The sequence below is a fragment of the Shewanella sp. Arc9-LZ genome, from assembly GCF_010092445.1.
Classification (GTDB): domain Bacteria; phylum Pseudomonadota; class Gammaproteobacteria; order Enterobacterales; family Shewanellaceae; genus Shewanella.
Genome location: NZ_CP048031.1, coordinates 2,364,527 through 2,479,869, shown reverse-complemented (window position 1 = coordinate 2,479,869; position 115,343 = coordinate 2,364,527). Strand labels below are relative to the sequence as shown.

General features: G+C 40.5%; 93 protein-coding genes, 2 tRNA genes and 4 pseudogenes (2 of these 99 running past the window's edge). 40 read left to right on the top strand and 59 right to left on the bottom strand.

The window, feature by feature from the left end:
- The 3 genes and pseudogenes from GUY17_RS10685 to GUY17_RS10675 all read left to right on the top strand — a co-directional run.
- A protein-coding gene (locus GUY17_RS10685; protein ID WP_162023129.1) for an NAD-dependent succinate-semialdehyde dehydrogenase crosses the window boundary here: on the top strand, positions 1-142 show its final stretch. 1,241 nt of this gene lie to the left of the window's left edge; the window shows 142 of its 1,383 coding nt (coding positions 1,242-1,383); its start codon lies off the left edge, out of view; it ends in the stop codon at positions 140-142.
- Between the two features lie 549 nt (positions 143-691).
- Positions 692-991 (top strand): annotated as a pseudogene (locus GUY17_RS10680) (substrate-binding domain-containing protein); the annotation flags it as partial.
- 323 nt (positions 992-1,314) lie between these two features.
- Positions 1,315-2,031 (top strand): NUDIX domain-containing protein, encoded by a 717-nt coding sequence (locus GUY17_RS10675; RefSeq protein ID WP_254439799.1) that lies wholly within the window; start codon positions 1,315-1,317, stop codon positions 2,029-2,031.
- Between the two features lie 861 nt (positions 2,032-2,892).
- Here GUY17_RS10675 and GUY17_RS10670 read toward each other — a convergent pair.
- The 3 genes from GUY17_RS10670 to GUY17_RS10660 form a co-directional block, all read right to left on the bottom strand.
- Positions 2,893-2,969 (bottom strand) — tRNA-Val (locus GUY17_RS10670).
- A gap of 49 nt (positions 2,970-3,018) precedes the next feature.
- Positions 3,019-3,095: transfer RNA gene (locus GUY17_RS10665), tRNA-Val, on the bottom strand.
- A gap of 273 nt (positions 3,096-3,368) precedes the next feature.
- On the bottom strand, positions 3,369-4,739 hold the full coding sequence (locus tag GUY17_RS10660; RefSeq protein WP_162023127.1) for an MATE family efflux transporter: 1,371 nt from the start codon (positions 4,737-4,739) through the stop codon (positions 3,369-3,371).
- Positions 4,740-4,768: 29 nt separating this feature from the next.
- Here GUY17_RS10660 and GUY17_RS10655 point away from each other — a divergent pair, with 29 nt between their 5' ends.
- The gene (locus GUY17_RS10655) at positions 4,769-5,383 is read left to right on the top strand and encodes a riboflavin synthase subunit alpha (protein ID WP_162023126.1); all 615 of its coding nucleotides are present in this window, start codon (positions 4,769-4,771) and stop codon (positions 5,381-5,383) included.
- Positions 5,384-5,459: 76 nt separating this feature from the next.
- Here GUY17_RS10655 and GUY17_RS10650 read toward each other — a convergent pair whose 3' ends face one another.
- Positions 5,460-5,660, bottom strand: coding sequence for a CPXCG motif-containing cysteine-rich protein (locus GUY17_RS10650; RefSeq protein WP_101088269.1), 201 nt, complete (start codon positions 5,658-5,660; stop codon positions 5,460-5,462).
- Between the two features lie 496 nt (positions 5,661-6,156).
- Between GUY17_RS10650 and thrS the strand changes: the two genes are divergently transcribed.
- The 5 genes from thrS to GUY17_RS10625 all read left to right on the top strand — a co-directional run bounded on the left by thrS (position 6,157) and on the right by GUY17_RS10625 (position 10,959).
- Positions 6,157-8,085: a threonine--tRNA ligase gene (gene thrS, locus GUY17_RS10645; protein WP_162023125.1), complete on the top strand. Its 1,929-nt coding sequence runs from the start codon at positions 6,157-6,159 to the stop codon at positions 8,083-8,085.
- A 3-nt stretch (positions 8,086-8,088) separates the two neighbouring features.
- Positions 8,089-8,631, top strand: coding sequence for a translation initiation factor IF-3 (infC, locus tag GUY17_RS10640; protein WP_081430133.1), 543 nt, complete (start codon positions 8,089-8,091; stop codon positions 8,629-8,631).
- An 83-nt stretch (positions 8,632-8,714) separates the two neighbouring features.
- Positions 8,715-8,909: a 50S ribosomal protein L35 gene (gene rpmI / locus GUY17_RS10635; protein ID WP_011496149.1), complete on the top strand. Its 195-nt coding sequence runs from the start codon at positions 8,715-8,717 to the stop codon at positions 8,907-8,909.
- Between the two features lie 16 nt (positions 8,910-8,925).
- Positions 8,926-9,285 (top strand): 50S ribosomal protein L20, encoded by a 360-nt coding sequence (rplT, locus tag GUY17_RS10630; protein ID WP_011637486.1) that lies wholly within the window; start codon positions 8,926-8,928, stop codon positions 9,283-9,285.
- A 480-nt stretch (positions 9,286-9,765) separates the two neighbouring features.
- Positions 9,766-10,959: an amino acid aminotransferase gene (locus tag GUY17_RS10625; RefSeq protein ID WP_162023123.1), complete on the top strand. Its 1,194-nt coding sequence runs from the start codon at positions 9,766-9,768 to the stop codon at positions 10,957-10,959.
- Between the two features lie 208 nt (positions 10,960-11,167).
- Here GUY17_RS10625 and yvcK read toward each other — a convergent pair whose 3' ends face one another.
- Positions 11,168-12,124 carry a uridine diphosphate-N-acetylglucosamine-binding protein YvcK gene (gene yvcK / locus GUY17_RS10620; RefSeq protein WP_101088272.1) on the bottom strand — a complete coding sequence of 319 codons (957 nt, stop codon included), beginning with the start codon at positions 12,122-12,124 and terminating at the stop codon, positions 11,168-11,170.
- 266 nt (positions 12,125-12,390) lie between these two features.
- Here yvcK and GUY17_RS10615 point away from each other — a divergent pair, with 266 nt between their 5' ends.
- Positions 12,391-13,209, top strand: coding sequence for a glucosaminidase domain-containing protein (locus GUY17_RS10615; protein ID WP_162023122.1), 819 nt, complete (start codon positions 12,391-12,393; stop codon positions 13,207-13,209).
- Positions 13,202-13,855 (top strand): DUF2987 domain-containing protein, encoded by a 654-nt coding sequence (locus tag GUY17_RS10610; protein WP_162023120.1) that lies wholly within the window; start codon positions 13,202-13,204, stop codon positions 13,853-13,855. The genes GUY17_RS10615 and GUY17_RS10610 overlap by 8 nt, the downstream gene beginning before the upstream one ends.
- 79 nt (positions 13,856-13,934) lie before the next feature.
- Here the strand turns inward: GUY17_RS10610 and ttcA are convergent, their stop codons facing one another.
- The 11 genes and pseudogenes from ttcA to ccoN all read right to left on the bottom strand — a co-directional run bounded on the left by ttcA (position 13,935) and on the right by ccoN (position 24,356).
- Positions 13,935-14,873: a tRNA 2-thiocytidine(32) synthetase TtcA gene (gene ttcA, locus GUY17_RS10605; protein WP_101088275.1), complete on the bottom strand. Its 939-nt coding sequence runs from the start codon at positions 14,871-14,873 to the stop codon at positions 13,935-13,937.
- 90 nt (positions 14,874-14,963) lie between these two features.
- The gene (gene uspE, locus GUY17_RS10600; protein ID WP_162023119.1) at positions 14,964-15,893 is read right to left on the bottom strand and encodes a universal stress protein UspE; all 930 of its coding nucleotides are present in this window, start codon (positions 15,891-15,893) and stop codon (positions 14,964-14,966) included.
- A gap of 98 nt (positions 15,894-15,991) precedes the next feature.
- Positions 15,992-16,744, bottom strand: coding sequence for an electron transport transcriptional regulator EtrA (gene etrA, locus GUY17_RS10595; RefSeq protein ID WP_101088277.1), 753 nt, complete (start codon positions 16,742-16,744; stop codon positions 15,992-15,994).
- Positions 16,745-17,073: 329 nt separating this feature from the next.
- The gene (locus GUY17_RS10590; RefSeq protein WP_162023117.1) at positions 17,074-17,763 is read right to left on the bottom strand and encodes a sulfite exporter TauE/SafE family protein; all 690 of its coding nucleotides are present in this window, start codon (positions 17,761-17,763) and stop codon (positions 17,074-17,076) included.
- Positions 17,764-17,948: 185 nt separating this feature from the next.
- A pseudogene (gene ccoS / locus GUY17_RS21215) lies at positions 17,949-18,086 on the bottom strand (cbb3-type cytochrome oxidase assembly protein CcoS); the annotation flags it as partial.
- Entirely contained in the window at positions 18,083-20,476 is a 2,394-nt protein-coding gene (locus GUY17_RS10580) for a heavy metal translocating P-type ATPase (protein ID WP_162023114.1), read from the bottom strand. The pseudogene ccoS and the gene GUY17_RS10580, both read right to left, overlap by 4 nt.
- A 57-nt stretch (positions 20,477-20,533) precedes the next feature.
- Entirely contained in the window at positions 20,534-21,013 is a 480-nt protein-coding gene (locus tag GUY17_RS10575) for a FixH family protein (RefSeq protein ID WP_101088281.1), read from the bottom strand.
- A gap of 116 nt (positions 21,014-21,129) precedes the next feature.
- Positions 21,130-22,098, bottom strand: a complete 969-nt coding sequence (ccoP, locus tag GUY17_RS10570; protein WP_162023111.1) for a cytochrome-c oxidase, cbb3-type subunit III — start codon at positions 22,096-22,098, stop codon at positions 21,130-21,132.
- Positions 22,099-22,103: 5 nt separating this feature from the next.
- The gene (locus GUY17_RS10565) at positions 22,104-22,280 is read right to left on the bottom strand and encodes a cbb3-type cytochrome c oxidase subunit 3 (protein ID WP_011637473.1); all 177 of its coding nucleotides are present in this window, start codon (positions 22,278-22,280) and stop codon (positions 22,104-22,106) included.
- Positions 22,281-22,289: 9 nt separating this feature from the next.
- Positions 22,290-22,916 (bottom strand): cytochrome-c oxidase, cbb3-type subunit II, encoded by a 627-nt coding sequence (gene ccoO / locus GUY17_RS10560; protein ID WP_011637472.1) that lies wholly within the window; start codon positions 22,914-22,916, stop codon positions 22,290-22,292.
- A gap of 12 nt (positions 22,917-22,928) precedes the next feature.
- Entirely contained in the window at positions 22,929-24,356 is a 1,428-nt protein-coding gene (gene ccoN / locus GUY17_RS10555) for a cytochrome-c oxidase, cbb3-type subunit I (RefSeq protein ID WP_101088283.1), read from the bottom strand.
- Between the two features lie 270 nt (positions 24,357-24,626).
- Between ccoN and GUY17_RS10550 the strand changes: the two genes are divergently transcribed.
- The 3 genes from GUY17_RS10550 (at position 24,627) to GUY17_RS10540 (ending at position 27,195) form a co-directional block, all read left to right on the top strand.
- A complete protein-coding gene (locus GUY17_RS10550; protein WP_162023110.1) occupies positions 24,627-25,079 on the top strand; it encodes a hypothetical protein in 453 nt (150 codons plus the stop codon).
- Between the two features lie 441 nt (positions 25,080-25,520).
- On the top strand, positions 25,521-25,808 hold the full coding sequence (locus GUY17_RS10545) for a hypothetical protein (protein WP_101088285.1): 288 nt from the start codon (positions 25,521-25,523) through the stop codon (positions 25,806-25,808).
- A 79-nt stretch (positions 25,809-25,887) separates the two neighbouring features.
- The gene (locus tag GUY17_RS10540) at positions 25,888-27,195 is read left to right on the top strand and encodes a site-specific integrase (protein ID WP_162023109.1); all 1,308 of its coding nucleotides are present in this window, start codon (positions 25,888-25,890) and stop codon (positions 27,193-27,195) included.
- A 1,115-nt stretch (positions 27,196-28,310) separates the two neighbouring features.
- Here GUY17_RS10540 and GUY17_RS10535 read toward each other — a convergent pair.
- The 3 genes from GUY17_RS10535 to GUY17_RS10525 form a co-directional block, all read right to left on the bottom strand.
- Positions 28,311-28,850: a GNAT family N-acetyltransferase gene (locus GUY17_RS10535; RefSeq protein ID WP_162023107.1), complete on the bottom strand. Its 540-nt coding sequence runs from the start codon at positions 28,848-28,850 to the stop codon at positions 28,311-28,313.
- 395 nt (positions 28,851-29,245) lie between these two features.
- Complete coding sequence (locus GUY17_RS10530) at positions 29,246-29,515, bottom strand: hypothetical protein (RefSeq protein ID WP_162023106.1); 270 nt, start codon at positions 29,513-29,515, stop codon at positions 29,246-29,248.
- A 472-nt stretch (positions 29,516-29,987) separates the two neighbouring features.
- Complete coding sequence (locus GUY17_RS10525) at positions 29,988-31,682, bottom strand: thiamine pyrophosphate-dependent enzyme (RefSeq protein ID WP_162023105.1); 1,695 nt, start codon at positions 31,680-31,682, stop codon at positions 29,988-29,990.
- A gap of 457 nt (positions 31,683-32,139) precedes the next feature.
- On the opposite strand from GUY17_RS10525, the gene GUY17_RS10520 reads away from it, so the two are divergent.
- Positions 32,140-32,334, top strand: a complete 195-nt coding sequence (locus tag GUY17_RS10520) for a DUF2892 domain-containing protein (RefSeq protein WP_101088290.1) — start codon at positions 32,140-32,142, stop codon at positions 32,332-32,334.
- 230 nt (positions 32,335-32,564) lie between these two features.
- Entirely contained in the window at positions 32,565-33,536 is a 972-nt protein-coding gene (locus GUY17_RS10515) for a patatin family protein (protein WP_162023104.1), read from the top strand.
- 248 nt (positions 33,537-33,784) lie between these two features.
- Here the strand turns inward: GUY17_RS10515 and nhaA are convergent, their stop codons facing one another.
- The 7 genes from nhaA to GUY17_RS10480 form a co-directional block, all read right to left on the bottom strand.
- Positions 33,785-35,131: a Na+/H+ antiporter NhaA gene (gene nhaA / locus GUY17_RS10510; protein ID WP_162023103.1), complete on the bottom strand. Its 1,347-nt coding sequence runs from the start codon at positions 35,129-35,131 to the stop codon at positions 33,785-33,787.
- A 572-nt stretch (positions 35,132-35,703) separates the two neighbouring features.
- Positions 35,704-35,952 (bottom strand): DUF2171 domain-containing protein, encoded by a 249-nt coding sequence (locus GUY17_RS10505; protein ID WP_101088294.1) that lies wholly within the window; start codon positions 35,950-35,952, stop codon positions 35,704-35,706.
- Positions 35,953-36,262: 310 nt separating this feature from the next.
- Positions 36,263-39,334: an efflux RND transporter permease subunit gene (locus tag GUY17_RS10500; RefSeq protein WP_162023102.1), complete on the bottom strand. Its 3,072-nt coding sequence runs from the start codon at positions 39,332-39,334 to the stop codon at positions 36,263-36,265.
- 2 nt (positions 39,335-39,336) lie between these two features.
- Positions 39,337-40,503 (bottom strand): efflux RND transporter periplasmic adaptor subunit, encoded by a 1,167-nt coding sequence (locus GUY17_RS10495; protein WP_254439900.1) that lies wholly within the window; start codon positions 40,501-40,503, stop codon positions 39,337-39,339.
- Between the two features lie 36 nt (positions 40,504-40,539).
- Positions 40,540-41,010 carry a Dps family protein gene (locus tag GUY17_RS10490; RefSeq protein ID WP_162023101.1) on the bottom strand — a complete coding sequence of 157 codons (471 nt, stop codon included), beginning with the start codon at positions 41,008-41,010 and terminating at the stop codon, positions 40,540-40,542.
- Positions 41,011-41,685: 675 nt separating this feature from the next.
- Complete coding sequence (putA, locus tag GUY17_RS10485; protein ID WP_162023100.1) at positions 41,686-45,519, bottom strand: bifunctional proline dehydrogenase/L-glutamate gamma-semialdehyde dehydrogenase PutA; 3,834 nt, start codon at positions 45,517-45,519, stop codon at positions 41,686-41,688.
- A 514-nt stretch (positions 45,520-46,033) separates the two neighbouring features.
- Positions 46,034-46,492 carry a hypothetical protein gene (locus GUY17_RS10480; RefSeq protein WP_101088299.1) on the bottom strand — a complete coding sequence of 153 codons (459 nt, stop codon included), beginning with the start codon at positions 46,490-46,492 and terminating at the stop codon, positions 46,034-46,036.
- A 430-nt stretch (positions 46,493-46,922) separates the two neighbouring features.
- Between GUY17_RS10480 and GUY17_RS21210 the strand changes: the two are divergent.
- Positions 46,923-47,338: pseudogene (locus tag GUY17_RS21210) on the top strand (integrase core domain-containing protein); the annotation flags it as partial.
- Positions 47,339-47,666: 328 nt separating this feature from the next.
- Here GUY17_RS21210 and rnk read toward each other — a convergent pair.
- From rnk to GUY17_RS10450, 6 genes are all read right to left on the bottom strand, one after another.
- A complete protein-coding gene (gene rnk / locus GUY17_RS10475) occupies positions 47,667-48,080 on the bottom strand; it encodes a nucleoside diphosphate kinase regulator (RefSeq protein ID WP_101088300.1) in 414 nt (137 codons plus the stop codon).
- Between the two features lie 420 nt (positions 48,081-48,500).
- Complete coding sequence (locus GUY17_RS10470; protein WP_162023099.1) at positions 48,501-48,761, bottom strand: hypothetical protein; 261 nt, start codon at positions 48,759-48,761, stop codon at positions 48,501-48,503.
- 1,054 nt (positions 48,762-49,815) lie between these two features.
- Positions 49,816-50,757 (bottom strand): NrfD/PsrC family molybdoenzyme membrane anchor subunit, encoded by a 942-nt coding sequence (gene nrfD / locus GUY17_RS10465; protein WP_011637462.1) that lies wholly within the window; start codon positions 50,755-50,757, stop codon positions 49,816-49,818.
- Complete coding sequence (locus GUY17_RS10460) at positions 50,754-51,326, bottom strand: 4Fe-4S dicluster domain-containing protein (RefSeq protein ID WP_102036995.1); 573 nt, start codon at positions 51,324-51,326, stop codon at positions 50,754-50,756. The genes nrfD and GUY17_RS10460 overlap by 4 nt, the downstream gene beginning before the upstream one ends.
- A 28-nt stretch (positions 51,327-51,354) precedes the next feature.
- On the bottom strand, positions 51,355-53,637 hold the full coding sequence (phsA, locus tag GUY17_RS10455) for a thiosulfate reductase PhsA (RefSeq protein WP_162023098.1): 2,283 nt from the start codon (positions 53,635-53,637) through the stop codon (positions 51,355-51,357).
- Positions 53,638-53,890: 253 nt separating this feature from the next.
- The gene (locus GUY17_RS10450; protein WP_162023096.1) at positions 53,891-55,750 is read right to left on the bottom strand and encodes a sensor histidine kinase; all 1,860 of its coding nucleotides are present in this window, start codon (positions 55,748-55,750) and stop codon (positions 53,891-53,893) included.
- Between the two features lie 202 nt (positions 55,751-55,952).
- Between GUY17_RS10450 and GUY17_RS10445 the strand changes: the two genes are divergently transcribed.
- A complete protein-coding gene (locus GUY17_RS10445; RefSeq protein ID WP_101088306.1) occupies positions 55,953-56,540 on the top strand; it encodes a response regulator transcription factor in 588 nt (195 codons plus the stop codon).
- Between the two features lie 20 nt (positions 56,541-56,560).
- On the opposite strand, the gene GUY17_RS10440 is transcribed toward GUY17_RS10445, so the two are convergent.
- Both GUY17_RS10440 and GUY17_RS10435 read right to left on the bottom strand, forming a co-directional pair.
- Complete coding sequence (locus GUY17_RS10440) at positions 56,561-58,966, bottom strand: EAL domain-containing protein (protein WP_162023094.1); 2,406 nt, start codon at positions 58,964-58,966, stop codon at positions 56,561-56,563.
- Between the two features lie 3 nt (positions 58,967-58,969).
- The gene (locus tag GUY17_RS10435) at positions 58,970-60,013 is read right to left on the bottom strand and encodes a spermidine/putrescine ABC transporter substrate-binding protein (protein WP_162023092.1); all 1,044 of its coding nucleotides are present in this window, start codon (positions 60,011-60,013) and stop codon (positions 58,970-58,972) included.
- 506 nt (positions 60,014-60,519) lie between these two features.
- On the opposite strand from GUY17_RS10435, the gene GUY17_RS10430 reads away from it, so the two are divergent.
- From GUY17_RS10430 to torD, 4 genes are all read left to right on the top strand, one after another.
- Positions 60,520-60,690, top strand: coding sequence for a nitrate reductase (locus GUY17_RS10430; protein ID WP_101088486.1), 171 nt, complete (start codon positions 60,520-60,522; stop codon positions 60,688-60,690).
- A gap of 42 nt (positions 60,691-60,732) precedes the next feature.
- Complete coding sequence (gene torC / locus GUY17_RS10425) at positions 60,733-61,911, top strand: pentaheme c-type cytochrome TorC (RefSeq protein ID WP_162023090.1); 1,179 nt, start codon at positions 60,733-60,735, stop codon at positions 61,909-61,911.
- 12 nt (positions 61,912-61,923) lie between these two features.
- Positions 61,924-64,416 carry a trimethylamine-N-oxide reductase TorA gene (gene torA / locus GUY17_RS10420; RefSeq protein WP_162023089.1) on the top strand — a complete coding sequence of 831 codons (2,493 nt, stop codon included), beginning with the start codon at positions 61,924-61,926 and terminating at the stop codon, positions 64,414-64,416.
- Positions 64,417-64,501: 85 nt separating this feature from the next.
- Positions 64,502-65,158, top strand: a complete 657-nt coding sequence (gene torD / locus GUY17_RS10415; RefSeq protein WP_101088311.1) for a molecular chaperone TorD — start codon at positions 64,502-64,504, stop codon at positions 65,156-65,158.
- A gap of 129 nt (positions 65,159-65,287) precedes the next feature.
- On the opposite strand, the gene torS is transcribed toward torD, so the two are convergent.
- The gene (gene torS / locus GUY17_RS10410; RefSeq protein ID WP_277949096.1) at positions 65,288-68,341 is read right to left on the bottom strand and encodes a TMAO reductase system sensor histidine kinase/response regulator TorS; all 3,054 of its coding nucleotides are present in this window, start codon (positions 68,339-68,341) and stop codon (positions 65,288-65,290) included.
- A 74-nt stretch (positions 68,342-68,415) separates the two neighbouring features.
- Between torS and torT the strand changes: the two genes are divergently transcribed.
- Positions 68,416-69,489 carry a TMAO reductase system periplasmic protein TorT gene (gene torT / locus GUY17_RS10405; protein WP_162023088.1) on the top strand — a complete coding sequence of 358 codons (1,074 nt, stop codon included), beginning with the start codon at positions 68,416-68,418 and terminating at the stop codon, positions 69,487-69,489.
- On the opposite strand, the gene torR is transcribed toward torT, so the two are convergent.
- The 3 genes from torR to GUY17_RS10390 all read right to left on the bottom strand — a co-directional run bounded on the left by torR (position 69,479) and on the right by GUY17_RS10390 (position 72,875).
- Positions 69,479-70,204, bottom strand: a complete 726-nt coding sequence (torR, locus tag GUY17_RS10400; protein WP_162024337.1) for a two-component system response regulator TorR — start codon at positions 70,202-70,204, stop codon at positions 69,479-69,481. The two genes, torT and torR, sit on opposite strands and share 11 nt — an antisense overlap.
- 181 nt (positions 70,205-70,385) lie before the next feature.
- The gene (locus GUY17_RS10395) at positions 70,386-71,135 is read right to left on the bottom strand and encodes a TorF family putative porin (protein ID WP_162023087.1); all 750 of its coding nucleotides are present in this window, start codon (positions 71,133-71,135) and stop codon (positions 70,386-70,388) included.
- 315 nt (positions 71,136-71,450) lie between these two features.
- Positions 71,451-72,875: a LysM peptidoglycan-binding domain-containing protein gene (locus GUY17_RS10390; protein WP_162023086.1), complete on the bottom strand. Its 1,425-nt coding sequence runs from the start codon at positions 72,873-72,875 to the stop codon at positions 71,451-71,453.
- Between the two features lie 492 nt (positions 72,876-73,367).
- Here GUY17_RS10390 and GUY17_RS10385 point away from each other — a divergent pair, with 492 nt between their 5' ends.
- From GUY17_RS10385 to GUY17_RS10370, 4 genes are all read left to right on the top strand, one after another.
- Complete coding sequence (locus GUY17_RS10385; RefSeq protein ID WP_101088317.1) at positions 73,368-74,174, top strand: alpha/beta fold hydrolase; 807 nt, start codon at positions 73,368-73,370, stop codon at positions 74,172-74,174.
- Positions 74,171-75,094, top strand: coding sequence for a sensor domain-containing diguanylate cyclase (locus tag GUY17_RS10380; RefSeq protein ID WP_162023085.1), 924 nt, complete (start codon positions 74,171-74,173; stop codon positions 75,092-75,094). Before GUY17_RS10385 ends, GUY17_RS10380 begins: the two co-directional genes overlap by 4 nt.
- 344 nt (positions 75,095-75,438) lie before the next feature.
- A complete protein-coding gene (locus tag GUY17_RS10375; RefSeq protein WP_162023084.1) occupies positions 75,439-77,007 on the top strand; it encodes a YjjI family glycine radical enzyme in 1,569 nt (522 codons plus the stop codon).
- Entirely contained in the window at positions 77,000-77,962 is a 963-nt protein-coding gene (locus GUY17_RS10370; RefSeq protein WP_162023083.1) for a YjjW family glycine radical enzyme activase, read from the top strand. The genes GUY17_RS10375 and GUY17_RS10370 overlap by 8 nt, the downstream gene beginning before the upstream one ends.
- Before the next feature lie 184 nt (positions 77,963-78,146).
- On the opposite strand, the gene GUY17_RS10365 is transcribed toward GUY17_RS10370, so the two are convergent.
- A complete protein-coding gene (locus tag GUY17_RS10365) occupies positions 78,147-79,067 on the bottom strand; it encodes a LysR family transcriptional regulator (protein WP_162023082.1) in 921 nt (306 codons plus the stop codon).
- Positions 79,068-79,574: 507 nt separating this feature from the next.
- Here GUY17_RS10365 and GUY17_RS10360 point away from each other — a divergent pair.
- The 4 genes from GUY17_RS10360 to GUY17_RS10345 are packed head-to-tail and all read left to right on the top strand — an operon-like array spanning position 79,575 to position 82,329.
- The gene (locus GUY17_RS10360; protein WP_101088322.1) at positions 79,575-80,216 is read left to right on the top strand and encodes a peroxiredoxin; all 642 of its coding nucleotides are present in this window, start codon (positions 79,575-79,577) and stop codon (positions 80,214-80,216) included.
- A 56-nt stretch (positions 80,217-80,272) separates the two neighbouring features.
- Positions 80,273-81,142, top strand: a complete 870-nt coding sequence (locus tag GUY17_RS10355) for an MBL fold metallo-hydrolase (protein WP_162023081.1) — start codon at positions 80,273-80,275, stop codon at positions 81,140-81,142.
- Positions 81,143-81,156: 14 nt separating this feature from the next.
- The gene (locus GUY17_RS10350) at positions 81,157-81,909 is read left to right on the top strand and encodes a sulfite exporter TauE/SafE family protein (RefSeq protein ID WP_162023080.1); all 753 of its coding nucleotides are present in this window, start codon (positions 81,157-81,159) and stop codon (positions 81,907-81,909) included.
- A 15-nt stretch (positions 81,910-81,924) separates the two neighbouring features.
- Positions 81,925-82,329 (top strand): rhodanese-like domain-containing protein, encoded by a 405-nt coding sequence (locus GUY17_RS10345; protein WP_162023079.1) that lies wholly within the window; start codon positions 81,925-81,927, stop codon positions 82,327-82,329.
- A 121-nt stretch (positions 82,330-82,450) separates the two neighbouring features.
- Here the strand turns inward: GUY17_RS10345 and GUY17_RS10340 are convergent, their stop codons facing one another.
- Positions 82,451-83,317: an MBL fold metallo-hydrolase gene (locus GUY17_RS10340; RefSeq protein WP_162023078.1), complete on the bottom strand. Its 867-nt coding sequence runs from the start codon at positions 83,315-83,317 to the stop codon at positions 82,451-82,453.
- A gap of 289 nt (positions 83,318-83,606) precedes the next feature.
- Positions 83,607-84,251 carry a DUF3365 domain-containing protein gene (locus GUY17_RS10335; RefSeq protein WP_254439899.1) on the bottom strand — a complete coding sequence of 215 codons (645 nt, stop codon included), beginning with the start codon at positions 84,249-84,251 and terminating at the stop codon, positions 83,607-83,609.
- Positions 84,252-84,573: 322 nt separating this feature from the next.
- Here GUY17_RS10335 and GUY17_RS10330 point away from each other — a divergent pair, with 322 nt between their 5' ends.
- Positions 84,574-85,890 carry a sigma-54-dependent Fis family transcriptional regulator gene (locus GUY17_RS10330; protein WP_162023077.1) on the top strand — a complete coding sequence of 439 codons (1,317 nt, stop codon included), beginning with the start codon at positions 84,574-84,576 and terminating at the stop codon, positions 85,888-85,890.
- Positions 85,891-85,927: 37 nt separating this feature from the next.
- Here the strand turns inward: GUY17_RS10330 and GUY17_RS10325 are convergent, their stop codons facing one another.
- The 12 genes from GUY17_RS10325 to GUY17_RS10270 all read right to left on the bottom strand — a co-directional run bounded on the left by GUY17_RS10325 (position 85,928) and on the right by GUY17_RS10270 (position 95,526).
- Positions 85,928-86,503, bottom strand: a complete 576-nt coding sequence (locus GUY17_RS10325) for a NifB/NifX family molybdenum-iron cluster-binding protein (protein WP_162023076.1) — start codon at positions 86,501-86,503, stop codon at positions 85,928-85,930.
- Between the two features lie 459 nt (positions 86,504-86,962).
- Positions 86,963-87,406, bottom strand: a complete 444-nt coding sequence (locus tag GUY17_RS10320) for a nuclear transport factor 2 family protein (protein WP_124018413.1) — start codon at positions 87,404-87,406, stop codon at positions 86,963-86,965.
- A 75-nt stretch (positions 87,407-87,481) separates the two neighbouring features.
- Positions 87,482-88,390, bottom strand: a complete 909-nt coding sequence (locus GUY17_RS10315) for a copper resistance D family protein (RefSeq protein WP_162023075.1) — start codon at positions 88,388-88,390, stop codon at positions 87,482-87,484.
- Between the two features lie 14 nt (positions 88,391-88,404).
- Positions 88,405-88,827 (bottom strand): copper resistance CopC family protein, encoded by a 423-nt coding sequence (locus GUY17_RS10310; RefSeq protein WP_162023074.1) that lies wholly within the window; start codon positions 88,825-88,827, stop codon positions 88,405-88,407.
- Between the two features lie 115 nt (positions 88,828-88,942).
- Positions 88,943-89,656, bottom strand: a complete 714-nt coding sequence (locus GUY17_RS10305) for a copper resistance protein B (protein ID WP_162023073.1) — start codon at positions 89,654-89,656, stop codon at positions 88,943-88,945.
- 11 nt (positions 89,657-89,667) lie between these two features.
- Positions 89,668-91,596 (bottom strand): copper resistance system multicopper oxidase, encoded by a 1,929-nt coding sequence (locus GUY17_RS10300; RefSeq protein WP_162023072.1) that lies wholly within the window; start codon positions 91,594-91,596, stop codon positions 89,668-89,670.
- Complete coding sequence (locus GUY17_RS10295; protein WP_162023071.1) at positions 91,593-92,108, bottom strand: DUF411 domain-containing protein; 516 nt, start codon at positions 92,106-92,108, stop codon at positions 91,593-91,595. Before GUY17_RS10295 ends, GUY17_RS10300 begins: the two co-directional genes overlap by 4 nt.
- A gap of 137 nt (positions 92,109-92,245) precedes the next feature.
- Complete coding sequence (locus GUY17_RS10290) at positions 92,246-92,629, bottom strand: CopL family metal-binding regulatory protein (protein WP_254439898.1); 384 nt, start codon at positions 92,627-92,629, stop codon at positions 92,246-92,248.
- Between the two features lie 168 nt (positions 92,630-92,797).
- Entirely contained in the window at positions 92,798-93,232 is a 435-nt protein-coding gene (locus GUY17_RS10285) for a DUF2057 family protein (RefSeq protein WP_162023069.1), read from the bottom strand.
- Positions 93,233-93,319: 87 nt separating this feature from the next.
- The gene (locus GUY17_RS10280) at positions 93,320-93,658 is read right to left on the bottom strand and encodes a hypothetical protein (RefSeq protein ID WP_254439897.1); all 339 of its coding nucleotides are present in this window, start codon (positions 93,656-93,658) and stop codon (positions 93,320-93,322) included.
- Positions 93,659-93,849: 191 nt separating this feature from the next.
- Positions 93,850-95,106 carry a Y-family DNA polymerase gene (locus GUY17_RS10275; RefSeq protein ID WP_162023067.1) on the bottom strand — a complete coding sequence of 419 codons (1,257 nt, stop codon included), beginning with the start codon at positions 95,104-95,106 and terminating at the stop codon, positions 93,850-93,852.
- 6 nt (positions 95,107-95,112) lie between these two features.
- Complete coding sequence (locus GUY17_RS10270; RefSeq protein WP_011637424.1) at positions 95,113-95,526, bottom strand: LexA family transcriptional regulator; 414 nt, start codon at positions 95,524-95,526, stop codon at positions 95,113-95,115.
- A gap of 349 nt (positions 95,527-95,875) precedes the next feature.
- Between GUY17_RS10270 and GUY17_RS10265 the strand changes: the two genes are divergently transcribed.
- The 5 genes from GUY17_RS10265 to GUY17_RS10245 all read left to right on the top strand — a co-directional run bounded on the left by GUY17_RS10265 (position 95,876) and on the right by GUY17_RS10245 (position 101,927).
- Complete coding sequence (locus GUY17_RS10265; protein ID WP_101088332.1) at positions 95,876-96,988, top strand: ABC transporter permease; 1,113 nt, start codon at positions 95,876-95,878, stop codon at positions 96,986-96,988.
- A 2-nt stretch (positions 96,989-96,990) separates the two neighbouring features.
- Positions 96,991-97,755 carry an ABC transporter ATP-binding protein gene (locus GUY17_RS10260; protein WP_162023066.1) on the top strand — a complete coding sequence of 255 codons (765 nt, stop codon included), beginning with the start codon at positions 96,991-96,993 and terminating at the stop codon, positions 97,753-97,755.
- Positions 97,752-98,735 (top strand): MlaD family protein, encoded by a 984-nt coding sequence (locus GUY17_RS10255; RefSeq protein ID WP_162023065.1) that lies wholly within the window; start codon positions 97,752-97,754, stop codon positions 98,733-98,735. Before GUY17_RS10260 ends, GUY17_RS10255 begins: the two co-directional genes overlap by 4 nt.
- A 4-nt stretch (positions 98,736-98,739) precedes the next feature.
- Positions 98,740-99,339 carry a PqiC family protein gene (locus tag GUY17_RS10250; RefSeq protein WP_101088335.1) on the top strand — a complete coding sequence of 200 codons (600 nt, stop codon included), beginning with the start codon at positions 98,740-98,742 and terminating at the stop codon, positions 99,337-99,339.
- A 518-nt stretch (positions 99,340-99,857) separates the two neighbouring features.
- The gene (locus GUY17_RS10245; protein ID WP_162023064.1) at positions 99,858-101,927 is read left to right on the top strand and encodes a M13 family metallopeptidase; all 2,070 of its coding nucleotides are present in this window, start codon (positions 99,858-99,860) and stop codon (positions 101,925-101,927) included.
- A 1,139-nt stretch (positions 101,928-103,066) separates the two neighbouring features.
- On the opposite strand, the gene GUY17_RS10235 is transcribed toward GUY17_RS10245, so the two are convergent.
- From GUY17_RS10235 to GUY17_RS21205, 5 genes and pseudogenes are all read right to left on the bottom strand, one after another.
- Positions 103,067-103,810, bottom strand: a complete 744-nt coding sequence (locus GUY17_RS10235) for a hypothetical protein (protein WP_162023063.1) — start codon at positions 103,808-103,810, stop codon at positions 103,067-103,069.
- Between the two features lie 110 nt (positions 103,811-103,920).
- Entirely contained in the window at positions 103,921-104,253 is a 333-nt protein-coding gene (locus tag GUY17_RS10230) for a hypothetical protein (RefSeq protein ID WP_162023062.1), read from the bottom strand.
- Positions 104,254-104,479: 226 nt separating this feature from the next.
- Positions 104,480-105,328 (bottom strand): TIR domain-containing protein, encoded by an 849-nt coding sequence (locus tag GUY17_RS10225; protein WP_162023061.1) that lies wholly within the window; start codon positions 105,326-105,328, stop codon positions 104,480-104,482.
- A 757-nt stretch (positions 105,329-106,085) separates the two neighbouring features.
- Positions 106,086-109,166, bottom strand: coding sequence for an EAL domain-containing protein (locus GUY17_RS10220; protein WP_162023060.1), 3,081 nt, complete (start codon positions 109,164-109,166; stop codon positions 106,086-106,088).
- Positions 109,167-109,278: 112 nt separating this feature from the next.
- A pseudogene (locus GUY17_RS21205) lies at positions 109,279-109,478 on the bottom strand (IS5/IS1182 family transposase); the annotation flags it as partial.
- 754 nt (positions 109,479-110,232) lie between these two features.
- Here GUY17_RS21205 and ltrA point away from each other — a divergent pair.
- On the top strand, positions 110,233-111,705 hold the full coding sequence (gene ltrA, locus GUY17_RS10215) for a group II intron reverse transcriptase/maturase (RefSeq protein WP_101087243.1): 1,473 nt from the start codon (positions 110,233-110,235) through the stop codon (positions 111,703-111,705).
- A gap of 873 nt (positions 111,706-112,578) precedes the next feature.
- A protein-coding gene (locus GUY17_RS10210; RefSeq protein WP_162021994.1) for an IS3 family transposase occupies positions 112,579-113,738 on the top strand; the annotation gives its coding sequence in 2 pieces (ribosomal slippage) (positions 112,579-112,837 and positions 112,837-113,738; 1,161 coding nt in all).
- Positions 113,739-113,819: 81 nt separating this feature from the next.
- Here GUY17_RS10210 and GUY17_RS10205 read toward each other — a convergent pair.
- Positions 113,820-114,026, bottom strand: coding sequence for a hypothetical protein (locus GUY17_RS10205; RefSeq protein WP_101088339.1), 207 nt, complete (start codon positions 114,024-114,026; stop codon positions 113,820-113,822).
- 740 nt (positions 114,027-114,766) lie between these two features.
- Here GUY17_RS10205 and betI point away from each other — a divergent pair.
- Positions 114,767-115,343, top strand: the 5' portion of a protein-coding gene (gene betI, locus GUY17_RS10200; protein WP_101088340.1) for a transcriptional regulator BetI. It continues 20 nt past the right edge of the window; the window shows 577 of its 597 coding nt (coding positions 1-577); it begins with the start codon at positions 114,767-114,769; the stop codon falls past the right edge of the window.

The following is a 115,343-nucleotide window of genomic DNA, read 5'->3' as shown; positions in this document are numbered from 1 at the left end:
TCACCCGACAATGGCTAAGGCGGATTTACCATTCGGTGGTGTTAAACGTTCAGGTTACGGCCGCGAGCTAGTCGGTCTCGGCATCAAGGAGTTTGTTAACCACAAACTTATCGCCATTGTTGACATCGACGCTCCGTTCTAGCGCTAATTGCCAATCCGATGTCTAGTCGGATTGGCTTATCCAGTAAGGATATAAATCGGTAAATAGTGAGTTGTTTAGCGATATCAACATAAACACTTCTAAGCATGAAAAAATATCAAAATAGTTAACTCATTTTGCTAGCGACCTTTAGTTAACTTTGCAACGTTTAGCGCCCTCGGCAATTAATTTTCGCTAAATAACTTAGCCAATCACGGAACACTGTCTACTATCACCACATTATCGGAGCCACTAACCGAGACTAAAAGTCTTAATGCAAAACATATCCCCAATTCAGTACTGGCCAGCCTGGTTTGCGAAAACTGAATAAGCCTCCAATTGTCATTATTTCAAGTACTTCTAGAGCGCTAGCATCAGCATTACACCGTCTTTTCATCATGAGAGATGAGGCTAACATTAACAAATCATCCACACGTCATCATCGTATGTGTCATTGATTATGTGTTTTGATTATGTGAATTTGTTCAAATCTAGAAATCGATTAGTGTTATTTGAAATTAAAAGATATAACTTTTTCGTCACGATAAACCCAGTGCTATTTTTGCAGCTAACGATGATATGGCTGCTGCGGTGATGTCTATTGCACAAAGCCAGGGGATTAATGTGCCAAATGATTTATCGGTTGTTGGCTTTGATGATACAACCCTCGCAACGGTCGTGTGGCCAAACATTACCACGGTAAGGCAGCCTATTGATGAAATGGCAACGTTAGCTGTCAGCTTATTTACCTCAAATAAAAACAAAGACTTTTCAGGACTAAAAAATAGTCAGATGCGTCATATTCTCGAATTTGAAATTATTCAAAGAGAGTCGAGTAAATCAATTGTCTAGCAATGACCTATTCTACGGATGATGAAGTGTTTGTTTACGAAAAATACAAATACAATCAATAATTTAAGCAGGTTAATTTGTGGTGATCGTTGATAAAACGCATCTAAGCCACAACGATGATAAGTATTGTTGTAATATTGTGCATTGGTGATGTGCAGTAGAAATTGATTTTGTTTCATGCATTTACAATTATGTTTTTGGTGAGTAAAGTGATTATCAACGTCTGTTGAATATGACTTTTTTACTACTACACAGTTGTTCAACGGCAATCTCCAGAGTGTGTATGTACAACCAAGCTCGCTATATTAAATTGGATCTTACCTGTGAATTTTATAAACGAAGTTATTGATGAAGAAACCATCCCTGCTGATTGTATTAGTAACTTAACCGTTGATAATCTTATTTTTACCCTTCATGACAGCAAACTTAAAGTCTTATTGATTAAATACAATAAAGGCCTAGCAACCAATAAATGGGGCTTAGTCGGTCACTGGGTTCGCAGTGACGAAAACCTCGAGACTGCGGCATCGCGAGTTGTAAAAAACACAGCCGGGGTCGAAAACTTATATTTAGACCAACTAGGTGCCTTCGGTGATGTTGACCGTTACCCAGCCAGACGAATTATTACCATTGCGTTTTATTCGTTGGTCCGCTTTGACGAAACCAATTTATCGCATGGTCCAAATGCCATAGAATGTGAATGGTTTGATGTAAGACAAGTCCCTAAACTGATGTTTGACCATGATAATATTTTGGCCTGTTGCCTTAATCACTTAAAATACAAAGTCAGACATGAACCGATCGGATTTAGTTTGTTACCTGAAAAATTTACCTTATTACAACTACAAGATTTATATGAATCTATTCTTGGTGTGACATTAGACAAACCCAATTTCCGCCGAAAAATATTAAAGATGAATTTATTAATTGACTGTAATGAGAAGCAACGTAATGTTGCCCACAGAGCAGCGTCATTGTATCGATTTGATGTGCATGTTTATGAAAAACTGACTCAATTTGGTTTTACGTTCGAATATTAATATTCCCTAATCTCAGATGCATCTGCAGAGCAGCAAAATCAAGTATGGTATCAACATATCTATCAACCATTACAAAATGACCCACTAATAAAAGATGCCCACAAAGCATTACTCCTATGGCGTGACAGTATGACTGTGTCATTGGTTACTGGGCTGTTACTGGTAATTGGAGGGGTAAATGTACCTTGGGTCGCAAAAATATTTGATCACTATTCTCTAAGCGTTCCCTTCTGTTTTGCCTTTGCCTGCGGACTTGCTGCGAATAATTGCGGTAAAAGAATGGTGACTAATACGGTTACCATTTGCTACGGCACTAAATTTCACAATCTAAATAGAAAACCGCAGGTGTTCAAATTAACCAAATAGTAGAGTTAAGTCGCTTGCCCTGAGTTGGCGGATCAGAGCTGTGGTTGAAAAGAACAAGCCATTTTGAAAAAGTACATTTATCTACTTGGTGTACATCAGGTGTTGATTGAAAGTACGTTAACTGGCTTGTGTGACTGTAAATTATTCATCGTGCCAGTAATGGAAGTTGTAGTTGTCATTCATTTCAGGTTCAAAAATCACTTGTGCCAACATGTTTGGCACGAGGTTAATGCGATTTGGCGCAGATAAATTTTTACGTAGAGAATTTGGTAATAAAAAAAGGTTTTTAAAACGAGGAGTTACTGCAAGAAATGGTACACCCGAGTGGACTTCGCTTTACCACATGAATACCGACCCCTACCGCCGCCGTTAACTAAGAGAGGGTAGTGCTCTAACCAGCTGAGCTATGGGTTTATTAGCTTGTGAATATTAACTATTAATTTTAGACACAAAAAAACCAGCTTTCGCTGGCCGTATTCTCTTGTATAAGAGAATTGGTACACCCGAGTGGACTCGAACCACCGACCCCTACCATGTCAAGGTAGTGCTCTAACCAGCTGAGCTACGGGTGTATTGTTTATTTTTTAATAGAATCTCAATATTTAAACTCTTTGAGAAGAGTGGTACACCCGAGTGGACTCGAACCACCGACCCCTACCATGTCAAGGTAGTGCTCTAACCAGCTGAGCTACGGGTGTATAATATCTTGCTTTCTATGTTCTGGTGTATTGAACCACCAATCCCTACCGCCGCCGTTATAAAAAGAGGGTAGTGCTACTCTTTTTTACTAGCTGAGCTACGGGTGTATTGTTTAACGCTTGCTTTAAATACTTTTGCTTCAAAGCGGACGCTATCTTAATGGGGATAGGCTGTTGCATGCAAGCAAAAAAAACATTTATATGTCTAAATGGTGATTTGCTGTGCAACTTGATTCAAGCTTAAGCAATGTGAGTCGCTTAAGCTTCAAAAAATCAATTAGATTCGCCAATCTGTTGAAACTCAAATCCTTTCTTTTGAATGTATTTCAATCTAATAGCAAACAAAATTGCCGCCGAAGTTAAACCTGCAATTAATCCAATCCAAAATCCGTGTGCGCCCATAGGTTCAAAAATAAAATCGGTATAACCTAAAATGTAACCTGTAGTAATACCAATAACCCAATATGAAAACAAGGTGATATAGAAAGCACTACGAGTATCTTTATAACCACGTAATGCTCCAGCAGCGACTACTTGAATTGAATCTGATATCTGATAAAACGCAGCTAACATCATTAAACTACCAGCCAAAGCGACCACTTCAGGGTTATCGTTATACAACAAGGCGATTTGATGCTTAAAGGTGACGGTTAATAGGGCGGTAAAAATGGCTAGGGTGAATGATAACCATAAACCCACTTTTGCGACTAAAGCCGATATTTCTGGTTGCCCACGGCCAAGGTAATAACCAATTCGTATCGAGACAGCAATACCTATAGATAGTGGCAGCATAAAGACAATTGACGAGAAGTTAAGGGCAATCTGATGGCTTGCAACAACATTAGCGCCTAATGGAGCTAAAAATAACGCGATAATAGCAAACAGGCTGACCTCAAAAAATAATGCCATCGCAATTGGCATACCCAATTTAGTCATAGACCACATACTGGCTAAATGAGGACGGTAAAAATGCTTAAATGGCGCGAGCTGTTTAAATGTTTTATCAACTAACATGTAAATAATCATCGCAGCTAACATGGCCCAAAAGACTAATGCAGTTGCAACACCACAACCAGCACCGCCCATTGCAGGAATACCAAAACCACCATAAATAAACACGTAATTAGCGGGTATATTGACTGCTAACCCAATGAAGCCTATCACCATTGTCGGCATGGTATAAGAAATGCCCTCACTGCAACCTCGTAATACTTGATACAACACGAAGGCTGGGGCGCCCCACAAAATGGCATCTATGTAACCTACTGTTAATAAATGCAGTTTTGGCTCTAAATGCATAAAGTCGAGCAAATATGTTGAAGATGCGAGAAATAACATCACCCCAATACCACCAATTATGGCAATATAACCCGCCTGAAAAATGAGTGATGGAATGATTTGTTGATTATTAGCCCCATGATGTTGTGAAAATACAGGGGTAAAGGACATTAACAAGCCTTGAACAAATAAGATTGCAGGTAACCATAGACTGGTGCCAACAGCTACGGCAGCCATATCTACTGCACTCACTCTACCTGCCATCACTGTGTCAATAAAACCCATCATGGTTTGAGTCACTTGAGCTATCAGCACAGGAAGCGCTAATTTTATCAAGCGTGAAATTTGAAAACCTGTATTATTCATTAAAAAACCTATAACGGAACGAGAGAATTATGTTTACTGGTATAGTCCAAGCCACTTGTGAAGTGGTATCGATTAACAATGCTGCAGGTCTTAAAACCTTTGAAGTCGCAATGTCACCACCGTTAACTCAAGGATTAGTGACAGGTGCTAGCGTAGCTAATAATGGGGTTTGCCTTACCGTAACCAAGATACTAAATGATAAGGTTTTTTTTGATGTAATGGAAGAAACATTAGCCGTAACTAACCTAGGTAATACCAGTGTCGGTGACATGGTTAATATTGAGCGCTCGTTAACATTTGGAACTGAGATCGGTGGCCATATTTTATCTGGCCATGTACATACTCTGGCCACGGTTAAGGCTGTCAGTAACACCGACGAGCATTACAATATTGAATTACAGGTTGACTCACAATGGATGAACTACATCTTTTATAAAGGATTTGTGGGAATAAACGGTTGTAGCTTAACGGTAGGTAAAGTCAGTGACAGTGGTTTTGTACTGCATTTAATTCCAGAAACCTTAAAGTTAACTAATTTGAATCATTATAGTGTTGGCGACAAGATTAATATCGAAATAGACAGTCAAACACAGGTTATTGTTGATACTGTGGAGCGAATTCTTGCTAAAAAGCAACTCGCCTAATCACCCAACATAATCACCTAAAATAATTATCTATATTAACTTGCCTGCTTTGAAGATTAAGCAGGCGAGCTAGGCATTAATAAATTTGTTCATCGTCAGAATCGATATGAAGTTCAATTGTTCGGCGGTTATCATCTAGGTGCATTCGAATGTGTATTGGATTACAGCAAATACGGCAGTCGTCGTAATATTCTTGATCTCCAGAACTTGCATCTAAAGTGACATATTGATGATGCCCGCAATGGGGGCAACAAATGGCACGCGAAAGTAATCTCATTGCTAGTACTCCTCACTGACTCATTTCAGTAAGTATAGTGAGCATTTTATATTTTGGGTCATCCCTAAGCATGATTTAGATACAAATCAATATTATTCACTCACAAATAAGATTAAAGTCTATTTTTATGGTTTTTTGTTTAATAATCAGTATTTAATGTAATCAATATAGTTAATCGTCAATAAATAGTCATCTTTATAACAACAAACATCCTCTAAATGCAAGACACAATAAAGGTGGGCTAAAGTCATATTCACTGCTGACCAATACAGTTATCTTAACCAATGAATGTTGTTGAATACCTCATATATTGCAGTTATTCATCGCACCATGGTTGCGCAATAATCCGCTTATCACATAGAATAGAGACTTGCGTTTTTGGGTAACTAAGACTCCTGTACTGTCTTGATTTCATTAACGTGCTCTCGTTCAAAAAGAACATACTTAATTACCATGTGGCCCTACGTGTGGGTCACCACTGGAAAAGGAATTTTTAATGCCTATTATTACATTGCCTGATGGCAGCAAACGTGAGTTTGCCAATCCTGTATCGACTCTTGATGTTGCATTAGACATCGGCCCTGGTTTAGCAAAAGCGTGTATTGCTGGCCGCGTAAACGGTGAATTAAAAGATGCAACTGACTTAATCACTGCAGACTCAGAGTTAGCTATCATCACGGCCAAAGACGAAGAGGGTGTTGAAATCCTTCGCCATTCTTGTGCGCATTTATTAGGTCACGCGATCAAACAAATGTGGCCTGAAACCAAAATGGCAATCGGCCCGGTTATCGACAACGGATTTTATTACGACATCGACTTAGATCATAAGCTGACGCATGAGGATATAGAAGCCTTAGAAAAGCGTATGCTTTCGTTAGCTAAAACTAACTACGATGTGGTTAAAAAAGTTGTATCTTGGCAAGACGCTCGTGATGCTTTTAGCGAACGCGGTGAAGAATACAAAATAGCTATTTTAGATGAAAACATCAGTAAAGACGCAACACCAGCGCTTTATCACCACGAAGAATACATCGACATGTGTCGTGGTCCACATGTGCCAAACATGCGTTTTTGTCAAAACTTTAAGTTAATGAGCGTTGCTGGTGCGTATTGGCGTGGTAACTCTGATAACAAAATGCTGCAACGTATATACGGCACAGCATGGGCTGACAAAAAAGCCCTTAAAACTCATTTAGTGCGTTTAGAAGAAGCGGCTAAGCGTGATCACCGTAAAATTGGTAAGCAACTAGATTTGTACCATATGCAAGAAGAAGCGCCAGGAATGGTGTTTTGGCATAACGATGGTTGGAGCATATTTTTAGAACTTGAGAAATTCATTCGTCAAAAGTTAGGTCAATACACTTATCAAGAAGTGAAAGGCCCTCTAATGATGGACCGAGTTTTATGGGAACGTTCTGGCCACTGGGATAAATACGCAGAAGCCATGTTCACCACTAACAGCGAAAACCGTGAATACGCGATTAAGCCAATGAACTGTCCAGGTCATGTACAGATTTTCAACCAAGGGTTAAAATCTTATCGCGACTTACCATTACGTATGGCAGAGTTTGGTTGTTGTCATCGTAACGAACCATCAGGTTCACTTCATGGTCTTATGCGTGTACGTGGCTTTACTCAAGACGACGCTCATGTTTTTTGTACTGATGATCAAGTACAAGATGAAGTCAGTGCATGTATCCAAATGGTATACGACACATACGCTACATTTGGTTTCGATAATATCGTGGTTAAACTGTCAACTCGCCCTGAAAAGCGTATTGGTGATGACGATATGTGGGACCGAGCTGAAGACGCTTTAAAGCAAGCTCTTGCCAATAATAATATTAAATATGAAATATTACCGGGTGAAGGCGCTTTTTATGGTCCAAAAATCGAATTTACTTTGCATGACTGTTTAGATCGTGCATGGCAATGTGGTACAGTACAACTCGATTATGCATTACCGACTCGTTTGGGTGCCACTTATGTCGCAGAAGACAACAGTCGCCAGACGCCAGTAATGATCCATCGTGCTATTTTAGGTTCTTTAGAACGTTTCATAGGTATATTGATAGAAGAATACGCCGGTAAATTTCCAACATGGCTTGCTCCAATGCAAGTTGTTGTAATGAACATTACCGATAAACAAGCTGATTATGTTGAAGAAATCGTTAAATTCTTCAAAGAACAGGGTATTCGAGCATCTTTTGACTTGAGGAATGAGAAAATAGGCTTTAAAATACGCGAACACACCCTAAGACGTGTGCCTTATTTATTGGTCGTTGGTGATCAAGAAATGGAAAATAAGGAAGTAGCGGTGCGTACGCGTGACGGTATCGATTTAGGCAAGTTAAAACTAGAAGATTTCGCCGCGATGATACGTCAACAGATTTCGCTCCGTAGTCTCAAATTGTTGGAGGAATAGGTCATAAAGATCAAAAGAACAGCAGGGCGACAGCCAGCCCCTAATAGAATCAATGATGAAATCACTGGTGTACCTGAAGTCCGTTTATCAGGTTTAGATGGTGAACCAATTGGTATATTAAGTATAAAAGAAGCTCAGAACGTTGCAGATGAAGCCGGAGTTGATCTTGTAGAGATCAGTCCCAATGCTGAGCCACCTGTCTGTCGCATAATGGACTACGGTAAGTTCCTTTTTGATAAAGCGAAAGCTCAAAAAGAACAAAAGAAGAAGCAGAAACAGGTCCAGGTTAAGGAAATTAAATTCCGTCCTGGCACTGATGAAAACGACTATCAGGTAAAACTACGCAACCTGATTCGTTTTCTAGAAGATGGTGACAAAGCGAAAATTACGCTGCGTTTCCGTGGTCGCGAAATGGCACACCAAAACCTAGGTATGGATCTTTTGAACCGTATCAAGGCTGATTTGGAAGAGTATGCGGTTGTTGAATCTTTCCCGAAAATGGAAGGTCGACAAGCAATTATGGTGCTAGCACCTAAAAAGAAATAGTAGGGCAACCCTAAAGTAGCAAAAGTCTCTTGAGGCTTTTGCTCGCCTTACGTTTATTAACGTCCCAATGCGGAGTTTTAGAAATGCCTAAAATGAAAACAGACAAGGGTGTAGCGAAGCGTTTTAAGAAAACCGCTAATGGTTTCAAGCGCAAGCAAGCACACTTACGTCACATTTTGACCAAGAAAAGCACTAAGCGTAAGCGTCACTTACGTGCTAAATGTTTAGTTGCTAAATCTGACGTTCCAGCAATCGCGCGTCAACTACCATACGCTTAATTTAGGAGTTTAGAAAATGCCAAGAGTTAAGCGTGGTGTAACCGCACGTGCTCGTCACAAGAAAGTTTTAAAATTAGCTAAAGGTTATTATGGCGCTCGTAGCCGTACTTACCGTGTTGCTGTTCAGGCAGTAACTAAAGCTGGTCAATATGCTTACCGTGACCGTCGTCAGAAAAAACGTCAATTCCGTCAGTTATGGATTGCACGTATTAATGCAGCGTCTCGTCAAAATGGTCTGTCTTACAGCCGTTTCATTAACGGCTTGAAAAAGGCGTCTATTGAAATCGATCGTAAGATTTTGGCTGACATCGCTGTTTTCGACAAAGTTGTTTTTGCAACTTTAGTTGAAAAAGCAAAAGAAGCGTTAACTAAGTAATTAGTTTAGTCGCTTTAAAAAGAGGAACCTTCGGGTTCCTTTTTTTATATCCGTTAAACGACAAGATGGACTTAATAAAGTCCTCGCAATTCTATAACTGTTTTTTTGTAATGTAATATTAACTACAGAACAACATATTGTCTGATAGTCATCCATATCATATCGAAACTTTCATTTTACTATCTTCTGACAGAAGTAACGCTAAATCACTTAGCGATTAAAAATGAATCTAACGTTACTCACCAAATAAAAAGCAATTAGCAGTCAGAATAGTGTTCCCTGTTCTGGTAGGGAGATAATACTAATAGCAGGAAGTGACAGGATAACTAACGAAATAACCATTATCGTGTACATAAATTTGAGGAATGTTCACTTTATCATAAAATTATCTCAACTATTAAAAATCTCACTACTCACTGTCGGCATACAATGGTATAACTAAACAAAATTAGTCTCTTCACCTCACTTAGGATAGTTGTAATGATCTTTTCTCAAGTCACGCTTGCGCCAGCAGACCCGATCTTAGGCTTAACAGATGCTTTCAAAGCAGATACTCGCTCACACAAAGTCAACTTAGGTGTCGGCATTTATAAAGATGAAGCAGGGCAAACGCCGATATTATCTTCTGTAAAAAAAGCTGAAGCTATTTTACTTGAAACCGAAAAGACCAAGAATTACCTCGGTATTGAAGGTGTACAAGCTTACAATCAAGTGGTTCAAGAATTACTCTTTGGGCCTGAGAGCCAAATTATATCGGATAAACGATCTGTAACAGCTCAAGCACCCGGTGGAACTGGGGCATTACGGGTAGCATCAGAGTTTTTAGTCCGAAATACCAAATCAACAACCATTTGGGTTAGTAATCCTACTTGGGCTAATCACCAGAATATTTTTGAAACCGCAGGATTAACCGTTAAAGAATACCGTTATTACAAAGCTGAAACACACGATATGGATTTCGATTCAATGTTAGTTGATTTAGCCAATGCGGATGCCGGTGATGTGGTTTTACTTCATGGTTGCTGTCATAACCCAACGGGTATCGATTTATCAATTGAACAATGGACACTCGTCGCCAAGGTTTGTTTAGAAAAATCATTGTTACCGTTATTTGATTTTGCTTACCAAGGTTTTGGTGCTGGTCTAGATGAAGATGCACAAGGTCTACGTACAGTTGCTGCTGTAGTACCAGAGTTATTAATTGCAAACTCTTTTTCTAAAAACTTCGGTTTATATAACGAACGCGTTGGTGCGGTAACCATCGTTGCTGAAAATCAAGATGATGCAGTAAAAAGCTTTAGCCAAATTAAAAAAACTATCCGCGCAAATTATTCTAATCCTCCGGCACATGGCGGATTGATTGTTAGTACCATTTTAGCGGATGCTGCACTGCGCCAAGAATGGGAAATAGAATTGACGCTAATGCGTGAACGCATTGCTGAAATGCGCAGTTTATTTGTCGAAAGTCTAAAAGCTGAAGGTGTCGAACAAGATTTCAGCTTCATCTCTCGTCAAAACGGTATGTTTAGTTTTTCTGGTCTGAACAAAAGCCAAGTTGCTCGTTTAAAAGATGAGTTCGCTATTTACATTGTCGGTTCTGGTCGTATTAGTGTGGCTGGGTTAACGAAAAATAATATCCCAGCGGTGTGTAAAGCCATAGCTCAAGTGATTTAGTCTTAGCTATTGGGATATAAAAATGGCTGCATTATGCAGCCATTTTTATGTTGACCATTTCAATTTTCATATCTGACAAAGTTGCACGTTAGCCAAATGTTTAACTCCATCAAATCACTTCTGCGAGCAGTATGCTCCATCAACAGAATTCATAACGAATATTAAACACTATGAGCTTCGATATGACTATAGCCAATATCGATAAGTTTTATGTCATATTGCAATGACGGTATTCAGCCAAATCAATCGGCTTAAGGTGTAAGTCACAAACTTGGCTAATCGCTTCTGCTAATGCTGTTTTGTCATGTAACCCTGGATGATGTTGGCTGATTAATGGAAAGTGATTAAAACGAACACCATTAATGTTGGAATGAGACAACTTAATTTCATTTCCATGCTGAATAACATCAGCAATCACTTCTTTGCCTATTACCTGGTTAAACCAAGCAATTTTATCTTCAATACTAAACGTGCTTGCAGGTGAATACTCAGCGGTTAAATTATCAATTAACATAACATGTGCGTTCGACTCACGAATGCTCTTGGCTATTTGTGGCAGCAATAAAGGTGGCAGTATACTGGTTAAAAAACTCCCTGGGCCGATAATAATTAAATCAGCATTTGCTAGTGCACTACAAGCCTCTAATGTCGCTTCAACTTCAGGTTCTAATGATAATGCAATCGGCGCTTCCTTCATGCCATCGACATTAAGTTCACCAAACACTTTATTACCACAGTGGGTAAGTGCCACCAGATGAGTAGAAGCTTCCGACATTGGAATAATTTGTGTCTCAATTTTAAGTAAGCCACGAATTAAATTAACCGCTTCAAGTGGTCTTACACAAAGTTGATCAAGTGCGTGTAATACTACGTTACCTAAATTATGTCCCGAAAGTTCATTGTCACCCGTAAAACGATGATCAAATAACATTGAACCTAACGATGGACGATGTGCAAGATGGGAAAGACAATTACGTAAATCCCCCCAAGCAATAGTTTGTTGATCTTGCCTAAGCCTACCAGTAGAACCACCGTTATCAGTCGTTGCAACAATTCCCGTTAATCTCGGACCTAAAAAAGATAATGAGGCAAGAATTCTGCCTAATCCATGTCCGCCACCGATGGCTACCACATGATGATAATTATTGAACTTTTGATTCAACATAATGTGTTCTCAAATCCTTGAGTTGTTGAATAAGACGATTCACAGTCATAAATGACTGCCCCGTAAACACGTATAATGATTTTAACTGGATATGGTCATGAAAGTGTAATTAATTTTAGTTTTTGTAGACGCTGACTTAACGTATCGTGATCAATAACGGATAAGCACAGACTCTACAAAAGTGGTTTACTGTATCCTATCGTTTATTAAGGTTATAATTAGCGGGATTTATAAGTTGAAATGAATTTTTGATAAGGCAGGTACTGTTGAAGATAGGCAATGTGGGTCAAGTGACTTTTGCGTTAGGCTTAGCCGTTGTTGCTTTGTTGGCGATGCGACTCTTTATTTTTCCTAATACTAGCCAGATATCTGTAGCACCTGGTGAACATCAGCTGAATAATATTGATCTAGGGAAGGTGCCGTTATTTGCTGAAATAGAAGATATTGCCACTAAAAAGCAAATATTTTTTGATTTTTTACGTCCGGCCATTGAAGCACAAAATCAGATTATTATTCACGATCGTCAATTTTTACTGGCTGTTATTGAGCAAATTGATAATGGCTTAGGACTGAGTGAAAATGATAGTGATAGGCTAACAACCATTCTTGAAAAATATCAATATGATGTTAAAGCAATTACTCGCATAACCTTAATGCCATTATTAAAGCGTATCGATATTATTCCGGTTGATATGGTATTAGTTCAAGCTGCCAATGAAAGCGGTTGGGGCAGTTCACGTTTTGCTGTCGACGGGTTTAACTTTTTTGGTCAATGGTGTTTTATTGAAGGCTGTGGTTTAGTGCCATTAGCGCGAGCTGATGGAAAAATCCATGAGGTTGCAGTATTTGATTCACCCAAAGATTCCATTATTGCTTACATGATCAATTTAAACACCAATTCCGCGTATCGTTTATTTCGTTCTATTCGTGCCGATTTACGGGCTCAAAAAGTTAAACCAACAGCCGAGAAATTGGTTTATGGATTAATGAATTATTCAGAACGAAAAGATGAGTACATTGATGAACTCCTCGAAATGCTTAAACACAATAAGCCATATTTACAAGGGAAGAAAGCTAATGCGTAATCGTACGCTACTTAACGGATTTATTTTTATATCGACTATTTTTATAGTGAATAGCAGTTTTGCTGAAACGGTTTCTTTAGAGTACAACGGCTTTTATGATCGATTAAAGCAAGTGAATAAGCAAAACTATCCTTTAGTTGAGCTAGCCTTTAGTGTTCCTATCACACCTGATTGCATCATAGTGTCAGGCAGTATTACCACTGAAAAAGAACAGTTCCCGTTAACATATACGAAACAACAACGTTTATTTATTCCTTACGATCCACAGCTGAAATCAGACCGCGGCTTAGTCAATATTAATGTGGTGGGTGATGCAGCACAGTGTGGGATTGCCATGCAAGTTCGCGCTAAAGAAACTAAACAACGTTTTACTCAAACAGAACTATTAGCATTAACCGATGACATGAATAAATTACTTGATGGATTACAAGGTTTTCCAATGAAGTATTTTAGAAAACCGATTAATGGACTCACGTTTGAGTTTGCTGAAATACAAGCAGATGGCATAACAGTTAAGGTTGTTGTTGATAATGTAGAATCAATAGCTGACGAAAAATACACTTTAACACTCGAACAAATCAATCAGATAAAAAACATTTCATTTACCCACAAACCCAGTGTTGTGAGTCCTCTCGTAACCCAGTAATCTGAACTCGGGATAAATAATAAACAAAAGGCGTTGATATCAATGCCTTTTGTTTATCTATTAACAGCTAGTCTATTTATTATGGCTTAAATGTCGCCACCACATCGATTCGATTACTAATGTCTAAATTGATGTGACCATTATTACTGATATCGACAAAATCAAAAGCAGGTAAGTCGGCATCAGCTACGTCACCAGTATTTACGGCATCTGGGTTACGCTTTAATGATTTAAAATCAAAATGTTCGCGATCAACACCTTGTGATGGTGAGGTATTTTGCATTGCAGTAAAAATAGTTTCAATACGCCCAGGATGTTGCTTATCCCACATTTGTAACATGTCTTTAACTGCGCCACGTTTTAAATTTTCTTGTGAGCCACATAAGTTACAAGGAATAATAGGAAATGATTTTAGGGTCGAATATTCTTCAATATCTTTCTCACGGCAATAGGCCAATGGACGAATGACCATATTGGCTCCGTCATCAGACAATAGTTTAGGCGGCATGGCTTTTTGTTTGCCAGCATAAAACATATTCAAAAACATGGTTTCAATAATATCGTCGCGATGATGACCTAAAGCAATTTTTGTGGCGCCAATATGTTGGGCAAATCCATAAAGAGTACCACGACGTAAACGAGAGCAAAGTGAACATGTCGTTTTGCCTTCAGGTATCTTTTCTTTAACGATAGAGTAGGTATCTTTTTCGAGAATATGATAAGCCACGCCTAACTTATCTAAGTAAGCAGGCAGCACATGCTCAGGAAAACCTGGTTGCTTTTGGTCTAGGTTAACGGCCACAATTTCAAATTTGATAGGGGCACGTTGTTGAAGGGTTAATAAAATATCCAGCATGGTGTAGCTGTCTTTGCCGCCGGAAAGGCAGCACATAACACGATCACCATCTTCGATCATATTGTAGTCTGCAATGGCTGAACCGACTTCATGTCGTAGACGCTTTTGCAGTTTATTCATACGAGTAATATTTTGTTTAGCGATTGTATCAACTTCAGACATAAAAATGCGCCCAGTAACCAAGTGTTTCAGGGCGCGTATTATTCCAGTATTCGAGGTCAGGGTAAAGTAGTTAACCTATTCTATTGGAGACTAATCTTCTAAAGGTGATTTATACCCATCAGGTTTAATCGCTAACAAATCGCAATTAATGCTGTCGATGACATGTTCAGCAGTATTACCAATTAATGCCGCTGAAAAACCAGTACGACCAACTGTACCAAGGACCACTAATTCGGCATCTAATTTAGCAGCCATTTCTGGAATCACATCTTCAGGCAAACCTTCTTCAACATGGCAATTTTCAAGCGGAATATTATAGGCTTGAGCTAAATACTGTACTCGTTGCTCATGTTGCATACGCACTGTGTTGTTATACACATTGGCATCAAAGTCGGGTAATTCAATGGCTAAATTTACTGGCGTACCAGGGTAACCATTGACTAAATGAACACTAGCAGAGAATTTTTTGGCTAGATCGAGTGCATGATTAATGATTTTACCATTAAGCGTTTGATGATCTTCATCTTCACTCACCACATTAACCGCACAAACAATTTTTCCAGCCACTGGCCAATCGTGTTCTTTGACTAATAAAACAGGAACAGGAGATTTACGCATTAAATGCCAATCTGTAGGTGTAAAAATTACAGCTTTTAATTTGTCGTGTACGTGGGTGCTTTTAACAATTAAATCATAATTGCCTTTCATCGCATGATTAATCACACTTTCGAAAGGGCGGTTATGCCACACAACTTCGGTATTAATTTTTATATTGAATTTACTAAAACCATCTATGGCATTTTCTAACCAAGCGACACGTTGATCAATAACACCTTGGCGCATCGCTTCACGTTCTTGACTGGACAAAATTGAAGTCATTTCATATGAGAAGTCAAAAATGGATAAAAATGCAGTTATCTCTGCCTGACTTTTTGACGCTAATTCAACAGCACGTGCCAATGCGGGTTGATGATCCGTTGTAGGATTAATCACCACTAATATCTTTTTATAATCCTTCATATAACCTCCAAAGCTGTTGAGTTCTTATTTACATTACCTATTGATAGTATTACCGTTTGCTAATAAATAAACTTTGAGATAGATCATATATATCAAATTTAAGTGGCGATGCGAGCATTTCCAGCAAGGGTACTTAACGATGAGTGATCGATAATAGAAATATACTTACCCTTAACCTCAATTAAACCAGACTTTTGAAACCGACCTAATAAACGGCTAATTGTCTCAACTGTTAAGCCTAAATAGTTGCCGATATCACCACGAGTCATTGTCAAACGAAATTCATGAGGCGAGAAACCTCTATTACCAAAGCGATTAGCGAGGTTATTAATAAATGCAGCTAAACGTTCTTCAGCATTTTTCTTTGAAAGCAATAGGATCATCTCTTGATCACTCATAATTTCATTGCTCATTAAACGCATAATTTGCTGGCGTAGCTTAGGCATAGATCCAGATAAATCATCTAAAGTTTCATAAGGGATTTCACAGACCATTGAGGTTTCTAAGGCTTGGGCAAAGCTTTGATGACGTTGTGCATGAATACCATCAAAACCAATGACGTCACCGGCCAAATGGAATCCAGTAATTTGCTCATCACCTTGCTCAGTAATGGTATAACTTTTGATTGTACCGGAGCGAATTGCATACAATGACTTAAGCACGTCACCGGACTTGAAGATAAGGTCACCTTTTTGAATGGGTTTTTTACGTTCAATAATACTGTCGAGTTTATCAAGCTCATCATTGTTTAACGTAAAAGGGATACACAGGGCTTCCATACTGCAGTCGTGACAATGAATGGCGCAACCGGTAGTAGATGGACGTCGAGCTTTAATCAAATCTGAAGGCATACCCAATCTCAATTTATGAAGACGTTACTATGTTATACCATTCTGCATTAATAAGGTACTCTTCAACATCAGAGTCGCACTTACTATATGAAGAGAATGGACGCTGCAATCATGGCATTTTAAAACACAGTTGTAACTCACTTCGTTTCAACACACTGTAGATACCAAAGTTTGTCAGTAAAACGTATTTAAAAATGATTCTACATACTTAACAGCTTAACTTATAACCATTGATTTTAAACATAAAAATCTTTAGATCAATATCTGTGAAGCCACTTAAAAATAGCCTCTAGCTTAACGACAATAAATGCATATTTGACCGTTATAAACTAGTTTAGTTGATTAAAAGCGATGTAAAGCGTTTGCAATCCAAATAACACTAAAAGCCCGCCACTGAATAATCTTACTGCCCGTTTTTGTACCCATTGAGCCAAGGTTTTAGCGGCTAATCCTGCAGCGAATAGAGCAGGTAAAGTCCCTAAACCAAACGCAAACATAATTAAGCCACCTTGTAATGCGCTACCAGATGCAACTGACCAAGTTAATGTACTGTACACAAGGCCGCAAGGGAGCCAACCCCATACCATACCAGCCATAACAGCTTGCAATGGATGAGTAATAGGTATGAATTTACGCGTCAGTGGTTGTAAATATCGCCACAATATTTTGCCGACTTTTTCAATGTGTACAATGCCAAACCATATCTGAGCAATATAAAGCCCGGTAAGAATCATCATGGTGCCAGCAACAATTCGCAAAAAAATTAAATAACTATCAACATCAAATAAATGACCAAGGGCTGAGACACTGCCACCGACAATCGCACCTGCTACTGTGTAACTAAAAATACGTCCAAAATTGTAGCCACACAGAAATGTGAGTTGAGTGCCTAAGCGGGTCTGGCCATTGGTGGGTATATTGGCTGAAAAAGCGCCAATTAATCCACCGCACATGCCAAAACAATGTGCAGCGCCCATTAACCCCACGATAAATGCACCACCAACATTATATTCAATCACTGGGTTTACTCTGGTTTAGTGTGAGTAGTAGATGAAGCAGCAGCAGAACCAACTGTATTTTGTTGGGCAACATCGGTAGTAGCAGAACGGTTAATTGGAGAGTTGTTAATTGGAAAATCATTAATTGCAGAGCTGTCATTAGAAGAGTCGGCTTTAGCACTGCTGTTTTTGTTCATGCTGTTTTCGTCTTCATCGAATAAAATAGACACGCTTTGTCTATCTAAATCATCAAATTGCTCAGACTTTACTGCCCAAAAGAAAATAGAGACTGCTATCAATACAAACAACATCGCAATAGGTATTAATACGTAAATGATACTCATAACTTTATCCTAAGAAGGCGTAAGCTGTTGCTCACCACAATAAGTGAACTGACAGACATGCCAATCGCAGCAATATAAGGAGCAACATGCCCAGTAACTGCCAATGGCAAAATAATCATGTTATAAGCAAAAGCCCATAACAAATTTTGATGAATTATTCGCTGGGCTTGCTTAGCGACAAAGATAGCATCATTAAAACGTGATAAGTGATCGCCCAGTAAAATTAAGTCGGCACTGTTTTTAGCAATAGCACTGCCGCTTCCCATAGCAACAGACAAGTTTGCTCCGGCGAGCACTGGCGCGTCATTAATACCATCGCCAAACATAGCCACATTGACCTGTTGTTGTAATTGATTCACTAACGCTAACTTATCTTGCGGCGATAAACCTGAATGCACATCAGAAATACCAAGTTTACTTGCTAAAAACTCAACATGACCCGAATTGTCGCCACTGGCAATACTGAGTGTTATGTTAGCTGCCTTTAAGACATTTACGGTGGCTAAACTATCAACTCTTAGCTCATCTAGCATTTCAATTTTAGCGACCAAATTATTATCGATGGAAAGATAAATCCACTGACTTTCTATTGCCTTCGAAGCCGCTATATTTGTCTCTGGGGTAACAAATTGTACCGTACCAATACAAACTTGCTGTTGGCCGATACTGGCCCGAATACCCAATCCAATATGATGGTCAACATTTTCAACAAAGTGTTTATTATCAAAAAAGGGCTTAAATGCTAATGCGATGGGGTGTAAAGAGCCTTGTTCAATTGCAGCAGCCATTGATAGGACCTGCTCCGATGAATATTTGCCAAAGGTTTGTACTTCACCAATCGATAAATGGCCACAGGTTAAGGTTCCCGTTTTATCAAACACCACATGATTAATTTTAGTCAGTTTTTCGAAAACTCCGGCCTTGCGCGGAATCACACCTAACTTGGTAAAAATAGCCGTCGCACATGTCACTGCTGTCGGCGTAGCAAGGGCTAGGGCACATGGACAAGTGGCAACTAATACCGACAAGGTGATCCAAAAGGCATCATCAGGAGAAATAAATAACCAAACACAATAAGTTATTGCTGCTATCGATAATATGGTCGCGGAAAAGTATCGAGCTAAACGGTCGGCCACCAAAGCGATGGCAGGTTTGTTGTTTGATGCAAGTTCTTGTAAACGAATAATTTCAGCCACTAGCTGATCTTGACCTAACGCAGTGACTTTAACCTCAAGAGGTTGTTCTACATTAATGGTTCCAGCATACACAGTATCTGATACCTGTTTGCCTATTGGCATTTGTTCACCGGTTAACATCGCTTCGTTGACGCTTGATAGGCCTGCAACCACCTCTGCATCTGCCGCAATAACTTCACCAGGTTTGACCAAAATAATATCGCCAATGACTAACTGCTTAGCAGCAATCTCTGTAATTTCGCCGTCACGGTATAAATGTGCGGTCAAAGGGACCAGTTTATGTAAATTACTCGAACTGACGGAGGCTTTTTGTCTGGCTGTTTGTTCAAAATAACGGCCAAGTAATAAGAAGAAGGTAAACATGGATACTGATTCAAAATACACTTCGCCATTGGCCTGAATTGTTGCGACACAGCTGGCTACATAAGCACCTAAAATCGCGATGGAGACAGAGACATCCATATTAAGCTTGCCACTTAATAGACTACGAAGCGCACTGAAATAAAAGGGTTGCGCAGAATACAATACCACTGGAGTAGCAAAAATTAAGCTAACCCAACGAAAATAATCCCGAAACTCAACATCTAGGTCGGTAAAGTATCCAGTGTATAAGGCGAGGGCAAACATCATCACCTGCATGGTGGCAAAACCTGCAAGTCCTAGGCGGAGTAAAAATTTACGACTGTCTGCTTTTGATTGTTTTTCTTGCTCATCAACTTGGTAGGGTGCCGCTTGATAGCCAATTTTACTGATAATCTGCAAAATTTCGCTGAGCTGAATAATTTGACTATCCCAACTCACTAACGCGCGTTGTGTGGTTGAGTTAACCAACACATTAGTGACTCCAGCAATGGGTTTGAGTTTATGTTCAATTAACCACGCACAAGCAGCGCAGGTAATACCGTCGATAGACAAAGAGGTTGAATCAATAGCACCTTGTTTATGAACAAAGTCTTGTTGAACTTCAGGTAAATCATAGGCACTGTACTGCGATAATTGCTCAGGGATCAAAGCAGTTTGACGATTGCCTGGCTCACTACGAAATTGATAATAGCTGCTTAAGCCAGCATCCATAATCGCTTGTGAAACCGCCTGACAACCTGGGCAACACATAGGTTGTGGTTGCCCATTAATCACGGTTGTAAACTGTTCACCCGTTAGCACCGGCTCATTGCAATGAAAGCAAGATGTCATCTATTTATACCAGCTTAATTAAATATGTCATCATTCAAAGACTTAATGGATTTACTATTAATTTAACCAATATTCAACGTCATCTTTAATATCAATACGTTGTTGTATACGCCATTTAGCATCAAAGCCTTCTATGCGCACTTCCCAAGGGCCGGTAATCGCAGCATCTAATGGGATGTGATAAACATAATTAGCATCGGCAGTTGCATTAAGGCTGAAATCTTTTTCTTCAATCGTTGGATGATAAAACTGAACATTCAATGCCGCACGATATTCAGGACCGCCTTGTTGAGTAATTTTTAATTCTTGATCGGCAACGGTAACTAAAAATTTCATCCCAATCTGTTGAGCGTACTTTATCTTACGCAAATCCATGTTAATGGCTTTGCCTTGTTTATAATAATCTTCAGCAACTAATGAGTCAGAATTATCTAAAGCAATCTTTAATGTAGTTAAACTAGCGATAACCGCACACATTGGCAAAATGATTAAAAACCAAGGCCAAAACTGCTTATACCAAGGGAGTTGATCCGACATAATTCGTCCTAAAATGGTGGTAATAATTCGGGGGCTATTTTACCCCTTAATGGCTTAATAATCACTTAAAAAAAAGGCCTCGATAATATCGAGGCCTAGATGTTACTTATAAGTAACTATTTGTTTGATAAGCTATAAACATAAGCTGTAATGACATGGACTTTCTCTTCACCAAGAATGTCTTTCCATGCTGGCATAACACCTGCACGGCCATTAATGATAGATTCAGCAATCACACCACGGCTGCCGCCGTATAACCAAACATTATCAGTCAGGTTTGGCGAACCCATGAACTTGTTACCTTTTGCATCCATACCATGGCATGCAAAACAACCTTTCATAAATGAACCTTGACCTTGAGCAGCTAACGCTTCGTCATGTTCGCCACCAGATAGTTTTATCACGTATTCAGCTAGACCTTTAATCTCGCTGTCTTCGATTGGTAAACCACCTTTTGGAGGCATCATGCCGTTACGACCGTTCATCAGAGTAGTTTTAATAGTGGCTAAATCACCACCATATAACCAATCGTCATCGGTAAGGTTAGGGAAGCCTTTAGAACCGCGAGCGTCAGAGCCATGGCACTGTGAGCAGTTTTGTAAAAACAAACGTCCGCCCACCTTCAATGCTTCAGGATCCTTCACTAACTCTTCTAACGGTGTCGCTAAATAAGCCGCAAAAATTGGACCGTATTTTTCATCAGCGTGTGCCACTTCGCGGTCATACTGAGATAAACGGTTTTCAGATTTTGCTGCTTCAAGCGCTGCAGCTGAGTCAGCCTTAATGCCATTTTCAGTACCAATACTTTGGTTTGAACTTGTCCAACCAAACAGACCTTTGTAGTTACCTAGGCCTGGATATAGAGCTAAATAGATCACACCGAATACGATGGTTAAATAGAACATGTACGCCCACCACTTTGGTAGTGGGTTGTTCAGTTCTTCAATACCATCAAAACTGTGGCCCATTGATTTACCTTCTTCTACACCGGTGTAATTATTATTAACCAGTTTAAGAAGGATAAAACAACCAGCAATGACCACAATCGTCAGTACAGAAATCCAAATGCTCCAGAAGTTACTCATAATCATTACTTCTGATCTCCCGAGTCTTTTGACATTTTTGCAAGTTCATCTTCTGTAAACACCAAGTTAGCCGCTTCGTCAAATTTTGACTTACTATGCTTACTGTATGCCCAGAAGAAAATCCCTACAAAAGTCACCATAACAACTATGGTTAAAATACCTTGAAAAGTACCGTAATCCATTATTGCCTCCTATTTGAGTGCGTGACCCAAAGATTGCAAATAAGCGATCAGCGCCTGCATTTCTGTCTTGCCTTCAACCGCTTTTTTAGCGCCAGCAACTTCTTCATCAGTGTAAAGATCATTACCTTTGTAACCGCCTTTATGCAGGTTACGCAGAATAGTCATCTTGTCACCAGTGAGTTCGCCGTCTAGCTTATTTTCAGCTAACCAAGGGAAACCAGGCATGTTTGACTGTGGTACAACGTCACGAGGATTAATTAAATGCACTTCGTGCCATTTATCACTGTAACGTCCGCCAACACGGGCTAAATCAGGACCAGTACGCTTAGAACCCCATTGGAAAGGATGGTCCCAAACAGACTCGCCAGCAACAGAATAATGACCATAACGTTCTGTTTCAGCACGTAAAGGACGGATCATTTGGCTGTGACAGTTGTAACAACCTTCACGAACATAAATGTCACGACCTTCAATCTGTAAAGCAGTATAAGGAATAAGACCTTCAACAGCTTCGGTAGTGTCTTTCTGAAATATCAGTGGTGTAATCTGCACCAAACCACCAAAACTAATGGCGATGACAGTGAAGATAGCAAGCAGGCCGACATTCTTTTCAATTAATTCATGATTAAATTTCATCGAATCTGCTCCTTAAGCTTCTGCAATAGCAGGTAATGAATCTTTAGACGCTTTAACGGTACGGATAACGTTATAGGCCATAATGAACATACCGGTTAAGAAGAAACAACCACCAATAAAGCGTACAAAGTAGAATGGGTACGAGGCTTCTAAACTCTCAACGAAACTATAAGTTAGTGTTCCATCAGAGTTAACCGCGCGCCACATAAGACCTTGCATAACACCAGAAATCCACATACTAACGATATATAAAACAGTACCGATAGTCGCTAACCAGAAATGGACGTTAACCAGCTTCATGCTGTACATACGACCATGACCAAATAGCACTGGAATTAAGTGATATAAAGAACCAATAGACACCATTGCCACCCAGCCTAGCGCGCCAGAGTGAACGTGACCAATAGTCCAGTCAGTATAATGAGATAATGCATTAACTGTTTTGATTGCCATCATTGGGCCTTCGAAGGTAGACATACCGTAGAAAGACAATGAAACAACTAAGAAACGTAATACAGGGTCTGTACGAAGCTTATGCCACGCACCAGACAAGGTCATAATACCGTTAATCATACCGCCCCAAGAAGGTGCGAATAGAATTAATGACATTACCATGCCTAATGACTGAGTCCAGTCAGGAAGGGCAGTGTAATGTAAGTGGTGAGGACCGGCCCAAATGTATAACGCAATCAACGCCCAAAAATGGACAATGGATAAACGGTACGAATACACTGGGCGACCAGCTTGCTTAGGCACGAAGTAATACATCATCCCCAAGAAACCAGCAGTAAGTAAGAAGCCTACCGCATTATGACCGTACCACCACTGAACCATCGCATCGACTGCACCGGAGTACAGAGAGTAAGACTTAAATAAGCTTACTGGTACCGCCATTGAGTTAACAATGTGAAGTACTGCAACAGTAATGATAAAGGCACCAAAGAACCAGTTGGCCACATAAATGTGGGACGTCGTTCGTTTAGCGATTGTGCCAAAGAATACAATTGCATAGCTAATCCAAATAATCGCAATCGCGATATCGATAGGCCATTCTAATTCTGCATATTCTTTGCCTTGGGTAAAGCCCATTGGTAAAGTGATAGCAGCTGCAATAATAACGGCTTGCCAACCCCAGAACGTAAATGCGGCCAATTTGGGCGCAAAAAGACGGATTTGACAAGTGCGTTGCACAACATAGTAGGATGTAGCGAAAAGAGCTGATGTTCCGAACGCGAAAATCACCGCATTGGTGTGTAATGGTCGTAAACGACTATACGTTAACCAAGGAGTGTCGAAGTTCAGTTGTGGCCAGATTAACTGAGCCGCAATCAATACACCCACTGACATGCCAAAGATTCCCCACAAAACTGTGGTTAGTGCAAATTGGCGGACAATAGTGTAGTTGTAATCAGCGCCTGTAGACTGGGAATGGTTCATCATAATGCTTCCACGGCTTATTACTTATACTTTTAATATTTAGTAAAGCGAACTTTACCAGTTAGATTAACATGTGGTCATAAAACCAGCTGTTTCATGCTGTTTTTAATGCCATATGTCAAGGTGTTACCTCATGTTAATTCTCTCTATCATGAGACGGTGTAATGATACTTGAGCTAAGTCAAAAAAGATACTTACCAAAAGGCATCAAAGTTGATCTAGATCAATCTGTGAAAGATAATGTTACTAACTCAACTATAAAGGTTAAAAATTGTGCACAAACTTGTCCGAATTATCATTTTAAATATTTTGTTAATGTTTTTAGTAGCCTGTGACAAACCACAAACACAAGAACACGCTAATTTAGTCATCGATAAAACGTTATGTCAGTTTTCTGTTGGGGAATGTTACAAAAAGGTGGCCGACTTGCAAGTCGGTTTACTGATTGACCCCATCAATACCCCAAGCGAAAAACCGTTAATAGTTACGCTTTCCAGTAATCAAAAGATCACTAATATTTCAATGAGAATAGAAGGTCGCGACATGTTTATGGGTATTATCCCCGTTTCATTGTCCGAAATAAAAGATAATGTCTATCAAGGTCCAGTTATTTTTGGCTCATGCAGCAGTAATTATATGGTGTGGCGAGTATTTGTTTCATTTGATTACCAACAACAGACACGTACATTAATGTACGATTTCTTAGCCGATAACGATAACAACTAACGTTATCGCTAACTTATATATGCAGATGACTATACCTTTGTGGGCTAGGGCAGAGGTAATTTAATGGCTTTAGGCATTTCATTTCACTATAGCAAAGGTCTTAAATAGGCCTATTTAATAGTCATTATGGTTAGTTTCAGTGTCATCCCGTCAAAAACTTCACTCCTACTGTCTATATTTCATTTCACTTCAAATCTTATGACTAGTACTAGCATCATATTGCATTAATGCTCAACAGCACTTGTCGATTAAACATTTCAAGTGAGCCTTTATATGCGCTTATATATGATCAACAACACAGAAGTGGTTAGAACAGCTACAATGCAATTGATAACTATTCTCATTAATGTATTATTAAGCTACAGCATTCATCTTACCAGGGTGAGTAGAGAATAGAGCAATAACGTTATGAAAAAGAGTAGCGTTAAATAAGGAGCACATATGAACAGGATAAATGTGTCTATCGATGCAGATAAAGTGGCCCAATTAATCAAAGCAGGTCATTTATGTGCTGCAGACTTACAGTGCCTAGACAGGGCAAGTAAACAAACGGTTTGGCAATTGTGTTTATGGAGCTGCCAAAAAAGGTCTACATGTCACAACAAGCAATGCCAGCAGGCTTGCAAGCCAATTACAGCAGTAGATTATTGTATGCAGCAGTTAATAACAGACCAAGATATTGCAGTATCAACATATCCAAGACTCATCATTAAAAATCGCTACGATTGATGCCGATAAATAACATTATCGGCATCAAGCAAAAAATAGTATAATAAGGCAATATAATCAATAACCTAGACTTAATCATATGACCGACAATATCATTGATGAACTGCCACCAGTATTACCACTATTTGATGCTGCAGAGCATGTTTTACAAGGTAATGCATCCGTTAATCAGTACATTACCCGAATTTCAATAGATAAAGTGGCCGATGCAGGGCTCATCATAGAGCACTGTGCCGATTGGTTATTTGAGCAAAAGCAGTCTGAAAACAACTATAAAGCCTACCGCAGCGAGTTAACCACATTTCTTCATTGGTGTTTTGACGTCGTCGCATTATCGCCAATCGCGGTAACGCGTAAAGACATCGCCAAATACATCGATTACTGCCAATCGCCGCCACAAACACTGATAGGCTATTTCAATGTAGCGCAATTCAAACTCGATAAAGCCACCGCAGAGCGATCGCCAAACCCACAATGGCGGCCATTTATCGGTAAAAAACACCTCGGGAAATGCCTACCATATCAACTGAGTGATAATGCATTGAAGACTAAAATAGCAATATTATCCTCATTTTATGGCTATCTAATTAGCGAAGAATACACCGAGCGAAACCCAGCTCAGTTATGGCTTAAACACAGCCGATTCTCCATTAAACGTAAATTTACCATCGACGAAGACAACAACCATCATGCGTTTACAGAGCTACAATGGTCGTATGTTATTAGCACCGTAAGCCAATTAGCAGACACTCAACCAGAGCAGCATCAACGCAGTTTATTCCTCATCACACTATTATATAGCTGCTACTTACGCATATCGGAAATAAGTGCACGCGCAGGTTATGCACCCATCATGAGCCAGTTCAGACAAGATCCACATTCTGGTATCTGGTATTTTCACGTACCGTTTTCTAAAAGCGGCAAAGCTCGTAATATTGCTATATCAAAAGCGTTGCTGGCTGGACTAGTTGATTATCGACGTTATCTGCGCCTCAGTGATTTACCCAACATCAACGATCAACATCCTATATTTGTCCGCCATAAAGCAGCTGCTCATGGACGTGAATCTGGTGTCATCAATGCCAATCTTGGTATTCGTCACATACGTGACGAAATAGACAAACTGATTAACTTGGCTGCAGACAATGCCGCTAAAGATGGTTTTGAACACGACAGCCAACTTATGCGAAAACTCAGTGCGCATAATATTCGCCATACTGGGATCACGCATGACATCAATATCAACCGACGCCCATTGTCACATGTCCAGGCCGATGCCGGTCATGAGAGCATCGACACCACATCACAGTATTTACACACCACACAAACTGAACGACATCAAAGTGCATTCAACAAACCGTTAAATCATCTTGCTGACATTAAATAATTGGCAGGCACAAGCCGTAAAAAGTTAAAGCATGCAATCTCAGCACGATGCTAAACAACACATTAAGCAACATTAGGCTGTTAATGAACAATCAATGCCTACAAAGACTTAGTATTGAACATAACTTATAATGTGCACACAAGTATGCGCACAATGTATATTATGTTAAATAGGGTATTTGTGTCATCATAACTAACGGTTTTTTTGATTACAGCCACTTACCGGCACGTTGAGATTTTTATAAGCTACTGACATAACAATCTATGTTCAAACTATCTATGTTCAGTTTGGGATAAATGAATACAGATTATCTTAAGAATTCTTTAATGACGATTAGTTAAAATATTGATTTGGTCAATATAGCTAATTATTAGTAGTCCATTAGCCAAGAGCAATCGAAGAGTTATTCATATACTAGTTATAATCAAGGGGTTTATAGGCGCTAGATAATTTTTGAATTACAGTCATCATCTTAAAGGCATGAGCACAACCTTCTTAAGATGTGTAATTCTCTATATTGCTCAAGTGGTATATGTCTGAGTGTTAACATTAACGTTGAGCAAGGCAAGAACTTTGAATTTTTTAGGCAACGCTAAGTGAAATCTGAACGACTTAACATGGACATTGGACTCAGAATGTATACTGAAGCATCTAAATTCAATCTATTTCTTTTAGCATTATTTATCTGCTTTAACTCATGAGATGTTTTCGAGATTTGGTGCATTTGATTTTGTATCGGCAAAGCGTATTTTGATAATTGTTGGATGAGGTGATATTTTCGAACACATCAATAAAATCTCATACTTTTTTTCAAGCTTCAGTTTTCAATACAGATAATGCCGATGACTCTGACTTTTAACGATCCCTAGCTTAGTTTTATAGACGTAGCTAAACCATATTTTCCTGCTGTTGAGAATTAATTTCAGTCAGAAAAGATGGAAACTCTAAACAGGTACACTGCACTTGATCTGTCTATCGAACCTGCTCGGGGCACAAATAAATGTCTTATACGCCCTAACCCACTTCTAGACCAAATCGTGTTTGTGCCTAAGCGCTAACACTCACTATTCGTATTATCATAAGTATGCTTTAGATTAACTTGTTAGCTGTTTATTTTAAATTTCACCAGCAACAGCATTCAATGCATTTTGTTCTTGTTTTCTTAGGTAATTTACTACTTTCTCTTCAAACGATATATCGGAATAGAATTGCTTGATTAGGTATTTTGAAGGGATATCAGTCCGTTCCATTAATGGGACCGCTCGACCCGTCGCAATGACGTAAACATGAAAATCTTTATAACGTGCCAACATAGGTTCAATAATATTTTTAAGCAACGCATTAGCCAACAACGTAGCATAACCTTTATTACGATGCTCTATGACTGTTACAAAATGAATAATACCCAATTCTTTATAGTTCACACCTTGATGACAAGTGACTTTGTCTGCACGGGCTTCAAAGTTTTCAAAAAGACTGTACCCTACCAATTCATCATTTACATAAAGTTTAATTATTTCTGCTTGAGTCCCGTGTTGTAATTCCTCGTGCTTATCTAACCACTCAAAAATGTACCACATTTTCATGTCGGCCTGACCCAAGGCGAGTAATTCATGAGTACAAGTTTTAACATTACAGTGTTCGAATCTAAGCATTAATAACCCATTTGAATCTTCGTAAGTTAGTTTACATTGACCTGTGAACTTACTTTTATATAAATAGAGAACAACATCAGCATAATAAAGACTAAACTTGCCATTCCTTGTTAAATAGCCGTCCCCAGTGTGAGGATAGTTGTAGTGATAAAACGAATGACGCGGCAAGCTAATATCGCACTAAGCGTATTAAAACAGTTGGCTGTACTTTGAGGCACGAACAAAACCAACTGACTTAATCCGTTTAAGGCTCGTTCGTTGTGATTAGGAGATCTAAACAGGCTCCAACACTACTCATCGAAGATGCAAATCCAACATCTTTCTTTAGACTTTTCAATTAGCCCCCGATAATGTCACTTATCGGGATTAACAAAACACGAATTTATGAGCTGCTATTAATCTTCCATCCAATCCATATTCGGTAGTGCATTCAAATGCTGGCCATAACGTATTGCATTAAAAGAGGAACCATTTTTCATGACATCGGAAACTTCGATAGCCAACGCGCAAGCCATCATTTGAATAGCTTCGTCACGCGGTGTACCTGTCATGACTAAACGCATCAAGGTTTCTTTTACCTTTCTGGGTTCACCGTCGGCGATTTGATTTTCGACTATTTCAATGAGTGTTTCTTCGGTCATGTAACTGTCTTGCTGCTTATCCATTATAACGACTCTGTTAAATATTTAACGCCATTATGCCGCAAGCATGGTGCAAGCCATAGAGTAAACTCAGAATTATTCGAGTGTTGCAGGCAATAACGTAACGTTAAGGTAAAGTAAGATTTATCTGTGTTGATAATCTGATTGGATGTTGTACGCTGAAACGAATTTTTTTGAGCTGACAATATCATCGACTAACACTTAAAAGAGCACAAATGGGTTAAGCCCTTAACCCATTTGTGCTCATAAACGTTTTAGTGTTATCAACTAGATGTAGACTCAAAATATGAGAAAATGTATCCCTAACGTCTAACGGTCTAGCTAACATTTCTTAACCATTTCAAGATTGACCTATTTCGGCATATTCACCTTGAGGATGATATATTTCTACTAGCCTGCACAATAGTTCTACTAGCCTACACAACTCATAAACTGAGGTAATAGTATTTCGGAATCGTTCCCACATATTTTTAAATCAGTCATTTGAATTTAAAAACTCCTTAGCTTTAGCAATCGAATAATTTACCGCTTGAGCCAATTCGAGCTTTGGCGGCATGACGAGTTCATTAGGATCGATATGGACATCGATCAGACAGGCATTTTTGCTAGCAAATGCTTCTCCCAACGCTTTTACTAGCAGCTCAGGGCGATCTACACTCCAACCTTCACCACCGCATAAGCGAGCAAACTCTGAAAAGTCTGGATTTTTTAATGCTGTTTTATAATTAGGGTAACCGCTGCTTTCTTGCTCTAGTTGAATTAACCCTAGCTTGGCGTTGTTAAAAATAATAACCTTTATGGGTAATGTTAGATTGACTGCAGTAATAAACTCTTGCATTAACATGCTAAAACCACCGTCACCAATAAGGACGACCACCTGCCGCTCAGGAAATTTTAATTGCGCGCCTATCGCACCAGCCATGCTAAATGCCATTGTGGCCAAGTTGCCTGAGAGGGTAAATAATTGTTGTTCAGTAACGGGTAGATGTCGTGCGACCCATGCGGTCACTGTACCCGTGTCACAGAGAAAAATGGCATCTTTGTTCGCAAGCTCGCCGACGGTTCGAGCCAGGCACTGGGGTTTTATTGGCATATCTTGCGAGTTTTCTGCTTCGCTTTGCTCTTCTGACCAACTCCTTTTCTGACGACAACATTCAGTAAGAAAGTTGTCGTTTTCTTTTTGAGGTAAATCAACGATTAATTGGTCTAGTACTTCACTTACATCTCCGACTATCGATACATCCACAGGGCAACGTCGACCAATATGTCGAATTTCTTTATCCACCTGAATAACTTTGGCTTTTCCTGGATAATATTCTTTGTAGGGAAAATCAGTCCCCAGCATCACAAGTAAATCACAATTATTCATCGCATCAACAGATGGCCGCGTACCAAGTAGGCCAAGCCCTCCTAAGGAATATTCATGCTCATCCGGAAGTAGTACTTTGGCTTTTAGTGTTCTGATAAGTGGGGAGTTGCATTTTTTCAACAAAGTAAGTAACTGTTGACGTGCTGGTATAGCCCCAACACCCGCTAGAACCACAATTTTTTCAGCTTGCTCAATTAAGCTAATTGCACTGTTTAATGCTGATGCTAAAGGTTTAGTTGGTCCCGTTTCAGCGCCCGCTATTGGATGACCCGTAATGTCAGCTTCAACTTGCTCAGTGGCAACATCAGCAGGCAGAGCAATATGAGCAACCCCTTTTTCAATCAGCGCACTATTACACGCTTGCTGAATAATCTCGGGAACACGATCAGAGGCAAATAAGGTTTGATTAAACACAGCCACATCAGAAAACAGAGCTGATGAATTAATTTCTTGATGCGAGTGATTACCGATTTCACTGCGTGGTAACTGTCCAGTTATTGCAAGAACGGGGGCATGGTCGAGCTTAGCGTCATACAGACCATTGAGCAAATGTATGGCCCCACCTCCAGCAGTACCAACACAAACGGCAAGTTTACCGGTTAATTTTGCTTGGGCTGATGCGGCGAATGCCCCGCTTTCTTCATGGCGAACTTGTATAAATTCGATTTCTCCATGGCGGCGTATGGCGTCCATCAAATCATTAATAGCATCCCCTGGAATGCCAAAGACATGACGGACACCATATTGATAAATCGTCTCTACGATATGATCGACAACTTTGCGTTTTTTTATTGCAGCCATAAATATCTCTCTCCGTTTAAAATAAGCTTCACGAAATACACTTAATTAAGCAAAATTAATAGGTTACTGAATTTAATAGCATTTTATTAATGGTTAACTGTTTATTTAAGATCCAATAACACATCATACTGTGCTACGAACTTTGACTCTGTGCGTCACCGTACCCTCTGGCTTTTGCTTTCTCACGAATGTTGACCAGTTAAATACAATTGACCGTTTTTTAAAGTAACGTTATCTCAAATGATAAACCCTAGCAGAAAATAATTTAGCCTATTCGCCATGTCGCTCGATTTAACCATTCTTGAAAATTATCTCGCGTGCGCTGGCGAACAGACGCCGGGAACAGTTACGATTTATGCTTAGAGACATCTAATCGATTCGCGTAAGGCTGGAACGATATTCGATCTTAACTGTAACTTAGCAGAGTGGTCCAGTGACTCGACAAAGGAGAAATACGATGAAGACGAATGAAGGTATGCTCGATCGCTCGCTCCGCGTTACCGCCGGGCTAGTTCTTATTGGACTTGCTGCCACCGACACAATTGGCATATGGGGCTATATTGGCGTTGTGCCGCTGCTTACAGGAGCGGTAGGCTTGTGTCCTCTATATTCGCTCCTAGGCATAAACTCCTGTTCGGTGAGTAAGCGCTGAATCTAATCCACAGCGAATGCCCTGCTATCGTGAAACACTATAGTTAAACACCATGTCAAAATCCTAACAGGACTCGCGTTCATGGTACGACTCTTCTGTTCGCGCGGTTAAGTTAGCGATCTCGGAATTGTACTGCTTAAACACCCGAGCTCATTGTTACTGCCAACAGATAACTAATCGCAAGTTCTACGACGTTATTTTATTCAGCATTTTTTATAAAAAGGCCTGCTATGAAAGTCATTGCATCACCCCCCCCAATTAATCCTTGTGAAGAGTCATGTGTTAAAATGGCACTTATTGCAGAAGGTGGTGGGCAACGAGGAATATTCACAGCCGGTGTATTAGATGCGTGGTTAGAGAATGATTTTGATCCTTTCGATTTATTTATAGGGGCCTCTGCAGGCTCACAAAATATTACAAGCTTTTTATCTCGTCAGAAAGGTTATGCCAAGAGATTAATTGGTGAATTAACACGTCGTAATAATTTTTACAAACTAGGCCGTGGATTAGCAGGTGGCAATGCTATTGATTTGGATTGGTACTTTGATAAAACCATTCAAGGTAATTTTGCATTAGACTTTACGACAGCAACTAAATCATTGGGTCAACGAGAATTATTGTTCAGCGCAACGAATTCACGCGATAGACAAGGCTATTTCTTAAGCCCAAACGGTCATACAAGTCACTGGCGCCAATTACTTAAAGCCTCGAGTGCATTTCCTTTTTTGTATAAACAAGGGGTCAAACTCACACCTAGGCAGGCCTTTAGCTCAACAAATAAGGCCAAAGCAAACGTTGATGACCATAAAACAGACATCTACCTTGACGGTGGACTTGCTGAGCCTTTACCTGTACGAGAATCCTATCGCCGTGGTGCTAAAAAAATTGTGGTTATTCGAACGGTGAATGCCGACTGTCATACTCAGGCTGCTTGGGTACGTAAACTTAAGTCATGGATTTACGTGTCTGGGTATTGCCCAAAAATGATTGATTATTTGGTACAGCATGAGCAAGCTTATCAAAAAGAACTCGCCTTTATCACTAACCCTCCTGAAGATGTCGAAATTATTCAAATTTTTGCGGAAGACAATCTTCAAAGTAAATTGTTAGGGAGTACTGATATGGATTTACAACATGATTATCTTGCCGGTATCACTGCGGGTAATGCTTTTTTGAAGACTCAAAAACGTTTTATGCTGTAAACACTTTACATGATCTAAGCATGATCTAAGCATGATCTAAGCATAATAAAATTAATTTATACCTGTTTTGTAAACCAGTAGAATGAATATGACTAGGCAATAAAAAACATTTTTTAATGCCATAACCCCGATGCATTAAACTAAAAGTATTAACCCGCTCAAGTACCACATAATACTCTTCTATTCACGTAAACGATGCTGCAATATCGGTGACATTCATGTTAACCGACTTGTGATGTCTCATTGAGTCATTTTTTTCGTTTGTTTGAACCAATGAATCTAAGATATAACGCACCCAAAAATGCAGACATAACCGATGCGACCAAGATGGATGTTTTTGCGTTATGGAGATGTTCAGGTTGCCCGTCAAACCCCAGTGTCGCAATAAATGTGGACATGGTGAAGCCTATCCCGGCTATCAGTGAAGCACCAATAATGTGTTGAATATTAACTCCCTTGGGTAATTTACCTATTTTGTAGTGCAGGCCCAACCAGCACGCGCCGGAAATGCCAATAAATTTACCGACTACAAGGCCAAAAATAATCCCTAATCCAACTGGGTATTGGAGGCTGTCGATAAACGAACTAAAACTAAACACTACGCCAGCATTAGTCAACGCAAACAGCGGTAAGATGAAGAGTGCTACAGGTAGATGCAGTACATCTTCCCAACGACGCAGGGGAGTGCCAGCATGTTCTGCTAAATCGCGCACTTCCAGTACCTGTTTATGGTCCTCCTGACTACCAAGAACGTCCACCTCTTCTATTTCTTGCTGAAGAGAGCTGATTGTTGTTTTAGCCTTATCAAGCGACTTTGCCGACGCCAACTTCGGCCGTGCTGGCACCGTCAATGCGATTGCAACGCCAGCAACAGTGGCATGAACACCAGACATGAGCATCATCCACCAGGTTGCAATACCGATGATAATATAGAAAATTGGCTGTCTTACGCCCGCGTAGTTAGCTACTGCCAAAAAAGTAATAAGTAAACATGCGCTAAACAGATAGATTACGGATATTTCCTGGGTATAAAATAGTGCAATAACGAGTATCGCCCCAACATCATCAACGATGGCGAGCCCAACTATGAAAGCCAAAAGACTGGCTGGTATGTATTTTCGCACTATGGTAAGTACACCTAGCGCAAACGCGGTGTCGGTTGCCATTGGGATACCCCAACCGATCTGTGAATCAAGTCCCCAATTGAACAAGGTATAGATCGTAGCCGGTAAAATCATTCCGCCTATGGCACAAATAATCAACATGCGCCGATTTTCAGGTTTAGCGAGGTCTCCGGCTAGCACCTCGCGTTTGATTTCAAGTCCAATCAATAAGAAAAATATCACCATTAAACCATCATTAATAATGTGTTTAAGTGAAGATCGTAACTCAACATCACCCAAAAATATTCCAATCGGGGTGTGCACAAGATCTAAGTAGGTAGAAGAATAGGCTGAATTTGCCCACCATAGAGCCAAGATTGTCGATAACAGAAGAAACAGACTGGAGGTAGTCTGCGCTCGAATAAAACCCGAAAATGGTTCGTGCATATATTCCAAACCACGCTGCAATATATTTTTAGATTCGTTTGCCATATTAATCACCTGTCATCATCTCGCCTAAGAAGTATGTTTATCTTCTGAGTAGAAAATATTTTTAGGCTTTAGGAGTTCGAACAAATACTATAAATTGCGTTTGTTCGATTGTTTTATAACTACTTTATTGAACAAAAACGCTTTACGGAAAAAACTGCATGACCCTGAACTCATAGAGCCTGCATACATGAAAACGCGTTATGGAGCCTTAGCTACATTGCTGTAAACGTAGGGCTGCGCCTATCAATGTTGTTAAGCAGTATATTGAGCAGCAAAATAGACCACATTAAACCGTGTTGCTGTTTTCGCCATACTTATTGGCCATAGCGGGGAATGTTGTCGCGGAGATCAGCCATTATCATGTTAGTTGCTGAATGCGAAACTCATTACGCAAGTCTCCTGCCATTTTGAACGGCGCGAAAGCTAAAACTTGAACACTGTTTTTGATGTCTATCATTTTCACGTGAATTGTTGGGGAAAAGTAAAGGCGGGAGATAAAAACCGTGGTTCCCGCTCAAGTCTTAAGGTGGCATGAGTACAATGCCACCTTTGTTTAGCACTACAACACGACTTTAGTGTCCTGTACCTGTTGGCGGAGTTTGAGACCATTCCTGCATAGCCTGGTCTCCTGGACGATCAACTTTCACTTTATCGCCCTCAGTTGAGGTTACCCAGCTTAATGGAATGTAATGGTGTTGACCGCCCTTGTCTTTTTTAAGCTTGAGGGTATCAGTGCCCTCCATATGATCTACAGTAGCAAATTGACCATCTTCGGAGCAGACAACAGGCATGTCAGGTTTAATTTGGTTGGTTTGAATCATAGTTTCTCCTCAGAGCTCAGTACAAGCCCTTCTATTTATAAATGAGCAATCAGTCATCTGACAAGCTTCAGAAAGCGAAATTGTCTTGGACTATAACTGAAGTTATTGGTTACTTAATGTTCCCAATCGCACAGTAAAATCATACCCATAAAACTAAATGCAGTCTGTTCGTTGCCGAACAGACTGCATTTCCAAGTCCTCTTTTACAATGTTTTCAATCAATAAGATTAGCCAAATCTTGGGTGACTGCGACAATCAATCAAAACTGAATGCTACGAAAATATGAGTACGACAATCACATGTTCGTTGTTTAAGTCGGAGTTTGATCAGCGGTATTACCCTGCCCCTCAAGATCTGAAGTATCAATCTTCTTTGCCAGGACGATATAGAAAGCAGGCAACACATACATAGTTAACAAAGTACCGATACCGAGTCCTGTAGCAATGGTTATACCAATCGCAAAGCGCGACTCTGCTCCGGGGCCCGCTGCAATTAACAGCGGGATCATGGCGACGATAAGCGCCAGCGAAGTCATGATAATAGGGCGAAGTCGAATCGCTGCGGCTTCGATTACCGCGTCGCGCTTGTTGCGTCCCCTTTCCTGAAGTGTGTTGGCAAATTCCACGATAAGAATACCGTTCTTCGCGACCACGCCAATCAATGTTATCAGACCAACCTGTGTGTAGATGTTCATCGACGCAAAACCAAGCATAATGAAGGCCATTGCCCCTGCAATTGACATCGGCACCGATATTAAAATGATAAGAGGATCACGCCAGCTCTCAAATTGCGCAGCAAGCACCAGATAGATAACGAGTAGCGATAAAAAGATAGTCACGATTAACGCACTGCCAGAATTTTCGAACTGTCTAGACTCGCCCTTAAAATCATAGCTGAAACCCCGAGGTAGGATATCGACCGCCTTGGTTTTCATGAAACTGATGGCATCTCCCATCGACACTGATGGCGCTGGAATGCCTTCGATCGTGACCGAATTCAGCTGATTGAATTGTGTTCTGGATGAGGGTTCTACATCATGCTCGAAGCTAACGACCGAGCCGAGCGGAACTAAATCGCCAGAGTCGGCGCGGATGAAATAATCGTTGAGCGCCGTTGCTGTTTGGCGCGCGTAGCGCTCAACCTGGGGAATAACCTCATACGATCGCCCCTCCATGTTGAAACGACTAATAAACCCGCCGCCAAGCATACCGCCAAGCGCCTGACCAATTTCCTGCATCGACAAACCGAGATCGGCTACGCGTTCGCGGTCGACCTTTACTCGGGTGACGGGCTTATCGATGTCGATCGATTTCTGCACGAATGTGAAGTTGCCACTCTGCATGGCAGCCCCTACGAATTCATCTGCTATTTGATCGAGTTGAGTAAAATCACTGCCCGAAGTTAGCACAAACTGAAAGGGTAGACCGCCACTCGAGCCAGGCAAGGATGGAATTGGAAATAAAGCGGTTTTCAAACCAGTAATCCCTGCCACAGAAGCCTGCAGTTGAGGCATGATATCAAACTGCGATATATCCCGTTCGCTCCAAGGCTTCATTTTGAAACCACCAAACACCGCATTGGGACTCGTCATACCAACCAGCATGAACGTCTCGTCGTAGCCTGGTACCTGCTCGAAGGCTGTCTGCATTTCTCTGCCATACTTCTGCAGGTATTCGAGTGTGGCTGTCTGCGGTCCTTTACCCTGAAACAAAATGATGCCACGGTCCTCAGTCGGTGCAAGCTCTTTCTGGCTTAGCATCATCATAAAAAAGATCGACACTAGTACGACTACCGCAAACATAATTACAGGTGAGACGGCCTTGACCATGATAGCCAGCGAGCGCTGATAAGTATTGGCGAGTCGGTCGAACAAACTTTCAATTGCACTCTCGAAGCGGGTCGACTGTCCATGTGGTTTGAGAACCTTACTGGCCAGCATAGGCGATAACGTCAAGGCAATGATGCCTGAAATGACGACGGCACCAGCAAGCGTGAAAGCAAACTCGGTAAAAAGCGAACCAACCAGCCCACCCATGAAACCAATAGGCGCGTAGACTGCAACCAAGGTTATCGTCATGGCGATAACTGGATTGGCCATTTCTCGAGCACCGATCAACGCCGCTTCCTTCTTTGATTTACCATCAACGATATGCCGGTGTATGTTCTCGACTATGATAATAGCATCGTCGACGACCAAGCCTATAGCCAGCACAAGTGAGAGCAGCGTCAGTAAATTGAGCGAGAAACCCAGCACCAGCATGATGAAGGCTCCACCGATGAGCGAGAGCGGTACTGCTATTGAGGGAATGATTGCCGCTCGCAGAGATCCTAGGCATAGAAACACGATGACAAGAACGATACCCACTGCCTCGATAAGCGTCTTGATCACCTCATTAATTGAATCATCAATAAATGCTGATGCATCGTAGGGGAGTTCGACCTGCAGACCCGAGGGCAGCTGAGACTTTATATCCGGCAGGAGTTCCTTAACACGTTCAGCCACAGACAGTGGATTAGAACCCGGAGATAGATTAATGGCTACGTAGGTTGAAGGTTTACCCTTATACAGTGCTATGTTCTCGTAGGTTTGTGATCCGAGCTCTACCCTGGCGATGTCCTTGAGACGAACGATACTATCTTCGGTCGATTTAATTATCAGATTCTCGAACTGTTTGGTGTTTGCAACGTCAGTATTCGTAGTGAGATTGATCTTGATGAATTCATCTTTGGTTTGCCCAACTGCTGAAATATAGTTGTTCTGACGCAGGGTTTGAGCAATATCTGTCGAGGTGAGATTAACCGCTGCAAGTCTTTGAGGATCGAGCCAGACTCTCAGCGCAAAGCGACGCCCCAGCAGTTCGGCCTTGGCTACACCGGATAGGGCTTGTAGTTTCGGCTGTACTTCTCGGGCAAGATAATCTGAGATCTGTGGGACTTTCATGGTATCGCTAAAGAAAGCGATGTACATGAGCGCACGACCTTCTCCCGTCGTCGAGTTGATAACAGGGTCCTGAGCCTCGTCAGGTAACTCGTTACGTTGACTGGCAACTTTAGATTGAATCTCCGCAAGTGCGTCATTAGCATCGTAGTTGAGTTCCATCTGTGCTTCGATGGTTGAAAAACCTTGTATGCTCGATGAGCTCAGAAAGTCTATGCCCTTTGCTTCGGCAATAGCCTGCTGCAAAGGTTGGGTAATGAATCCCTGGATCAATTCACTGCTGGCGCCTGGATATGCAGTAGTAACGGTGACTTTAGTGTTTTCCAATACAGGGTATTCGCGGATCTCCATCTCCATAATAGAGCGAATCCCAACCAGTAATATTAGTAGACTAACAACAATGGACAGCACTGGCCGTTGTATAAAAATGTCTGTAAAACGCATGTTTATTTAACTCCTGTACTGTCTGCAATCTTGTCATCTTGCTTTATTTTCACTCGCTGACCAGCCCTCAAGCGCAGCAAACCAGAGGCAATGATACGTTCACCGGGTTCTAACCCTTTGTTAATTTCAGTCATGCCATCCCGTGTAACGCCGGTTTCCAATGTCCGCTGCTCAGTGACCAGCTGGCCTTTTTCATTTTTAGTTAATGCATAGGCGAAATCGCCGTAGGTGTTGAAAGACAGTGCTATGTTTGGAATTGCAATGACCTGCCTTTCACCCTTTGCCATGGTTCTAATGGTAGCGAACATACCCGGTTTGAGGCTTTGTTGGGGGTTTAGAAGTTGGGCGCGCAGCTTAACGGTGCGTGTCTCTGGCGTGATAGAGCTATTAATTGCGGTAATTGTTCCCTTGAATACCTCTGAGCCAGTTGCCGCCACGGTGACTTCAACGAGATCACCAATATCAACGCTGGCCAGTTCCTGTTCAGACAGAGTATATTCGACCAGAATTGGATTAAGCATATTGATTTCAACGACAGGTGTACCCACAGATAAGTATTCACCTATATCCGCTAGACGTAGCCCTACTATGCCGTCGAAGGGAGCCGTGAGTATTTTTTTACCAAACTGGGCCTCGGCTTCTTTTACTCGTGCTCTGGCTACATCTAGCGCAGCCTTTGTTTCATCTAAGGCGAACTGTGACACAGCCCGTTTGGAAATCAAGTCTGAGTTATGTTGAAATGCTTTCGAAGCAAGCTGTGCCTCAGCTAGACGTGTTGTAAGAGCGGCTTGCTCTATATCGCTGTTTAGGCGGATCAGGATATCGCCTTTTTTGACGGATTGACCCGATTTGAACAAAACTTTTGTCACTACACCGGGCAATTCATTGGCTATCATGACGCCGTTGATAGCTCTGATGCCACCGATTGATTGGATACTCGGTTGCCAAGATACTCTAGAGACCTCTGTAGTTTCAACGACGGTTGCGGGGCGTGGCTGAGAGAATTTGGCCTGCATTTGGTTAATTTGATAGAACTTGTAGCCGAAGATGCTGCCGATGACGACAAGGAGCAGAACGATAGCAATTGCGAAGCGTGAGAAAGTGCCCATCCAATCTGTATCCTTTTTAGTTAATATATAATAAGTAAATAACGTTAATAATCTGACCATTTAATTTCAAAAACTTGGTAGTTTGAAACGCTCAATCTACTTATTTGAAGCTCTCAACATCCACGATGTTTTTTCATGTATTCGCATTCGATCAGATACAAGAGATACCGTTGATTCGTCGTCTGATTGATGGGCCACTTTTAAAACATCGCGAGCAGTCTGTATAATTTTTTCGTGACCAACGAGTAATACTTCTATCATTTCCGTTGCATTGGGAACACCATCTACCTCATGGATTGAACTTAACTTGGAAAATTCTTTATAAGTGCCTGGCGCAGCAACATCGAGAGTTCGAACACGTTCGGCTATATCGTCTACAGCAATGGCCAATTCCATATACTGCTCTTCAAACATCAAGTGCAGCTCCCTAAACCTCACCCCAGTCACATTCCAGTGAAAGTTATGCGTCTGTAAATAAAGCGTATAAGTATCGGCTAATAACTTCTTTAACCCTTCAGCGATTTCGCTTCTTTCTTTTTTATCAATGCCAATATTAATGTTGCTCATATTAAATTTCCTTTTAGTTTATTAATGGATATATTCATACTGATTTTTCTGCATGCTGAATTAAAAAATTTAAAAATCCAGCTAGCACTTATTCCTTACATGTATTAATTTTTATATTGTATAGCGTAGGTGATTGATCGTTGTCCCAGTAATAAAGCTCAACGTCGTTCCTTAAACCAAGACGAAATGACATGGTCGAGTATTAATATTCTTTACTGAAATAAAAGCAGAGTAAGAAAAGTATTTTCCCGTAACACCAAGCAACACTTTACTCCATTACGGACTTAAGCTCTGTGCGATATCGAACCAACAATAATGCCTAGTGGATTAACATGAGGAATGGGGATATTGAATAAAGATTTATTAATCGCAATAAGAATAGATTCATCACCGTAACCTAATGCGAATAGACCTTAGCTGGGTGGTAGCTTAATCCTGTTGGCTGAGTCGTTCACTCATTAAATCAGGCTTAATTTTTTGCCAAAATGAAATGTAAAAACAATATAAACCCCATCAAGTTAGGTTCGCACCGAAAGTATTATCTGTTGTCACTCATTAGCACTTTTATCAGTTATGACAAATAAACCGATACATTAGGAGAATAAATCATCAACTTTTCAGTTGATGATTTATAAATATTTTGAATTTTTGTTTAAACATAACATTCAAAAATAGTTAGTTCTCTTCATCTAAAGTCATCAGCGACGTGTTACCACCAGATGCGGTAGTATCAATGCTAACGGCTTTTTCTGTTAATAAACGTTGAATGAGATTATCAAAATATTCTGAACTGATCATTGGTAAAATTGCCCCTTGACGTTCGGCTAATCTGTCACTGATATAATTTTTTCGGCTACAATGACTATCAACAACGACTCCTGATAACGCAGGATGCGCCAACAAAGTGGTTAAATGACATAAGCGGGTAATTTGAAAAATATTCTCATCTGCGCCTGTTGTAACGAACTTATCTCTAATGGCTAACGCTTGATCATAAAATAAATCAGAAACGACCGAGATAACGGTATTTCCGGTTGTCAAAGCCGTTACAATTGAGAGTATCCAAAAGTGAAAAGTCACATTTTCATCAGCAAAGCAGATGATATTACCGCGATTTTCCAAATAGAGTATATTAGACTCACCTGTTGGACCTGGAAGCGTTGTTGGCTTTTGCAGATGTTTTTCAACACACACTAATTGTGAATTAGCCGCTGTCAAAGTACTGTTTAAGTCATCGGCTAAATCATCAACAATATCGATATCAGCCATTTCGGCTAACATTTGACGCACAAAAGAAATACGCTGATCTAACTCGGTCATGCGCCAGGTTTTTTCTGCTATATCCGCCCTATCCATCATTAATTCTGCTTCTGCTTTCGATCTCGAATCGCTCACTAAAGCATCAACTTGCGATGGTAATAAGTTAAATTTATCGGCATCGGGAGTGGCTTTCTCTTTCACTAGACGTGTTAAATAATATGGCCCACCCGCTTTTGGCCCTGTACCTGAAAGACCACGCCCCCCAAAAGGTTGCACCCCCACAATAGCGCCAATCATATTGCGATTTACATATACATTACCTGCACGCGATAGTGTCGCCAAATGAAAAGCTCGCTGTTCAATCCGCGTATGAATACCCATCGTTAAACCGAAACCGGTGCCATTAATATCATCAATGACTTTTTCTATTTCATCGCCTTTAAAACGAATAATATGAACACAGGGACCAAATACTTCATGCTTGAGCACACTAATATTGTCTATTTCATAAAGTCGCGGCGCAAAAAAGAAATGTTCGTTTTCTGCTATTTCATTTGTCTCATTAGATATCGCGCACTGGTACAATAATTGACCATGAGTTTTCATATAGTCACTGTGAGCATTGAGTGAATCTAGCGCTTTTTGATCAATGACGGGACCAACATCAGTGCTGAGTTTTTCTGGATTACCCACATGTAATTCTGCTAATGCGCCTTTAAGCATTGTAATAACAGTATCGGCAATATCTTCTTGCAAAAATAATACCCTGAGCGCAGAACAACGCTGACCTGCAGACTGAAATCCTGAAGAAATCACATCATCAACCACTTGCTCAGGCAAAGCTGTGGAGTCAACTATCATACAGTTTTGACCGCCTGTTTCAGCAATAAAAGGGACTTTTGCGCCGTCTCTATCTGCCAACGTTTGCGAAATAATAGTCGCTGTTTTAATTGAACCCGTAAAAATAACCGTTTGAATGTGTGCATTAGGAATAATAATACTGCCCACTTCACTACCCTTGGCAATAACTGCTTGTACAACGCCATGAGGTAATCCAGCAGACGTCATTAGTTCAATAGCGCGCAATGCAATTAAACTTGTTTGCTCGGCTGGTTTGGCCAACACCGTATTACCAGTAGAAATGGCAGCTGTCACTTGCCCTATAAATATCGCTAACGGGAAGTTCCAAGGGCTGATACATAACACCACACCACGAGCTTCTAAACGATCATCTTCTGCAAGTACTATCGCTTGTTGTGCATAATAACGACAAAAATCAACAGCCTCTCTGACTTCATCAATACCATCTTGAGTCGTTTTTCCCGCTTCTTTGATGCATAAGGCAATGAGCTCGTCCCTATGATGTTCGAGAATATAGGCGATACTGCATAATAAGGCTGCGCGTTCAGATACAGGCTTTTGTGACCATGAGGCAAATGCAGTTTGAGCCGTATCGATCATCGCGAGCATGTCATCTTTGCTATGATGTCGCTGGAAACCAATGATTTCACTTTGTTTTGCTGGGTTTCTAATGGCTACAGCCCCCTCTGGCGTATCACTTTCAGAAAACTGGTTATTTTCAACCCAATTATCTAGTGATGTTTTTAGCGGGGTTACCATATTTATGTCGGTTAAATCTAAGCCCTTGGAATTATCTCGACCAACACCATTTTCATCATGGTACAAGGCAATAGGTTTGATAATCTGGCCGTTATATTTGTCTGTTAAGCGATGCATTTTTTTAACCGGGTCTTCAAGTAAAGATTCGACCGGTTGAGACTCATCAATAATGGCATTAACAAAAGAAGAATTAGCGCCATTTTCTAACAAACGACGGACTAAATAGGCTAGTAGCTCTTTATGAGGACCAACCGGTGCATAGACGCGACATTGAACATTTTCACTGGCAACAACTTGATCATATAAAGACCCCCCCATGCCATATAGACATTGAAATTCAAAACTTGTTTTGTCATTGCCCGCCAGTTCAAGAATAGTCGTCACTGTGTAAGCATTATGTGTCGCAAACTGTGGATAGAGAGTATCTCTATATTCTAATAATTTTTTTGCACAGGCGAGGTAAGAAACATCAGTAGAAGCTTTGCGAGTGAATACGGGGAAATGTTCATAGCCACCTTTTTGAGTGTTTTTAATCTGAGTATCCCAATAAGCACCTTTAACTAAACGCACCATCATTTTTCGGCCAACACGAATGGTTAGCTCATGTAACCAATCAATGATAAAAATAGCCCGTTTTTGATAAGCTTGCAGAGCCATCGAAAAGCCATTCCAACCCGCTAATTCGTCATCACTAAATACCGCCTCAATAACATCAAGGGACAAATCTAATCGCTCAGATTCTTCCGCATCAACCGTTAAACCAATATTGTATTTTTTAGCTTGCAAACAAAGCGCTTTAAGTTTGGGAACAGCTTCAGTCATTACCCGTTGTCTTTGCGCAAATTCGTAACGAGGATGAATAGCAGAAAGCTTAACTGAGATACCAGGAACTCTACGAGGATCGTTCTTACCTGACGCGAGTGAAACCGCGCCAATAGCATCTATGGCAACTTGATAAGCTTTAAAATATTTATCAGCATCACCCATGGTGCGCGCACCCTCACCTAGCATATCGTAAGAATATACGAAGCCTTGCCGATCTTGTTTGGTAGCATGCTCTGTTGCAGCTTGAATCGTTTCGCCCATAACAAACTGCTCACCCATAATTTGCATGGCATAGTTCATTGCTTTACGAATGACAGGCTCACCTAAACGACCAATAATCTTTTTCAATAAATCAAAACTATCTTTTTCGCGTTCATCAGCATAATCAACCATAGTGCCGGTAACTAATAACCCCCACGATGAGGCATTAACAAACAGTGAATCACTGCTGCCCAAATGACTTCGCCACTCACCTTGAGAAATTTTGTCGCTAATGAGGGCATCTTGAGTGTGCTTATCTGGTACACGTAATAAGGCCTCAGCCAAACACATCAACACCACACCTTCTTCACTGGATAATGTGTATTCTGCGAGTAAGGCATCTACAGCACCGTTACCTGATTCGTCTCTACGTATTTTTAATGATATTTTACGTGCCTTTTCCCACGCTCTGCTGGCAGCTTCATCGTTAACGTCTGCTAACGGTAAAATATGCTCTACCGCAACACTTTCATCAATACGATAGAACTCGCGAATTTTATGACGAATAGGAGAGTCCGTAATGTTCGAATTATTAAAAAGCATGTGCTTCACCTCAGCATGAATAAATTGTATTTTGCAATGACTGGAGACATTTGATATCTAAGAGATACCTAAGATTTGATAACTAACGAGTAAATTATACTGCTCTTTAGTTTTAGACTCTGTGCGTTAGCGTACTTTCTATAAAACACGGTTAACAGTTGTTCCAACTCTTAACATTAACTCATACTTTCAAAAACTTATCAGGCTATATGCCGTTGATAAACTATCGTTTGGTTTTGCCAATATCGCTGAGTTTAAGTGGAGTGTTACCTACGTTGAGGTAATACAACCCATAAATTCGGCCTAGATTTGTTGAAAGGTTGCATTATCTGTATATGGCTTGATATGAATTGGCCGTTGTCACCAACTTTAACGTTATTTTGGTAGTTAAAATAACGCATAAAGTTAGTCATTAAAAAGGCTCTGCTTACCACAGGAGTGCATTCTGAAAAGTTTCTAGTACTAAATCACTCAGTATGACGTTATGTGATTTTTTGTTTGTGAGACATTTATGCTACAAATCGTCAATTTGTTTCATGTTACGTGCCAGTAATCGCCCCTCGGCCTCTTGAACCGACAATATATTATCAAGAAATTCCGTCACCGAAGGTGCACAGCTGCATTTTTGCAGATACTCAAATAGTCCGACGATATTTTTATGATATTCAAGAGTGACAATTGCTATTTCATCCGTATCCATCTTCTCAAACGGATGCTCACCTTCAGTGTGAATAGAAATAGTGAATTTTTCGTAGTAATGCCGACTATACGTGTTGAGTGCACTGCTATTACCATTGTCTTCAAACTTTTTCATTACCTGCGCCATTTTTTTTTCGTGCTCTGAAATGTACTTAAGCAGCAAACCAACTCTTACACTATCGCTTTTTTGTGCACAATTGGCGGCAAAATAATGCAGTTCTTGGTGCATGTTTTTAGTCCATTGCATAACATCGTGAAGTGTTTCTATTTGCATATTATCCTCAAAATTAAAGCTTTTAGGTCACTCTGGGTGGAAAGTGAATCGCCTGCCTAGCATAAAAATAAAAAAATGGTAAAAAATATCACCATTTGTGGCGTAAATTGCAATCGCTTTTAACTCATTTAGTCTATGCAACATTATGTATTTACTACATAATTTAAAATTAGTAACCACGATTTAACTCATGATGTTGATAGTCATAATACGTGTATTTTACTTTTTACTCTGTTCGTTGCCGCACTGAACTTGACATAAATATCCGTCTAATCAAGATATTCACAAACCTTACTGAAAAGAAGTATGACCAACATAGGGCAATTAGAATTATCGGCCCACCGTGGCGATATCATCAAAGAGGTCAACAGGCTCATTGAAAAATATCGTGCTATTTTTTAGATGGAACGTATCTGAAATAGATAAACGCTGGGCAGAAAAATACTTATAGAAAGACGTTGTGTTGCACTCTGATAATGGTGATCCCATGAAATACCTGACGATGCGAGCGAGGATGTACAATTTAGTGGGCGTGACCAAATGAAGTCGTCCAAGGATGAGTAATGATAATCCGTACTCAGAATCTACTGTTTAGTACGGTAAAGTATCATCCGCGTTGGCCTAGTAAAGGTTTTATATCGTTAGATGAAGCGCGTACATGAGTAAATGAATTTGTTTATGGGTACGACAACGAACATTGCCATAGCAGGATTAAGTTTGTGACACCAAATCAGAGACATGATGGTCTTGATGTTAGGATATTGGCGAAGCGAAAAGTGTGCTATCAGACAATAGAAATGAACATCTAGAGCAATGATTAAAAAGAACAGAAACTGTCAGCCATAGGCTGTGGAGTTAATTTAAGAGTAACACAAAGAAGCTGTTTAACCATTTAAGCGACAACTGTCATGAAAAAAACCGCTTAGATAAACCTGTACACCAGTATTCTACGACGCAGTACCAGTACCAGTATGTTGATTCTAGGTGCCATCTATAATTATCGTTGAATCAAACCGCTAGCGAAGTTAGTTATTTAGTTATTTAGTTATTTAGTTATTTAGTTATTGTTTAATAGCCTTAAACCAGATGTAACGAGGATTTACTACATTCTTTTATATAGAGTGTCTTCATTGATCTGGTGTAATTTATTTCAAGCTATTGAATAAATGATGTATCAACGATGGTATTCACCAGCCCTTTCTGGTTGATAAAAAATTTCATTAATGGTTATTTTTATTAACCCACCACCGGGCTTTGGCCATTCAATTTGATCTCCCTGAGCCAACCCAAGTAACGCGCTCCCAACTGGCGCCAGAATAGAGATTTTATCGCCATTCAAATCAAGATCTCTGGGATAAACAAGCGTCATTAAAAACTCATCTCGAGACGACTCGACAGTAAATTTAACCGTTGAGTTCATGGTGACAATTGTAGTGGGTATTTCTGTTGGATCCACGATTGTTGCTCGAGCGAGTTCCTCTTCAAGCTCACTTATACCTACCATTTTCTTTGTAGGTAAGGACTCGATGAGTTTAAATAGTCTCTGCGCATCAAGTGATGAGATCGTTATTTCAGGTCTGTTATTCATTTTTTCCTCAAAAATTCTAATAATTCATGCTTTAAGTATTTTACCTAACGATCAAACTTTGAATAATAGAAGGTTTAATGAGGTAAAATAACATTATTAATGTAGTGATATTAATTTTAAAAATCACACACGCGATTACAAATATTATCTCTAGTTTATTAAAAATAACTTAATATCTGAGTATCTGTGCATAAAAACAGGTGAAATACAAGCCATTACAAAGTGAATATCCACGACTATATTTACAACCAATAAATATATTACTCTAAAGGTGAATTTATAAGACAGAAACACATAAAATTAACAAAAAACTAATAAGCTGTACAGTGCCTTAAACGACGAAAGTATTACAGCGAACATTAATTTTTTAATCTGATATTTTTATTATATTCAAAGTTTAATGAATGCTTATGATCAAGCCTATTTAGATATTAATGCATTTAACATGATCTCTTGAGCCTTCTCTTGTATAGAATTGAGTAACAATTTCTCTGATTTTACCTGAACTTTTTGCCCATTAATTATTGTAAATTCATCCAAATAGTTAACTAACTGTTTAACAATACCAATATAATTTTCAGGTATCCTTATAGCCACTTTTTTGGGTCGCTTAGCTGTTTGTGCTCTAGTGCCACCTACTCCAACTTGATGTGACTTAATCTCACCATTATTTGCTGTCATTTCTAGACTCCTTCACTATCTTTTTATAGAGAAAGTTAACATCATTATCCATTTTAAAAATCACTACTAGAAACTAAATTAATAAACAATAACAGATAGGTACCAAAACCTAACTGTCTATAACGTTAATGTAAAAAGATTCTGTATGTTAAAAAAATAAAATAGGCTGAACATAAAAATCATCTTCAGCCTATTTATAAAAACATTCTACGTTATTGTTCCTCGCCCCCCAAAAAGCTGTTATTACTGACATTTATGTACAAAGTGTTCAGTTAATTAAAGGAGGTAAAGTATTTCGTATCCAGTTTACTAGCCTTTTTTCTTTCTAATCTTGGCTACCTCTGTAACATTTGATTCTTTTTTTAACTTACGCTTTTCTTTTAGCGACAACAATGGTTTTTTCATTTCATGCTTAGACATATCATTACCTTATAAATAAAAAATTAATAACGTTTATTTAATGCAATAAACTCATTTTTGAAATAAATAATCCACCGCCCTCCTTTTAGAACTTTTTGGGTTTATTTTTATAGTATTAAAATTAAATTAATTACAGCATTTTAAAAACAAATAATTATTTACATATAGATAAAACAAAGATTGGGTTACTCCTATTGATTAAAAATAGTTTAACGAAATCTAAGCCTCAACATATAAATGCAAGCTGTTTTTTAAATGTTAATTTTAATTGTATATTCTGTAAAAACAGATGGGCGCAATGACACGCCCGCTTAATCGGGGAATTTTAGGGCGAAGCTCCCTAAAAAAATAATTGAATAAAATGTGAATATTGATGTTTTCATAAAGCCAATATAGCAGCTTAAATAATAACTTCAAGTATACGTTAGCGGTAAATCTGAATAATCTACGATTATCGTTTCTAATTTATGGATTTAATTGTGAATACGGTCGACTTTAGTGTTGTGTCTTAAGTTAATTAACCAATGTTGACTGCTGTTACAACCTAATACTGCAGCCTATTGCGTAGTTTTTACCCTCCAATCAACCTAAGTCTACTGGAGGGCAAAAGATGACTTATCTACTTATTTCTTGGTTAACTTATATAACTTTGTCCAGCATAGATGATGAAGTGTCGTAATGCTAAAACACCCGTCAAACTGCAGCAGGCAACTGATATCATGATGGCTTTAGTGTGACGAGCATTGGCAGGTAAAAACATAGACAGAATGGGAACGATAAACCCGATTCCGACTACGCCTATCCAAAACACGCTAGCCCAAATGTCGGTACTTAATGATGCTAATGCTTCAGCAGCTGCGCCTCCTGTGAAATAAAGAGTACTAAACAGCATCACTAAAAACATCATTTCAGACACGATTACGGGTAAATCTAGGCTGTGCATTTTTGCCACATCGTTATCATGGGGGCTGCTATTAAAACAGGTTAACGCAACGATTAAGTTACCCGCAGCTCCCGCTGATAAACCAGACGCTAAGAACAATGCCGGTAATACTGCAGTATTGAGCATTGGGTAGGCATTCATGGCCGAGATTAAAAAGCCAGTATACGCACCAACTCCTATAGCAAGTACAAACAGTAGGATTTCAATTACTTTACGCATGGGTAATAGCATATGCCCTATTGGGGCTAAAAATCCTAACTTCCACTTTGGTAAATCATCTCGTAATACAATCAATGCATAAGCAATACCTAACGGTGAATAAGCTAGTAAGGCCAACACACCAATCGCCATTACAGATGTAAAATTATAATTGACTAAGATGAGCCAGAAATGAAATGGTTTGGTTAAATCAAACACTAAACAGGCCAAACCTAAGCTTATGGCTACTGGCCCGATAATGGCAGAGGCTTTTAATATCGAAGTTTCAATATTGCCCCCTTTACTATACCAACGCATACCAATACCAATGAGTACGCTACCTGCCGATAAACCGGCCATAAATAAATAAACGGCGATAACCCAGTTCCATGTCACTGGATCATATTGCGCCATGTCGCCCCATATATTGTTCATGACTCTATCCCTCCTCGTTTAGTCGGAACACGGTACACTCGTGGTTTGGTACCTAAATGCGTTTTGTCTTGATAGGTTATTTTTGTATTCAGTAATTGAGCAACCTCACTTTTACTGTCGTTAGCATCGCCAAAATACAATGCATCTGTTGGGCATGCTGTAACACAAGCGGGTTGTTCACCTCTGGCTAGGCGAGTGTCTTTACAGAAATTACATTTGTCTGCAGCCTTGGTTATGGGATTCATAAAGCGCACTTTGTATGGACATGCCGCAACACAATACATACAGCCAACGCACTTATCGTTATGAATAGACACTAAGCCATTTTCGTCTATGTAAGCGGCACCTGTAGGGCAAACACTGACACAAGGTGCGTCTTCGCATTGCTGACAGGACACGCGGTGATATTTAAAATGTAAGTTTGGTGCTTCACCAAAAGGACCTTCCACCCTAACTTGCAGGCGTGTTACCCCTTCAGGGACTTCGTTTTCACTACGACAAGCTATATTGCAAGCTTGGCAGCCGATGCATTTGTTTTCATCATGCACCATGACATATCGTTTGCTCATAGGAGACTCCAAATCAATTAGTTACCGGCTAAATTTTTACCAACTTGACACCTGTGGTGTGTAAATTCATGCCACAGATGGGAGCGATGACATTAGGAAGTAGGTTGCCGCAATGGATACCTTTTCCTGTTGCTCGCACCAGTTCTTTGTTTTTGGAGCCAAAGCCCATGTATGCAAACACAGTATCTTGACGAATCCCCGGGGTGACCAAAGCGGTTCCTTCTTCGGTGCCAACACTGCTGGTTAATTGAATTGCATCGCCACTATGGATATTTAATCGTCCGGCGGTTAATGGATGGATCCAAATCGCATTTTTCGACATAAGATTGGCTAGCATTGGAATATTATGGGTGGCGCCATTGGTGTGTACCGCGACCTTCCCTTGTATAAAGTACAACTCATCGGCTTGCTTTAGTTGTACATCGCGATGCTTAATCACACCTCGTCCTGGTGCCATGCCTTCTATTTTTGGTGAGGTTAATTCAATCTTGCCGCTGGGTGTTTTAAAGCTCATTGAGCTGGCATAAGTACCGTCTGCATCAACACTTTTGGCATTGGGATAAGCCTTAACGAATTCGGTAACCATTTCAGGTTCACGCAACATCAATGGCTTACCGTAGCTGACGTAACCCATTTTTTTGATGTGTTCCAACAAGCTGTGATCGCGATTCAACTGCATTAATTGCAACGTTTCTATATTGTCCCAAGGGTAAAATTGTTCAAGCCCCAAAGCTTGGCCTAATTCTTTAAATATTTGCCAGCTTGGGCGAGTATTACCAATGGTTTCAACCACACGTTGACGAACATAATAGGCCGGATTTTTACCTGATTTATCTTGTATCTCTTCATCGCGTTCAAGATAAGTCGATTCTGGCAAAATATAATCTGCGTATGCTGCGGTTTCACTGATATACAGGTCACATGACACCACTAAATCTAGCTTTTTAAGCGATTGTTCTACTTTGGCTCGGTCTGTAAGGGTTTGCATTGGGTTAGTACGACTCATTACCCATGCTTTTAATTGATAAGGTTTGGCGTCTAATGTTGCATCTAAAATGGTTTGATAAATGCCACCATTTGACCACATCATTGCATACTGCTTTTCAACCTGGTCAATGCGGATTGCCGTTGGCTTAGGCATGCCTTTAACACCAGGTTTGGCTAGCGCTGGGGCCACATTTTCACCGGCAAGTTTATTATAGCCAGGTGCTTTCTGGCCCAAGTAAATGCCCCCTTTTCGTTCGATGTTGCCAATCAATATGTTGGCTGCATATAACGCACGGCGCATATCGAACTCTTCAGGGGTAAATGTAGCGCGATGGCCAAAATCAACAACGGCGTGTGGAGCGTGGCTTGCGTATTCATGTGCAATACGTCGAATGGCACTGGCAGACACGTCTGAAATAGTTTCGGCCCATTCTGGGGTATATTTTTGTACTTCAGCGGCGAACTCATCAAAACCAACAACATATTTTTCAATGAAGTCATGGTCATATAAATTGTCATTAATCAACACATGACATAACGCTAACGCGACCGCGACGTCGGTACCCGGACGTATTGCGTGCCACTCATCAGCCTTATCTGCCACAATCGAGAATCTAGGTTCAAATACAACTAACTTGGCTCCTCTATCCATTTGAGCTTGCATCAAGCCTCTTGTTTCAGACATGTTGATGCCTTCATACAAGTTATGACCAAAGTTGATGATGTATTTGGCATTGCTCAAATCACGCTTCATTTTGGTGCCAAATATTGCCTTAGCAGCAACAACATAACTGCCCGGGCACGTTGAGGCATGAGTAAATGTATTGGGCGATCCAAAAGCCTCAGCAAGATGAAATATATGACCTGAAAGTGAACCAGACTTTGATGAGAACGCTATGGTTTCGGCACCATATTGTTGTTTAATTTGGTTCATTTTGGCGGCAATTTCTTTATAAGCATCAGCCCATGAAATCTCTGCCCATTCACCTGCGCCGCGTTCACCCACACGCTTTAGTGGATTAACGATACGCTGTGGATCGTAAAGTAAGCTATGGCCAGCTCCACCTCGAGCGCAGACTTTGCCACCAAACGATTTAGCTTCTTTATTGCCCGTAATAAATACGTTTTTGCCATCTACAATGCGCGCCTTAATAGGACACCGCGTTGAACACATTTCACAAATACTGGCCACTTCAGAAGCAACACCTTTTAATGGTGATTTTTCTAATGCAGCTAGCGAACCAGGAAGCATGCTTGCTAAAGCACATGTGGCGCCACTGGCACCCGCTCCCTTTAAAAAATGACGTCGATTTAACTCAATCATGATTGCCCCCCTTCATCTTCAACGAAGCACGAAGTTTTTCTCTGTTTACTTATTATTAATGGTACTAACCAAACCCAAACTGTAGTCAGCATCATCGCTAACACCATTGTTATTCCATAAGTAAACTAAGGGTATTGTGGTAAACCACATTGAGGGGCGTGATTTGATTGATGTCACGGTTTAACATCTCAATAAAATGAGATAAGCCAAAAAAGACAGGTTGGAATAAAAGTTACCAGGGGTATTTGATTGATTAATCGGGCATAGCATTTAATGGGATAACAATGAGAACCCGACATCCATATCGCCAAGGTGAGCTCGGGTCATCTTTACATTTTGATAAGTTAATCTGGCCACCAAAAAGAGCAATAACATCACTGCAAATGGCCAACCCTAGCCCTAATCCATTGGCTTTGGTAGAAAAGAAACTTGTTTTAAAATCATCGTTAGCACAGGTTAACCCAATACCATTATCATAAATTTTCAATTGTAAACTTTGATCAACAATGTGTAAATCTATCAGTATTCGTTTGCGGCTATGAAGCGAGAATTCTTTTTCAGACACCGCATCAATGGCGTTTTTCAACACATTAATCAACACCTGACAAAAACCAACTTTATCGCCTTGCAGCTTAATTTCAGTGGTAGTCAATTGAGTTTTGATGTTGATTTTTTCTTTTTCGAATTCATTTTCGAGTAAGTCTAGGCAAACCATTAATTGTTCTTGTGCATCAAACTCAGTACTTGCAGTACCTTTTCGTTGCAACAATTCTCTGATCCTATGAACAATTTCTCCGGCACGCATTGACTGCTGGTGTATTTTTTCAAGTAATTGGTATTGTACTGAGTTTGTACCAATATTTTTTGCCTGCTCAATCATCCCGCCTTCACTATATTGCGTGATGGCCGCAATGGGTTGGTTGAGCTCGTGAGCTAAACCTGCTCCTATTTCACCTAATATTGCTGCGCTTTGCATGCGCTCAAGCTGCAATGCTTTATTTTTCAATTGGCGCTCTGTATTGATTAAGAACTCGCTCTTTTGTCTAAATTTATATTCCAGCCAAAGATGGTAAATGGTCGCGATAACAAATAGACCCAATAAACTAAAGCCCCATTTTTGATTGAGCTTTATCCATTGCCACACTTGAAGATGCACAGGGCTATCATCCGCATTTAAGTTTAGGTCATTAAACAATTTAACCACTTGAAACTGGCTAATGGGGGCAGCCCATCCCCGGTTCTGTCCTATAATTGACGCTGGGTCATCCATACTTATCGACAGTAATGCTCGGGTTATCCCCGTTCTCACCATTAACGGCACCGCATCCGACGATGCAAACGACCAATTAGGGTATAAAGGGGTGCTGACGGCACATTCATAATCGGCAGGAGTGACATCATTTATTACCCGATAATCGCTAGCCTTGATATAACCCTCAGCTACCATTTGTTCTAAAGTACAAAATGGAGTAATGGCTATATCTGCTGTGCCATCGCGGACTTGATAAATAAGCGGTTCAAGCGGAAAACCGAGAAACGTCACTTTGGAAAAGAAGTTACTGGTCGAATAATCCATCGAATGGATAAGCCCTATCGCGGCTTGGTACCCTCCTAATGCATTAGGATCACTGGCCACCACTGAATGGCCAGCAAGATCGTCTACGCTGAGCAAATGACTGTCTTTACGGACGATAATAGTCGCACCTATCGCAAAAGTGCTGCCATTATGTTGATTGCTCTTCATGGTGGCTAACCAGGAAATGGGATAGTCGCCACTCATATTAAAGTAGTGGCCAGGATTGGTGACAACAAACTGTATGTCGCCGCTGATTAGCTTTTTATTCATGTTGTTGAAGTCTAACGGCACAACCTCAAAGCTGGCATTGGCAACATTTTGGCTTAAATAGTCCATTAATGGCTGCCAGCGTTCAATACTTTTAGCCACACCATAATTGGCAAGCACTGCAACTCGGTAATGTACTTCAGCATGAGCTTGAGTCGTAATGGGTTTTTCAATGACCGCATCTGGTGTGACAGGCTGCGCACTTGCTTGAGTTAAATATCCAGCAAGAATTAATGAAAGTGCTCCAATCAGCAAAGTTTCAATTCGCATCCGTAACCTTTTAGCCATCTGACAACATTTAGTTAATCGGTACTTAGTTAATAAACAAAGTAATCCGTTTTTATGCAACAAACTCAGTGTAGTGCAACTTAATTAACAAAACAGATACGCACAGCACAAAAGCAACCGAACAACTTGATCCACAACCAACAATGATTACACTGTATTAACATTTAATAAATCGATACTACATATGATTAAAGATATTTATATGGTGGATGATGACCTAGCAATTCTTGATTCTATGCAATTTATGCTATTGCAATATGAATACAACTTACAGGTTTTCAATAGTGCCATTTCGTTTATTAACACCATTGATACTACCCAACCAGGTTGTCTTATCGTGGACAGCAAAATGCCAGAAATTACTGGCCAAGAACTACAACAAAAATTAATTGCCGCTAACAGTCCACTAGGTATCATCTTTTTAACGGGTCACGGTGATCTGCCGATGGCGGTAAATGCATTTAGACAAGGTGCTTGTGATTTTTTTCAAAAACCCGTTAACGGGAAAGAACTGGTTGTTGCTATAGAAAAAGCTTTTACGTGTAGCCATAAAATGTTTGAATCTATTCTGCTAAAACAACGATATAACACCTTAACAGAACGTGAAATCCAAGTATTACATCTATTAATAGAAGGCAAAACCAACAAACAAATGGCCGACAAATTATACCTTTCTCTGCGCACGATTGAGGTACATCGTTCTAAAATCATTAAGAAACTAGCCGTACATAATGCTGCTGAATTGGCTAAATTTAGCCCTTTATTAGCCTAGTTTTTAATCACAAAAAATAGTTAGCGACTTTTATTCGTGGTTAAATAACTTACATTTGTTTTATTCACTAAGGCTTGAGCTTGGCTCCAATCTAATGGTTTTGACAAATAAAAACCTTGGACAGTATTGCAGCCTAAATTTTTGACATGATTTAATTCTTGTTCGCTTTGCACCCCTTCTATGACAACATCTAACCCATGGATATTGGCAAGGTCGTAAATAATATCAATCAGCGGTTTATTGCCCATTTGAACATCTCTCATTTGCAGTAGGAATGAGCGATCAATTTTTAATGAGTCCAATCTAAAATGATTTAAATGGCTAAAAGCTGAATAATTTATCCCAAAGTTATCAATGGCAATTTTTATCCCCAATGCTTTTAGCCTAGTGAGATTAACTAATACTTTTTTATCTTTCGTAAGCAGCGGAGCTTCTGCTATTTCGAATATAATTTTATAAGGCGGTGTTTCATATTGATCCATTAAAGACGAAACTTCGGCTACGAAACCATCATTAAACAGCTCTCGAGATGAAATATTGATAGCAAGTGTACCGTCAAACCCTTGCATACTTCGCAGATTTGCTAGCTTACTCAATGCTTCATTGATGACCCATAAATCAATTTTTGTAATCAGATCACTTTGCTCTGCTATCGAAATAAACTTATCAGGGCCAATGCCTTTCTTCTCTAACTCTGGGGCCCTTAGCAACACCTCAAAACCTTTCACTTCAAGTGTTTCAGTATCGTAGTATGGTAAATAAACCAGATACAAGGAATTTTCACGTAACGCTTTTGATACCTCAGAATCAATATATTTCTGCTCTTTTAATTGATTATCTAACGAGTCGTCATAAGTACAATAACTATTTTTCCCCGCTTTTTTTGCAGCATACATGGCACTATCAGCTTGCTGTAAAAATGTATCCGCTTTAAGTTTGTTACCAAACTGGAATGCTATGCCAATACTGGCATGGACATCATAAGTTTTACCGTCAACCTCAAATCCCAAATCAAAAAGCCCTACAATGCGTTGAGCTATCGCTTCTAGCTCTTCCACATTAGGCAGTCCTTCAAGCAATACCACAAACTCGTCACCACCTAAACGCGCGATACATTGATATTGTTGTTGTTTTAATGCACGGCTAGTTTTTCTTAATGAGTTTGTCAACCTGTTAGCAAAGTTGACCAAAACACGATCGCCGGCCTCGTGGCCAAAATTATCATTAACGTATTTAAAATTATCTAAATCGATAAACAACAAACCTAACGTGCTAGTCTCAGCCTCAGACGAGTCGAGTTTATGATCTAGTTCTCGGTTGAAGTATGCTCTATTAGCAAGGCTGGTTAACTCATCATTGTTGGCTAACTGCTGAATACGTTCAATTAATGCAAGATAACTATTATTGAGTTCTGCAACTTCATCGTTAGTATTTAACAGAATAAGTGAATCACTATTACCTTTCTTAACTCCATTAACACCTTCTGCCAATTCAGTGATTGGGCGAATAATTTGTTTATAGATCAACAAATGTAGAATAAAGTAACAAAATAAAGATAATGCCAGGGCGCCTAATCCAATTTTGATTTTTAAATTCATTAATGATGAGTTAAAAAATGCTTTTTTTAGACTGATGTTCACAATGCCATCAAATACTTTTACCGTAAAATGATATGAATCTACGCCTTCAATCTGTTGCACAACAATATCATTATTAAGCGCTTTCTCTGTTAAAGGAAGCGTAAACATTTTAACCGAAAGGTATTCCTGATACTGACTAATCTCTTGATTAAAAATACTTTTAAGATAATTCGGTTTTAACCTAGTTTGAATGACGACTAAATCGTTGGTGTAATTATATAAAGGTTGTGACACTAAAAGATAAGGAGAAAAAATACGAAATAACTGGATCTCATCATGCTCAGTCTCTGTGGCGGTAATTTGGTAGTAGTGAGCATATATCCGTTGACGATTTTTTTTTGCTATAGCGTCATTGATTTTGTTTATCAAAAAATGAGTTGAATCTGTCACTGAAGCATCCACAAAAGGATCTTCAAAATTGATGTAACTGATAGGCTTTTCACGTAAGTTAAAAATAGCAATGTCTTGAATAATCTTACTGTCACTCGATTTAATCAACCGGTCTACAAACTGCGCACTCACTCTAATATCAATTTCATCTGCTTTAGCATTGTGAAATAAATCAGCCGCTTCTTTACTTTGCAGTTGAGAATTAATCATGCTCTCAACCGCAATAACCTCTGCAGCACCACGGCTTGCTATGCGCTCAAATTGATATGAGAAAGCACTCAGAGCAGCATCAATAATATTATTTTTAGCTGATTGATAAAAGAAAAAAGAAAACGTAAAAAATACTACCGCGATAGCGGGTAGTAAAATCAAGTTAATCCGTTTTCTTAGCTTCATGAGTTATTTATCTTTTAGCAAGTTATTCATTCTCTGACGCAATAACATTGATTCGTTACTAATATGCTGATAAAAACTACTCCGCGCTTGGATCTCTGGAGAAATAAACAAATCAGGATCCGATAAGTAGCTTTCACTTCCTAACTCAACAGCAGCATCATTGGTCGTAGAGAATAAAATTTCTTCTACCACCCTAATCGCCACTTGTGGTTCATTAATATAATTCAAAAACGATAAGGTTGCTTGTGTCGCATTTTTTTCAAACGGGATAGCTAAGCAATCAACCCAAAACAGTGTACCTTCATCTGGAACAACATACTTCCAATCATCTTGACCACTATTTTTAGTTATTGTTGCAATATCGCCACCATAAACCATAGCCAAACTGGCTTGGCTTTTTTCTTGATGAATGGCTGTGTGCGTTAATAGATATTGATATCCTAATAAATAAGGCTCTTGTTGCTTTAATGTGTCGAAAGCAACTTTTAAGTCGTCTTTATTTTCAGAAAACGGAGGTAAATTATTGGCAATTAAAGCAATGGCGGCGGTATCAAGATTATCTTTTATCATTAATACCCTATTTTGGTGCTCTACGGGTGGTTTAAAAAGCTGAGTCCAGGAAGTAATAGGTGTTTTGCTGACACTTTGCCGATAGGCAATGCCAATAGTTCCTTTCGCGTAAGGCACACCAACGTCGCCACATGCCTGACGCCATTTAGGATTATGGTTCACTATGGTTGGCACAGATTTTTCGGAAAACCGATACATAGGTTGTTTTTTTGAATTAATGCCCAGCATTAAACTATCAATCAACACAATATTAAAATTTTTAGCTTTCTCACTGAGTAGCAATGCATCTCGATCTGGTTCGCTGTCATAATAGGTCAAGGTTACTTTGTGACCCGTTTTTTGTTCAAATTCAGCGAGAACATCATCAGAAAAATAATCTTCCCAAGTATAAATATTAATATTCTCAGCGCATACTGCACTAGAGAAAATCATAAATATTGATGTTATGAGTAGTTTACTAATACTTGATAGACTCATTTATTTCTCTTTAGTCCGTTTATCTAAGTGTTTAAGTTCAGCTGTTTATTGCATAGAGAGGGTATTAAATGCTAACAGCATCATCTTACTTAATACCGATTAAATTAATACTGCACATTTAACAATATAAGACCATGATCATATATTTATGATTACAAAAACATTAACTTTCATATTGTAGCGAAAATGTATCAGAATTGCTCTGTTAATCCTTGAGAAAATGGTAATGATACATAGTATTCATAAACATAAAGTTGAGTAAATAATAATCGATTTATGAATCAACGCTACTTAAACAACGATATGTGCCCCTCGATTGATAACACTCTGAACTTGTTTTATAAAGCAGTTTACTGTTAATCCTCACCGCAAATTACCCCTCACTCAGTCTGTTCATAATCTTTCATATATTGTCTACGTTCATTCATCCACGGTCTGAGTGCCATTAACAATTATTATCTAATATAGCTGTCATCAGCAAAGATAATTTTTTAAGTGAGCAAGCTATGACAACAAAAAACGTAGTAGACCCCAAAAGTAATGTTAAGTCTAAGGAGCTGAAAGCTCTTGGATTTATCATTTTTTTATTTTTTCCCATTATCACCGTAACCAGCATTAGTGCGTACGGTTTTGTCATTTGGATGATCCAAGCATTTGGTGGCGTTGTTGCGCACTAATCCTCAAACAAATTATGAGTCAATCTTATAAAGGATGCTGTTATGAAATGGTTTATTAATACCTGGCGGACGCTAAATCAGCCTGCCAAATATCTTACTTTAGGCACAATTAGCCTATCAGCTTTTTTAATGGGGATTATATTCTGGGGTGGTTTCAATACCGCACTGGAAATGACCAACACTGAAGAGTTCTGTATTAGCTGTCACAGTATGGAAAGCAAGCCCTACCAAGAGCTACAGCAAACTGTGCATTGGTCTAATCACTCTGGCGTTCGGGCCACTTGCCCTGATTGTCACGTGCCTCATAACTGGAGTCGTAAAATTGGTCGCAAGATTGAAGCATCACATGATATGTGGGGCTGGTTGATGCAAACCGTTAATACTGAGGAAAAATTTGAATCAAAACGTCTAGAGATGGCTAGCCGTGAGTGGAAACGCTTCGACCGTGATAACTCTTTAGCGTGTAAAAACTGCCATAACTATGACTCGATGAAATGGGATGACATGTCAAAGTTGGCGCAAAAACAAATGAAGCGTGCAGCAGAGATAGACCAGAGCTGTGTTGATTGCCATAAAGGTATTGCTCACAAACTTCCTGACATGGGCACTTCCCGTGCACCAGAACTCATTGCACAAGTCGGATCTGGCGAAACCGGTCTTGTGGTTGGTGCTCAATATTTTACCGCCTTGACTAAACCCCTTTATTTTAATCAAAAAACAGATGTTGAAGCTGGTACGTTAAACATTGCCACTAAAGTGACGGTACTTGAAACCAATGGCAGTCGTGTACAAGTTGGTATTAAAGGTTGGCGTAAAAAAATTGGTGCTGGTCGTGTTATCTATTTCGATTTTGGTCTTAACATTCTGTCGGCTCAGTTATCAAAAGATGCTGCGCTAGAAGAAGGTGTAATGAATGTCTTTGAACAAAAAGAAGACCCAATGACCGGATTAACATGGCAACGTGTTGAAGCCAAAATTTGGACCGATGCAGACTACCTAGTAAGTGATTTACAGCCACTTTGGGATTATGCCCGCACCACTTATACCAGCAGTTGTAGCGTGTGTCATACCCAACCAGCAGAAGCACACTTTGACGCTAACAGTTGGCCTGGAATGTTTAAAGGCATGATTGCATTCGTCAACATGGACCAAGACACTCAAGCGCTTGTACAAAAGTACTTACAAGAGCATTCATCTACTTTCAATAAGTCGGCGCATTAATAGGACATCATCATGAACAGAAGACATTTTCTTAAAGGCTTAGTGGCGACTTCTTATGTTGGACTAAGCAGTACATCATTGTTGGCGCCATTCAATGCCCTTGCAGCTGCAAGCACTAAAGCAGGTGACGACTGGTTAACTACCGGTTCGCACTTTGGTGCATTTAAAATGAAACGTAAGAATGGCGTGATTGACCAGGTGATTCCATTTGAGTTGGACAAATACCCTACCGATATGATCAATGGCGTTAAAGGCTTAGTCTACAACCCATCACGGGTTCGCTACCCTATGGTACGCCTAGACTTTTTATTGAAAGGTCATAAAAGCGACACCAGTCAACGCGGTGATTTTCGCTTTGTCCGTGTCACTTGGGACAAAGCATTGACCCTGTTTAAAGATTCACTTGATGAGGTGCAAACTCAATATGGCCCATCAGGACTGCACGCGGGTCAAACTGGCTGGCGCGCCACTGGACAACTGCATTCAAGTACCAGTCACATGCAACGCGCTGTTGGTATGCACGGTAATTTTGTCAAAAAAATTGGTGACTACTCAACGGGTGCTGGCCAGACTATTTTGCCTTATATTTTAGGTTCTACTGAAGTTTATGCCCAAGGTACTTCATGGCCGTTAATCCTTGAGCAATCTAAAACCATCATTTTGTGGTCAAATGATCCCTATAAAAACCTGCAAGTGGGTTGGAATGCCGAAACCCATGAATCGTTCGCTTATCTAGCGGAGCTTAAAGAAAAAGTAAAACAAGGTAAGATCCGAGTGATCAGTATCGACCCAGTGGTCACTAAAACCCAAAAATACTTAGGCTGTGAGCAACTTTACGTCAACCCACAAACTGACGTTGCGTTAATGCTAGGTATTGCCCATGAAATGATCACCAGTAAGTTACACGATGAAAAATTTATTGAGGGCTACAGCTTAGGGTTTGACAGATTCGTACCTTATATTTTAGGCGAGTCAGATAACGTAGCTAAAACACCAGAGTGGGCCAGTAAAATTACTGGTGTTAGCCCTGAAATTATACGTGATTTAGCTAAAGTGATGACCAAAGGTCGTACTCAAATCATGATGGGTTGGTGTATTCAACGTCAACAACACGGTGAACAACCTTATTGGATGGCAGCTGTACTTGCCACTATGATTGGCCAAATTGGTTTACCTGGTGGTGGTATCAGCTATGGCCATCATTACTCAAGTATTGGCGTTCCTTCATCGGGCGCAGCTGCACCGGGCGCGTTTCCTCGTAATCTTGATGAAGGCCAAAAGCCATTATTCGACAGTAATGATTTTAAAGGCGCGAGTAGCACCATTCCGATTGCACGTTGGATTGATGCCATTTTAGAACCGGGTAAAACCATCGATGCCAACGGGGCTAAGGTCACTTATCCTGATATTAAGATGATGGTATTTTCAGGTAATAATCCATGGAGTCATCACCAAGATAGAAATAAGATGAAGCAAGCATTTCAAAAGCTTGAATGTGTGGTCACTGTCGACATTAACTGGACAGCAACGTGCCGTTTCTCAGACATCGTTTTACCTGCTTGTACTACATTTGAACGTAATGACATTGACGTTTATGGCAGCTACGCTAACCGTGGTGTTTTAGCGATGCAAAAAATGGTTGAACCATTATTTGATAGCTTGTCTGATTTTGATATCTTTACCCGCTTTGCCAAAATAATGGGTAAAGAGACAGAATATACCCGTGGCATGTCTGAATTTGACTGGATTAAGAATCTTTATAACGACTGTAAAGCCGATAATGCCGGTAAGTTCGATATGCCAAATTTCGACACGTTCTGGAAACAAGGTTATGTACATTTTGGTGAAGGCCTACCTTGGACTCGCCATGCCGACTTTAGGGATGATCCTGAAATGAATCCATTGGGTACACCATCGGGCTTGATTGAAATTTTCAGCCGTAAAATCGCCCAATTCAATTACGATGACTGTCCTGGCCATCCTACTTGGATAGAAAAGTCAGAGCGCAGCCATGGTGGTCCTGGTTCAGATAAATACCCAATGTGGATGCAATCTTGCCACCCAGATAAACGCTTACATTCACAAATGTGTGAGTCGCAGCAATATCGGGAAACCTATACGGTACAAGGTCGTGAACCCGTGTACTTGAATCCTACCGATGCAAAACAGCGCGGCATTAAAGATGGCGATGTTGTTCGTGTGTTTAACGACCGAGGTCAACTGTTAGCGGGTGCAGTGGTATCCGACAGCTTCCCTAGTGGGGTTATCCGAATTCATGAAGGGGCTTGGTATGGCCCAGTCGGTAAAGATGGGTCTAAAGAAGGCGGTAGTGAAATTGGGGCGTTGTGCAGCTATGGTGACCCTAATACGTTAACGCAAGATATTGGTACATCAAAGCTTGCCCAGGCTTGCTCCGCATACACTTGCTTGGTCGATTTCGAAAAGTATCAAGGTAAGTTACCTGACGTCAGTTCTTTTAGTGGCCCAATAGAAACGCAGCTATAACGTGTAAGCATTATCACTGTGCGCCAAGCGATTTAATTCTTGGCGCTTAAGTTAACGGCCATAATAGGCTCAGGAGATAACATAGATGAATGACAAGATATTGTATAACACGCCAATGAACCAGGGTCGTTCGATGGTGTATAAGCTGCTCTCATCACTGTTTGCAAAAGAGCTAGATCAACAGCTATTACAAGAGCTCACAGCAAGTCAGGCTCAGGCATTCTTTGCTCAATTGGCCAGTGACCCGTTATTGAGTCAAGACATTGAAACCATAAACTCAGTGCTTAATTCAACCCTTAACAGCGTCAATACTGATCATGCTTTATTAGAGCTTGCTGCCGATTATTGTGGCCTATTTTTAGTAGGTACAAAGCATAGCGCCAGCCCTTATGCCAGTTTATATCTTAACGATAATGCAGTTGCCAAGGACGATGTACTCTTATTTGGTGAACAGCATCAGCAAATGCAAACATATCTAAAACAAAGCCAATTAACGGTTCAAAGTGAATTTTCTGAACCGTCTGATCATATTGCCGTTATTTTGGCTTATGTCGCTCACCAAGCGTGTGCTTGTGACGATAGCACTCAGCTCAGCTTTATTAGACAATATCTCCACGCTTGGTTACCCCATTTTGTAGATAGGCTTACCTCTGTGGATACCGGTAAGTTTTATTCAGCCATTGCTCACCTCACTCTGGCTTGGGTTGAAAGCGATTGTGAAGGACTAAAAGGTGCTCAGTAACAGGATATCTATATAATTAACCCCCATATAAAAACACCGAGTAAGCTCGGTGTTTTTATATGTAATGTTTGAGATCAGGATAAATAGAGTGAGGGTTATACACACTCAACTATATTTTATATCACTAATTTACAACAACTTAGATAGAAATTTCAACTCAAGTGCGTTAATTGATGCTTGCAATACTTGCTTAAGCAACAAATATGAATCATCACTAATGCCATCTTTTTCTAATTGTTTGCACAACTGACTCAACTGAATAAAGCCAATACTGGCACTACTGCCTTTAAGTGCGTGTAACGCTTTTGGCCTATCTGTAGGTAAAGCTGCCAGTGCATTGATGTGTTGTGTACTACTGACTTTAAATAACGCTAACATCTCTTTAACAGCTTCTGTACCAAGATATTGTAAGTCTTCATTAATTTGCTTTTCATCGAGTAAAGGCTGATTGTCTTCATTACAAACTGAAAATTTTTGATCTATGGTCGTTTGTGTAAAGCCTTCGTGTTTATCCATCTTGATTAACTTATTCGTGTTGTCGCTGTTGATTGCTGACTTGTCACTCGCATCACCAATCCAATTGGCTAAAAACTTCATATTAAGCGGTTTGGCTAATACGTCATCGAAGCCTGCTGTTTGATACTCGTTTATGTCATCATGTTGAATTTGTGCCGTAAATGCGGCTATGCTGATGTCTTTTTGGGCTGCGTTAGCAATACGCTTCAACTCAAGTAATAACTCAATACCAGAGCCATCGCCTAATTGAATATCAAGCATAATGCCGTCAAACTTCAACGCACTATCGACGTTAAACAACGCTCTTGCTTGAGCACAACTATCAGCCAGTACGGAATGATGTCCAAGATGTGCTAAAAACCCTTGGGCCACCATGGAATTGACTTTGTTGTCTTCGATAACGAGTACACATTTAGAATCAACTTTAGGTAACTCTGTACTGATAACCTCATACGTTTGTTCACAAATGTGTAATGGTAAACTAAAACCAAAGCTGGAACCCTCACCCACTTTACTACTCACCCGAATAGAATCATTGGCAGTGTTAGCCTCATTCATTAACGAGACTAATTCTTTACAAATAGCGAGCCCGAGTCCTGTGCCTCTCGTTCTGCCTTGATTAGGCTGTACACCATAGGCGATAAACAATTGATCCATGGCCTTTTCACTGATACCAACGCCAGTATCTGCCACTTCAAAGGTTAATCGTTTCTCGACCACATTTACCCGTAATGTAACCTCTCCTGCTGGAGTGAATTTAATGGCATTGCCGAGCAAATTAAACAACACTTGGCGCAATTTTGGGCTATCTACCATTATCCATTTAGGTAAATCACCGCAAACTAAATATAACGAGATACCTGACAATCCCGCACCAGCCAACATGATTGCCATCACTTCATCGAGCAGCTCATTAAGCGCAACAGCCCGTGGTTCGTTAGTTAATTTACCTTGCTCCAAACGGGAAAAGTCCAAAATATCATTAAGTACATTTTGCAGTAAGGTGCCGCTGTATTGCGATAATGCCAACATTTGTTTTTGTGCTGGAGGTAATGGCGAGTGACTCAGTAAAGTCAGGGTGCCTAAAAGACCATTTAGCGGAGTACGGATCTCATGGCTCATGGTCGCTAAAAATAGCGATTTTGCCTTGTTAGCTTGTTCTGCCATCACTCTAGCCGTCGAATGCCCTTTTGCTTCAGCGTCTAGTTGACGGTTGGTTTCAGCCAGTTCGAGTGTACGTGCCTGCACGGTACTTTCAAGTGAGGCTTTATGGGCAAATAATTCTGATGCCGTTTGTTGTAATTCAGATTGCAGAGCTTGATTGTGCGCGGTTTTTTGTTTAAAAGCTTCAATGGCAGAAGCCATCGCGGTGAGTTCATCGTCTCCGTGAGGATCCAGTAGCACTTCGGTATTGCCCTGACTTAATTGAGATAATGCAGCAGTTGCTTCACTTAGGCGTAAAGCGATGCCTTTATAAATAACCCGATAAACCACCAACAGCATAATGATTAACATCAAAATACCTGTCGCCCACAGCCCTGACTTAGCCCACAGTAATTGCTGTAAAAAATTACTTCGGGCATGTTCTGCCTGTAGCTGTTGTGCTTTCATTGCACTATCGACTGACTTATTCAGTTGGCCTAATTTATCCGTCAGCGTTAACAGTTGCGCATTTTGTTTTGTTAGCAATTGCGCATATTGCTGCTGCAAACTTAAGCCAACATTCACCTCCCTTAACATTATCAATTGGTGCTCAAGCTCTGTTGCCCTAACCGGATCTCGAATTAAGCCTTTAAGTAATTCTAGAGGCATTAAATCAATTTGCCCACTCGTTCCTGAACCTGTGTAAGGGCTCGGTATTTCGTTGCCGCTTTGTGAGTTATCGCGAGTAGAATTAATGGTATAAGTCGTTGGAGACAGTACTCGAGCCATACTGTTGAGTACGTTATTTAATCCGAGTTGTTGGTCTGGAGACTGTAATAACTGCCCTACTAACTCAATGTGATGGATCAATCCCAAAGCTCGATTTAAACGTTCACGGACATCCAAGTCTTGCTCTATGATGGAGTCCAAAAGTTTGGCACTTTGTTCAGCGCCAACCACTTGAGGGTAAGCTAAACTCAACTTGGCCAAAATGGTTGAATCGACCACGGCTTGTTCTGCTTCAAGTAAAACACCACTGTTACTGGCCGCTTCCGCCAGTGCGGCTCCTTTATTAATCAATTGCGCCGCCAACACTAAACGTTTACCCACTTGGCGGCCGAATACCGATAAGTCATGGATAATTTCGCCAGCTAATAAAGCTAAATGCTGATCTTTATTAACACCATGATTTTGTAGATTTAACGAATTGAGTCGTTCAATAGCAGAAAGCAAATTAGTGCTTTCCAGTGATAACTTACGCCCAAGGAAAGCGCGTTGAGCCTCTTCTTCCACTCGTTCAAGCGCTTGGGCATTGTCGAGCAAGCCATTAGAAGACTGCATCAATTGCCTTGCAGCCTCAGATGCAGGTAACGCCTCTTCATATAGATACTGGTCAGCCAGCTTTACCCAATAAAGCGAAATGCTGCCAAGGCTAACTAACATTAACAATAACAATCCGAGCAGACAGAATGCCAACATAAGGCGACCCACTAAGCTCTTGCCTGATAGTGATAAAGTGCTCACAGTCATTCCTTAAAATGTTATAATTACGAAAATTTTTTAGTGTTCTGTTTAGAAACCTTAATCGAGACAATATAATGCGCCGACTTATTTATTTGCTCATAGCTTGCTTAGGGACAATACCATTACTTGCTGAAGCAACATCCGATTCTAGCTGGACATTACAGCAGCGCACGCCCTTTAATGCCAAAATTCAAACAGTAAAATCAATACAATATAATCAACTGACCTCGGCCAAAAAGGCTTGGCGAATCTGTGCCTTAGTACCTCACCTTAAAGACGCTTATTGGATCGGCATTGATTATGGTTTGGTGTCAAAAGCCAGCCAATTAGGCATTAATTTAGAATTATTTGAAGCTGGTAGCTATTACAGAAAAGAGCAACAACTAAAACAACTTGAATACTGCCTTAATCAACCGTTCGATGCCATCTTACTCGGTGCTGTGGCCCCCAATTTACTTGATCAATATCCGGGGCTAATTAATAAACCCATCATAGCGTTAGTGAATAGACTCGATAACCCCATTATAACAACTCGTGTAGGCGTCAATTGGTATCAAATGGGCTGGAAAGCTGGCCACTTTATCGCCAAAGCTGTAAAAAATTTACCGCCATCGTCTCCAGTAACACTCGCTCTACTCACCGGCCCAGAAAGTGTTGGCGGCAGCGATTGGGTTGAGCTCGGTATTCAAGATGCTATTGCCGATAGTCCTATTGTGGTTTCGTCAATTCGTCATACCGATAATAATCGTGACCTTTATCGTGACCAACTTCATAATCTACTTAATGATCATGTTCCTAGTTATATTCTAGGCAGTGCCGTTGCTATTGAAGCAGCAATAGGAACATTGCAACATAAACGATTAACTGGCCAAGTAAAACTTGTGAGCAGCTATTTATCGCCAGCGACCTTGCGCGGACTTTATCGCAATAAAGTGGCTTTCAGTAGTGATGATCAAGTGGTGTTACAAGGTAAATTGGCAATAGATATTGCGGTAAAACTACTGGAGGGGGCACACTCATTTGGGGATATTGGCCCACAAATACAGGCGTTAGAACAAGGAACTGTGCAACTCAATATGTTTAACAACAGCTTAGCCCCTGCAGACTTTTACCCCATTTATCGTGTGACGACAAAAACTAATCTTTAACCTTTGTCGCAAACAAATAGCCTTCTCCGTGAACCGTTACAAACAGGTCTGCCTGTAGTTTATTTCGCAAACGGCGAATAATGACATCAATGGTTCTATCATTTACATCTTCATTACGGTGGCTTGTTTGCTGCATTAGCCGCTCACGTGATAGTACTTGCTGTGGATGCAATGCAAAGGCGGTAAGTAATTCGAACTCTGCTTTAGTCAGCTTTATCACCTCGTCACCACGACTCAGTTTTCGGCTGTTTAACTCAAGAATATATTTATCGAAGGCAATGATATCGTCACACTGTTCAAATTGTTCTACAACTTCTTGTTGTGCTTTTTTAACTAATGAAATTCGCCACAACAAATTTTTAACTCTTACCAATAGTTCTCTTAATTCAAATGGCTTAGTCACATAATCATCAGCACCCATCTCAAGGCCAACGATTTTATCAATGGTTTCATCACGACCAGTGACTAATATAATGCCAACGTCCGAACGACTTCTTAGTTCACGCGCCAAGCTCAAACCGTCGGTACCGGGTAAGTTAATATCTAACATCACCAAATCGATATGTTGATTTGTAAACTGTTGCCACATCTGTTCGCCGTCTCCAGCTTCAAGTACACGATAACCTTCACGCTCAAAATAACCTTTTAATCGAGCGCGGATCACGGCTTCATCGTCAACGACGAGTACCGTATTTGTTAAACCAGTATGTGCCATCATCCTATCCAGATAGTGTTGCTAATAATGGCCGTTATTATTCATAACTTTTCATATTTTCCTATAAAGATTTGTCAGGAATGAGTGACAGCTAGCAAAATAGTTTATAAAAAAGGACCTGAGTCACACAATGGGAATGCGTAGAATCAGGTCCAATAATAAAAAAGATTATATTATCAATTTAGAAACTTTTGCTGACGCCAACAACCACTCGGTCATCAAAGATTTTTGTTTGAGTGCCATAGACCTTATGATCGCTATCCATGGTACTGCCATGATAACGAACATCAAAATTGATTCCGGCATAGGCTTTACTCACACCCAAATTCCAGTGCCCCCAACCTTCTGCACCATGACCATCTAAATCTTGGTAGCCGATACTTGCTGATACGTATAAACCATTGTCAAACTGATAGCTCGGATGAACGGCATAGTTAACACCTTGCCAGCCCTCTACACCAAACCAATCATCGATTGTTGGAGTCACTTCTAACTGCACATTTGCATGACCAAATTGCTTACCGACTTTAATCCACAGTTCGGTATAATTTGAATATGAGGCACCTGGATACAGGTAAGAAAAAACCATGACGTCGTAACTGATACCACTATTGCCAAACTCGCCTGCTTTACCAATATAAGGTGCAGTAACAATTTCTAAATTGGGGTCTGCAAATTTGATATTGGATGCAAATACACCAGCATACCAACCCAGATCATTGCCCCAACCTAGGGTACCTTGTACCACTGGTACTTCTGCATCCATTGTTTCTGATTCGCCACGGAAAACATAATCTGAAGCAAAGGTTAATTTACCACTTATGGCTCCACCGAAGACATCATCGTCTGCAGCGTTGGCAAAAGAGGTCGCCGATAAAAGTAGACTGCCTAATAAAATTGACTGAGCTAATTGAGTTTTTCTAATGTTCATATTCATCACCCTAAAATATATGTTCTTATTGATAGAGTGACTATATTCAAAACTTGTGAATAGCTATTGAGCTGGATATGAACTGATCGGAAACAAATATGAAAAAATATGAACACTAAGATTTAACATGACCTCAAGCATTGTGTATCGCTCTATTAAACATGAATGATCGATTTTTATAATCAAAAGTGTCTATATGCACAGCTGGATTTCGATGTGCTTCACTAGGTTAAATCGGTAAATACTCAGATTTATGTAACGCTCAACTTTTACAACATTTGAGCTATTGTGCTTATGAGTTTTTAAACAATAGGCTTACAACTGGCTCTGCTGTTGTTTGAAGGGTTGATGATAAAACTGCAGGGTTTTACCTACCGTTAATTTGTCTTTGTCTGTCATTTTGTTCCAAGCGATAATTTGGTCCACACTGACCTTATACACTTTGGCAATACTCCACAGTGTGTCGCCATATTTTACCGTGTGATCGCTTTGAACTGTTGACTGATTAGATGTTGTAATAATCCTTGGCTGTTTGCTTGGTGCAGCTTGCTTTGGTGTAGAGACTTGGGCGTTTTGTGTTGTAGCCAGTTCGACTAAGGGTGTCATGCCCGATGCAGCTTGTGGCATATACAAAAATTGACCCGCAACGATCTTATCGCCATTAATGTCATTCATCGCTTTTATTTCTGACACCGTTGTAAGGTGACGTTTTGCAATGACACTAATATTATCGCCAGCTCTAATCTGATATTTAAACCATTTTACTCTAGCGCTAATATCAGTATCCGCAAGAGCTTGTTTAAACTCACTGACTTTACTCACTGGCACTATCAACTGATGCGGTCCATCGGGTGATGTTGCCCAGCGATTAAACCCTGGATTCAATTTTTGTAACCGAGCAATGGATATATTGGCTAGATCGGCAGCAACTGCGATGTCAATTTGGCTTCCGACATCAATTACTTCAACTAGTGGTTTATTAGGAATGGATTTAAGACTGATGCCGTAGCTTTCAGAATGTTTAATCACATCTGCTATTGCCAGCAATTGTGGTACGTATTGCCGAGTTTCCTTAGGTAATGGTAAAGACCAAAAGTCGGTGCTCAGCCCTCTTGCTTCATTATATCTAATAGCCTCACGTAAGCGACCTTCACCAGCATTGTATGCGGCTAGTGCATATAACCAGTTGTCGGTTTTTTTATACAAGTATTCGAGCATATCTAATGCAGCGGTGGTTGCAGCAGGCACATCTTTTCTGCCGTCATACCACCAATTCATCTCTAATCCAAAATGGCTGGCCATTGGTGAGGTAAATTGCCACAGGCCTGATGCGTCGGCACTGGAATAAGCAAAAGGATTAAACGAACTTTCTACTATAGGGAGTAAGGCCAGTTCGATAGGTAAATCTCGATGTTCAAACTCTTGGACGATTAAATATAAAAACGGCTTGGCGCGCTGTGAAATCTGCTCGAGATGCTGTGGATTATTAATATACCAATCACGATATTGGTTAACTAATTGTTGATCTGGAATGGGCATATCCATTGAATATCGAATGCGTTCCCATACATCACCGCTGTCTTGATAATTGCGCCGAGCTAACAACTTAGGAACCTTTAATGATGTTGATTTATTCACACCACCAAGACTTTTTTCTGCTTTGGCATCTTCTACAACAACAGTTTGGCAACCACTCAACAGGATAAAGCCTGCTGCAATAAGGAAGATTGATGCTCTCAATTAAAGGTGTTCCTCAGATAGTACGCCGTTATTTTCTTGTTATAGCGTGAGTTTTTAAAGCAAAAGTCGTACATTGTAATTTAGTTTTATTGTTCTATCCATCTGTTTAAAAACGTCTGTTTAATCAACTCACGGTGTTAACTGCTTTTATTAAACCGTTATCAGACGACACTAGCTAACGTTACGCCCTTTTAGGGATATATAGTTATAGCAGTGTTCATTGTGTATACTTCAACCGTGACGTTAACATTATTGTAACTAATGGGATTCAATCAGGTTTGCCTACATAAGATATTATGTTCTCTTGGTTGTGATTCATAACGAGCTGGTTAATAATTTATGTTTACCTAAAAAACTATGATCAGGCGATTAAAAAGTTCATTTTGATTTTCATAGTGTTGGTATTTTACTTTTACCCGTTAAACTTCTACTGTTTAGCCAATAAATCCAGCAGGTAGTCATCATTGGTCACCTGGTAAAAATGGAAAAATCATGTCTCATTCAAATGCTGTTCTTGTTAGAAATAATGTTAAATTAATCGGTAATGGTAGCAAAACCTTAGTTCTCGCACATGGGTTTGGTTGCGATCAAAATATGTGGCGTTTTGTAACCCCTGAACTGATGAAGCATTTTACTATTGTGCTATTTGATTATGTTGGTTCAGGTGCTTCTGATATCTCTCAATACAGTAGAAAACGTTATGGTCAACTTGAAGGATATGCAGAAGACATAATCGAAGTATGTGACGCTTTGCACTTAACTGACGCTATTTTCATAGGGCATTCAGTGAGCGGTATTATTGGTGCAATTGCTGCAATTCAAAAACCTGAGCTATTTTCTAAGCTGGTAATGGTATGTCCTTCACCCTGTTTTTTAAATTTTCCTCCTGAATATTTTGGCGGTTTCGATAAAGAAGACTTACTCGAGTTGTTAAATCTAATGGACAAAAATTATATTGGCTGGGCTAATTATTTAGCTCCGTTAGTAATGGGAACAACCAATTCTGACGAGCTAATTGGTGAATTATCAGGCAGTTTTTGTTCTACCGACCCGGTTATTGCGAAGAACTTTGCTGAAGCGACTTTTTTATCTGATTATCGTTATCTACTAAAAGAGATTAAACAACCGTGTTTAATTTTACAAAGTGAAAATGATGCCCTGGCAGCAACATCTGTTGGTGAGTTTATTGCGAGCGAAATACCCCATAGCGAACTTAACATTATCGCTGCTCATGGTCATTGCTTGCATATGACTCATCCTGAAGAAATTTTAAAATCGATAATGAAATTCGCAAAATGATCACGACAAAAAATAGTAAAATCGAAAGTAATAAAACATTTGAGCACTCCCCAGATAGTTTCCAGTGTGGTGCGTTAGTCACCAATGCAGCCAACATTATTATTTATGTAAACTCATACTTTACCGACGAACTATTGTGGAATCCAGAGCAACTGATAGGCAAAAATGCGGATATTATCTTTACCCAATCTTCCCGCATATTTTTTCAAAGTTATTTAATTCCAACACTTTTACACGAACAAATTTGTGAAGAAATGCAGTTGATTATTTTTAATGCTGACGGGCTACGAATTCCGATAACAGTGAATGCTCGTTTAAGCGATGACGGCTGTATTTATTGGAGTTTTTTCAATGCCTCCAAGAGAGACCAACTTTATGATGAGTTAATAAAAACAAGAAAAAAACTTGAGGAGCAAGCTGAAAAATTAAAATTGCTTGCTTCAACTGACGAGTTAACGCAGCTATTAAATAGAAGAGAAATGAAATATCGTTGTACGTTAGCGCTTGAACAGGCTGCTAGATCGGAACAATCTGTTAGTTTATTAGTGTTAGATATCGATCATTTTAAAATTATTAATGACAGCTTTGGTCATTTAGAAGGCGATCGAGTACTGAAAGAGCTCGGGCATATTTTGAAGAATTTTTGTCGACAAACCGATCTTGTCTCTCGCTTTGGTGGCGAAGAATTTTTGATATTGCTACCAGACACGAACAAAAGTGATACTTTATTATTTTGTAACCGGCTCCAAGATAGCATCTCGCAAATTAAAGTGGGTGACGGCGTGCTAACCGTCAGTATTGGGGTCAGTATTTGTGATGATAAAACACTGTTTACAGATTTATTTACTCAAGCGGATAAGGCTATGTATAAAGCCAAAGCACTTGGAAGAAATAGAACTGAAGTTTATTGTTTGGATTAAGCCTGTTAGTTTTGCTACAAAGCCAGTAACACCCTACTTAAAAAGCGTTCGTTACACTACCCCAACAATTTCAAGTTTAACCGCTCAGCGCCCAGCAACGTAATAACATTAGTAATGTAATAATCTAATAACGTTCCTCTTTATCGATTACGATTTTTCTGCCTCTCGTTGTTTATAGGGTTCATTACACACTAGTCAATATGTTCTGTCATTTGGGATGTGATCTTCATCATCGGATTTCGATTTTATCAATGCCAACGTCGGCTATTTTCACTGTTTAAACATCCTACCTTTGAGTAGATTAGTTGTTATCAAGCATTAGTCTATAAGAAGTGAGTTTCATCATGACATTACAAGATAACATTGAGAAAATTGTCACCCACCCTCACCTTTCTCCTAAGCAAAAATCCAACTATTTAGCTTTAGAAGCTGAAAACAGTCTGCCTTATGTGGCGGTGTCTGAGCAGGTAAATAATGCCATGAAACAAGGTATTATTTGCGATATGTTTGAAGGTCATGCGCCATTTAAGCCGCGTTATGTGTTGCCAGATTATGCCAAATACCTGCAGCAAGGATCTCAGTATTTGGAGCTGTCGCCCGCCGAAGACTTTGATGACGCCTTAAATGCATTAACCATTCTTTATTTTCATGTGCCATCGGTGACCAATATCCCGGTTTACTTAGGCCAATTAGATGCGTTATTAATGCCTTTTACCAAAGGGCTCGATACTGATGCTATCTATCGCAAACTCAAGCGGTTTTGGATATTACTCGATCGCACGTTACCCGATGCATTTATGCATGTGAATATTGGCCCAACTGATAACATTATTTGCCGAACCATTTTGCGTATAGATGCAGAATTACAACAAATTGCCCCCAATTTAACCTTTATGTATGACCCTGCCGTAACGCCAGATGATTTATTATTTCAGGCCACCAGCAATATTTGTCAATGCGGTAAACCTCACATTGCCAACTATCCGCTACATGCCGACGCCTTCGATACTCGTGGTTTTGGGATTGTCAGTTGTTATAACGCATTACCGTTAGCTGGCGGCGCCAATACCTTGGTGCGGGTTAACCTCAAAGAAGTCGCTCTAAACGCTAACAGTATTGATGATTTTTTTGCCCAAACTCTGCCATATTACAGCCAACTCGCATTCGAGCTTATTGAAGTGCGTTCGGCATTTTTACACCAACAATCTCATTTCTTTGACAGTTTTTTAGTTAAGGAACAGTTGATCGATGAATCTCGCTTTGCACCTATGTTCGGTATTTATGGTATGGCTGAAGCGGTCAATATTTTACAAGCCTTACTACCTAGTGCTGCTGAGGTTACAACTACCAACGTCGCAAGCAAACCCAATACAGGCTACGGCCATAACCTTGATGCTAATGAACTTGGACTCAGAATATCTGCAGCTTTAGACAACATAGTAAAGTCGACACCGGTCACTTATGGTTATAACGGTCGCGCGTTATTACATTCTCAAAGTGGCATTAGTTTGGATAAAAATGTCACCCCTGGCGTGCGTATTCCCTATGGCTCAGAACCAGACCCTATTAGTCATATTCAAGCACTAGCTGAACATCATCAATATTATACTGCTGGGATAAGCGATATTTTAACCATAGATGAAACCGTTAAAGCTAATCCTCAAGCGATGTTCCAACTCTGTAAAGGCGCCCTTAGTTCAGGTTTTAGAGAGTTTAGTGCCAATGTTGCTAATAACGATTTAGTCCGTGTAACTGGTTATATGGTTAAACGCTCAGACATTGAGACTTTTAAGCAATGCGGTTCACGCACCAACACCACAGGGTTAGCTGCTGAAGCCGCAATCAATACGGGAATATTTCAACGCCAAGCTCGGGTAATTGCTCACGAACAAGCTCCTTTTATTCATGAGTAAACATGCCGTTGTCAGTCAAATATTGCCATTTTCCTGTGTCGACGGGCCTGGCAGTCGTTTGGTGATATTTTTGCAAGGCTGCAACTATCAATGCAAAAATTGCCATAATCCTCACACCATCAGTTTGTGTGATGCTTGTGGTGACTGCATTGATAGCTGCCCTGAACAGGCGTTGAGTCTTATTCATTCACAAGCGATGCCGTTACCCCAACTGCGGTCACAAGAAATGTTGTTACATGGAGATCTAATACCAGTTAATCATTCGCCAAGTAGTTCACAAAGTAAGCCCCATATTGTCTGGGACAGCACCAAATGCAGCCAATGCGATACTTGTATTACAGTATGTCCTAGACAATCAACGCCTAAAACGTCTCATTACTCCGTTGAACAAATGCTAGAGGTTATCTACGGCCAACGTCATTTTATCAATGGCATTACACTCAGTGGTGGTGAAGCGAGCTTACAATTGCCTTTTATTATTGAGCTTTTTAGTGCGATAAAGTCCTCAGAACATTTATCTCATCTCAGTTGTATGCTCGACACCAATGGCAGTTTGAGCTCAACGGGTTGGCATAAGCTACTGCCATTTTTAGATGGCGCAATGGTTGATTTAAAAGCATGGCAACAAGATACCCATCATTACATCACTGGGCGTGATAACCATTCGGTGTTTACGTCAATTGAGTTGCTGGTTCAGCACAATAAACTGTATGAAGTAAGACTGTTACACATTCCCGGCATCACGGATTATGAGCATGATATTGACGCCCTAGGCGGGTATTTATCCAACCTCCCCACAGAGACTCGGGTGAAGTTAAATGCGTTTCATCATCATGGGGTTAAAGGTATAGGCTCTACATGGCCACAATGTACTCAAGCGGATATAGCACGTTTAGCAAATCAACTTACTCAGCGAGGAGTCACCAATATCGTCTTGCCGTCGCTGTATATCTAATCTCTGTATATCTAATCGCTACATTTAGCACCTACATTTAGCGTCTATAGGTAAGTTCTACATGTCACATCTATATGCAACTGAGGTTGAACATATGGCTAGGACGGCTTTGCTGCAACTTAATACCAAATCAATTCATTGATAAAGTACCATTTAATCAATACTTAAAATCGTATTGGTGCGCTTAACGACTGCACAGCAATATTTGTTCATACAGCCAACGATGAGCAGGATCATTCATACTTTGCCTATGCCACACAAGGCTATAAGCAACTTTGCCATAATCGATCGGTAACGGTTTAATCAGTAATCCTTGGGCTTGCTTGGCTATTGAGGCCCAGTGGCGCGAACAGGTAAATAGCAGTTCACTGTGATGGCACATTAACGCTGCGCTGCCAAAGTCAGGTACCGAAATCGGTATCGCCCGTTTTTTAGATTGTTGTGCCAGTAAAATATCAAAAAATGGTGTGCTCAAATCAGTATCTGTTATGCCGATGTGGCTGAAATTTAAGTAGTCATCAAGGCTAATAGTCTGCTGTGACGCCAGTGGATGGCTAGCACTCATTAGGCAGACCATTTCATCGTTGATTAAGGTTTCCCAGACTAAGTCTTCATCGACATTGGTTGGTTGGCTTAAGTCATGTGGCAATAGAATAAAATCCAACGAGCCCTTTACTAAGCCGTCAAAGCCGATGTTGTCTTTATTGTAAATATCGATATGGATATTGGGCGCTAAGTTGAGAATATGAGCCGTTAATGTGGCGGCTAATAACTCAAATGTGCTTTCGCGCATCGCCAGTGAAAAGCTACCTTGATAATGTTGTGGCTTGAACACATCCTGGTTCATGATCTGATTCATATCATTAATCATCTGCTTCACACTTGGGCCTAGTCGTCGTGCTAATGCAGTGGCGATGAGTGAATTGCCATGACGATAGAATAATTCATCATGCAAACTTTCTCTTAGCTGACTTAAGGTTTTACTCACCGACGATGGGCTTAAACATAACCGTTCAGCACAGGCTGTGACACTGAGGGTATCAAGCATCACATGCAAAGTGATCAAGTGTTTCATACTGATACGTGAAAGCTTAGCCAATTCCATTTACGAATTACTCTTTATAAGTCATATATTTGATTACGAAAATATAAACCTAAATGATATTACGGTATAGGATTCACAAGCATAATCAAGACCCGCTTCACATTGCTATCGTTAAATAAATTTTTGTTCCGCAATCAGTTCTATTTCTAATCCATATAATGCGGCTTTATGCACAGACTTGTTAATTACTCACTTCAGAAACCTTACTGCTAACACCAGTATCGCTTGATCGGTTTTGCTATTGCGACAATTAATGTGGTCATTTTTGTCTTTTGTGCCATTTATGACACTAGTTAAACACAACTTATTGTGTGGCTAATGTAAAAATTATCTAACAACTAATCACATCTAAATTTTTAATTAATAAAATCAGATACTTATTTTCATTTACGTTATTTACTATCATCTAACCGATATTGGCCTAGCAATTGCTATTACTAAGTATGTTTGCAATCTATTTTACAGATTAGAGTTGCATTAACTTAACCATTTTTTTGGAGTAATAACATGACTGATTCTATTGTTTCTTTTCCGCAATTAAACCGACCCGCTCCGGCCTTTAATACCAAGACAACACATGGCATGCGCTCACTTACTGACTATAAAGGTAAGTGGCTAGTGTTGTTCTCCCATCCTGCGGATTTTACCCCTGTGTGTACGACTGAGTTTATTGGGTTTGCTCAACGTGCAGAAGAATTTGCCAAGCTTAATACTGAGTTACTCGGTTTATCCATCGACAGTGTTCATTCCCATATCGCTTGGGTACGTAACATTGAAGAAAACTTTGGCGTTGAAATAACCTTCCCGATTATTTCCGACTTATCAATGGAAGTGGCTAAAGCCTACGGCATGATCCAACCCGGTGCGAGTGACACAGCTGCCGTTCGCGCAACCTTTATTATCGATCCCGAAGGTGTATTGCGTGCCATGGTGTATTACCCAATGAGTAATGGTCGTTCTATAGATGAATTTGTTCGATTAGTAAAAGCACTGCAAACCAGTGATGCCAATGGCGTTGCTACCCCAGAAAACTGGCAACCTGGCGATGACGTTATTGTGCCACCACCAGCAACAACTGCTGACGCTAAAGCACGATTATCCCAGGGTTATGATTATGTAGATTGGTATTTTAGTAAGAAGTCGCTTTAACCCGTGGCAAGCACTGGGACGCTTAGTCCCTGTGCACTATTTAACAGGAGCTTGTGATGATTTCAACCTTTAGTGTCCATGAATTTTTAGATGAAGACAGTGAAACATTCACTTATGTTGTTGCTGATAATACCACATCGTTTGCTGTGATTATTGACCCGGTTTTAGACTTTGATTATAAATCAGGTCGAACAGGCACACGAAATGCCAATCGAGTTTTACATTGGATTGAACGCCAAGCGTTAACCGTCAAATGGATACTTGAAACCCATGCTCATGCCGATCATTTATCTGCTGCCAGTTATTTACGTGACCAAATTGGTGGCCAAATGGGTATTGGCGAGCACATCACCAAAGTCCAGCAGACTTTTAAAAAGGTATTTAACCTAGACGCTAGTTTTTTGCCTAACGGCAGCCAATTTGACCATCTATTTAAACATAATGAGCTGTTACAAGTCGGTAATATGACCATTCGTGTTATGCACACACCGGGTCACACTCCGGCTGATCTTGCTTACATTGTGAATGATCAAGCCGCCTTTGTTGGAGACACCATTTTTATGCCTGATGTGGGTACCGCTAGATGTGATTTCCCAGGTGGGGATGCCAATACTTTGTACGATTCCATTCAGGCATTATTTACTCTCCCAGATACAACAGATATCTACGTGTGTCATGACTACCCTACAGAGGGGCGCGAGCATCAATTTAAAACTCAAGTCATCCAACAGAAACAACACAATATTCATGTGAATGACACTATTACCAAATCTGCTTTTGTGACGCTTCGTCAACAACGAGACGCCACATTGCCGATGCCTAGGCTGATATTGCCATCGATTCAAATCAATATTCGCGCAGGCCAAATGCCAGACGCTGAAAACAACGGCACTGTGTATTTAAAAATCCCGATTAACCAGCTTTAAACTTAAGAGTAACCATGATGATACAAGCAATCATTGGCGCATTATTAATTGGTTTAGTGCTGAGTGTATTAGGGTCTGGTGGATCCATCCTTACTGTTCCGGTGTTGCTTTACCTTATTGGAATGCAACCCCAATTAGCTATCGCTTCGTCATTGTGCATTGTGGGTGCTATCAGTTTAATCAGCAGCATAGGCTTTATTAAGCATAAAAAAGTCTCTTGGCCTCATGTGTTTTTATTTGGTTTACCTGGCATGGTAGGCACCTATTTAGGCGCATGGCTCAGCAGCTTCTTTAACAGTGACATACAACTTACTGTGTTTGTCATTTTGATGCTCATTGGCGCGGTGATGATGTGGCGAAATCAATCTAGCCGCTACCAAGCTGGCAAACTAAATATCGCTAAAATCTTGTCGCAAGGATTAGCGGTTGGGGTTGTCACCGGTTTTGTGGGTGTGGGTGGTGGCTTCTTAATTGTACCTGCACTGGTGTTACTTGGCGGCATTGAAATGTCGTTGGCGATTGGTACCAGCTTACTGATTATTTCAATGAACTCACTGGTCGGTTTTGCTAAATATTACTCATTACTTTCAAGTAAAGGGTTTGAGTTCGATTGGTCGATTATTGCCATCATGATTGCAGGCGGACTTGTCGGCAGTATTGCCGGCCAATGGATAAATCAATATTTACCCAAAGCGATTTTACAAAAAATATTTGCCGTGTTTTTAGTGCTAATGGCGCTATTCATTTTAACTAAATCCATTATTTAACATCACGAGGTACACATGAAAACTGCCCAGGAATACATAAGTGAGATTAAAACCCACATTATTGAAGTGAGTACCCAAGAATTACTGACGGCAATGCTTAACCCTGATGTGATCATCATCGATGTTCGTGAGCATGATGAGTTTACGACGGGCCATATAGAAGGTGCGGTGAATTTTCCACGTGGAGTATTAGAGATGAAAATACATGAGCATCCTTTAGTCAGTCATCACTGCGAGTGGGTATTGGCGTTAAATGAACTAGCTGACAAAAACATATACCTTATTTGTCGAACCGGTGGCCGTTCTGCACTGGCGGCAGCATCATTACAGGATATGGGGTTTAGCAAACCTCTGTCTGTTGCCGGTGGCATGATGCAATGGCAACAAGATGGCTTTCCATTGGTGCCTCATAAAATATAAATTACGTAAACATGAGCCAACATTATGTGGCTCATGGCTTATTTTTTACTGATGGCAGATGCTGTTAATGGCTAACCGTGCTAATGGTTGATTGTGTTAATGGTTGATTGTGTATTCATTTTTAGAGCCGATTTAGCGGTATTTTAAGGTAGTAGTTACCCTTACCGTCAGCTAATGGCATGTTACCCGCACGAATATTCATTTGAATGGCGGCTAATAATAGTTGCTGTATGTCAGGGCCAATATGGCGTTGTTGATGCCGTTTAATAAACTCTGCTAGGGTGACATTCCCCCCTACCACACTGTTATAGCGTTTTTGCGCAATCACCGATGTTTCTAACCCATTATCTGTACGTTTCTGTGCATGTGGATCATGGCCAACAAACACCCGAGTGCAATTAGGTAATGCCAATATTCGCTGAATTGAATGGTACAAGGTTATTGCGCTGCTATTGGGGAAGTCAGTATTAACGGTACCTAATTCTGGCGTTGACAAGGTGTCGCCTACAAACACAACATCTTCAATGAGATAACTGACGCAGGTTGGTGTATGACCCGGTGTATGCATAATGTGAATATCTAAATGACCCAGTTTAATGAGTTCTTCATCCACAAATAATTGTTCAAATTGTTCGCCATTACATTTAAAACTATCATCAAGATTCAGTAATCGCTTAAAGGTATGTTGAACTTTGGTGATGTGCTCGCCAATTCCGGTCATCCCTCCGCGTTTTTTCTTGATATAACAGGCCGCAGAAATATGGTCGCTGTGGGCATGGGTTTCTAAAATCCATTCAACTTCAAATCCATGTTCATCGATATGCTCAATGATGCTATCAGCAAAACTCGTGCTTATGGTGCCAGACGCCATGTCAAAATCTAAAACAGGATCAATAATCGCACATTGACGGGTAGCAATATCGGTCACCACATACGTAAGAGTATGGCTAGCTTGATGATAAAAAGGATCGATTCGAATTCTACTCATGACACATTAACTCCCAACACAATACACTGGTATTTGTTAGATAAAGCCTCAGATTAATATTGGTAATATTCTCAACATCATTGAGTCAATGACTGAGGAGGGTTAATCACTACAGCATGATGTTAAATTAAACCATCAATGTAAACTGCGGATTAAGTCGCAACAAACAGCGAATTAATAAGCATTATTTGATTTACGATCCGAAGAATAAGGCTTAATGATAAAGCCCTATTCCCGTGGTAGTTTGTTAATTACTTTTTCGACTTTGGCTTTCGGCTATTGCTTTCGACTATGGCTTAGCAGTAACCGATGGAGTAGATGTTTTGATATCCTTTTTCAGTGAAAATGCGCCACGAATATCACCAAGGGCAAAGTTAACCGCTTTATCATCTGGATAGGTTTTGCTCAGCAATGCACTCATTTCCGGTTCAATATTACTGCCATGGCAACCTAAACATAATTGTTGCGCTGGTATGGCCTTCATATAACGAAACTGAGTGTTGCCATCATTGACGATAAACTCACTCGCCACGATTGGCTTATCTGCAGGTTGTTGTCCTGAGGCATTCACCAGCTCAAATTGTTGTAATTGCGATAACTCCCATTCATCTGGCGTATTGTCTGAATTACGCACACGTAAACTGGTTCGAGTCAGTGTCCAGCCATCTTTCGAGTTTTCAGCGGCAATGGTAGGTGCAACCGATTTACACACCGACACCGCATTGATTAAGCCACCTTGTTTAATTGCGGCCTGTAACTGACCTTTTAACGCTTGGCTAAAATCGGCAATGCGTTGATTGGCCTGTTGTTCAAGCACCTGCTGTTCCGTTAGTGATTCAGCATGGCAAAGGCTACTCATGCCAGCAATCACTAATAACGCACTGATGTTACGTGCATTTAAAACCGTTTTTTTGTGCTTTGATGTTAATTTCATTATTTGTCATCCTCGTCTTCAAGTCGGGTCATTCCCATTAACTTCAGGGCATAATTTTCGTACATGGGTTCACTACTGCCAGGGCACCGTTCGGTCGTAAGCGATATAACACAATCGATACAAAGCTTGTGCCATATCACACTAGTTAGGTTTAATCGCTTAAAATCATTAGCTTAAACATTGTTGAAATTGACAGGATGCCCATGCTAGGTTGTTGAGTGACAAATGAGTGACAAATATGACATCGTAATGACATTTATCGTGCTATTAATGTCATTATAAAGGTTGGCCGATTAATATGAATCGCAAGCGAGAGTAATCAATGAATAACACCACCGTTGTACAATCTATGATAAACGCTATTGATAAACCGGCGATTTTTATTACTCCCGATTATGTGATCCATGCGGTTAATCAAGCCTATATCGAAACCTATGATGACGACGTTATTTTAGGCCAAAGTAAATGCCATCAAATCTCTCATAATAGTGACCAACCTTGCGATAAACACGGTGAGGAATGCCCGTTATTACAATGCCAGAGTACTAACCGAGCTGCCAGTGCCGTACATATTCACAGCATGGTGCAAGGTAAGTCTTACTGCGACATTTTAATGAAACCTATAAAAGATAATAGTGGCATGGTATTGGGGTATCTAGAGATTTTAGATGCCATAGATTACGCATCGACAGAATCAAAAAAAGGCACCATGATCGGTCAATCGGCGCCATTTAAGCAGATGCTCAACAGGATTAATCGAGCCTCTCAATCCAATATCGCGGTTCTGTTACAAGGTGAAACTGGTTCAGGCAAAGAGTTAGTTGCTAAAGCGGTACATCAGGCCAGCAACCGAAATGATAAACCGTTTGTGGTGATTGAATGCACTGGGCTAAGTGAAAATCTGTTCGAAAGTGAATTATTTGGCTATGAAAAAGGTGCATTTACAGGGGCGACAAGCAGCAAAAAAGGCTTGATTGAAATAGCGCACGGTGGAACGGTGTTTTTTGATGAAATTGGTGATGTACCGATGAACATGCAAGTAAAGTTACTTAGGTTACTTGAAACCCAGTGTTATCGTGCCGTCGGCGGATTAAAACAGAAACGTTCTGACTTTAGGCTAGTCAGTGCCAGCCATAAGAATTTACTCGATTTGGTTGAAAAAGGTGAATTTAGGCGCGACCTGTATTACCGCATTGCAGGATTTCCGATTTACTTACCGTCGTTACGTGAGCGTTATGATGACATTCCGACGCTGGTGAATCACTTTATAAAATATTCTGATTACAAACATAAAAAGTTTTCGAGCAATGCATTAACTCTTTTGGGTCGTTATGCATTTCCGGGAAATATTCGCGAATTGAAAAATATTATTGAGCAATCGGCACTTATCGCCAATGAGGATGTTATACACAGCAGTGATTTACCTGAAAGCGTTCAACCTAACCACACATCTAAGGATGAAACAATTGCCGTAAAACTTAACACCGAACTGATGACGTTAGATGACATGGAATGTGCGTATCTTTCGCAGGTATGTGAGCAATATGCAGGATCGCCAGCCGAACTAGCGATAACGCTTAATATCAGTGTGCGTACCTTATATCGAAAATTACAACGCTATGGTTTAAAGCTTAACTAGCCACCACAGCGCTGTGATAAAACACCCCTAGCGATCATTAATGAGCAATTAGTGAATGTTTTTTATTGCAGCAACGTTTCATTGTTGTGGTTTCATTCGCCAATTCAGATTTAGACTCGCAGCAACGTTTATGTGTCCCCGAGTCAGATTGGTTATGGCAGTCTTCTTCACCATGAGCGTGTTGATAATCATGGTCATGGTTATGTTTATGTTTATGCTCATGGTTACAGCAACCACCAGTGGCTTTCTTAGCAATATTATTGATGGATGGTCGCCCCTGACTTGCCTCGGTAAATGGCTCACAGTCCGCTAAATGACTACTGGCAAAATACTCTATTGCAGTACGACCATTTTTTGCGTGAAATACACTCAATTGTTGGCTTAATAACTTAGATAAAAGCTGTTGGCCAATGTTGCGCACGATGACGCGATCCGCTCCATTTGCCAGTATCATACTGACTAATTGTTGCTTACCCTCACATCCTTCTGTTAATGCTGGGTTGGCAAAGCGCCCTTTTACTTGGCCTTGCTCATCAATGAATAGCATCTCATCGGCACGGCTAAAGTGGTTGGCAATATGTTGGTCTTTCATAGGTATGGCAGTAATCATCATGTCTCCTCATGTGCATTTTTAACAAATCGATTAAACGCAGTTGTTCCAACTTGGTTTATCGACATGCCACTGGGCTTAAAACAGCTTTTGCCGAGAGCGTCCTAGAATGTTCGTTTATTTTTGGAGGCTTGGCATTATCCGCTTAAATTAATCGAATAATAGTAATTGGCATATGCAATATATACTCTTATTATTAGCATATGCCAATAATAATTTCGATTCTGGTTTGAGTTTTGTGACGCGTGACATTATTTATGATGAGAAGTATTTTACCTGTCATAAGGCGTGCGAGGATTAAACAAAACGATGAAGGATGGTGAATGGATTGACTTAAAAAAGAGGAAATCCTTTTCCATAAAATATCATGTTATTACATGATATGAGTCTTTGTGGTTTTCTTGGGAGCACCTACAAAGTGGCTCGAGATAATCCTTTATCTACATAATGAACTTGTTATGTTTACGACCAGTGCACGTGGGTTATTTTCCAATGACCATCCGCTTGTTTAATTAACACAAGCGTTTCCATGGTCATTGAGTCAATACTTTTACCTTTATATTCACCTTGGGCGTGACTTATTGACGTTGAAATAGCAATGTCACCTGTAATCGTTATTTGGTGTTCTTTTGGCGTTATGGTTAACCCTTTTAAGTAGGCCATATCTGCAAGCATGTGATGATTGGCATAATCCGTAAGTGAACGTTCTACTTTTCCACCTTCATAAATTTGCACATTGGCTGCTAATGACTGCCTGACAATAGCCTCATTGCCCGTTTGTAATGCAGCATGAAATTGTTTGACAACATTACCCGCGGCGGAATCAACACCGATAAACGCTTTTTGTTCTATAGGGTGAGTTTCATCACCATGGGCGAAGCTCAATGAGCTTTGTCCTGCGGACATCAGTAATATCCCGGTGGTTATGAGTATTGTTAAAGGGCTATTATTCATTTTTATCTCTCTGTTAATTTATAGTGATTATCCAAGGCTCATAGGACCTAGCACGCTCGAAAGTACCGCTGTTGTCGCTAATATCAGTACTGCTATTAATGCTTCTAATCCAATCGATTTTTGTAGTTTTTGTTTTGCGAGTGATGGGTTCGCAATCGTTAATTTCGGTACTAAAACCAATTTATGCCATGCTGCTATAAACAAAATGATAGCCACCAAACAGAGCTTGATGGTGACCGCAATACCATAATTGGAACTGATTAATTCAGTGGGACTATCAAACAACATCCACACCATTCCCATGCCTGAAAGCAACACTAGAATGACAATCACTATGCCTAAACGACCAAATGTATCCATGACATTTTTTATGACGATGTTGTCATCACTGTTGTCATCGGTGCTGCATAATTTCCATAATGGATAAAAAGCGCCTATCCAACTGCCAATGATTAACACATGTATCAATATTAAGCCTTGAGCAAGCAATCCCAGTTCAGTGCTGTGGCCAATAAAAGTAAACGTGACAGCAATTAACAGACAGCTGAGAATCGCTAATACCGCAGAAAACGTTTTGATATAACGGTTCTTATATAACAGTAAACCACTAGCCACTAGCATTAATCCAAAACCGATTAAGCGCCAAAACACCGTTTGCCCTACCTGGGTTGGCCACAGAAAAGCATGCATCTGCGCATCGAATATTCCCATCAAGCCACTTTCAGCAAAAGCCCCTACTTGCGCAAAATAATTGATACTAACGGCAATCAACCCCAACACGGCACCTAGGCCGGTATATTTTGTAACGCTAATACCAAGGTTCGGTTGACCCTTAATGAGATATTGCATCAATGTGCCGCCAATAACGGCGGCAACACTCAGATAGATAACCCATTTAGATATCAACACCGATATTTCAAATACGGTTAATATCATGTTTACTCATCCACTTATTGATGTGCAGTGTGCTCGCTAGTCTCATGCACCATTGTCATAGGCGGTGCACTGCGAGTGTTCATGCCAGAGTCGTGAAGCATAAAGCTCATGTTGCCTTTCATCTTATGACCGTCGTCACCCATGATCATCCAGTTAACCGTGTAATTAGCTGCGCTTAATGCTGGTAGAGCGAATGAAAATGCTGCTTGGCTGGTCGCACTTGAAGGTAATGTTAGTGGTACGCTTTGCTGCTTCTCATCTTGCATTGTTAATTTGACCAAACGTACCGGAGCCGTAAAGGTCAGTTCAAGCGTTGTTGGGGCTTGACTTAGCATGGCACCGTTAGCGGGCATAGAACCGTCCAGTCCGACATGAGCAAATGCTGAAGCACTCAGGAATAGACTTGTTACGACTAAAACGTTGTTAAATAATTTCATGATATTTCCTTTTATATTGTTTTTAACGATCGAAAAACGGTTTACATAAATGATTAAATATTGGCTTAGCTAACATCTTGGCGCCAAGCTTATAACTCAGTGTATGAACGAGGTCTTAGAACCACGCGCTAAAACCAATAACAAACTGGGTTTCTTGTGTATCTTCCCCTTCACTTCGGGCGTAATCGGCGGTATTACCGAGCTTCTGACGCCAATCAACACCGATATAGGGTGCGAACTCTCGAACAATCTCGTATCTCAATCGCAGCCCTGCACTGACGTCAGATAAGCCTGAGCCTATTCCAAGTTCAGCATCGTCCTTACCAAATAAATTAACTTCTACTTCAGGTGTGAGTATCAATTTTTGAGTGATTAACAGTTCATATTCTGCACTCACACGCATAGCCGTACGGCCTTGGTCACCGATGAATAAGGCCGCGTCAATATCAAAAAAATATGGCGCTAACCCTTGAACCCCAATCACAGCCCAATTACGAGTCGGCGTCGGTTTGATATCGGTTTTAATACCGAATTGTACATCCCAGTATGGTGCGATGGGCTTACTGTAAAGAGCCTGAATTTCAAGGTCTTGCTTATCACTATTTGAATATTCACCTTCGGTTTTAAGCCACAACTTATTCAAATCGTAACCTAACCAGGCTTGTGCACTAAACTGGGTGGGATCTTGCGGATCGACGCCTTTTTCAAATTGATCCAGCATGACTTTTGTTAATAGAGGATCATCATTACCGCCGGCAAACACAGCTGAGCTAGTCAATGTGGCGCTCAGACTCAGCAGTCCCAAGGCCATTAAATTCGTTTTATTCATCTGTATTCCCCTTATTTCACCACGACTTTTCTGAACATGCCTGGCATGTGGAATAACAAGTGGCAATGATATGCCCATTGCCCTTTTGCATCGGCGGTGACTAAGTAACTGATCTTAGAACCCGGCTGAACTAATACCGTGTGCTTACGGGGAATAAAATCAGCATCGCCTGTCTCTAACTCACTCCACATACCATGCAAATGCATAGGGTGAGTCATCATCGTGTCGTTCACTAAGGTGATCCGCAGTCTTTCTCCGTATTCAAACTCTAATGGCGCGGCGTCCATAAATTTCACCCCATTCACAGACCACATATAGCGGTTCATATTGCCGGTTAAATGCAGTTGAATTTCGCGGCTAGGTTGGCGTGTGTCGTAGGTAGGATGTAAGCCTTTAATGTCGCCATAAGTTAATACTTTGCGGTTAAATTGCTGTTGATGGTCACGCAGCCCAATCCCGGGATCGTGTAAACCACTTTTTGGCGCATCGGCACGCATATCCACTTGTGGGCCGAACTCGGTGTCAATGTGTTTAATTTCATTGTTACTGCCAAAGCCTGCAAGCCCTAATCCTGAGACTGTCGCTTTCGCAGCGCCCATAGCCATCTTGCTGTGGTCCATGCCAGGCATATCACCGCCACCCATAGCCATTTTGCCATGATCCATGCTTGACATATCACCGCCGCCCATAGCCATCTTGCTATGATCCATGCCTGACATATCACCGCCACCCATGTCCATTTTGCTATGATCCATACCGCTCATATCCATGTCACTCATATCCATGCCCATATCACTGTGGCCAAGGACAGGCCTTGGATCCATTGGGGGAATAGGAGCATGTAAACTGGCATCTGAGGTAAGGTTACCTACCGTAAAGCCGGTGCGGTCGATACTCTGAGCAAAAATACAGTAGGCATTATCAACCTCTGGCTCAATAACCACATCATAGGTTTCAGCAACACCTATTCGAAATTCATCCACTGATACAGGTTGAATGTTCTGACCATCACTGGCGACAACACTCATCTTAAGGCCCGGTATACGCACATCAAATATGGTCATAGCAGAGCTATTAATGAAGCGTAAGCGCACCTTCTCATCTTGTTTAAACAACCCTTGCCAGCCCTGTTGCGGTGGATTGCCATTCATTAAATAGGTATAAGTTGAGCCGGTAACATCAGATATGTCGCTGTCACTCATGCGCGCGTTATTCCACATCGAACGAGCGTTCCACGTATTGGCTAAGCCATTTTTATCTACGTCAGAGAAAAAATCCATTACCGTACGCTCACGGTAATTATAGTAATCGGCTTGTTTCTTTAATTTGGCATAAATGTTTTCAGGGGTTTCGTCAGACCAATCAGACAGCATGATCACATAGTCACGATCATATATGACCGGATCGGGGGTCGCAGGATCAATCACAATAGCACCGAATAAACCGGTTTGTTCTTGATAGCCTGAATGACTGTGATACCAATATGTGCCACTTTGCTGGACGGTAAATTGATACTCAAATGTTTCACCGGGTTTAATGCCATCAAAGCTAAAGCCAGGCACACCGTCCATTTCGGTGGGTAAAATAATACCGTGCCAGTGAATAGAACTATCATGGTCGAGATTATTTTTTACTCTTAAGGTAACTGTTTCACCTTCTTTCCAACGTAATAACGGCGCGGGCAGTAATTGGTTTACCACAGTGGCCCGAGCAGATTTTCCGGTAAAATTAACCATTTTATAGTCAATTGATAAGTCGAACACTTTGCCAGAAAGCTGGCTCAACGATTGGCTTAACGCATTGGCAAAGGCATTTTTAGGGAAAGGGATCGACATCAATGCCAACATGGCGGATGCACCAAACACAAACCGGCGTCGGCTGTTGTTGAGTTCACTGTTTGTCGTTTCAATCATGGGTTTTATCATGTATTGAGATTTCATTGCACAGACTCCTCAAGCGAGTTCACTTGGGCGTAAACCTGGCTACTGCCATCATTTTTCAACAGTAAGACTTGGTATGGCATAAATTTATCTTGGTACTCCATACCTGGGCTGCCCACAGGCATAGCGGGTACGGTTAGGCCGATAGCATCTTTAGGGGGGGTGGCTAAAAAACGACTAATGAATTTTGCCGGGATATGCCCTTCAAACACATAACCTTGAGATGACACTGCGGTATGGCAAGATTGCATTGAAGCAGGAATACCCTTTGACTGTTTAAAATCATAAAGGTTGTTAATATTGTGGGCATTAACACTAAATCCACGCTCACTAATATGCGTTAGCCATTTTTCACAACAGCCACAATTGGCATCTTTATAAACAGTGAGTAATGGCGCCGTAGTGTCGGGCTCCGCTGCATGGGCAGGTAACATCCCTCCCATAATTTGCAGAATAAAAATAGTACCTATGACACGAAAAAAACGAATAGAATTGCGATATAAAGCAGACATAATATTGCCTCCAAATCAAATTTCGTCACATTAAACAACGCGGTTTAATGTCAGTTTATTAACCGAAAAAGTTAAAAAATTGAAACTACATGATTGGCTAGGACAGTTAGCAAAAAAAAGGCGTAACTGTGCCTATGTTAGGCAAATATTGGAGGACGGTATAAAGAAGAACGATACTGAGGCATAAGTGCTGAGGTAAGGATTGTTGCAGAATTAACTAAGCTGACTTCTGATTTAAGCGTTGGCATTGCCATCGTTAAAGCGACGGATAAACATGAGCCGACAGGACAATGGCAAGTTTGAGCACAACAATTATCACTCTCATTATCACTCATGTCACTCATATTATTCATGGCATTCTTTTGCATATTCATGTCATGACAAGCATTGTTATTATCTGTCGATAATGTTGACTTTGTCATTGAGCTCATTGGCATATTAGCTGACATAATCACAGACGCAAAAGCCTGACCGACAAACGTCAGTAAGACAAACATCATGATTAAGTGGGCTTTACGCAAAATATACTCTCCAAAAACAACAGCAAACAGAATAGTGAAATGTATTATCTTAAACAAGGGTTATTTTAACTTGTTTTACTTAGTATTGACTATAAACCCACGTGCAGCACATAGGTCAAGCAGGTTTTTATAACGATAGAGCGCTATGTAAGCGCCCTATCAATTTTACTATTGTTGCATCATTTGACTGTGTTGTTTCATGATAATAGCCATTAACTCTTCGTGATTAACTAATTTGACGTTTTCACCTTTTACGCTGGCGCGGTCTAAGGTTATCACCGGTGATGCAATAAATTTCTTTGCATTGGTTGAAGAGAAAATCTCTTTGCTACGCACGTGAATATCTTCATCTTTGGTTAGATGTAGACTCCAATATAACGCATCGGACTTAATAAAATTCGTATCATCTGCTCCTGATGAAAACACATCATAAAACTGTAATTCTATTAAATGTTGACCAGGAGACACCTCCATTTCACTTTTATTTGATGTCGATTTGCCATCGACCGCAGTAAAGATTAAATAGTCAGGTAATGAGATAGTGGCAGCCATTGCTGCTGAGCTGGCTAAAGATAATAGTGTGATCGCAATGAATTTTTTCATAATAAACTCCGTTAACTTTTTGATGCTTATAGTTGAAGCAACAAAAATCTTTATAAATTAATGTGGGTAACTAATAAACATAAAGAATTAAGCTATCGGAGGCGGATTTTGGCTTACTAGAATGGTGGGTGTTGATGTCCATAAAGGCGAACTCACTTTGGCACTCGTTAGTAGAGCATTGGTGAGGTTTGTTGCTGATAACAAAAATGCATTCGCGACCGCATGACAATGGCTAATGCATTGACTCATATCGTTTAAGCAACAGTCATCGTTAGTATCACAGTCACTTTGCATCATCGTTGATTGATGCATACTACTCGACTGCATGTCTGACATGGCCATTTCATTAGACATAGCAAAACTTGGAACAAGTAATTGTCCAAGTAGTGAAATTATCATTGCTATGTTTAACAGCGTATTTCGCATTATGTCGGCCATATGATGAGTACGATTCAACATTAACAATTTAATTAGAGTGATAATCAGAGCTGAATCACATTTTAAGGTTTAGCCATAGTTGAATGCCCCAACCTTGCATGTGTTATGACAGAGCAATACCACTGTTATGATAAACCTTAGTCATAAACCTTAGTCATAAACCTTAGTAATATAAAACCTTAGCATTTAATGCTGGGTAAGCATTTCCATTGGGTTGAATATTGAGGTGTGAGTAAATCACGGCGCATGGCCCATTTTTGTTCTATTCCTTGTGCCGCCAAAAACACTGTATCGCGGCCATATCGTTGGTTGATGCCGTCAAGCGTATCCATCAAGGCATAATTGACCTTCGCGGTATTAAATAAATCAAATTGAAAATGTTTCTCGCTGGCTAAATCAACCAGGCCCACACCAATTTTGTAATAACGAACACCATTGCTAAATAATCTCGGGGCGGCGTCTGTCATGGCTTTGGTGAGTTCAATGGTGCAATTGGTTGGACACGGAAAATGTACGATAACTTTATAACTCACAGGCCGCTCGTCGTGGGGCGAATTACTGGCAAATAACAACATGGTTTTGCAATGTGAGCCTTGTTGACGAGCTTTACTTGCTGCGATGCCAACATGTTTACTCAATGCCTGTAATAGCGATTCAAAATCGCAAATACGTTCGCCCACACTACGAGTGGAGAAAATTTGTTTTTTATCTGCCCTAGCCTCATCCCATTGTTTACACACTTCGCCGTTAAGTTCTCGTACGGTGCGTTCAATTTCAATGCTAAATTGTTTTCTGGCTAGACTCGGTGGCATAGAGGCGAGATCGTATGCGCTGCGAATATTCATCAATTCAAGCTTTTTACTGATGCGCCGGCCAATACCCCACACCTCTTTAACGGCAAGCTGGCGTAAAATGTCATGACGTTGCTGCGCAGTGTCGATAACGCACACACCTTGGTATCCCGGTATTTTTTTAGCGGCGTGATTGGCTATTTTAGCTAAGGTTAACGTTTGGCCCATGCCTACACAAACCGCCAGGCGGGCTTCTTTCCAAACGGCACGGCGAATTAACTGACCTTGGCTATGCAGGCATTTGATTGCGGGATAACAATGTTTAAAAGACAGGAAGCTTTCATCGATGGAGTACACATGTTGCTCTGGTGCAAAACGACCAATTATTGCCATCATCTTTGCCGATAAATCGGCATACAATTCATAATTAGATGAACACACAATGACATTGCGCTGGGCACATAATGCTTTAGCTTGAAAGTAAGGCAAAAACTTCTCAATACCCGCCTCTTTTGCTTGCCGATTAGCCGCGACAATACAGCCATCGTTATTGCTCAGTACAATAATCGGTCTGCCGCGCCAGTCAGGACGAAAAACCTGTTCTGCACTGCAATAAAAAGCATTGGCATCGACTAAGGCAAACATTGTTACCTAACCTTTTTTGCTGATAAGCAGTGGGCTTTGACGATGACAACGAATTGAGCGAATCACCACACCTTCAATACTAAAGTCATCATAGTCGCAGATGGTCACAGGTAAATGTTGCTCATTAGACGACATCAGCATTCGCCGATGCATGTCGAGAATTTTACACACAAACTCACCATTAAAATTAGCCACTATCACGTCGCCATTTCTAGCCGTTTCATGACGATCGACAATCAATAAGTCACCATCATATATTCCCACACCTTGCATCGACTCACCTTGGGCTAAGCCGATAAAAGTGGAACTTGGATGCTGGATTAATATCTCATCAAGGCTGAGGCCTAATTGAAGGTACTCAGCGGCAGGAGATTCAAAACCGGTAATGCCGGCACTGGCTGCAATGGGAATAACGCGCATATGACAACCTCTAATATATATACTGTATAAAAACACAGTATATATTAGCGTTAAATTTTGTCAGCGCAAGTTTATTTGCTTTAAATCACGACAAGCGGCAGTTATGTTCAATCGTTAACGCCGTTTTTATTGCCTCTGCACAACAACATCGGTTAATAGCTAACGCTTCTTCAATGTAGCAAAGCGTCAATACATCAAAGTGATAGCTTCATTATTGATGAAATAATATGTCCAAGGTCAAAATATAATCAATGAGCTTGGTCTACACTGATAACAGGATCAAAAATCAAGCTAACCTATTTATTAAACAAACGAATAGACTTATTTCATATTGGCTCGGGGGTCTAGCATGACACTCGCAACATTCCATATCGACATGCACGATGATAACTGCTTACTGAACCTTGCTGGTGATTGGCAATTAGGCCAAGCACCGCTAGGCGCAGATATTTGTGCTGAGCTGCCATCTAATTGCCAATCTGTCACTTTAATCACCACAGAGTTGTCTCATTGGGATTCAAGCCTCGCCATTGCCTTATTACAATTATCTCGCTGGTGTGAGCAACATAAACTATCACTAGACACTCAACAAACACCTCAAGGGTTGCAGCAACTACTGCTGCTCGCTACCGATGTTGCGGTTTATCAACCAACTAATGAAGGTGCCCTAGGCGGGCTATGGCCGACCTTACGTCGAGGATTGATTAACCAAGGCTTACAAGTACACGATGGATTAGTATTTGTCGGTAACTGCACTTTGGCACTCGGGCGTTGGTTGGTTGGCAGAGCGAGAACTCGCCGAAGTGATATCGTGTTTTTTATCGAACAAGCTGGGCCTAAAGGGCTTGCGATTGTGACCTTAATTAGTCTGCTAGTGGGAATGATTTTGGCTTATTTAGGCTCGGTACAGCTGCGTCAATTAGGCGCCCAGGTATATGTGGCTAATTTAGTGGCTATCGGAATGGTGCGTGAAATGGGTGCTCTAATGACAGGCGTTATTATGGCCGGCCGAACCGGAGCTGCTTATGCGGCGCAGTTAGGCACCATGCAAGTTAATGAAGAAATTGATGCGCTGCGAGTGATGGGCATTCCCACTATGGAGTTTCTGGTTTTACCGCGGTTATTAGCATTAATTTTTATTATGCCGCTAATGTGTATTTATTCGGATGTAATAGGCATGATTGGCGGTGCGTTAGTTGCTAACGGCATGGGCGTGAGTTATACCCAATATATTTTGCAAACCCAGGTTGCGATTGATTGGGTAGATATTTCCACTGGTTTAATAAAGAGTTTAATTTTTGGGTTTTTAATTGCTATTGCGGGTTGTCAAGCAGGACTGCTTTGCGGACGTGACTCGAATGCCGTTGGTTTAGCGACGACCCACGCTGTGGTTAAGGCCATTGTTTTTTTGGTTGTCTCCGATGCGGCGCTTAATATCTTATACGATAAATTAGGGATCTAACCATGGTTGATGATGCCTTTATCAGTGTACGTAATCTATCAGTCGGCTACGGCAGTACCGAGGTGCAAAAAAAACTCAACTTCGACATTAACAAGAATGATATCTTTTTTGTCATTGGCGGCAGTGGTTGTGGCAAAACAACCTTGCTCAAATCGATGGTGGGATTACTCACGCCACTAAAGGGTGAAGTACTTTATCAAGGCAAAAACTTTTATGAAGCAGATGAACCCGAGCAGGTAGCAATGCTCAAAAATTGGGGGATTACCTTCCAAACAGGCGCATTGTTTTCGAGCATGTCGCTTGGCGAAAATGTGGCTTTACCCCTGCAGCTCTATACCGACCTTTCGGAGCGACAAATTGCAGAAGCCGTTGCCTATAAGCTAGCATTAGTTGGCTTAGCGGGCTTCGAGAAGTTTTACCCTGCCGAGTTAAGTGGCGGTATGCACAAACGCGCAGGATTAGCGCGGGCGCTGGCATTAGACCCTCAATTGTTATTTTTTGATGAACCCTCTGCGGGTTTAGACCCTATTAGCTCGATGCGATTAGATCAATTGATCGTGCAAATATGCCAAGCGCTAGACTCTACCGTGATCATCGTGTCCCACGAGCTGCCCAGTATATTGTCAATCGGCACTCGCTGTGTGTTTTTGGATAATGAGACCAATACTATGCTCGATTGTGGTGACCCACGAGAATTAAAAATACACAGTAGCCAGCCTAGGGTTCGTCAATTTCTCAATCGTACCGAAAAATCGGAGATATCATGAGTAAAAACCAACGACTTCCGCTCGCGATTGGTGCCTTTATTTTTGGCGCTATTATCTTAGTGTTTATTGCATTACTGTTCTTTTCTGGGGGGCGTATATTTGCAGAGAAAGCCCCGGTAGTGATGTTTTTCAACAGTTCAGTGCAAGGGTTACAGGTAGGCGCACCGGTAAAATTAAAAGGGGTCATAATAGGTGAAATAAGCGATATCAGTATCGATTTCCCTAACGACAGTAGCCAGGGTGTCACGGCTGCAGTTCATGCCGACTTATTGTTGAAACGTATCAATATTAAGGGGATCCAAGTAGGTGAAGAGTTTTTTTCACACGCCATCGATAACGGCTTACGCGCCCAGCTGAATTATCTGAGTTTACTCACCGGACTGCTATATGTTGAACTGGATTTCTTTCCCAACACCTCGCCGTTATTCCATGGCGAAAAAGACCAATTATTAGAATTGCCGACCATCGCGACTGATTTCGAATCGTTGTCGAAAGACCTGCAATCGTTAAACTTAAAAAGTTTAGTCAACAATGTCGACAATTTAGCCCAGCAGCTCAGTGACATTGCTGCCAGCGGAAAAATACAGCAAGCATTGGATAATTTTGATAATGCAGCCAAAGCCGTTAACAACACCGCGATTAACTTGGACAACACTCAAGCAGCGTTAGGTAAAAATGGGCTTGAAGTACTGTTAAAACTCGATAATTTACTGGTGCAATTAAATCATGATGAACCCAAGCTCGTTGAGTCGCTGAACCATAGTTTAACTGAATTACGCAATACACTATTAAGCATGAATCAGCTTGCAAGCCAAGCAGGTAACACACTCGACCAAAACTCGCCCTTGTTGATAGAACTCACCAATACCTTGGAAGAAATCCGCCGCACGGCTCGATCATTACGTAGCTTGAGTGAAACCTTAGATGAACAACCTGAGGCCATCATACGCGGTAAAAAAGCTCTACCTTTAGGAGAATAATGTCATGGGGAAATATGGAGTTTGGACCATTAACTGGGGGATCGGTTTACTGCTATTGAGTTTGGTGAGTGGCTGCCAAAGCTCTCCCGAAAAACAGTACTTTGTGTTAACTGCAATACCCAACCAAATAGTGTCGGGCAGTACTGCGTTAGAGTATGACATTGGTATAGGGCCAATTGACGTCGCCGAATACTTACATTTTACACAGCTGATGTATCAACTTGACGATGGTAACCTGCAACGATTTGCCAATAGTTATTGGGCTGAACCGCTTGAACAAGGAATCAGCCGGGTCATGAGTATCAATCTCAGCCAAAGCGATAACCGTCGTAACCTAGTGTTATTTCCTTGGCAAGCAGACAACAGCCCCCTGTACAGCATTAAAATCAAGGTTATTTCCCTCAACCGAGATGGCAATAATGCCAGGCTCAATGCCAACTGGGAGCTAACAAACAATCCATTAAACCAAACATTGGCAAAACAAAATTTTATCGCGGTCACTAATGCAGGTTCGACGGCAGCGGAGTTGGTCAGCGCGTACAGCAACTTATTGGCTCAGTTGGCAAAGGAAATTGATAAATCATTACCACAACATTCAGATTAAACACTCCAGCCTACTGTCAGCATTCTCGCGTCAGAGTTGTCGCGTCAGCAATGTTGTGTAAGCTTTGTTGTATGAGCGGTGGTGTGAGCGGTGGAGTAAATCATAAACCTAACTATTAAGCTGTTTTACAGCGTATTGAGTAAACAAACTCAAACAATAACGCTATCTATAGCACTACTTGTAGCACTATCAATACTGATGCCAATCCCAAGAAAAATAGCAACCCAACATAGTTAGGTGGCTTAACACTGGCAGCGTTAATATTACAAAGCCTAACTCACTTTTATCCCAAGTTTAGGTTAATTATGCTGATGATAATCAACTGCTCTTATCTCTGCCTCTCAAATAAACAATACAGCCAATAAACATCAAACCAGCACATATTCAGCCACGCATTTCATTGCTTAACTCAGCGTTAGTTAAATTTGCTAACAATTCGAACATTGACATTTTTTGTCAGTCTTTCAATATGGCTAGGCAAATAATTCTGTAAAAATAGACCAAGGAACACGATAACAATGAATAAATCCTTAATTGCGATTGGATTAACCACAGCACTATTAAGTGGTTGCGGCGTATCTGATACAAATAACACTAAGCTTGCAGCCGTGACCTCACCGGCCCCCGCTAAAGCAGAGTTAGGTACTTTTGGTGTGGATTTAGCTGCACGAAATGAAGCCGTTAAACCTGGCGATGACTTTTTTATGTATTCAAGTGGCACTTGGTACGACAACTTTGTCATGCCTGCCGACAAAACTCGTTATGGCGCATTTAATGCCTTAGCTGAGCGCAGTGAAAATCAAGTGAAAGCAATTATCGACGATATTGCCAGCCGCAGTGACTTAACTGCCGAAGAACAATTAATTGCTGATTTTTATCATGCCTATATGGATACCGACACCATTAATAAACTAGGTATCACACCAATTAAAGCCACCTTAGATCAAATTGCTGCGATTAGCTCAACTCAAGATTTAACCAAAGTATTCGGTGAAGCATGGCTTACTGGTACATCGTCCCCTATTTGGGGTGGCATGTGGTTTAACCGTATAGATCCCAATCAATATGAAATGACCATCGGTGCTGGTGGTTTAGGCCTGCCCGATCGCTCGTATTACCTCGAAGACAGTGAGCGTTTCGTTAAAATTCGTAAAGCTTATGTTGAGCATATCGCTGCAATGCTGGCTTTTGCTGGTATAAATGACGGTGCAAAACGTGCCGAGGCAATTCTTGCCCTTGAAACAAAAATAGCACAGGCACAATGGCCTAGAGAAAAACGCCGTGACCGTGATTTAACCTTAAACCAACTCAAACGTGAAGAATTGGTTAAGCAATATCCTGGATTTGATTGGGATATCTATTTCGCACAGAGTGGTTACCAAGTACCACAACTCAACATATCTGAACCTGAACCGGTTAAGGCTATGATTGGCTTAATTAACCAACAACCGCTCACTGTGTGGCAAGACTATTTAACATTCCACACCATTAGTAATAATGCAGGGTTATTGTCTGAAGACATTTTTAATACCAATTTTGCTTTTTTTGGCAAAGAACTCACTGGGCAAGAGCAACCTCGTCCGCGCTGGAAACGTGCAGTTGAAGAAATGTCTGGCACTCAGTCTCTAGGTTTCGCTATTGGTAAAGTCTATGTGTCGCGTTATTTCCCTGAGTCGTCTAAACAAAAAATGGCCGAGTTAGTTAAGAACCTGCGCACAGCATTAGGCCAACGCATTGATGGTTTAGATTGGATGGGCGACGAAACTAAAGTGAATGCCCATGCTAAGTTAGCGGCATTTAACCCTAAAATTGGTTACCCCGATGTGTGGCAACAGTTTGATGGCTTAACCCTCACTAAAAATGATTTAATGGGTGATATTAAGAATCTGCGCAAATATTTCCAAGCCGATAGCGTAGCGAAAGAACTGGAAAAAACGGATCGTAATCGTTGGGGTATGACACCGCAAACGGTCAATGCCTATTACAACAGCTCGTTTAATGAAATTGTGTTCCCTGCGGCAATTTTACAACCGCCATTTTTCGATCCAAACGCAGATGCAGCAGTTAACTATGGCAGTATCGGTGCCGTAATTGGTCACGAAATGGGCCATGGTTTTGATGATCAAGGTTCTAAATCAGACGCCAATGGCGTTCAGCGTAACTGGTGGACAGATGAAGATCGAGCCGCTTTTGATGCTAAAGCCGATAAGCTCGCTGCGCAATACAACCAATATGAACCAATCCCTGAAAACTTTGTTAACGGACGTAACAGTCTCGGAGAAAACATTGGCGATGTAGGCGGTTTATCAATGGCATACCATGCTTACAAATTAAGCTTGAATGGTAAAGAAGCCCCGGTGATAGATGGCGTTACTGGCGATCAACGTTTCTTTTTAGCTTGGGCTCAAGTGTGGAAAGAAAAACGTACCGAGCAAAGTATGCTAACTCAGTTACGTGCCGGCACTCATGCACCAGGTCGTTACCGTGCCCTCGCCCCGCGTAACCACGATGCTTGGTATAAAGCCTTTGATGTTAAACCAGGTGATAAGTTGTACTTGCCTGAAGATCAGCGCGTACGTATTTGGTAATTTAGTGCGTAAATAGCTGCAATAACGAGCCGCGATTGCAACAAGCATCCGCCACAAAAATGCCCGTCAGTTAACTGACGGGCATTTTTGTATCACTATCTATGCCAATTCCTAAAATAATATCAGCAAGCTTATGGTTAATAGCAGAGGCGAGTGAAGACCTAGACAAACATTCGGATTGATTAATCAGCTACTGGTAATATCGTTTGAACACTTTTCAAGTCGGTTAACAATTTTCTCTTGATAAGCTTTTACCGTAGAGAAACTGTGTATTTTCATAAATAAGTCCGAAGCAGTTTCTTTAGATGCACAGGCAGTCCATGGTCAGCTCACGTATTCTTTTATAAAGAGTCTTCAACGGCCTCAAGTTCAGAGTTGAATTTATCAATTTTCAAGTAAAGCATCTAACTCATATATGAACAGATGATTGCTAACAGCCTTCTCGTCGCCCAACTATCACGTCGTCCCGGTAATGCTTTTGAGCCGGGATCCAGGTGTTTTTTTGTTTTGTACTTATGGCCTGCGGCCACTAACGTCGTGGCGCTTCGCCCACACCAGACTAACATCGCAAGGTTCCACCCTGCACGGGCCAAAAGAGGATCAACAGCAATCCCCTCTTGGATCACCCCTGCCGTTCCGGCAACATTTTCGCTGTTTAACCAAACAACAGCAGCGAAAAATTGCGACGGAAATTAATCCAGCTTTGAATCTCGTTTGTAATCGGCCTCGGCCCCTCTTGTAATAAAGAGTGAAAATGCTAACTGTTTCGATGGTACATCTGATGTGAATGGATTCACGTATGTCGTGATGGCAGGATGCCAAGGAACGACCTGTACCGCGAAAGCTAGCCTGACGTCCTGTCAGGCTCACGCTATTTTTCTTCAACAGTCTCAAGTTCAAAGTTGAATTTAGATATTTTCAATCAGTAACTAGCTCATTTATGGACATAAACCATTTAGGGTTGAAACTCTACAGCCTCCGTTTCGCATTACCATTAGTAATGAATATCTGAAAAAAGCAGGATTATATTCACTGAGAGATGGATGGGTCGCAGTTCAATATCCTAATAAGAAAGTTTAGTGCGGAGCCGCATGCAGTGTGATGTGAGGGCTGGAGGTTAGATACCTCCGGCTACCCGATTACATTTTTATCCAGGCTACAAACTTTTCACCTGGAAATAATTTTTTGGCTAGCTCGCGTAACTCAGTATATTTCTCATGTAGAGACGCATCGCTAGCGTAAACTAGCTCATACATTACAGCAGCTCCATTTATAGCTCCTTGAAATAAACGCTCACCCAATTTATCTTCGAACTCAGCCAATAGTAGTGGCCTTCCGTTTAATGCATGAAAACTAAGAGCTGGCTGCACTTCGTTTACATAAAACTCATTACGAATATTGATCGAGTTGATAGCTTGCTCAAACCTCTCCTGTTCAATGGTTAATTGCATAAGAATTTGAGCATTGTCATTATCAATCAAGAACTGAAGGCTATCTATGTCTTGCTTGACACTTGAATAATCAGGAGACTTCATTGCAGGAAGAGAAAGCCCGCGATGAAAGGGAGTCTCGTATTTGTCTAAGTCTCTTTTAATACACTGAATTGCGTTAATTTGTCTTATTAGCACAAAAAGCGCGGAATTCAATGCACTCTTCTGTTTCTCTCTGTTCTTTTTCCCCTCTTCATAGCTTTTCAGCCAAAAGGCAGAAAATGCACCAATGAAGCCGCCGACTGCTACTGTCAAAGCCCTTATTAAATAGTCATAGCTTTTAGGTAAAACAGACTCTTCAATAGCAACAGACGATAGGTACCAAATATTTAGCGCTGCCAAGGCTACGATAACGCCTAATATCTCTGGCTGGTAATCACGTAAAATCTTCAATGTAATCTCTTAGAAATGTAACGTTTTAGTATTTATGCCTTATGCTGTTTGCAAGGCATAAATCGCGTGCTGGAATTGGCCGCTGCCAAGTCCAGATTAATTGGTATACTTTAAGCGACAGCGACACCGATAATTAGTAACATCATAAAAGGGACTGCATGGCACAAAATAATGGGGGACTTGCCAACAGAATCCTTTGTTGGGATGAAAAAATAAGGGTCAAATTTAAGTAAACATTTATAGAAAGACCTCAATACTGGCTTAAACCAGGCATGAAAGTAATACCCAATTACAGCCACTATCTGTACTTCAAAAAGTAATAAGAATAAATCAAGCCCAACAGCATCAACAAATAAAGCTAAAGCCACGAACTCTGGGTTAAGTATCAATACGCCCATAACCAATATTGTCGCTATCTTCCACATCCACTTTTTGATGTTCATAAATCCTCCATGATTAAGTAAGTTAACTATTGACGCCATAGTCTCTTGTTATAAGATTACTCATCACCCGGAGGCGTAGAGTTATTAGTTAGATTATTCCCATAACTTTTAGTTGGAACGTAACCACTTGAGGCTTTGGATCGCCAGTCGGCTGTGACACAGGTTTGACTGGTTGATAGCCTTTCTCGATTTTTAGCACTATTGACGTCATAGTCTCTTTTTAGTTTCAACCGATGCTAGTTTTGATATCAATATCATGTTTTTCAATATAAGTGACTAATTCGCGATATGAATTTAAAAGGAAAGGTCTATTCCCCCAATTATTTCCTTCATCACTAACTCCTGGGTTAATGAATGTACCGTTTGGAGAAATATAGAATTGGCTTTCTTCTAAACATCCTTTAGTGTGCTGCCAGTCAATACTAAATATAGCATCAAAGGCTGATATAAAATTAGATATTAGTTGGTTTAGTTCTTTGTGAGCTTTAAACCCTCCAGACTTTTGAATTGCTAATGATCTTGATAGATCGAGAATCTCCTCAATAAGCTCTCTATCTGAACGCACATTAGACTTATCAGTAGTTTCAGAAGAGTTTCGTTGAATAATACTTTTAACATTTTCCTCAAGTTCAGGCCAAAACCTTTCAAATACTTTGTGAAGTACAGCCTCTTCCAATACATTAGATTTATTGGCTTTATTTAAATCTGTCACTAATCTCTTAAAGTCAGCCTTTTCAAATAAAGTTGTTTGGAACTGTGTTAAAGGACCATTTATATCTGCATTGTCTAACCCAATTAAAATAGGGCAAACTAGAGATTGTTCGACTTTTTTGGAAATAGCTCCCGCTTCGAACATAAGCCATTGACTAGTTAAATTCTCACTTGTAACACAAAAGATTCCAGCTTTAGAATCATCAAGTTCACTTGCTATGTCAGATGACCAACGCGTGCCTTTTTCAATATCGCTCGGTGTAAAATAAGGCTTCACAGTTTGTAATACGGTAGGAAGCCATTCTCGAATGGCTTCCGCAACATTTTTACTCATGTCGCCAGACCAACTAATAAATACTTTCATTTAATACAGATCCTTGATGATATTTTGAAACGAACGTTTTAGTATTTATGCGTTGAGCGGTTTGCGGCGCATAAATCTCTTGTTGGAATTGGCCGATGCCACATTCAAATTAATCGGTAACTTTTTACTTGACGTAGGATGCTATAGGAATTAGCTTTTTAACGGTAATTGTTTTTTGTACAACCTTTAGGCTAAATGTTTGTTCTGAATACACCATTTATGGTGGATTTAATAGTATTTGATTTTTTATTAGCCGATTATTGCCTTTCTCCCTGATATACCTTGCTAACTCATTTTGGCGCAAAAACGAGTTAGTATTCTTGACTTGGAAATGGTGTGATTCAACTCTGAACTTGAGGACGTTGAAGAAAATAGCGTGAAGTTCACATGGATGTGAGCTTAGCTTTCGCGGTACAGGATGTACCATCGGAAGCGTTAGCATTTTCGAATAAGGCCGAGGTTGATTACAAACGAAGTTAAAGGCTGGATCAATCCCCATGGCGACCTTTTCGCTGTTTGAAAATGTTGCGGGGCGGCTGGGTGATCCAAGAGGGAACAGCCGTTGGTTACCTTTTGGTCTGGTGTGGGTGAAGCGCCACGACGTTAGTGGCCGTAGGCCATATCATAAATAAGGTTTGGGGCAGAAACGCGTTAGTTGGTTCGCTAATTTAGTGATAAGGAATCAACCCATTTATCTATCATCGAACGTTTAGATGTCTGATAGACATCTATGTGGTGGACCAAATTAGCTAACCCACTACAGTGATGTCAACTTGAAGATTAACTTCTCTTCTGCTACAGGTTTTCCAAAAAAGAAGCCCTGATACTGATCGCATTTTTCGTTGACTAAAAAATCAAGCTCTTCCTGACACTCAACCCCTTCGGCAATCGTTTTCATTCCAAGCGCTTGAGCCATACTGATGATAGCTCTAACAAGATTTTGCTTTTTTTCGTCCAGATGTACATCTTTAACAAAGGTAATGTCAATTTTTAGAACGTCAACTGGGTATAATCTCAAATAAGCTAAATTAGAATAACCAGTACCAAAATCATCAATTGAAAGCCCAATACCTATTTTTTTTAATTCCTTGAGGGTATTTAAGGTGTATTCGACATCCAACATTGCCACTCTTTCGGTGATCTCTAATTCCAATAGTGCAGGTGGTAAACCAAAATGTGTGATTGTCTTTGTCAACATCGACACAAACTCGCGATCGGCAAATAAAGAAGCTGAAACATTGACGGCTACTGGTAACACACATCCTGGGTAACGTACTAACCAGTCACTTATTTTTGTGATTGCATTTTTGATTACCCATTGATCGATGTCGGATATGAGGCCAATTTTCTCAGCTAAAGGAATAAAGTTGGCTGGTGAAATCATGCCACCATCTTGTTGTGGCCATCGAATAAGAGCTTCATAGCCAACTATCTGCACGTTTCCTTTAGTGACAGTAACTTTAGGTTGAAAATATAAGGTCAGTTCATCATTAGTAATGGCTTTATCAAGGTTACTTCTCATAGCCATCTGTTCTTGCACTTCTTTTTGCATAGAGAGATTAAAAAATACCGATTCGTTTCCTCCAAGTGCCTTGGCTTTGTACATTGCTGTATCTGCTGCTTGAATTAAATCTTCTAAGTTAATACCGTCCTGTGGGAACATGGCAATACCGATACTTGCACCGATATGGACATCTAATTCTTCGATTAAAAACTCTTGTTTAATCTCTTCTATATATCTCAACGCCATTTGGCTGGCTTCATCCATGTTGCATTGTGCAATAATGATGAACTCGTCCCCACCGAAACGGCTGAATAAGTCTGTTTCTCGAATGTGTGAACTTAATCGTGCTGTAACGAGTCGTAACAGTTCATCACCATAATGGTGACCAAAGGCATCATTGATTTCTTTAAACTTATCCAAGTCAATGAATAATAAAGCCCATGTTAGACCAGAGCGCTGCGATTCCGCTGATGCTCGAAGAAAATATTCATTGAGAAAAATACGATTGGGAAGACCTGTTAATTGATCGTAGTTGGCTAAATGCAGAATAGTTGTTTCGTCTTGTTGCCTTTGGGTGACGTCTTCCATGATAGAGATGATGTGAAGAACTGTGCCATCAGAATCTAAAACAGTAGTTAAACTTCCGCGCTGTAAATAGAGTTCACCATTTTTCCTTTTATTCCAAAATTCACCACTCCAGATCCCATGTTTTTGCAGCTGCAGAAAAAGGCTTCCATAAAATGCACTATCTTGTTTATCGGACTTTAGCATTCTAGGGTTTTGACCAATAGCCTCTTCACGGCTGTAGCCAGTGATAATAGAGAAGGCTGGATTGACATCTAAAATAGTACCTTCACCATCGGTGATAATAATAGACTCACAACTGTAGTCGAATACTTCTGTGGTTTGTTTCAGCCGCTTTTGAGAATCATGCATAGAAATCGCAAAACCAGTATCATCGGCCAATTCCTGAAACAATCGCAATATTTCTGGTGTGAAAATAAATTCCCTTTTAGAGAAAATCAGTAAACATCCTACACAGTTCAATTTTTGGTTTATAGGAAACGCTGCTACAGAGTTATAGCCCAAAAATGATGATTCGTCATGCATGTGTTTGTTTGATTGGAACAACTCATATGCTTGGCTTACCAGTACCCGCTTCACGAGATCGCAATTCTTGTCTACGAAAGGGGGCGTAGTAATAATATCGCTGTCGGTTCGGGCCAAAGCACAGTTAACTACATTTTCATTAGATGCAGTGTTGTCAAAATGAATGATAGAAACGCGATCAAACTTAGTTTCTTCAAGAATGATTTTGCAAGCAGATTCAAAAAGTTGAGGTTTTTCTAAAGGCTGCTTGATGAGCAATTGATTAAAACGACTCAACATTTCATAAAGGTGATGTAGTGACGTTTCTTTTTCTAGATGTTGATCACGGTCGTGAAGCATCATCCCGACCAACCACGCCACCAGTGCATTGAAACTGATAAATACAGATAACGCAATCAGGCTATTGATAACTTGTTGTGATTGACCTGCATAGCGTGAGTCTGCCCAAAAAGAGACCACACTAATACATAATACAACCAACAGGCTTTGTAGCAATGGTAAACGGATAGCAGCAAACAGCGTAAATGGCATCAGTAAAGAACTGTATGTAGCAAGAGCTCTACCTTCGGGGTTTGCTATTGAAAAAACCGTTACTGCGATGATTAGTCCTGCTAACAACGTCCAAACAAATGTTGAAGTTTTTGCCAACGAGCTAAACAAATGAGATTGCTGACGGTCGTGCTGCCAGAGCAGTAAGGGAGTAATTATTACCATAGAGGTGAAACGAAGCGCAGTCCAGTATAAGAATTCCTGCTCAATTCCATTGAAAGTAAAAGGCAGTGGTGAAACCAATCGCTCCAGTAGAGGTTGTATAATTGATGATGCTAATACTGGCAGTGTCACAGCAAATATAAGAAAATTTATGGATTTTTTTAATGTGTTAGGGAACTGAGCATCGGGTGTAAACCGCCTTAACAAGAACCAGCCAAGAAAAGCCTGAAAAATTAAGGTTAAACTAGTAATTGCTGATGGAAGGGGGAATATTCCAAGTAACACATTTTCTATCAAGTAATTGGCTGCAAAAATGCCTAATGACATTGTTGCTATATGATGTACCCGATACGTTGATTGTGTGAGATATATGAGTGCGGCTAAAATAACTGGTCCGCCGATACGATACGACGCTTGCCCATAAAAAGAGTATGTTAGCCAATGCCAAACTGATACGGATAAACAATAAATTAAAAGCCAAGCAAACCAGGGTAATCGGTTCAATGCATTCATGATGTACATCTCAAATTGGTACCCTCTGTTAGTGTTTATATCTTGTCTACATCTTAGCCGTTCCAATTTAAATTGATAGAGTTTGATTTTTATATTAGGGACTATTGATCTTTCACATTGGGAGCCAAATTATCGAGCAAGCGAGAGCCCGCAGACTTTCAAAATTAATTCTAAATTTGCCATAACGGGTTGCTATAACTGTAAAATGCTTGAGCCGAGCAAAAGCATTTTCAACTAAATGCCGATATTTGTATATACACCCATCATATCGTCATTTCCTTGCTTCGAATTTTGTCTTATAGGGATCACTGGCTCTGAGCCACATTCACGAGCTTTCTTTCTATGTCGTAGTCTTTGTCCGCATTGTAGTGGTAAATGAATACTGGCCATCGTTTTAGATTCATTATTACAAAGAATGTGACATTAGAAAATTCATGGCAAACTGAAATGTATATGTTTCGATTAAGCAATAGCACCAACTCATATTGGGGCGTGCGACGTGAGGTCGTATGAAGCGCTGTTCACCGCTTTTGAGTGAACCATCTGTATCACCAGATGAACCTAGGAGCCTGAATAAAGTAGCGGCTCTGACAATGTAATGAAGATTGGTTATAGACCAATCGGGATCTGAATCGTGAGAGAACGATCCTCCTGATAACCACAAATTGGGTGAGTGCTAGGTAGTCAGTATGATGAACATATGTAAATCCGCGTAAGGTGCGTTATACGATGAAACAGCGGAAGTGGTTTATACGCTGTGGCCAAAAGGCAATGAGAGTTGGAAAGAGATTGCCCCATGCTCTTTCGTGGTCAATATAACTCTTCGCACTATAGCGGGCATCTACCCTGACATTGCGCGACATACGGAACACGGTAAGCCTGTATTGCTCCCTTTGGGAAAGCCGATATGGCCGATAGCGGTGCAGGTATAGGAGGTTGGAAAAAGCAAAGGCTGCATTGTAACGATGCAGATACAGACTTGTGTCTGGTCACGAAAGTGAGCCCACTTCCGACTGGTCTCCCGTTGCAAGATAATTTGAAGAACTTTATTCAAGGAGAAACGCAAATGATGATTTCAACAGAGATTAGTGCCTCTCCTGACGGCGAACAATGGCAGTCCATAGACTGGAAATCCGTTGAACCGCATGTATTAAAGCTTCAGATGCGTATTGCAAAGGCAACACGAGAAGGTAAACACGGTAAGGCGAAAGCGTTGCAATGGATACTGACTCACTCGCGTTCAGCAAAACTTCTTGCTGTTAAACGAGTATCAAAAAACAAAGGCAGTAGAACGCCTGGAATAGATGGTGTCATCTGGAACACGGATGCACGCCGCATGAAAGCAGTAAATCAATTGAGCAGGAAGGCATATCAAGCCAAACCACTCAAGCGTATCTATATCCCCAAAAAGAATGGCAAACTTAGACCTCTTGGTATCCCATGCATGATAGACAGAGCACAACAAGCGCTCCACCTTCTTGCATTAGAGCCTATATCGGAGACGCTTGCTGACCCAAACAGCTATGGATTTAGACCAAATCGTAGCACTGCCGACGCAGTCGATCAGTGCTTCAAATGCTTGGCTCTAAAGAGATCAGCGCAATGGGTTCTTGAGGGAGATATCAAATCCTGCTTCGACAAAATCGGGCATCAATGGCTTGTTGATAACATCGCCATAGATAAACGAATGTTGGAACAATGGTTAAAGTCTGGTTTTATGGATAAAGGGTTGTTTTATCGTACTGATGAGGGCACGCCACAAGGAGGGGTTATATCCCCAACCTTGATGCTAATGACTCTTGCTGGACTTGAACAGCGCATAAAGTCTACAGCACTCAAAAAGGGTGCTAGAGCCAACTTTATTGGATACGCCGACGATTTCGTCGTCACCTGCGCTTCAAAGGAAGTGCTCGAGAACGATATCAAACCGTTGATCGCTGACTTCTTGGCGGAAAGAGGCTTAACACTCTCCGAAGAGAAAACGCACATTACCCACATCAACAAGGGTTTTGACTTCTTAGGGTTCAATCATAGGAAGTACAAAGGAAAATTGCTCATCAAACCGAGCAAGTCCAATACCTTGTTGTTCTTGAGTAACCTGCGCGAACTCATCAAAAAGCACGCAACCATCCCTGTTAACGATCTTATCAAACTGATAAATCCAAAACTAAGGGGTTGGGCGAATTATTATCGTCATTGCGTTGCTAAGCAAGTATTCGGGTATGTTGGGCACAAACTATTCTATACGTTATGGCACTGGGCAGTAAGGCGCCATCCAACAAAATCTAAGACTTGGATAGCCCTTAAATACTTCATCAACCGAAAAGGCCAATGGCAATTTCACGGTTGGCAGAAGGTCAAGGATATGGATTGCCAATTTAATCTATTCCAAATAGCCAAGGTGCCTATTGAGAGACACGTGAAAATCCGAAGTGCGGCTATACCATTCGACCCTCAGTACCTAGAATACTTGGTTAGGAGAAAATCGAAAAGGCAAGCTCGTAACTCTTGGAATGAATCAGCTCTCACTGCTTTATAAGTTGCTGGGTATCTAACGATACCTTTGTGGAGGCTTGAGCCTAGTGCAGTGAAAGTTGCACGCTGGGTTCTTAGGAGGGCGGCACTTGGTAACAAGTGTCGTCTATCCGACAAAAACGAGTTAGTTTTCTTGACTTGGAAATGAACCGATTCAACATTTGAATTGAGGACGTTGAAGAAAATAGCGTGAAGCTCACATGGATGTGAGCTTAGCTTTCGCGGTACAGGATGTACCATCGAAAGCGTTAGCATTTTCATTCTTTACTATAAAGAGTTGGCCGAAGCAGGCTGCAAATAAAGTTAAAAGCTGGATCTACCCAATGGCGACTTTTCGCAGCTCTTGTTTTGTAAATAGCGAAAATGTTGCGGGGCGACTGGGTGACCCAAGAGGGAATAGCCGTTGATTCCCTCTTGGTCTGGTGTGGGCGAAGCGCCACGACGTTAGTGGCCGCAGGCCATATTTCAAACTCATTTTGGGGCAAAAACGAATTAGCTTTCTTGTCTTGAAAAAGGCCAAATTCAACTCTGAACTTGAAGCCGTTAAAGAAATGCGCGTTAGTATTTTCACTCCTTATAATACAAGATGGGCCGAAGAGAGGCTACAAACGAAGTTCAACGCTGGATAAATCGCCATGGCGATCTTTTCGCATCTAATATTTAAGTCAATTGGGAAAATGTTGCCGGGTAGCTGGGCTAATTCTTTTATAAAGAATAAAGAGGGAACAGCCGCTGGTTTCCTTTTGGTCTGGTGTGGGTGAAGCGCCACGACGTTAGTGGCCGCTGGCCATATTCCAAATTAACTTAGGCTGTAATGGTCTAATGAAACTGTAGAGATTTATAGCTTAAAATAAGCAAAATCTTAAAGGTATTTATCATGATTAGAAAAACGAAAATCACTGTCAGCCCTCTTCAAAAATTAGAATATGCCAAGCTGATGGTCGAACAGGGTTACACGAACAAGCAAATTGAAGATATGTCAGGTGCGGGTAAATCTGCTGTGTCTCGATGGAAAGTGCAGTACCAAGCTGAATTAGCCGGTAAAACACCAGAAAATACCAAAGCATTAACTGAAGACCAACGAAGAATTCAACTCCTAGAAGCCCAACTAAAACAAGCAATGAGGGATAATGATATCTTAAAAAAGGCTGCAGCTTTCTTCATTCGAGACAATCAAAACTTAAAATGATGCGCGAAGTAAAGAAAGCAAACCCAGGCTTTAGAATGAGTGAGTTGTGCCGCGTATTCGAGATCAGTTGCAGTAGTTTTTATTACAAACCGATACCACAAAGTGTTGAAAAACAGACTCTGATACAATTTGTAGAGCAAGCCTTCTCTGATTCAAATGCGACGTATGGCAAACGTCGAATACAGGCCGACTTATTAGATTTAGAGTGTAAAGTCGGGGTTTACGCCATTGCTACAGTAATGAAAAATTTGGGATTAAAAGCGATTAGGCCAAAGAAAAAGCATTACTATCCTAACACTGGTGACGAACATGTTTACGCACCCAATTTGCTTAAACGGCAGTTTAACCCTACGACTTATAACACTCATTGGGTGGGTGACATTACCTACATAAAATCACATCAAGGATGGAGTTATTTAGCCTGTGTACTTGATTTAGGAACGAAAGAAATCGTTGGGTATGCCTTATCAAGCCAACCCAATACCGCGTTAGCGACAGCGGCATTAAATAACGCGATACAACGTCAGAGGCCAAATACACAGGAGTTGATGTTTCACTCAGACCAGGGTTGCCAGTACTCTGCTAACGTGTTCAGAGAAAAGCTAAAGCACTTAAGCATTAAACAAAGTATGAGTCGTAGAGGAAATTGTTGGGATAATGCCGTGATGGAACGATTCTTTAGGAGTTTAAAGACTGAAAGATTGAACCATTTAGCCTTTATCAATCACAGTTCTGTAGTCAGTGTGGTTGAGCAATATATCCAGTTCTACAATTACAAACGCAGACATTCAGCAATAGATTATAAGACGCCACATCAAAAATATAATGAGTTAAAAAAAGCGGCTTAAAATCTCTCCAGAAATACTTGACCATTACAGGCCATACATGAATCAGAGTGATAAACGGATAAACAATAATGCCTACAGCAACTAAAGCCGGATAAAGTACGGTATCGCAACTAAGATTATTCCCATAATCAGCAAAGTGGTCACGCTGGCAACAAAATAAGGAAACACGATTAATGCCATTCCTACACACAAGGGAACAATCGCCCTTTGGCGCTTACCATAAACAAAATACCCCATGCCTATAGCGCCAAATAGCACACTCCACATGATCATTGATGCACTGCCCATCTGTGTCCTCTTATCTAATCATCTTGCTATTTGAACCTTTAAATAAGGTTATAGCATGATTAGTGTTTTTTCTATCACGTCTCTATGATAAATCCAGATCATCGTTGGTGACATTATTCAGGCTGTAGAGTTAAACAAGCTGCCCTCCCCAGTCCTTAATAACCAATTCTTAATCCTTGAACACTGAAACACTGAAACACTGAACACTTAGCAGAATACATCACCCATATGGATAACATTAACACCTAACATTAGTCGGAGAGAATAAGGCTGTGGTTGTATAGTGACACACTCAAAAAAATACTGGTGAAAATTGGCTAAAACAAACAGATTTAATCAATATAACTCACGCTATGTGCTCAATGACTCTGCCGTTTTTCAATCAATACCAAGCTCATAGCTCTACAATCTATATCTGCACGAATGAGGCTATTTAGGGACATAACGCCTATTTTAAAATGATATTTTATCAATCAAAAACCTAAAAATAACTGCAGCTGTAATTATTTTATGTAAAATGTCTTCGTTTTTTACAACAAACCATCAACCAAAGCCAGATAACATTTAACCTATATAGAACAGCGCCTTATTTTTTATTATTAGTTTCCTATCTTATTTTGTCACTGGAATGTTGTGATCTATATCAAGTTATAACTTGATAATTACAGCACTAATCATTAGTATCGTTATTAATTGAGCGTTCAATTAACAACTCTTAATACAGATAACGGACCCCTTTTATGTCAAGACCTACAATGAAAAACGTCAGACAACAACAGCTGATAGATGCCACGTTAATGTCAATCGAACGTCATGGGTTACAAAACACTACTATTAATACCATTAGTGGATTGGCGGGAATGTCATCAGGGATCATCAGCCACTATTTTGGTGGTAAACAAGGGTTAATTGAAGCCACGCAGAAATTTCTGTTAGAGGAATTGAAGCAAGCATTACTGACAAGAACGTCAGGCAAAACATTAACCCCAATAGATCGGCTTTCAATGATCGTGGAAGCAAACTTTACCGAATTACAACGTTCAACAGCCGCGACAAAAACATGGTTAAGCTTCTGGTCCCAAGCGATGCACGATCCTGGGTTAGCAAGATTGCAAAACATTAATAGTCAGCGGTTATACAGCAACCTGCTTTTTTCGTTTAAACAATTATTACCCAATGCAGCAGCAGTTAATGCAGCCAAGCAAACAGCGGCAGTAATTGATGGTTTTTGGTTACGCAGTGCGTTGAGTACCACCCCAATAGAAGATTTTAAACAAGCCCAAATTTTATCTAAAGCCTTTATCAAGGCTGTGATCG

Excerpts from the sequence above, each read along its gene's own strand:
- GUY17_RS10385 (WP_101088317.1), top strand. The coding sequence starts at position 73,368 with ATGTCTCATTCAAATGCTGTTCTTGTTAGAAATAATGTTAAATTAATC.
- GUY17_RS10375 (WP_162023084.1), top strand. The coding sequence starts at position 75,439 with ATGACATTACAAGATAACATTGAGAAAATTGTCACCCACCCTCACCTT.
- phsA (WP_162023098.1), bottom strand. The coding sequence starts at position 53,637 with ATGATTGAGTTAAATCGACGTCATTTTTTAAAGGGAGCGGGTGCCAGT.
- GUY17_RS10580 (WP_162023114.1), bottom strand. The coding sequence starts at position 20,476 with ATGACATCTTGCTTTCATTGCAATGAGCCGGTGCTAACGGGTGAACAG.
- GUY17_RS10625 (WP_162023123.1), top strand. The coding sequence starts at position 9,766 with ATGATCTTTTCTCAAGTCACGCTTGCGCCAGCAGACCCGATCTTAGGC.
- GUY17_RS10575 (WP_101088281.1), bottom strand. The coding sequence starts at position 21,013 with ATGTCGGATCAACTCCCTTGGTATAAGCAGTTTTGGCCTTGGTTTTTA.
- GUY17_RS10450 (WP_162023096.1), bottom strand. The coding sequence starts at position 55,750 with ATGCGAATTGAAACTTTGCTGATTGGAGCACTTTCATTAATTCTTGCT.
- GUY17_RS10340 (WP_162023078.1), bottom strand. The coding sequence starts at position 83,317 with ATGAGTAGAATTCGAATCGATCCTTTTTATCATCAAGCTAGCCATACT.
- GUY17_RS10260 (WP_162023066.1), top strand. The coding sequence starts at position 96,991 with ATGGTTGATGATGCCTTTATCAGTGTACGTAATCTATCAGTCGGCTAC.
- GUY17_RS10250 (WP_101088335.1), top strand. The coding sequence starts at position 98,740 with ATGGGGAAATATGGAGTTTGGACCATTAACTGGGGGATCGGTTTACTG.
- GUY17_RS10360 (WP_101088322.1), top strand. The coding sequence starts at position 79,575 with ATGACTGATTCTATTGTTTCTTTTCCGCAATTAAACCGACCCGCTCCG.
- torD (WP_101088311.1), top strand. The coding sequence starts at position 64,502 with ATGAATGACAAGATATTGTATAACACGCCAATGAACCAGGGTCGTTCG.
- GUY17_RS10365 (WP_162023082.1), bottom strand. The coding sequence starts at position 79,067 with ATGGAATTGGCTAAGCTTTCACGTATCAGTATGAAACACTTGATCACT.
- GUY17_RS10445 (WP_101088306.1), top strand. The coding sequence starts at position 55,953 with ATGATTAAAGATATTTATATGGTGGATGATGACCTAGCAATTCTTGAT.
- GUY17_RS10220 (WP_162023060.1), bottom strand. The coding sequence starts at position 109,166 with ATGAATGCATTGAACCGATTACCCTGGTTTGCTTGGCTTTTAATTTAT.
- torT (WP_162023088.1), top strand. The coding sequence starts at position 68,416 with ATGCGCCGACTTATTTATTTGCTCATAGCTTGCTTAGGGACAATACCA.
- GUY17_RS10285 (WP_162023069.1), bottom strand. The coding sequence starts at position 93,232 with ATGAAAAAATTCATTGCGATCACACTATTATCTTTAGCCAGCTCAGCA.
- GUY17_RS10520 (WP_101088290.1), top strand. The coding sequence starts at position 32,140 with ATGAAGACGAATGAAGGTATGCTCGATCGCTCGCTCCGCGTTACCGCC.
- GUY17_RS10265 (WP_101088332.1), top strand. The coding sequence starts at position 95,876 with ATGACACTCGCAACATTCCATATCGACATGCACGATGATAACTGCTTA.
- GUY17_RS10280 (WP_254439897.1), bottom strand. The coding sequence starts at position 93,658 with ATGCGAAATACGCTGTTAAACATAGCAATGATAATTTCACTACTTGGA.
- rpmI (WP_011496149.1), top strand. The coding sequence starts at position 8,715 with ATGCCTAAAATGAAAACAGACAAGGGTGTAGCGAAGCGTTTTAAGAAA.
- GUY17_RS10355 (WP_162023081.1), top strand. The coding sequence starts at position 80,273 with ATGATTTCAACCTTTAGTGTCCATGAATTTTTAGATGAAGACAGTGAA.
- thrS (WP_162023125.1), top strand. The coding sequence starts at position 6,157 with ATGCCTATTATTACATTGCCTGATGGCAGCAAACGTGAGTTTGCCAAT.
- GUY17_RS10480 (WP_101088299.1), bottom strand. The coding sequence starts at position 46,492 with ATGCAAATAGAAACACTTCACGATGTTATGCAATGGACTAAAAACATG.
- torA (WP_162023089.1), top strand. The coding sequence starts at position 61,924 with ATGAACAGAAGACATTTTCTTAAAGGCTTAGTGGCGACTTCTTATGTT.
- GUY17_RS10650 (WP_101088269.1), bottom strand. The coding sequence starts at position 5,660 with ATGAGATTACTTTCGCGTGCCATTTGTTGCCCCCATTGCGGGCATCAT.
- GUY17_RS10500 (WP_162023102.1), bottom strand. The coding sequence starts at position 39,334 with ATGCGTTTTACAGACATTTTTATACAACGGCCAGTGCTGTCCATTGTT.
- yvcK (WP_101088272.1), bottom strand. The coding sequence starts at position 12,124 with ATGTTGAATCAAAAGTTCAATAATTATCATCATGTGGTAGCCATCGGT.
- nhaA (WP_162023103.1), bottom strand. The coding sequence starts at position 35,131 with ATGGCAAACGAATCTAAAAATATATTGCAGCGTGGTTTGGAATATATG.
- GUY17_RS10275 (WP_162023067.1), bottom strand. The coding sequence starts at position 95,106 with ATGTTTGCCTTAGTCGATGCCAATGCTTTTTATTGCAGTGCAGAACAG.
- GUY17_RS10310 (WP_162023074.1), bottom strand. The coding sequence starts at position 88,827 with ATGAAATTATTTAACAACGTTTTAGTCGTAACAAGTCTATTCCTGAGT.
- GUY17_RS10270 (WP_011637424.1), bottom strand. The coding sequence starts at position 95,526 with ATGCGCGTTATTCCCATTGCAGCCAGTGCCGGCATTACCGGTTTTGAA.
- GUY17_RS10545 (WP_101088285.1), top strand. The coding sequence starts at position 25,521 with ATGAACAGGATAAATGTGTCTATCGATGCAGATAAAGTGGCCCAATTA.
- GUY17_RS10565 (WP_011637473.1), bottom strand. The coding sequence starts at position 22,280 with ATGGATTACGGTACTTTTCAAGGTATTTTAACCATAGTTGTTATGGTG.
- GUY17_RS10440 (WP_162023094.1), bottom strand. The coding sequence starts at position 58,966 with ATGAAGCTAAGAAAACGGATTAACTTGATTTTACTACCCGCTATCGCG.
- GUY17_RS10315 (WP_162023075.1), bottom strand. The coding sequence starts at position 88,390 with ATGATATTAACCGTATTTGAAATATCGGTGTTGATATCTAAATGGGTT.
- GUY17_RS10380 (WP_162023085.1), top strand. The coding sequence starts at position 74,171 with ATGATCACGACAAAAAATAGTAAAATCGAAAGTAATAAAACATTTGAG.
- GUY17_RS10370 (WP_162023083.1), top strand. The coding sequence starts at position 77,000 with ATGAGTAAACATGCCGTTGTCAGTCAAATATTGCCATTTTCCTGTGTC.
- torR (WP_162024337.1), bottom strand. The coding sequence starts at position 70,204 with ATGGCACATACTGGTTTAACAAATACGGTACTCGTCGTTGACGATGAA.
- GUY17_RS10300 (WP_162023072.1), bottom strand. The coding sequence starts at position 91,596 with ATGAAATCTCAATACATGATAAAACCCATGATTGAAACGACAAACAGT.
- GUY17_RS10610 (WP_162023120.1), top strand. The coding sequence starts at position 13,202 with ATGCGTAATCGTACGCTACTTAACGGATTTATTTTTATATCGACTATT.
- GUY17_RS10495 (WP_254439900.1), bottom strand. The coding sequence starts at position 40,503 with ATGGTCAGATTATTAACGTTATTTACTTATTATATATTAACTAAAAAG.
- torC (WP_162023090.1), top strand. The coding sequence starts at position 60,733 with ATGAAATGGTTTATTAATACCTGGCGGACGCTAAATCAGCCTGCCAAA.
- ccoO (WP_011637472.1), bottom strand. The coding sequence starts at position 22,916 with ATGAAATTTAATCATGAATTAATTGAAAAGAATGTCGGCCTGCTTGCT.
- GUY17_RS10255 (WP_162023065.1), top strand. The coding sequence starts at position 97,752 with ATGAGTAAAAACCAACGACTTCCGCTCGCGATTGGTGCCTTTATTTTT.
- GUY17_RS10350 (WP_162023080.1), top strand. The coding sequence starts at position 81,157 with ATGATGATACAAGCAATCATTGGCGCATTATTAATTGGTTTAGTGCTG.
- GUY17_RS10505 (WP_101088294.1), bottom strand. The coding sequence starts at position 35,952 with ATGATTCAAACCAACCAAATTAAACCTGACATGCCTGTTGTCTGCTCC.
- GUY17_RS10345 (WP_162023079.1), top strand. The coding sequence starts at position 81,925 with ATGAAAACTGCCCAGGAATACATAAGTGAGATTAAAACCCACATTATT.
- rplT (WP_011637486.1), top strand. The coding sequence starts at position 8,926 with ATGCCAAGAGTTAAGCGTGGTGTAACCGCACGTGCTCGTCACAAGAAA.
- GUY17_RS10320 (WP_124018413.1), bottom strand. The coding sequence starts at position 87,406 with ATGTCCGCAGGACAAAGCTCATTGAGCTTCGCCCATGGTGATGAAACT.
- GUY17_RS10330 (WP_162023077.1), top strand. The coding sequence starts at position 84,574 with ATGAATAACACCACCGTTGTACAATCTATGATAAACGCTATTGATAAA.
- nrfD (WP_011637462.1), bottom strand. The coding sequence starts at position 50,757 with ATGAACAATATATGGGGCGACATGGCGCAATATGATCCAGTGACATGG.
- GUY17_RS10295 (WP_162023071.1), bottom strand. The coding sequence starts at position 92,108 with ATGTCTGCTTTATATCGCAATTCTATTCGTTTTTTTCGTGTCATAGGT.
- ccoN (WP_101088283.1), bottom strand. The coding sequence starts at position 24,356 with ATGATGAACCATTCCCAGTCTACAGGCGCTGATTACAACTACACTATT.
- ttcA (WP_101088275.1), bottom strand. The coding sequence starts at position 14,873 with ATGTCTGAAGTTGATACAATCGCTAAACAAAATATTACTCGTATGAAT.
- GUY17_RS10335 (WP_254439899.1), bottom strand. The coding sequence starts at position 84,251 with ATGAAATTAACATCAAAGCACAAAAAAACGGTTTTAAATGCACGTAAC.
- GUY17_RS10245 (WP_162023064.1), top strand. The coding sequence starts at position 99,858 with ATGAATAAATCCTTAATTGCGATTGGATTAACCACAGCACTATTAAGT.
- GUY17_RS10655 (WP_162023126.1), top strand. The coding sequence starts at position 4,769 with ATGTTTACTGGTATAGTCCAAGCCACTTGTGAAGTGGTATCGATTAAC.
- GUY17_RS10430 (WP_101088486.1), top strand. The coding sequence starts at position 60,520 with ATGACAACAAAAAACGTAGTAGACCCCAAAAGTAATGTTAAGTCTAAG.
- rnk (WP_101088300.1), bottom strand. The coding sequence starts at position 48,080 with ATGAATAACAGACCTGAAATAACGATCTCATCACTTGATGCGCAGAGA.
- putA (WP_162023100.1), bottom strand. The coding sequence starts at position 45,519 with ATGCTTTTTAATAATTCGAACATTACGGACTCTCCTATTCGTCATAAA.
- GUY17_RS10230 (WP_162023062.1), bottom strand. The coding sequence starts at position 104,253 with ATGAACATCAAAAAGTGGATGTGGAAGATAGCGACAATATTGGTTATG.
- GUY17_RS10535 (WP_162023107.1), bottom strand. The coding sequence starts at position 28,850 with ATGCTTAGATTCGAACACTGTAATGTTAAAACTTGTACTCATGAATTA.
- etrA (WP_101088277.1), bottom strand. The coding sequence starts at position 16,744 with ATGCCTTCAGATTTGATTAAAGCTCGACGTCCATCTACTACCGGTTGC.
- GUY17_RS10435 (WP_162023092.1), bottom strand. The coding sequence starts at position 60,013 with ATGAGTCTATCAAGTATTAGTAAACTACTCATAACATCAATATTTATG.
- GUY17_RS10515 (WP_162023104.1), top strand. The coding sequence starts at position 32,565 with ATGAAAGTCATTGCATCACCCCCCCCAATTAATCCTTGTGAAGAGTCA.
- GUY17_RS10530 (WP_162023106.1), bottom strand. The coding sequence starts at position 29,515 with ATGGATAAGCAGCAAGACAGTTACATGACCGAAGAAACACTCATTGAA.
- GUY17_RS10305 (WP_162023073.1), bottom strand. The coding sequence starts at position 89,656 with ATGAATAAAACGAATTTAATGGCCTTGGGACTGCTGAGTCTGAGCGCC.
- uspE (WP_162023119.1), bottom strand. The coding sequence starts at position 15,893 with ATGAAGGATTATAAAAAGATATTAGTGGTGATTAATCCTACAACGGAT.
- GUY17_RS10490 (WP_162023101.1), bottom strand. The coding sequence starts at position 41,010 with ATGAGCAACATTAATATTGGCATTGATAAAAAAGAAAGAAGCGAAATC.
- GUY17_RS10225 (WP_162023061.1), bottom strand. The coding sequence starts at position 105,328 with ATGAAAGTATTTATTAGTTGGTCTGGCGACATGAGTAAAAATGTTGCG.
- GUY17_RS10660 (WP_162023127.1), bottom strand. The coding sequence starts at position 4,739 with ATGAATAATACAGGTTTTCAAATTTCACGCTTGATAAAATTAGCGCTT.
- GUY17_RS10325 (WP_162023076.1), bottom strand. The coding sequence starts at position 86,503 with ATGATGATTACTGCCATACCTATGAAAGACCAACATATTGCCAACCAC.
- GUY17_RS10395 (WP_162023087.1), bottom strand. The coding sequence starts at position 71,135 with ATGAACATTAGAAAAACTCAATTAGCTCAGTCAATTTTATTAGGCAGT.
- ccoP (WP_162023111.1), bottom strand. The coding sequence starts at position 22,098 with ATGAGTAACTTCTGGAGCATTTGGATTTCTGTACTGACGATTGTGGTC.
- ltrA (WP_101087243.1), top strand. The coding sequence starts at position 110,233 with ATGATGATTTCAACAGAGATTAGTGCCTCTCCTGACGGCGAACAATGG.
- GUY17_RS10470 (WP_162023099.1), bottom strand. The coding sequence starts at position 48,761 with ATGACAGCAAATAATGGTGAGATTAAGTCACATCAAGTTGGAGTAGGT.
- GUY17_RS10525 (WP_162023105.1), bottom strand. The coding sequence starts at position 31,682 with ATGGCTGCAATAAAAAAACGCAAAGTTGTCGATCATATCGTAGAGACG.
- GUY17_RS10460 (WP_102036995.1), bottom strand. The coding sequence starts at position 51,326 with ATGAGCAAACGATATGTCATGGTGCATGATGAAAACAAATGCATCGGC.
- GUY17_RS10205 (WP_101088339.1), bottom strand. The coding sequence starts at position 114,026 with ATGGGCAGTGCATCAATGATCATGTGGAGTGTGCTATTTGGCGCTATA.
- GUY17_RS10540 (WP_162023109.1), top strand. The coding sequence starts at position 25,888 with ATGACCGACAATATCATTGATGAACTGCCACCAGTATTACCACTATTT.